Raw genomic sequence first — 113,052 nt, forward strand, 5'->3', positions numbered from 1 at the left:
CATGTGGAGGGCCACATGGCAAGTGCAGGCGCGGTCAGGCCCTGTGCCCTCACGATGCTGATCGCCGAGACGACTGATGTCATCAGCAGCGAGAGGATGAGTGACATGACGATCGTATTGTAACGTTTGGGGAGTTTGCTTTTGGGCATTTTGATCTCCGTAAGGTGCCGATCAGACAATTACGCAGTACCGATCGACGGGTTGCGCGTTGATTGACGTAAACGCTTACGGAGCTTCGATCTGAAGCAACGCTGCCTCTATGGCCGAAAATGTCTCTAGCCGTTCAAGTCCGCCCACCCCCTTCCGATCGCCTTTGCCAATTCCTCAATGCGAGGATGTATGCTTGTTGCTGGAATCTCAGCGATTCGGCTCCGGGACCTTCAGCCAATGACCAGATCAAGACGACGCCGCATCATCCGTACCCGCCGAACCCTGACCGGGCTCGCCCTCGTCGGCTCGATTTCGTTTCTGGCCGGCATGACCGATGCGACCGGTCTTCTGCTGACCGGCGATTTCGTCTCCTTCATGACGGGCAATACGACGCGGACCGCACTGGCCTTGAGCGAGGGCAATCTTCATCACGCGGCAGTCCTGATCTCTGCCATCATCGTCTTCGTGCTTGGCAATGCGGCAGGCATCGTCATCTCCCATGTCTCGCAACGCCGGATTTTCGTGGTGCTTGGCTGCGTCGCCCTGGTTCTGGCGCTCGCCTCGGTGATGACAGTACAGAACATGCTGTTCGTGCGGTTCTACATGATCGTTTTTTCCATGGGCATGGTGAACGCCGCCGTCGAGCACATCGAAGGCCTGCCGATCGGCCTGACCTATGTGACCGGCGCTCTGTCGCGCTTCGGCCGCGGCATCGGCCGCTGGATCATCGGCGATCGTCGTGTCGAATGGACGATCCAGATCGTGCCCTGGGGCGGCATGATGCTCGGCGCGATCGTCGGCGCCGTCCTGACGCGACTGACCGGAGCGCATGCGCTGTGGCTGGTCTCCCTCTTCGCCATGATGCTTTCACTGGTCGCAATGCTCATCCCGCGGCCGCTTCAGCGGCGCTTCAATCAGAAGATCGCGCCGAGCGGATCGGCCATCACGCACGCGAAATAAAACCGTCGCATTCCTGTTACCGTCGAATCGGATAGGAAGGACCGCCGCTAATCCTCAAAGGAGTGGGTCTTGTTCCTGATTTCGAAGCTTGTCTGGATTTTCGCTCAGCCGCTGTCGCTGGCATTCTTCCTCATCTTGCTTGCCCTGATTGCCGGCCTCCTGCGCTGGCGTACCCTAAGTATTCTCGGCGCAGCTGGTTCGGCCCTTATCCTTTTCGTGACGCTTTACACCACCGCCGGAAACCTCCTGATGCAGGGCCTCGAGGAGCGATTCGCAAAACCCGCTGCCGATCCTGATAGCCTGCAATGCATGATCGTGCTCGGCGGCGGCTTCGAAAACGAGGTGAACACGGCGCGCCATGGCATAGAATTCAATGACGGAGCCGACCGCTTCGTCGAAGCCTTGCGGCTCGCGCAGAAATTTCCGCAGTCACGTATCCTGGTATCGGGCGGCGACGGCTCCCTCTCAGGTATCTATGAAGGCGATGCGGCCGCCTCCGAGCGTTTCTTTCCGCTCTTCGGCGTTGGCAGGGATCGCCTGATCGAAGAGAGGCAATCGCGAACGACCTTCGAAAACGCCGTCAATACCAAGAAATTCCTGGCAAGCCAGGGCCTTTCCAATTGCCTGCTGATCACCTCGGGTTTTCACATGCCGCGATCCGTCGGCATCTTCCGCAAGCTCGGCATCGATATCGTGCCTTGGCCGACCGATTATCGCACCGACGGCCAGGTGAGGCTTGGGTTTGATTTCACCCAGCCGAGCCTCAATGCGCAGAACATGGCGACGGCGATCCGCGAATGGTATGGCCTGGTCGGATATTACCTCGCCGGCCGCACGTCGGAGCTTTATCCAAGCTGAGGTCTACTTCTTCGAGATGGTGACGAATTTCGTGCCGCGGACGCGTGCCGTCACGGTGCAGGGATCACCTTCGGTGCGGTCGCAGAAGCGCGGATGCATCTTCATCGCCAGCACCATGTTGCCGAAGCGCTGGACGAAATCGTAGCCATAGATCTGTGCCGTTGCGATCATGAAATAACCGCCTTCGGCAACCTGCAGGTAGAAATTATAGGTACAGCCGTCGTCATTGCATTGCGGCCCCTTCTGCCCGTCGCAGGTCAACTGGCCCTCGTTGACCACCGCATCGATCAGGCCGTCATTGTTGATGTCCTGCCGGATGATGAAGCCGTCGGCAAACTCGGCCGTCTTGCACTGCTGCTGGAAATGTTTCTTCTCGTAGATCTCAGGGTCGGATATCAGCGATTGCTGACTGAGGGCGACGGCCGGCATGGCAAGTAGCAGGACGATATTCAGAACGGCGAGCACCAGCGTTTTCACGGCTTTCCTCTTTGGATAAAGGCTCCCAATGCATGTCGCCCAAAACTGTGCAGCGGTTTTGGGACAACGACATGCTTTGGGACGACGACATGCATTAAATCAAAGACATCAGCTTTATGGCCGCGCCGCCTTGCGCCGCCCTTGCCGCCGTGATTGATTCCCGAGAACAGGATGATTTTAGGCCTAGTTGGCCTAAAATCTGAATCCTGTTCTCAATTCAAGAGTGAGAGCATGATGTCGTCCGAAAACCGCTCACACTTTTCGGCATCATGCTTTGAACTTCAGCCGGTCCCGGGGCTCGCATGTCTCTGCTCGTCTATCTCGATTATGCCGGCATTGCGCTGTTTGCCGCGACAGGCGCGCTCGCCGCCTCGCGCAAGCAACTGGATCTGATCGGTTTTTTGTTTTTCGCCATGGTGACGGGAACGGGCGGCGGTACCGTGCGCGATATCGTGCTCGGCCGCGTGCCGGTCTTCTGGGTGCTGAACCCCGCCTATATCCTCGTCTGCTGTATCATGGGGATCATCGTTTTCTTCACCGCCCACCTGCTGGAATCGCGCTATCGCCTGCTGATCTGGCTCGATGCGATCGGCCTGGCCGCCTATTGCGTGCTCGGCGCTGCCAAGGGCCTCGCCGCCACCGGTTCGCCCACAATCGCGATCGTCACCGGCACGCTGACGGCGACCTTCGGCGGCATACTGCGCGATCTGATGGCAAACGAGCCTTCGGTGCTGTTGAGGCCGGAAATCTACGTCACCGCAGCCCTTATCGGCGCCAGCGTGTTCACGCTCGCCAATGGGCTCGGAATGCAGCTCTACCTGGCATCTGCCTGCGGCGTTGTGGCCGCCTTTGCCGTGCGCGGTGGAGCCCTGTGGTTCGGCTGGACCTTCCCGACCTACAAGCATCAGCCTGGCCGGCACCCCGACGATGTCATGTGAAGCGGTATCGTCAGCCCTGCTTTGCCCGCAGGCGGATCACCACGTCGACATGGGCGATCTCCATGCCCTCAGGCGGTTCCGGCAGATTGGCGATCGTCAGGTTGCTGACGGGAATGTCGAGAACCTCGTTCTCGCCTTCGACGAAGAAATGGTGATGGTCGGAAACATTGGTATCGAAATAGGTCTTGGCGCTCTCGACGGCGAGAACGCGGATGAGACCGGCTTCCGTGAACTGGTGCAGCGTGTTGTAGACCGTTGCCAAGGACACCGGCACGCCGGCGGCAACCGCCTCTTCATGCAGTTCCTCGACGGTCAAATGCCGGTCGCCCTTGGCAAACAGGAGGTCGCCGAGGGCGACGCGCTGGCGGGTGGGGCGCAGGCCCGCACCGCGCAGCCTTACCTCTATTGCGATCGGGAGTGCACCCGTCATCAAAACCAACTCCGGTTATTCTGGCATAAAGCAATCATGTTTCTTTAAGCGGTATAACTTTTGCATCGGAGCCTTTCAATAGTTCAATGACGACGGGAGCCTGATAAACGCGGCAAAAACGGGCTTTTGACGCAAATAGGTCTGGTCCCAGCCCTAGCCTTCCTGTATGCGACCACCAAATAATGGTGCAAGCCTGGTCCGGGGCGATGAATGAAGCTGCCTTGCTTGTGCTTCATTTTCTGAAGAACCTGGACTACACGTTCACATCCATCGGCTTGACGCGGGGGGAAAAAGAAACTTTATGACGACCAGACAGTCCAGCTTCTCGTATGAAGAACTCATCGCTTGCGCGCACGGCGAGCTGTTCGGCCCCGGCAATGCGCAGCTGCCCCTGCCGCCCATGCTGATGGTTCACCGCATAACGGAGATTTCCGAAACGGGCGGCACCTTCGATAAGGGCTACCTCCGGGCGGAATACGACGTTCGCCCCGACGACTGGTATTTTCCCTGCCACTTCGAAGGCAATCCGATCATGCCGGGCTGCCTCGGTCTCGACGGCATGTGGCAGCTGACAGGTTTCTATCTGGGTTGGCTCGGCGAGCAAGGCCGCGGCATGGCGCTTTCAACAGGCGAAGTGAAATTCAAGGGCATGGTCCGGCCGCAGACGAAGCTGATCGAATATGGCATCGACTTCAAGCGTGTCATGCGCGGCCGTCTGGTCCTCGGCACGGCCGACGGCTGGCTAAAGGCGGACGGCGAGACCATATACCAGGCGGCCGACCTTCGCGTCGGTCTATCGAAAGACAAGACGGCCTGAAACCGCATTTCGAGCGGCTGACGAAAACAACAAAGGTTTGATCAGATGAGACGGGTAGTTGTCACGGGTCTGGGTGTCGTGTCCTCGATCGGAAACGACGCGGCCGAAGTCACCGAATCCTTGCGGCAGGCAAAGTCGGGTATCTCCTTTTCGAGCGATTTCGCCGAACACGGGTTCAAGTGCCAGGTCTGGGGCAGTCCGAAGCTCGGTTCGGCGGAACTTGCCGAACTGGTCGACCGCCGCGCCATGCGTTTCCTGTCGCAGGGCGGCGCCTGGAACCATGTGGCCATGAAACAGGCACTTGCCGATTCCGGCCTGGAAGAGAAAGACTACGCTCAGAACGAGCGTACCGGCATCATCATGGGCTCCGGCGGTCCGTCCACCCGCACCCTGATCGAAGCTGCCGAGATCACCGTGAAGAACAACAGCCCGAAGCGCATCGGCCCCTTCGCCGTGCCGAAGGCGATGTCCTCTACCGCATCGGCCACGCTCGCCACCTGGTTCAAGATCCACGGCGTCAATTATTCGATCTCGTCGGCCTGCTCGACCTCGGCGCATTGCATCGGCAACGCCGCCGAGATGATCCAGTGGGGCAAGCAGGACGTGATGTTCGCCGGCGGCCACGAGGATCTCGACTGGACGATGTCCAACCTCTTCGACGCCATGGGCGCCATGTCCTCCAAATATAACGACACGCCGGACAGCGCCTCGCGCGCCTATGACGTCAACCGCGACGGTTTCGTCATCGCCGGCGGCGCCGGCGTGCTGGTGCTCGAGGAACTGGAGCGCGCCAAGGCCCGCGGTGCCAAGATCTATGCCGAGATCGTCGGCTACGGCGCAACCTCGGACGGCTACGACATGGTCGCTCCGTCGGGCGAAGGCGCTATCCGCTGCATGCGCCAGGCGCTCGCCACCGTCAAAGGCGATGTCGATTATGTCAACACCCACGGCACATCGACGCCGGTCGGCGACAGCAAGGAAATCGGTGCGATCCGTGAGGTATTCGGCTCGAAGATCCCGCATATCCAGTCGACTAAGTCGCTGACCGGCCATTCGCTTGGCGCTGCCGGCGTGCAGGAATCGATCTATTCCCTGCTGATGATGCAGCAAGGCTTCATCGGCGAAAGCGCCCATATCACCGAGCTCGATCCCGAATTCGAAGGTGTCCCGATTGTGCGCAAGCGCATCGACGACGCGAAGATCGACATTGCCCTCTCCAATTCCTTTGGCTTCGGCGGAACCAACGCCACGCTGGTCTTCCAGCGCTATAACGGATAATAATATGACGGGAATCATGCAGGGTAAGCGCGGGCTCGTCATGGGCGTCGCCAACAACCACTCGATCGCCTGGGGGATTTCAAAAGCTCTCGCCGCACAGGGTGCGGAACTCGCCTTCACCTATCAGGGCGATGCGCTCGGCAAGCGCGTCAGGCCGCTTGCTGCCGAGGTCGGCTCGGATTTCGTCCTGCCCTGCGACGTCGAGGACGTCGCCTCGGTCGATGCCGTGGTCGACGCGATAAGCGAGCGCTGGGGCAAGCTCGATTTCATCGTTCATGCCATCGGCTTTTCCGACAAGAACGAGCTGAAGGGTCTCTACGCCGATACGACGCGTGAGAATTTCAGCCGGACCATGGTCATTTCCTGTTTCTCCTTCACCGAGATCGCCAAGCGCTGCGCTCCGTTGATGGAAGATGGTGGTTCGATGCTGACGCTGACCTACAATGGCTCGACGCGCGTCATCCCGAACTACAACGTCATGGGGGTTGCCAAGGCAGCGCTCGAGGCTTCGGTGCGCTATCTCGCCGCCGACTACGGCCCGCGCGGCATCCGCGTCAATGCCATTTCCGCCGGCCCGATCCGCACGCTTGCCGGCGCCGGCATCTCCGATGCACGCGCGATCCTCTCCTGGAACCAGCGCAATGCGCCGCTGCGCAAGGCCGTCACCATCGATCAGGTCGGCAGCTCGGCTCTCTACCTGCTCTCCGACCTTTCCTCCGGCGTCACCGGCGAAATCCACTTCGTCGACGCCGGCTTCAACGTCACCTCGATGCCGACACTGGAAACGCTGCGCAGGGCGGAAATCGAGTAAACGCTATTCGATTGAAACTCAAAGGCCGTGCGCAGATGATGCGCACGGCCTTTTTGTTGTTCGATGATAGGATCGGCGTCGAAGCCGCGTAAGCCTATTTCTTCGCCCAGAGAACCTTGAAGCGTGCGTTACGGCAGGTTTCGCCGCTTTCCCTGAAATTCGCCGCCAGAACCGGCTCGTAGGGCAGGCCGCGATTGGCGACGAGCATCAGGCGGCCGCCGCCGCGAAGGGCGGATGCGGCGGTCTTGATCATCGCCTGGCCGAGCGCCGGCTCGGCTGCGTGGCCCTCATGGAAGGGCGGGTTCATGATGACGAGGTCGTATTTGTCCTTGACCGGCTCGCCCGCCAGATCGTGCCAGAAGAAGCGTGCAGGCGCGTTCGGGCAGTTCTTGGCCAGATTACCCTTGGCAGCCTCCAGAGCCGCGTGATCGGCCTCGTAGAGGTCGAGACGGGTCAGTCCACGCGACTTCTGCGCCATCTCGACGGAAAGATAGCCCCAGCCGGCGCCGAAATCCGCCACGTCGCCGGTGAAATCCTCAGGCAGGCGCGAGGCGAGCAGCTCCGATCCGGCATCGATGCGGTCATGCGAGAACATGCCGGCGGTTGCATTGAAGCGGCCGTCGACGCGTACCGGCGCCTTTGCCAGCTTGGAGATGATCTCGTCGGCATCCGCCGGCCGGCCGAACCAGAAGGCAACGCCGTGATATTTCGGCATATGGTCGACTGCGAGATTGAAACCTTCCATCCGCTTGCGCAACGGCTGGATGCCGTCTTCCTTGGCGCCGGCAACGACGATCAGGCCGCCGAGCCGCGTGCGGGCGATAGCGGCGGCGAGATTGGCCTCGTTCTCGCCCTTGTGCTTGGTGCAGAGCACGAGAGCCGCATCGTAGTCCTCGCCGTCGATCTCCGGCTTCGCTTCGATCCGCTGCGCCAGCAGCTGCCGGTAGAGCGGCCGGAAGCCCTGGACGGCGCTGAGCGAGGCGGCAAAGCCTTCCGGCAGCGCAAAGCCTGCCTCGGCGCCGAGGAAGAGCACGCGCTCGCCTTCGCCGGGCGCCGCGACTGTGCCGCTGGCAAAGGGATGGAACAGGGTCTTCAGCGTCTCGCTGCTCATGGTCTCGTCTCGTCTTAAAGCATGTCGCGCAAAAGTGTTCAGCGGTTTTGCGAGCACGACATGCGCAAAACCAAAGGCTTGAAGTGCGGCTAGAGCGCCACGCGTCTTTTCAGACGCGCTAAGGACGCTCTATCACTTTGAATCTGCGATCTGAAAGATCGCGCCGCGCTTTAGGATACAAAAAGGGCGCGGAAGCATTCCCGCGCCCGGTCTTGAATCTGGAAGGCGGCTTATTCGGCCGCTTCTTCCTTCTTCTTCTCGTTCGCAATTTCCTGGCCGGTGGCCTGGTCGACGACCTTCATCGACAGGCGAACCTTGCCGCGTTCGTCGAAGCCGAGCAGCTTGACCCAGACCTTGTCGCCTTCCTTGACGACGTCCTGGGTCTTGGCAACACGCTCGGAAGCGAGCTGCGAGATGTGGACAAGACCGTCGCGGGCGCCGAAGAAGTTGACGAAGGCGCCGAAGTCGGCGGTCTTGACGACCGTGCCTTCGTAGATCTGGCCGATCTCAGGTTCGGCGACGATCGAGTGGATCCACTTGCGGGCCGCTTCGATCTCTTTGCCGGAGGACGAGGCGATCTTGACGGTGCCGTCGTCTTCGATGTTGATCTTCGCGCCGGTCTTTTCGACGATTTCGCGAATGACCTTGCCGCCGGAGCCGATGACTTCACGGATCTTGTCGACCGGGATGTTCATGACTTCGATGCGCGGAGCGAATTCGCCGAGCTGGCCGCGGCTTTCGGTGATGGCCTTGGACATTTCACCGAGGATGTGGACGCGACCGCCCTGGGCCTGGCCAAGGGCGACCTTCATGATCTCTTCGGTGATACCGGTGATCTTGATGTCCATCTGCAGCGAGGTGATGCCGTCGGCGGTACCGGCGACCTTGAAGTCCATGTCGCCGAGGTGGTCTTCGTCACCGAGAATGTCGGAAAGGACAGCGAAGCGATCGCCTTCCAGGATCAGACCCATGGCGATACCGGCAACCGGCTTTGCCAGCGGAACGCCGGCGTCCATCAGAGCGAGTGAGGTACCGCAGACGGTCGCCATCGAGGACGAGCCATTCGACTCGGTGATCTCGGAGACGACGCGCAGCGTGTAGGGGAACTGCTCAACGGTCGGCAGCATCGGACGGATCGCGCGCCATGCGAGCTTGCCGTGGCCGATTTCGCGGCGACCCGGGGAGCCCATGCGGCCGGTTTCACCAACCGAGTAGGGAGGGAAGTTGTAATGGAGCAGGAAGCGCTCCTTGTACATGCCCGTCAGGCTGTCGACATACTGCTCGTCTTCGCCGGTGCCGAGGGTCGCAACGACGATCGCCTGGGTTTCGCCGCGGGTAAACAGCGCCGAACCGTGGGTGCGCGGCAGAAGACCGACTTCCGAAACGATCGGACGGACCGTTTCGAGGTTGCGGCCGTCGATACGGCTCTTGGTGTCGAGGATGTTCCAGCGGACGATCTTCGCCTGCAGATGCTTGAAGATCGCGCCGACTTCTTCGGCCGTGTACCGGGCTTCGCCTTCCTCGGGGAGGAAGTGTGCCTTCACCTTCGCCTTGACGGCGTCGACGGCGGCGTAGCGGTCGGCCTTCTGGGTGATCTTGTAGGCTTCGCGAAGTTCACCTTCGGCAAGGCCGAGCATCTCGGTTTCGAGAGCGGAGTAGTCTGCCGGCTGGAAGTCGCGCGGCTCCTTGGCGGCCACTTCGGCGAGCTTGATGATCGCGTCGAGAACCGGCTGGAAGCCCCTGTGGCCGAACATGACGGCGCCGAGCATGACGTCTTCGTTGAGTTCCTTGGCTTCGGATTCCACCATCAGCACGGCGTCGTAGGTGCCGGCGACGACGAGGTCGAGGCTCGATTCGTCCATCTCGTCGAGATGCGGGTTAAGAACATATTCGCCGTTGATGTAACCGACGCGCGCACCGCCGACCGGGCCCATGAAGGGAACGCCGGAGAGCGTCAGCGCAGCCGAGGTCGCGACCATCGACAAGATGTCCGGGTCGTTTTCGAGGTCATGCTGGATAACGGTAACGACGACCTGCGTGTCGTTCTTGTAGCCTTCCGGGAAGAGCGGGCGGATCGGGCGGTCGATCAGGCGGGAAACCAGGGTTTCCTTTTCGCTCGGACGGCCTTCGCGCTTGAAATAGCCGCCGGGAATCTTGCCGGCCGCATAGGTCTTTTCCTGGTAGTTGACGGTGAGCGGAAAGAAGTCCTGGCCGGCCTTCGGCGCCTTGGCCGAGACGACGGTGGCGAGGACGACGGTTTCGCCGTAGGTGGCGAGAACCGCGCCGTCGGCCTGACGGGCGATCTTGCCGGTTTCGAGCTTCAGCGGGCGGCCGGCCCACTCGATTTCGACTGTGTGTGTATCAAACATGTCTTGTCCTTCAATGCGGGAGCACGCGCCATCGCCGATATCAAGGCGCAGCGCACAGTCGACCGCAATCAATGTGACGTATCACGGGCAAGACAACGGGAGGCTTTTCATCCTCGGTTTCCTCAGGCATTCCTGAGAAACCGGGCCAAAGCTCGTTGACAAGCCTTGGCCGAAAGCATCCGGCAATCCTGCCCCATGACAGGTCAACGGTTGGTTTGGCAGATCCGGCCCATCCGGGTCTGCCGGTCTTTCCACCGCTTAGAAGATAGGGCGCGGCTGGAACATTTCATCGGGAACGTCGTCCCGAAACACATCCGGCGGGCGCTTGGAAAGCGCCCGCCGGACAATCTTAGCGGCGGATACCCAGGCTGGTGATCAGCTTGGAATAGCGGCCTTCATCCTTCTTCTTGAGATAATCAAGAAGCGAGCGGCGGCTCGAAACCATCGTCAGCAGGCCACGGCGGGAATGGTTATCCTTCTTGTGGTCCTTGAAGTGTTCGGTCAGGTTGTTGATGCGTTCGGTCAGGATCGCGACCTGGACTTCCGGAGAACCGGTATCGCCTTCAACGGTCGCATATTCCTTGATCAGCGCAGACTTGCGCTCAGCAGTGATCGACATCGGGTGATCCTTTCTAAGAGGAGGAGATAAAGTCGCCAAAAGCCGGGATGTCGTCCAGCTTTGGCCGTGAATGCGAGCAGGCAAACCTGACGCTGGCGCTGCCTATAAACCAAATAAGCCGCGATGGAAAGAGGGGAGCTCCTGCAGCGGTTTTCAGCGGCCCGCCATGGCGTCCCGGATCATCGCATCGTAACCCATGGGATCCTGCAGCATGGCGAAATGGCTGGCGTCTTTCAGGATCACCAGCTTGGCGCCCGGAATGACTTTCGCCATCATCTCCGTATGGTCGAGCTTTACGGCCTCATCATGGTCGCCGATGGCAAGCGTGACCGGCACCGAGATCTTTCCAAGATCCGCTGCCGTCCAGGCCGGCTGCGTCGCCCACATCTCGGAGATCTGGGTGACGAAGGCGTCGTATTCGTTCGGCGTCGGCGACAGCTTCCTGTAATATTCGCCAGCGATGTTGATGTAGTCGTTGAAGGTCTTGTTGTTCAAGACGTCAGCCTTGACGCCGTCGGTCGTGACGTTGGCCGCCTGGGCAATGACGCGCGTCAGCTTCTCCGGATGTTTCATCGCCATGTCGATGCCGATGATGCCGCCGTCCGACCATCCCACAAGCGTCACCTTGTCGATCTTCAGATAATCGAGAAGCGCGACGTAGTCAGACGTCATCAGGTCGTAACCGAAGGGCTGCTGGCTGCGCGTCGAGCGCCCATGTCCGCGGCTGTCGGCAACGATGACCCGATGATCCCTCGCAAAATCGGCGACCTGGTGACCCCAGACGTCGGCATTTCCAAGGCCGCCATGGATGAAGAGAATCGGCTCGCCTTCGCCATATTCGGCGTAATACATTTTAATGTCGTTCACATCGGCCATGCCGCTCGTCTTTGCCACCGGCATCGAAGGAAAGGCCGGAAGCTCGGCCCAGCGCTCGGCGGATTGAGCGCCGGCGGCGGCAAGCAACATCGAAAAGAACGTCAGGATTGCGATAACATTTCCGCGCATAGTCTTCCCCCTGTCGGGCCGCCATGGCCCGACAGGGAAAATATCTCATTGCTGGCGGCTGGCAATCTCTGTCGTTGTCACAAACCCAAACAGGTTCAGGCGAAAACCCGCTTTGGGCGAAACTCGCCCTGGCCGATCTCGCCGATCGCGATCAGCCTGCCGCGGGCCGTCGCATAGGCTTCGCTTTCGGCAATCGGCGCATCGCGGCCACGCACCAGGATCGGGTTGCCCATCTTCAGCCGGTGCGCCTGGTCGTCGTTGATGACGAGATGGGGCAGGGACGATAGCGCCTCGCAGGTGTCGATCAGCAGCGCGTCGAGGGCCGCCAGCCGCTCGTCCATGTCCTCGATCGCCTCCAGTGCCAGGAGATCTGCGAGCGGCACCATGGCCTCTTCCGCGAAGGGCGCGACGAAGGTGCGCCGCAGCCCGGACACGTGGCCGTAGCAGCCGAGCTCGCGGCCGAAATCGCGCGCCAGCGCCCTGACATAGGTGCCCTTGCCGCATTCCACTTCGAAATGCGCGGTATTGGCGTCCGGGCAGCCAATCAAGGTCAGCCGGAAGATATCGACCTCACGCGAGGGGATTTCGACGGTCTCGCCTTCGCGCGCCAGATCATAGGCACGTTCGCCCGCTATCTTGATCGCGGAAAACTGCGGCGGCACCTGGCTGATGGTGCCGATATATCCAGGCAGGATATCGCGGATCTGCTGTTCGCTCGGGCGCTTGTCCGAGCTCTCAGTCACTTCGCCCTCGAGATCGTCGGTCGCCCGCTGCTCGCCCCAGCTCACCGTGAACTCATAGATCTTGCGGCCGTCCATCACGTAGGGAACGGTCTTCGTCGCGTCGCCGAGCGCGATCGGCAGCATGCCGGAGGCGAGCGGATCGAGCGTGCCGGCATGACCGACCTTCTCAGCCTTATAGAGCCACTTGATCTTGGAAACGGCTTCCGTCGAGCCGAAATCCACCGGCTTGTCGAGGATCAGCCAGCCGGAAATCGGCCGGCCCTTGGGTTTGCGTGGTTTGGACATGCGTCTCTTCTGTTTATTGTTCGTCATTGTCGCCGTCGAGGTCGCGGCTCACCTCGGGCGAACGCAGCAGCTCGTCGATCTTCTTGTAGTTGTCGAAGCTCGTATCGTCGCGGAAGCGCACCTCCGGCATGTATTTCATCTGCCGAAGCTGCTGCCCGAGCCGGCCGCGGATAAACCTTGCATTGCGGTTCAATGCTTCGATGACGATGCTGTGATCTGAAACGCCGAGCGGCGTCACATAGGCGGTGGCGATCTTGAGGTCCGGCGACATGCGCACTTCCGAGATCGAGATCACGGTCGCCTCGATGACGTCGTCGCGCACCTCGCCGCGCTGCAGCACCTGGGTGATAGCGGCGCGAACCTGTTCGCCAACGCGCAGCATGCGCTGCGAAGGCGCGGAAGAAGTTGCTCTGGTCATTGTTATCTCTATTTGCCGATGCGGCTGGGAATCGAACCCGTCAAAGAAGAGCGTCCATGACTCTTTTGGTCGAAAAGGTCAAGTCGCCAGATGCTCGAACGCCATCCGCCGGCTGGCGGATGGCGTTCGAAAAAGTTCAGGCGCAGCAGTTTAGAGCGTGCGCGTGATATGCTCGACGCGGAAGCACTCGATGACGTCGCCGGCGCGCATGTCTTCGTAGTTTTCGAAGGCCATGCCGCATTCCTGACCCATCGGCACTTCGGACACTTCGTCCTTGAAGCGCTTGAGGGTCTTGAGCTTGCCTTCGTGAACGACAACGTCGTTGCGGATGAGGCGGACGCCTGCACCACGTTCGACCTTGCCTTCGACGACACGGCAGCCTGCGACCTTGCCGACCTTGGTGATGTTGAACACCTCGAGGATCTCGGCGTTGCCGATGAAGGTTTCGCGCCGTTCCGGAGACAAGAGACCCGACATCGCTGCTTTCACGTCATCCACGAGGTCGTAGATGATGTTGTAGTAGCGGATTTCGATGCCTTCGCGCTCGGCGAACTGGCGTGCCTGCGTATTCGCACGAACGTTGAAGCCGATGATGGCCGCGTTCGAGGCTTCGGCGAGCGAGATATCCGACTCGGTGATGCCGCGGCACCCCGAATGGACGATGCGGGCGCGGACTTCGTCGGTGCCGAGCTTCTCCAGGGCGCCGGCAATCGCTTCGATCGAGCCCTGCACGTCACCCTTGATGACCAGCGGGAACTCCTTGATGCCGACGCTCTGGCGCTGCATCATCATCTGTTCCAGCGAACCGCGCTGTCCCGACTGGCGGGCAGCCGCCTTGTCGCGGGCCAGACGCTGACGATATTCCGAGATTTCGCGGGCACGGCTTTCGCTTTCGACGACGGCGAACTTGTCGCCGGCCTGCGGCGTGCCGGACAGACCGAGAACCTCGACCGGTGTTGCCGGACCAGCTTCCTTCACATGGTCGCCCTTGTCGGTAACGAGAGCGCGCACGCGGCCCCAGACGTCGCCGGCGACGATGATCTGGCCCGGACGCAGTGTGCCCTTCTGGACGAGCACGGTCGCGACCGAACCACGGCCACGATCGAGCTGGGCTTCGATGACAGTGCCTTCCGCGGTCCGGTTCGCATTGGCCTTGAGATCGAGAATTTCCGCCTGCAGCAGGATCGCCTCGAGCAGCTTGTCGAGGTTCTTGCCGGTCTTGGCCGAAACCTCGACGTCAAGCACTTCGCCGCCCATGGATTCCACGAAGACTTCGTGCTGCAGCAACTGGTTGCGGACCTTCTGCGGATCGGCCTCGTGCTTGTCGACCTTGTTGATCGCCACGATGATCGGAACACCGGCCGCCTTGGCGTGGTTGATCGATTCGATCGTCTGCGGCATCACGCTGTCGTCGGCTGCGACGACCAGGATCGCGATGTCGGTCGCCTGCGCACCGCGGGCACGCATTGCCGTGAAGGCGGCGTGGCCGGGCGTATCGATGAAGGTGATCTTCTGGCCGTTCTGCTCCACCTGGTAGGCACCGATATGCTGGGTGATGCCGCCGGCTTCGCCGGAGACCACGTTGGCATGGCGGATGGCGTCGAGCAGCGAGGTCTTGCCGTGGTCGACATGGCCCATGATGGTGACGACGGGCGGGCGCGAAACCAGTTCGCCATCGTCGTCTGACACGTTGAAGATGCCGAGTTCGACGTCGGATTCCGACACGCGCCTGACCGTATGGCCGAATTCGCCGGCGATGAGTTCGGCAAGGTCGGCGTCGATGACGTCGCCCGGCTTCATCATTTGGCCTTCCTTCATCAGGTACTTGATGACGTCGACGGCGCGTTCGGACATGCGCTGCGACAGTTCCTGAATGGTGATGGTCTCGGGCAGAACCACTTCGCGGGAGATCTTCTCGCGGGTTTCCTGCATCTGACCGCGGCGGAACTTCTCCTGCCGGCGACGCATCGCCGAGAGCGAACGACCGCGGGCATTGTCCTCGCCGTCGACGTTGGCGGTGGTGATCGTCAACTTGCCGCGACGGCGCTCTTCATCCGTCTTCGGACGAGTCGTGACCGGCTTTGCCGGTTCCGGGCGCACGACGCGGCCACGGACCGGGCCGCTGCGCGCTGCGCCACGATCGTCTTCTTCCTTTTCGTCGCGACGGCCGCGAACGGCGCCGGGGACGGCAGCGCCCGGTGCCGGACGGGCAACAGGTGCTCCAGCCGCATCGGGCCGGCGTGCGGCCGGTGCCGACGATGCGGGCTGCTGCGGCCGTGGCGCGTCGGAGCGTGCTTCGGCCGGAGCCGGTTCTGCGGCTGCCGGTTCGGCAACAGTGGGTGCTTCAGCCTGCCGGATAGCCTCTTCAGCAGCCCGGCGGGCAGCTTCCTCCGCTTCGGCTGCCTTGCGGACAACCTCTTCGGCGGCACGGCGCTTTTCTTCCTCGGCGCGGCGGATCGCATCCTGGGCGTCACGCGCCTGGGAGTCGGCAAGCGCGCGGCGGCGGGCGTCCATCTCTTCCGGCGACAGATGGTTCAGCACCACCGGGCGCGGACGATCGTTCTGGCGCGGCGGCTGCGGACGCTGGTTCGTCTGGTTGTTGTTGCCCTGCTGAACCCGCGGAGCCGGCTGCTGCGGACGTGCCTGCACGGGTGCGGGCGCCGGTTCGGCTGCGCGGACGGGGGCCGCCGGAGCGACGGGTGTGATCGGCTTTTCATCTTCCGGGCGCATCGGGCGCCGCTTACGGGTCTCGACGACGACCGCCTTGGTGCGGCCTCGACCCATATCCTGGCGAACGGTACCCTGGCTCATCCCCGATGGTTTCAGGGTGAGTGTCTTTTTGCCCGCTACGCTGATTGTCTTGTCGTCGTTACTATCGGTCATTCGTTCCCGTTCCTTCGGACAGGGAGCGATGACTAGATCAGACCCTGTCGTTCAATACTGTCGATCAATGAGAATGGGACCGGCCGATGCCGGTGACCGTCTCATTGTTTTTGCCGGCCAGCGCCGCCCGCTGCCCGGGACTGACCGCCATTACGGTACTGTTCGAGCATCTTTGCGCGCTTCACTACACCTTCACCCGCCTGCCCTGCAAGCACTGCGGCATGGATAAAAGCATTCTGGCCCATCAGGCCTTCCATTTCGCTCTCCGAGAAGAGACGGAAGGAAGGTATCTCCTCCTCGGTCTCCATTCCGAGGTGCCAGGCCTTGCGGGCCTGGTCGATTTTCCGGACGCCGTCGTCCGCTGCACCAGTCGCGTGGAACACCGCAAGCGCTGCTCCGCTTCTGACCGCGGCATCCACTTTCGAGGACCCGCTGACGAACTGGCCGGCTTTCCGCGCCATGTTCATCATCTGCATCAATTGCGCCGCCAGCAGCCGGTCGACATTCGCGCCGAGATCGTCCGCCGCCTTTACATCCGTCTTCAGCGCGCGGGCAAAGAGCTTCTTTGCCACCGCCCTGTCGACCAGCGACCGGTCGATCTTCACCCAGCATCCGCGTCCCGGAAGCTCGCGCTTCAGATCGGCGACAACTGTTCCATCGGGAGCGGCGACGAAGCGGATCAGCTCTTCCGGCGATCCGCTTTCGCGCGTCACGATGCACATGCGTCCGTTCACGTCATAACCTGCAAGATCGTCGTCCCCGAGAGGAGCGTCCGGTTCATGCGCGGTCATCATGCTTCTTGTTCGGCTTCGGTGACCTCTTCTTCGGTCCCCTTCGCCAGGTCCTCTTGCGTGATCCAGCCAGCCGAAAGGCGGGCCTGGACGATCATCTGTTCTGCTTCGACGCGCGAGACGTCGAACTTCGAGAACAGCCCTTCGAACTTCTTCGTTTCACCGTTCTTGCGTTCCGACCAGCCGACGAGATCGTCGGCAGCGCAGCCGGCAAAGTCTTCGATCGTCTTGATGCCATCTTCGCCGAGCGCCACCATCATCTGGGCGGTCATGCCGTTAATTTCACGCAGTTCGTCCTGGACACCGAGCGCCTTGCGCTTCTCGTCCATCTCGGCTTCGAGACGCTCGAGGAATTCGCGGGCACGCTGCTGGATTTCCTGCGCCGTCTCCTCGTCGAAACCGTCGATCGAAGAGATTTCATCGAGATCGACATAAGCCAGCTCTTCAACCGCGGCAAAACCTTCCGAAGCCAAAACCTGGCCGACCATCTCGTCGACATCGAGCGAATCCATGAACAGGTTGGTGCGCTCGTTGAATTCCTTCTGGCGGCGCTCCGATTCCTCGGCCTCCGTCATGATGTCGATATCCCAGCCGGTCAGCTGCGAGGCGAGGCGGACGTTCTGGCCGCGGCGGCCGATCGCAAGCGACAGCTGCTCGTCGGGAACGACGACTTCGATACGCTCGGCATCCTCGTCGAGAACGACCTTGGCGACTTCGGCCGGCTGGAGCGCGTTGACGACGAAGGTCGCCGGGTCCTGGCTCCACGGGATGATGTCGATCTTCTCGCCCTGGAGCTCGCCGACCACGGCCTGGACGCGCGAGCCGCGCATCCCGACGCAGGCTCCGACCGGATCGATCGAGCTGTCGTTCGAGATCACCGCGATCTTGGCGCGCGAACCCGGATCACGGGCGACCGACTTCACCTGGATGATGCCGTCGTAAATCTCCGGCACTTCCATGGTGAAGAGTTTCACCATGAACTGCGGATGCGTGCGCGACAGGAAGATCTGCGGGCCGCGCTGCTCGCGACGGACGTCATAGACGTATGCACGGACGCGATCGCCATAGCGGACGTTTTCGCGCGGGATCATTTCGTCGCGGCGGATGATGCCTTCGCCACGGCCGAGATCGACGATGACGTTGCCGTATTCGACGCGCTTGACGGTACCGTTGACGATTTCGCCGACGCGATCCTTGAATTCGTCGAACTGGCGGTCACGCTCGGCTTCGCGGACCTTCTGGACGATCACCTGCTTGGCCGACTGTGCGGCGATGCGGCCGAAATCCATCGGCGGCAGCGGGTCGGCGATGAAATCGCCGAGTGCGGCGTCCGGGTTGCGGTCGCGGGCCAGCTCCAGCGGGATCTGCGTCGAATAATCCTCGGCCTTGTCGACGACTTCGAGCAGGCGCTGCAGGCGGATTTCGCCGGTCTTCGGGTTGATGTCGGCCCGGATGTTCGACTCGGTGCCGTAACGGGAGCGTGCCGCCTTCTGGATGGCATCGGCCATTGCGGCCAGCACGATCTCGCGGTCGATGACTTTTTCGCGCGCCACTGCATCTGCGATCTGCAGAAGTTCGAGCCGGTTCGCACTGACTGCCATTGTCTTGTTTCTCCGTCTTTACTCCAGGGTTCCCGTCCCTGGAGCGGTCTGTTGATCGGTTATTCTTCGTCCGCTTCGTTCTGGTTGGCGGCCTGGGCTTTCGCCAGCTTGTCGGCCCGCAACGCATCGCGGATCAGGTCGTCGGTCAGAATGAGCTTCGCATCGCTAAGCGCCGTGAAGGGAATGGTGACCTTCTGCTCTTCCCCATAGGCAACCTGGTCACGCTCGAGCGTGAAACCATCTGCGCCTGCTTCGACGATCTTGCCGCGGAAGCGCTTGCGATTGTCGATCAAGATCGACGTCTCGCATTTCACAAGGTGGCCCTGCCAGCGGACGAAATCGGATTTCCGCACCATCGGACGGTCGATGCCGGGCGAAGACACCTCCAGATGATACTCTTTATCGATCGGATCTTCCACATCGAGGACGGGAGAAATCGCCATCGAGACTTCTTCGCAATCCTGAACCGACATCGTGCCGTCGTTGCGTTCGGCCATAACCTGCATCGTCGCGCCGTTCTGGTTCAGCATCCGGACGCGGATAAGCCTAAAGCCAATGCCGACGAGAACGGGTTCGATGATATCGGCAAGACGCTGGTCGAGCCCGGTTTCAGTAATCAGCCGCGGCTCAAGTTCGTTGTCTGCGTTTGTCATGTCCGACAAGCGGTGCGCTCCTCGCAATTTCATGCTGTTTAAGCGATCGCGGTAATAAAAAAGAGCGGGTCCTTGCGGCCCACTCTTCATCAAGCGATCAAGAATTTGAGAGGCATATAGTCGGGTTTTTCCGAAATTGCAAGGTCTGCGACAGATTCGGCCGATTCGCTCCGGTGACGTGATCAGGCCTATGGCCAGCGCCGGTCTTGCGCATATATTGCCGTTGGCGCGCAATAACAAAAGCGGAGAAATCGTGGCCTACACTTCGTCGACATTGGCGCCTTTGCGGCACGATACCTACCGCACCATCTGGTTCGCGAGCCTTTCTTCGAATTTCGGCGGCCTGATCCAGGCGGTGGGCGCCGCCTGGATGATGACGACGATCACCGCGTCGGAGGACATGGTTGCGCTGGTACAGACCTCGACGGCGCTGCCGATCATGTTGTTTTCGCTGATATCGGGTGCGCTGGCCGACAATTATGACCGCCGCCGGGTCATGCTGACGGCGCAGTGCATGATGCTCACCGTCTCGGCGCTGCTGACGGCCTCGGCCCTGCTCGGCTGGATCACGCCCTGGCTGCTGCTCTTCTTCACCTTCCTGATCGGCTGCGGCACCGCGCTCAACAATCCCTCCTGGCAGGCCTCGGTCGGCGACATGGTGCCGCGTGCCGACCTGCCGGGTGCGGTCACGTTGAACAGCATGGGTTTCAACATCACCCGCAGCGTCGGCCCGGCAATCGGCGGCGTCATCGTCGCCGCTGCCGGCGCGGCCGCGGCTTTCGCGGTTAACACGCTGAGTTACCTCGCCTTGATCTATGCCCTGTTGCGCTGGCGGCCAGCCGCGCCCGTCTCGACCCTGCCGCGGGAGGCGCTCGGCAGCGCCATCTTCGCCGGCCTGCGTTACGTCTCGATGTCGCCCAATCTCGAAAAGGTCCTCGTCAGAGGGCTGCTCTTCGGCATCGGCGCCAGCTCGATCCTGGCGCTGCTGCCGGTCGTCGCCCTCGATCTCGTTGCCGGCGGGCCGCTGACCTATGGTTTCATGCTCGGCGCCTTCGGTATCGGCGCAATCGGCGGTGCCGTGCTGAATGCCAGGCTTCGCCAAGTGCTTTCCAGCGAGATGATCGTCCGCCTGTCCTTTGCCGGCTTCGCATTGAGCGCAGTCATCGCAGCCGTGAGCCCAAGTGCCGTCCTGACCTCCGCCGGGCTGCTCGTTTCCGGCGCCTGCTGGGTCTCTGCACTTTCGCTGTTCAATACCATCGTCCAGCTTTCGACGCCGCGCTGGGTGGTCGGCCGGGCGCTGTCGCTCTACCAGACCGTCACCTTCGGCGGCATCGCCGGCGGCAGCTGGCTGTGGGGCGTTGCTGCGGATCGCTACGGCGTCGCCGATGCGCTGCTGATGTCATCCGTCGTCATGCTGCTCGGCATCGCCATCGGCCTGCGCTTTTCCATGCCGGCCTTCGCCTCGCTCAACCTCGACCCGCTGAACCGCTTCACCGAACCGGCCCTCAGTCTCGACATCACGCCGCGCAGCGGCCCGATCGTCATCCAGGTCGATTACGAGATCGGAGATGACGACCTGGCCGAGTTCATGGAATTGATGGGCGAACGCCGCCGTATCCGCATCCGCGACGGCGCTCGCAACTGGGCGCTGATGCGTGATCTCGAAAATCCCAGCCTTTGGACGGAAACCTACCACACGCCGACCTGGGTCGAATACATAAGACACAACCAGCGGCGCACGCAGGCCGATGCCGAAAACACCGACAGGCTTCGTGCGCTTCACCGCGGCGAAGGTCCGCTGCATGTCCACCGCATGATCGAACGCCAGGCCATTCCGCCGGGCGACGACGTCTTCCACAAGGCGCCGATCGATCTGCATCATTGAGACCAGCTATGCAGAGATCAAGCATGTGTAGATTCAGGCTCGCCCGCCAATCCGATCTTGCCGCCATCGTCCGGCTTCTGGCCGATGACGATCTCGGCGGCAGCAGGGAGATCGTTTCGGATACTGTCGACGCGCGTTATCTCTCGGCCTTTGCCGCGATCGAGGCTGATGCCAATCAGCTTCTGGCCGTCGCAACCGACGCGGCCGATCGGGTCGTCGGCTGTTTGCAGCTGAGCTTTGTTCCCGGCCTTTCGAGGACGGGCATGTGGCGCGGCCAGATCGAAAGCGTGCGTGTCGCAAGCGATCTTCGCGGCTCTGGCCTCGGCGCGCAATTCATCGAATGGGCGATCGCCCAATGCGCCGAGCGCGGCTGCGGCCTCGTGCAGCTGACATCGGACAAGACGCGAGGGGATGCGATCCGCTTTTACGAGAGGCTCGGTTTCGTCGCCAGCCATGAAGGCTTGAAACGCACTCTGTGAAGCTGGTTACTTCAGCTTGCCCTTCATCGCAGCCTCGGGAAAACATGTCGGTTTCATGCCGTTCTTTGCCTGCCACTGGCCGATCGAGCGCCGCGTCTTGTAGCCCGGCAGACCGTCGGAGCCGCCGACATCATAGCCCTGCCGTTCCAGCGCCTTCTGCATGGCGGCGACGTCCGAGCGCAGCATCTTGCCGACATCGCCCCATCTGCCCTGGAAGGCGCCGCCATTATAGGCGATCCGGTCGGCGAGATTGCCGATATAGAGCGCGTAGAGATCGGAATTATTGTATTCCTTGATGATGTAGAAATTCGGCGTGACGATGAATTCCGGCCCGTCGCGGCCGGCGGGCACCAGCATCATGCCCTCAGCCTTCATCTCGCCTGAGGGAAAGCCTTTGCCGGAGCTGCGGTCGATGCCGAGCGAGGCCCAGTGCGACAGCGGCTTTGCCAGATCGGGTCCCTCCTGCGCGCAGGAAACCGCCTCCGGTATCGACACCTCGAAGCCCCAGTCGCGGTCGCGCTGCCAGCCTTTCTTGACCAGAAAATTGGCGATCGAGGCGAGCGTATCGGGCACCGACGTCCAGATATTGCGGTGGCCGTCGCCGTCGAAATCGACGGCATATTTCAGATAACTCGTCGGCATGAACTGCGGTTGGCCGAGCGCGCCGGCCCATGACCCCTTGAAATCGGCAGGTGTGACGTCGCCGACGTCGAGAATATGGAGTGCGGCCACCAGCTCGGTGCGGAACATCTCCTTGCGCGTCGACATGAAGGCCTTGGTCGCCAGCACCTCGATCGCCGAATTCGGGATCTTCGCCGCACCGAAGCCGGTCTCCCGGCCCCAGATGGCCAGCACGATCGAGCCCGGCACGCCATAGGTCTTCTCGATCCGTTTCAGCGTCGAGCCGTATTGGGCGGCAAAGCCGCGCCCGGTTGCGGCAAGTCGCTTCAGATGGTCCTCGTTGAAATAGGGAGCGGGCGAGGAAAATTCGGCCTGCGTCTGCTTCTGCTCCTTTGGCGGCGGGAAACCCGGCGGAGCGAGATCGGGCAGGTTCCAGTTCAGCGTGATGCCGGAGAAAGCGGCTTGAAAGACCTTCTCCGAAATGCCGTTCGCCTTCGCCTCCGGCCAGAGGTCGCTCTGCACCCATTTCTCGAACTGCGCCTCGACATCGGTTTTGGAGGCGGCGAGGGCGGGCAGAGGCATCAGAGCGGTTACGAGTATAAAGATAGACGAGATGACCTGCCGCGGCCCACCCCCCTCTGCCCTGCCGGGCATCTCCCCCACAGGGGGGGAGATCGGAAACAGGCGATGCTTTGCCCTTAGCAACCGTCGCACGTACTGAAGCGTCGAAACGCGAGGAACGGATGAGCGTGCCTCTGGCCGATCTCCCCCCTTGTGGGGGAGATGCCCGGCAGGGCAGAGGGGGGTGTGATGCAACATATGCAAGCCTCCCTATATCACCGTCCGCGCCCGAAGTGCCGCTGCGAGCGTGCCCTCGTCGAGATAGTCGAGCTCGCCGCCGACCGGTACGCCATGCGCCAGCCGGGTGATCTTCACGTCCAGCCCCTGCAGCTGGTCGGTGATGTAATGCGCGGTCGTCTGTCCCTCGACGGTGGCATTGACCGCGATAATCAGTTCCCGGATGCCGCCTTCGCCGATCCGGTCGACCAGTCCGCGAATATTGAGATCGTCGGGCCCGATGCCGTCGAGCGGCGATAGCGTGCCGCCGAGCACATGATAGGCGGCGTTCATCGCGCCTGCCCGCTCCAGCGCCCAGAGGTCCGATACGTCCTCGACGACGATGATGATGGATTGATCACGCTGCGTGTCGGTGCAGACGGTGCAGGGATCGACGGTATCGACATTGCCGCAGCGCGAGCAGATCTTCACCTTGTCATAGGCCTCGCCCATCGCATTCGACAGCGGGCCGAGCAGCTGATCCTTCTTCTTGATCAGATGCAGTGCCGCCCGGCGCGCCGAGCGCGGCCCGAGGCCCGGCACCTTCGCCAGAAGCTGGATGAGTTTTTCGATTTCGGGTCCGGTGACTCGTTTTGCCATGCGCCGTTCTTAACTGATATGGAACGAAAACGGAATCGCGGAAGGATCGCCCATCCGATGAAAATCCTGGCCTTGTGCACTGGCAATTGTGCACCGGCAATCCGGAAAGACTGCCGGGCAAGAGCGACAACACCGGCATCTTCAAACACGCCGTCAACGGCGCGGTCATGATCGACGCCGAAGGTCTGGTCGGCGATGCGATCTGCAACCGCAAACACCATGGCGGCGTCGACCAGGCTGTTTATGTCGAGGGATCGCTGACACTCGACTGGTGGAGCAGCGAGCTGGGTCAACCTTACGAGGCCGGTACTTTCGGCGAGAACATGGTGATATCGGATCTCGACAATCGCGACGTCGCTGTCGGTGACCGCTTCGTCGCCGGCGACCTCATCCTCGAAGTCACGTCATGCCGCATTCCCCGCGCCACCTTCGCAGCCCGGATGGCCGATCCGAAATTCGTCAAACGCTATACTGCCGCCGCTCGTCCCGGCATCTACTGCCGCGTCATCCGGGACGGCGTGGTCGAGCCCGGAATGCCGATGGAATACACGTCTTTTTCGGGAGACAGGATTACGATGCCGGAGCTAATGGAGACCTTCGGCCGAAGGCTTCAGGGGGCAGATCGGGCGCGATATCTCGCGGCCCCAATTCACTACAAGCTTAGGGCCATGCTGGAATCCCAAGCCGACGAAGCGCACTAGATCAGACTTTACACCTTGATATGTTGGCCGCCTCAGAATGGCAGCTTGAAGCCCGGTGGGATCGGCAGGCCTGCGGTCAGGGCCTTGGTCTTTTCGGCGGCCAGCGCCTCGGCTTTGTCCTTGGCGTCCTTGTGGGCGGCGACGATCAGGTCCTCGAGGATCTCGACATCGTCTTCCTTGAACAGCGACGGGTCGATCTTCAGGCTCTTCAGTTCGCCCTTGCCAGTGATGACGACGGCGACGAGGCCGCCGCCCGCCTTGCCTTCGGCCGTGAGCTCGGCGATCTCCGCCTGCATCTGCTCCATCTTGGCCTGCATTTCCTTGACTTTGCCCATCATGCCCATGATGTCGCGCATCGTCTCGCTCCTTGTTGAAACTTAGAATTCTATGTCGTCGCCCGGCAGGATGTCGCCTTCCTCGGATTCGGCGGCAGCCGGCGGCGTCGCCTCGCCTTCCTCTTCCGGTTCGGGCGCCCGCACACGTACGTCGATGATTTTTGCGCCGGGAAAATGTGCCAGGATTGCCGCCACGTCAGGGTCCTGGCGGGCATCGATCACATTCTGTTCCCGGGTCCTGGCCTCCGCTTCCACAAGCGTCGGCTGGCCCTCGTCGCGGCTGAGACTGACGATCCAGTGGATGCCGGTCCATTCCTTCAATTTGACGGCAAGCTCGTTGAGCAGCGTCGTCGGTGCGCCCTCGCTCAGGCTGACGTCGAGCCGGCCGGGCTCGATCCGCACAGGGCGCACGAAGGTCCGCACCATCGCCTTCAGCTTCGGATCGCGCTTCTCGGTGGCGAGATCGACGATATCGCTGACCGAATTGACCCGGACGAGCGGCTTCGGTGTTTCCGCCGGTTTCGGCTCAATCCGGCCGACAGGCATCGTCTCGGGCTGGCTGCTCGGCACGGCGCGCAGCATGGCCACCGGCGCCGAAGACGGCGGCTGGCTCGGTGCGGTTTCGGCTGCGCGCGCCGTGACACTGTTCTGATAGGAAACCCGTGTCCCGTTGCCGCCACCATTGCCGGACGGCGGAGCCGCGGGCCGCGGGCCGGCATTGTCGCCGGAAAATTCGGCAAGCCGGCGCGCCGCATCCTCGGGCGCGGGCAGATGCGCAGCATGCGCAAGCCGGATCAGCACCATTTCGGCCGCCCCTGCCGTTCGCGACGAGCCTTCCGTTTCCGGAATGCCCTTAAGCAGCATCTGCCAGATGCGCGACAGCGTCGTCACCGCAACGCCCTTGGCAAATTCCGCCGCCTTGGTGCGCTCGACCTCGCTCAGCGAAGGATCGTTTGCCGCATCCGGCACATATTTCAGCCGCGTCACCAGATGGGTGAAATCGGCAAGATCGGTCAGCACCACCACCGGATTGGCGCCGGCTTCGTACTGGTTCTGGAACTCGCCGAGGGCCGCGGCCACATCGCCCTTGACGATATGCTGGAAGAGATCGACGATCCGGGCGCGATCGGCAAGGCCGAGCATGCCGCGCACAGCTTCCGCCTGCACGACGCCTGCGCCATGGGCGATCGCCTGGTCGAGCAGCGACAGGCCGTCGCGCGCCGAGCCTTCGGCCGCACGCGCAATCATCGCCAGCGCGTCGGCTTCCGCCTCGATGCCTTCCTTGGCCGCGATCGTCGTGAACAGCCCGACAAGATCGGAGGCGCTGATGCGGCGCAGGTCGAAGCGCTGGCAGCGCGACAGCACGGTGATCGGCACCTTGCGGATCTCGGTGGTGGCGAAGATGAACTTCACATGCTCCGGCGGCTCTTCCAGCGTCTTCAACAGGCCGTTGAAGGCCTGCGTCGACAGCATGTGCACTTCGTCGATGATATAGACTTTGTAGCGCGCCGAAACCGGGCGGTAGCGCACCTGCTCGATGATCTCGCGGATATCGTCGATACCGGTATGGGAGGCGGCATCCATCTCGATCACGTCGACATGCCGGCCTTCCATGATTGCCTGGCAGTGCTCGCCGGGCGTGCGAAGGTCGATCGTCGGCTTGTCGATCTCCGACGTCTTGTAGTTCAGCGCCCGCGCCAGGATGCGCGCCGTCGTCGTCTTGCCGACGCCGCGCACGCCGGTCAGCATGTAGGCTTGCGCGATGCGGCCGGTCTCGAAGGCGTTGGTGAGGGTGCGGACCATCGGCTCCTGGCCGACCATCAAGTCCGTGAAATCCTTGGGGCGGTATTTGCGAGCCAGCACCCGGTATCCGGTGCCCGTCGAGGCGGCATCTTTTGATTGTCGCTCGGTGTCGCTCATCGCCCTGCTTGTCGCCCGGATCGTCGGGCACTTCGTGGAGAGAAGGTGGGAGGCTGGCACGATGACCCGTGCCGGGCTCGTTAGGGCTGCTTCCTTCCGGACCTGACCCGGTTGGCGAGTGGCTCGTCCACCACCAACCTCCCGGATGCACATATCGGCAATATCGTCATCAAAAGCAAGCCAACATGCAAAAAAACTGCTAGTCGTTGGAAAACATGAGGAGAATGCCCTTTGAAAGGTTTCGTGCTCGACCCCCGGCTGGAAAACGACAGCGTCAGCATCATGGTCACCGGTCTCTGCGATCTGAGATTGTCGAGGGATGCCCGCTGGCCGTGGCTCATACTCGTGCCGCGCCGGGCCGATATCACCGAAATCTTCGAGCTGACGCCGCTCGACCAGGTGCTGCTGGCCTTTGAGACGGAGCTGGTCGCCAAGGCGCTGAAGGAGATCACCGGCGCGACAAAAATCAATGTCGGGGCTCTTGGCAATATCGTCCGTCAGCTTCATGTTCATGTGATTGCCCGCTTCGAAGGCGATGCGAACTGGCCGGGTCCCATCTGGGGCTTCGGGCACGCGGAGCCCTACGAGGACGGAAAGAGCGACGAATTTACAGCGAAGCTGCGGGAAGCCCTTTCATCATGAGTCATTCGCTTTTCGATTCGGATGTGCCGCATCCGGAACCCAGCAATCTCACGGCCTTTGCCGCCAACGACCTCAATCGCGATTCCGAGCATCGCGACGAACAATCCGTCGAAAAGGCGCTGGCCAAGGAAGGTACCCATATCTTCGCCTTCGCCAGGGATAGGCTGGTGCTGAAGCATGACGCCCAGGTGCTCGATCCGCTCTTTGCCCGCTATGAACTGCAGGAATTGCAGCCGGACTGGGACGAAACCATACTTCTTGGCTACCGCAAGACCGGCGAGCCGCGCCTTGCCGTTCCCGTCGGCATCGACGCCGACGATCTCACCAGCCACTACAAGCCTGCAGACGGCCGCACGCTGTTTCGCGAAATGCTGATCGACGAGGTGTTGCTCGGCGAATTCGCCCAGGCCGCAAGCCTGATCCGCTGGAACGGCGATAACCGCTTCTGCGGCCGCTGCGGCTCGGCGATGGAGATCCACATCGGCGGCTACAAGCGCGTCTGCACCGCCTGCGAACACGTGATCTTCCCCCGCACCGACCCCGTCGTCATCATGCTGACGGTTGACGAGCAGCGCGACCTCTGCCTGCTCGGCCGCAGTCCGCATTTCGCGCCCGGCATGTATTCCTGTCTGGCCGGCTTCGTCGAGCCCGGCGAGACCATCGAGAACGCCGTGCGCCGCGAAACGCTGGAGGAATCGGGCATCCGCACCGGCCGCATCCGCTATCACGCCTCGCAGCCCTGGCCGATGCCGCATTCCTTGATGATCGGCTGTTACGCCGAGGCGAAATCGACCGAGATCAGCCGCGACGAGACGGAACTGGAGGATTGCCGCTGGTTCACCCGCCAGGAAACGATCGAGATGCTGGAACGCCCGAGCGCAACAGGCAAGGCCTCGCCGCCGAAAGGGGCGATCGCCCACCGCCTGATGCGCGACTGGGTGGAGTGGAAGCGGTAGCGTCATGCCGGTCGCCCGCTCCGAACGGCTGCTGACGCTGCTCCAGACGCTCCGGCGTTACCGGCGACCGGTGACTGGAACCGTGCTTGCCCAGGAGACCGGCGTCAGCCTGCGCACGCTCTATCGCGATATTGCCAGCCTGCAGGCCCAGGGCGCGATGATTGAAGGCGAAGCCGGCATCGGTTACGTGTTGAAGCCCGGCTTCATGCTGCCGCCGATGATGTTTTCCGAAGAAGAGCTCGAGGCATTGGTGCTCGGCTCGCGTTGGGTGGCCCGCGCCGCCGAGCCGCGCCTTGCCGGCGCCGGCGCCGACGCACTGGCCAAGATTGCCGCCGTGCTGCCGGCCGATATGCGCGAGATGATCGATTCGGCCGCGCTGTTCGTCGGTCCCAAACGCCGGGACGAGGACAAGGCTGATGTTTCGGCCATCCGCAAAGCGATCCGCCTGGAGCGTATCCTCGAGCTGCATTATGGTGACGAGCAGGGTCGGATCTCGCGCCGCCGCGTCTGGCCTTTCGCGCTCGGTTATTTCGAACATGTGCGGGTCGTCATGGCCTGGTGCGAACTGCGCCAGGATTTTCGCCATTTCCGTACCGACCGCATCATCGACATGGCGTTGCATGAGGGGCGTTATCCGCGCCGCCGCACGGTGCTCCTCAAGGAGTGGCGCGAGACGCAGGACGTGCCGATCGAGAGCTGAACACTGCTGCCATAAACTGTCAGCAGCAAGTGTTATTGTCAGTACCAATCCAACAGGAAAGGAGTACTGATCATGGTAACGCCTCCAGCCATTCATTTCGCGAACGACCGTTTTACGGGCGAGTCCTTTGCCGATGTCATTTCGGCCGAGACTTTTGCCGATGTCCGCCAGTCGGCACGCTCCGGCCTGCTGCTCCTGATCATGGGTGTTTTCCGCTTTCCCAGTGGAAACCGCACGAGCCTCGACCTTGAAGCAACCCCGGACTACCTGAAGCGCGATCTCGGCTTCATGGATGGACGCGACCCGCATTGCGAGGACCGTTTCCCGCTTTAGGCCGCCACTATCCTTATCAACATTCCGCCCGACGAGAACGGGGCGCTGCGATCGCTGCGCCCTTTGCACCCTGCTGCCATTAACTGTCAGCAGATGATTTCGTCCGGCCCCATTCTGCAACAACGGGAGAACCGAAATGACCAGCCCCAATCTCATCATTCTTTACGTCAAGGACCCGGGTGAAAGCGCCAGTTTCTACCGGAACCTGCTCAATCGCGAGCCGGCCGTGGAGGCGCCGAATTTCGTCGCTTTTCCGCTTGAAGGCGGCTTCACCCTCGGTCTCTGGCGGCGCAGCAAGGTCGAGCCGCAGCCCTCCGCCATCGGCAATCGCGGCGAAATGGCCTTCATGGTCGAAGGAGAAAATGCCGTCGCCAAACATTATGAAGACTGGCGCCAGCGTGGTCTGCCGATCGCCCAGGAACTGACCGACCTGGATTTTGGCCCGACCTTCGTCGTGCTCGACCCGGACGGGCATCGGCTGCGTGTCTGTGAGCCGGATAAATAATTCAGGCGGGGCTTGCCTTGGAGCATGATGCCGAAAAGTGTCAGCGGTTTTCGGACAACATCATGCTCTAACTATTTAATTTAGAACAGGATGACTTCGTCCTGTTCTAAAGCAGGCCTCGCATCGCATGTCCCTTGTAGACGCCGAGGATGCGGACTTTCTCGGAGAAGAACCGCAGTTCCTCCAACGCCCGGCGCACGTTCGGGTCGTTCGGATGGCCTTCGATATCGGCGTAAAACTGCGTCGCCACGAATTTTCCGCCGAGCTGGTAGCTCTCCAGCTTCGTCATGTTGATGTTGTTGGTGGCAAAACCGCCGAGCGCTTTGTAAAGAGCGGCCGGGATGTTACGGACGTTGAAGACGAAGGTGGTGACGAGCTTTTCTTCCGCCGAATTCCGTTGCGCCCATTCCTCGTCGCGGGACAGGACGACGAAACGGGTCACATTGTTTTCCGAATCCTCGACATTTTCGGCGATGATCTCGAGCCCGTAGAGATCGGCGGCAAGACGCGGCGCCAAGGCGGCCATCGAGCGGTCGCCGGTTTCCTTCACCAGCTTTGCTGCCCCTGCCGTATCGCCGGCGATCACCGGCTTCCAGCCATTGGCGCGAACGATCTTGCGGCATTGGCCGAGCGCGTGGATATGGCTGTGCACCGTACGGATCTCGTCCTTGGTGACACCGGGCAGCACCATCAGCTGGAAGCGGATCGGCATGAAATATTCGCCGATGATATGCAGCCGCGACTCCGGCAGCAGATGGTGGATATCGGCGACGCGCCCGGCAATCGTGTTCTCGATCGGGATCATCGCGATATCGGCGTCGCCGTTGTCGACCGCCGTGAACGCATCCTCGAAGGTCTGGCAGGGCAGCGGCTCCATGGTCGGAAACATGTCGCGGCTCGCCATGTCGGAATTGGCGCCGAATTCGCCCTGGAAGGCGATCCTGTTGGTCTTGATGTTCATGATGGTTCCGTCAGTTCGACTTTGCGGAGAGGATGCGCCGCGCTTTTTCGAGGTCGGCGGGAGTATCGACACCGAGCGGAACCGTGTCAACGATCTCGGCGTCGATGCGCATGCCGGCTTCCAGCGCCCGCAATTGCTCCAGCGATTCGCGCTTTTCGAGCGTCGAGGGGCCGAGCGAGACGAACCGTTCGAGCGCCGCCCGCCGATAGGCATAAAGGCCGATATGGTGGTAGAGCGGTCCCTTGCCGTAAGGGGCGGTTGCGCGCGTGAAGTAGAGCGCATGCAGTCGGGTGTCGGAAATCGGCGAACCGACGATCTTGACGATATGCGGCGCCGTCCTGTCCTCCTCATTGTCGATTTCGGTCGTCAGCGTCCCGATATCGACCGCCTCGTTCTCGAGAGGGCGCAACGCCGCGCGCACCGTTTCCGGATCGATCGTCGGCAGATCGCCCTGGACGTTGACGATGAACTTCGCCTTTCCGTCCGGATCGACTTTCGTCAGCGCCTCAAAGATCCGATCGGAACCCGATTGGTGATCCGTGCGGGTCATGACGACTTCGAAGCCGGCGGCGGCTACCGCATCGAATACTCGGGCGTCGTCGACGGCGACGACGACGCGGCCGATGGCTGCCTCCCTGGCGCGCAGCGCCACCTGGACGATCATCGGCAGGCCGCAAATATCGGCCAGTGGCTTGCCCGGAAGCCGTGTGGAGGCCATGCGCGCCGGGATCAATACGAGCACGCCGTCTAAATTTGAATCACTCATTGTTCGGGCCTTCTATTCCGGGCTGGAAAGTGTCAAAAAGTCTCACGCACAAGACCATTTAGACAGTTGCAACGAACAACCAAAAGACATAGGTTCCGCGCGATTTCAAGATGGTCCGGTTTATGGTCTGCCGGCTGCAAGGGGAGCATTGCAGATGAATTCATACGTCAATACGGCCGTGGGGGCGCTGCTCGGAACGATATTCGTTCTGATGTCTGTCTCCATCGCGTCCGAAGGGATCTTCCATTCCGAAGCACCGGAAAAGGAAGGTTTCGCGATCGTTGCCGAAGAGGCACCCGCCGCTGGTGGCGAGGCTGCGCCTGCCGTTGCCGTTCCGATCGCGCAATTGCTCGCTTCTGCAGATGCCAAGGCCGGTGAAACGATCTTCAAGAAGTGTCAGGCCTGTCATGACGGCACCAAAGGGGGACCGAACAAGGTCGGTCCCAACCTCTTTGGTGTCGTAGATCGCCCGATCGCCTCGCATGAAGGCTTCGCCTATTCCGCTGCCATGAAGGATTTCTCCAAGGGCAGCAGCGAGAAGTGGACTTTCGAAAATCTAAACAAGTTCCTGACAGCACCGAAGAAGGACGTTCCCGGTACCGCAATGGGCTTCGCCGGACTGCCGAAAGATCAGGACCGCGCCAACGTCATCCTCTATCTCCACACGTTGGCCGATTCACCGGTGCCGCTGCCGGACCCAAAGACGGCGACGCAATAGGGCGGCAACATCATTCATGACAATCGAGCCCGGCCGCAAGCCGGGCTTTTTCTTGGTGCAAGGACCGGTTCAGGCACCGAGGAAATAGGCCCAGAGCGAGACCGTGATGGCGCCGAGCGCCGTCGTCACCGTGATCGTCGAGGCGGCGAGGCTGTGACCGACGCCGAAGCGATTGGCGATCAGCCAGGCATTGACGCCTGTCGGGACGGAGGAGGTCAGGACGATCGCTGCCCTCCATTCGGGGCTGAGACCGAGGAGGTGGCTCGCCGCCCAGACGCAGCCTGGCAGCAGCAGCAGCTTCAGGGTCGAGGTGACGCTGGCGATGCCGAGATTGCCGGAGACGCCGTATTTCTCCAGCGCCATGCCGAGCGATATCAGTGCCGCCGGACCGGCAATGCCGGCGATCTGCCCGACGACCGTTGCCACCGTCGTCGGCATGGTGAGGCCGGAAAGGTGCATGGCCATGCCGGCCGCAAGCCCGATCACCAGCGGGTTGCGCACGAGATTGACCGCGATCTGGCGAAGTACGAGTACCATGCTGCGATCGCTTTTGCCGGCGATCTTGCGCTCGGCATGCTCCATCAGGACCGTGCCGGCGACCATCATCACGGGCAGATGCACGGCAAGCAGGATCGACAGCGCCACCAGCCCTTCGTCGCCGACGGTCCGCTCGACGAGCGGCAGACCGATGAAGATATTGTTGGCGAAGGCCGAGGAAACGCCGGCCAGCACGCCGATTCGTTCGTCACGGCCGAAGAGGCGTGTGGCGGCGATATGGCCGGCCGTCCAGGTGATGGCAACGCCGGAAAAATAGACGATCCAGAGGCGAAAAGGCGAGGCGCCATGAAAATCCGCCTCGGCGATGGTGCGAAAGAGCAGAAGCGGCACGGCGATCTTGAAGACGAATTCGCTGAGCGCTTCGCCAACATTCGAGGCCATCAATCCGCTGCGGACGATCACCCAGCCGATGAGAATCAGGATGAAGATGGGAAGGACGTCGAGAATGATGGCTGACATACGGAGGCTGCTCTGCGCGGGGGAGTATTCGACGTCTACAGCGCCGCGTGTCTTTTGAGACGCACAAAGGACGCTGTAGCACTTTGAATTGCTGAATAATTTTATCCTTAAATCGATTCCGATTTAAGGAATTATGCAGTAGCAGCAAACCGCTTGGGTTGAAAAGGCAGTCGCCGTCCAATCAGGCGCATCTGCAAAACAAAAAAAGCGGGCACAGCCCGCTTTTCCGCTCCGGTCTTGCCGGAAACCCGGATCACGAAGCTGCCAGTTCATCCGTGGTCAGCATCGCGCCGGTAAGATCGAGGGGATCATCCCTCGTGCGCCCGGCTGCAACTGAAAGCTGCTCATGCCGGTCTTCTTGCGAGTATTTCTAGATTTGGAAAATGACAGGGACGTGACGAATAGGCGGCACTTTTGCGAAGAAATAGATGGGCCATCCACCATTTATTCTTCCAAACCGCGGAAATTTCGCTAAGACCAAACCCCGGCTATCACAAACTCCGGGACCCCCCATTTCATGACAAGATTCGATGTTCTGACAGTCGGCAACGCAATCGTGGACATCATTGCCCGTTGCGACGACCAGTTCCTCATTGACAACCAGATCACCAAGGCGGCGATGAACCTCATCGATGCCGAACGCGCCGAACTCTTGTATTCGCGCATGGGACCGGCGCTCGAAGCCTCCGGCGGCAGCGCCGGCAACACGGCGGCGGGCGTGGCTAACCTCGGCGGCAAGGCTGCCTATTTCGGCAATGTTGCTCAAGATCAGCTCGGTGACATCTTCGCGCACGACATCCGCGCCCAGGGCGTTCACTACCAGACCCGGCCGAAGGGCACCTTCCCGCCGACGGCACGTTCGATGATCTTCGTCACCGAGGATGGTGAGCGTTCGATGAACACCTATCTCGGCGCTTGCGTCGAACTCGGCCCGGAAGACGTCGAGGTCGACGTCGTGGCCGACGCCAAGGTCACTTATTTCGAAGGTTATCTCTGGGATCCGCCGCGCGCCAAGGAAGCCATCCTCGATTGTGCCCGCATCGCCCATGAAAACGGCCGCGAAGTGTCGATGACGCTGTCCGACAGCTTCTGCGTCGACCGCTATCGCGGCGAATTCCTCGATCTGATGCGCTCCGGCAAGGTCGATATCGTCTTCGCCAATCGCCAGGAAGCGCTGTCGCTCTACGAGACCGACGATTTCGAGGAGGCGCTGGACAGGATCGCCGCCGATTGCAAGATCGCTGCCGTGACGATGAGCGAGAATGGTGCCGTCATCCTGAAGGGCCGTGAGCGTTTTTACGTCGACGCGATCCGGATCAAGGAAGTTGTGGACACGACGGGTGCCGGCGATCTCTTCGCCTCCGGCTTCCTCTACGGCTACACGCAGGGACAGTCTCTCGAGGATTGCGGCAAGCTCGGTTGCCTGGCCGCCGGCATCGTCATCCAGCAGATCGGCCCACGCCCGATGACCTCGCTTTCCGAGGCTGCAAAACGGGCAGGGCTTATTTGAAGGCTTCGCCGGGATAGGCGCCCCAGATCTCCGACTGCGCCACCCAGCCCGAGGCGCCGTCGGTTTCGGCGCGGCACCAGTCGCCGTTGCATTCGCCGATCGTCACCATCACGCCGGGTTCCAGCTTGGCAACGATCGATGCAGAGGGGAGCGCCTCACGGCGCAGATTGACATAGACGCCTTTGCCCTTGGTCTTCATCCAGGGGGCGGCAATCGCCGCGCGCTGGCCTGATAGCAGCGACTGGTTGACCCAGCCTTCGGTGCCGTCGGCATCGCGGATGCGGCGCCAGTTGTCGTATTCCTGGATGATCTCCACCGGCAGGCCGGATTTCAAGTACATCCAAGAAACGGCGTAATCCGTTCCCGGACCGATGCGCAGGTTGACGCGCTTGGATTTCAGCGTGACGAAACGCGGCAATGGCAGTCCGCTTGGCCCCTTGGCCGCTTGCGCATGGGCGAATTCGTCGCTTCCTATGGATGCGGCCAGAGCGATGGCAAGGGCGAGGCAGGACTTCAGGACTTTGCTGCGCATGGAAGTTTCCGGTTGCTCGAATTCGCGGGCAGGGCAGGCCTGCTCGCGGTCCGGGCTTTGACATTCCCCGGCTGCACCGCGAGTTTTGTTTGTCTTCGCGTGCGGGTCTGGTAGAAAATGCCCGGAATGGGAAAATTATCACCCCTCTTGGTTAAAGACCTCTGAACAAGGCACCACAGGCAGCCATGACAGCGAAGAAAAAACCGAAGGTCTACATCACCCGCAAGCTGCCGGATGCCGTCGAAACCCGCATGCGCGAACTCTTCGACGCAGAGCTGAACATCGACGACGCGCCGCGTTCGGTTCCCGAGTTGATCGCCGCGGTCAAGACCGCCGACGTGCTGGTGCCGACCGTCACCGATCGTATCGACGCGGCGCTGATCGAACAGGCGGGACCGCAGATGAAGCTGATTGCGAGCTTCTCCAATGGCACCGACCACATCGACGTCGAGGCGGCGGCGCGCAAGGGCATCACCGTCACCAACACGCCGAACGTCCTGACCGAGGACACCGCCGATATGACCATGGCGCTGATTCTCGCGGTTCCGAGACGGCTCGGCGAAGGTGCGCGCGTGCTGACCGACAAGCCGGGCGAATGGGCAGGCTGGTCTCCCACCTGGATGCTCGGCCGGCGCATTCACGGCAAGCGCATCGGCATCGTCGGCATGGGCCGCATCGGCACGGCGGTGGCCCGCCGCGCCAAGGCCTTCGGCCTGTCGATCCACTATCACAACCGCAAGCGCGTCAATCCGGCCGTCGAGGACGAACTGGAGGCGACCTATTGGGAAAGCCTCGACCAGATGCTCGCCCGCGTCGATATCGTTTCGATCAATTGCCCGTCGACGCCGGCGACCTTCCACCTGGTCTCGGCCCGCCGTCTGGCGCTGCTGCAGCCGACAGCCTATCTCGTCAACACAGCGCGCGGCGACGTGGTCGACGAAGCGGCGCTGATCAAGTGCCTGAGGGAGGGCCGGATTGCCGGCGCCGGCCTCGACGTCTTCGAGAACGAGCCTGCCGTCAACCCGAGGCTCATCAAGCTCGCCAATGAGGGCAAGGTCGTGCTGCTGCCGCATATGAGTTCGGCGACGATCGAAGGCCGCATCGACATGGGCGACAAGGTCATCATCAACATCCGCACCTTCATCGACGGTCATAGGCCGCCGAATCGCGTGCTGCCGGGGCGTTGAAGAACGCTGTAAATCAGGCGACGCAGATCGGAGGCGCAAGGACCTTGCGCATCTCGACGAAAGTCGTCCTGGCAAAGCCGGGATGCGCCTTTTCGGCGGTTCTGGAAAATCCCCAGGCGGCAAAGACGGCGTGATTGTCGGTGAGTTCGATGCGCGTTTCCAGCCGCAAAGCAGGAAGACCGAGCGCTGCGGCCGTTTCCTCGGCAATCGCCAGCAGCCGCCTGCCGAGGCCCTTGCCCTGCGCCTCAGGCAGAACGGCGAGCTTGCCGACATAGAGGCAATCGGCCTCCGGCCGCAGGAACAGGCAGCCGGCCAGCTTTTCGCCGTCGATGGCGACATGGCCGATCTCGGCCCTGGACTTTTCGGCCAGCGACTCCGCCGTCAGCTTGAGCGCTGAAGATGGCGGATCGATCCTGCCGTTCATCGAGGCGAAGGAGGCGACGATGAGCGCCAGCAATTCATCCCAGCGCGTGAAAGTCTGATCAAGCGGAACAACCCTCATCCCGCCTGCCTCTGTGTGGTACGGCGTCGTTTGTAGCGGATGGTGTCGAAGCGGGCCGAGAGCGCGTCGTAAAGCAGCAACCGTCCGACCAGCGGTTCGCCGGTGCCGGTGACGAGCTTGATCGCCTCCATCGCCATCATTGTGCCGATGACGCCTGTGAGTGCACCGATGATGCCGGCTTCGGCGCAGGCGGGAATCAGCCCCGCCGGCGGCGGTTCCGGAAACAGGTCGCGATATCTGGGGTTGGCGGTTCCGTCCTCAGCTGTCTCATAGGGCTTGAGAACCGTCAGCGAACCATCGAAACGCCCGACGGCGCCGCTGACGAGCGGAATGCGCGCTTCATCAGCTGCATCGGCGGCGGCATAACGCGTGTCGAAATTGTCGGAGCCGTCGATCAGCAGATCGAAGCCGGAGAGCTGACGGCGGGCGGCCTCCGGCGAAAAGCGTTCCTCGAAGCGGATCAGTCGGACATGCGGATTGAGCCTGGCGATGGCGAAGGCGGCGCTCTCGGTCTTCAATTCGCCGATCGTGCCGGAATCATGGATCACCTGGCGCTGCAGGTTGGAGAGGGAAACCCGGTCGTCGTCAACGATACCGAGCGTGCCGACGCCGGCAGCGGCCAGATATTGCAGGACCGGTGCACCGAGGCCGCCGGCACCGATCACCAGCACACGGGCGGCTTTCAGTTTCTGCTGGCCGGCGCCGCCGATCTCGGGAAGCAGGATGTGGCGGTGATAGCGCGCGATTTCTTCCGGGCTGAGCGGTTCCATGGCGCCGATGTTATCATGACCCCCGACGCCGGGAAAAGCCGCCTCCGTCATTCGAACACCCTTCCGTCGGAAACCGTGAAAAACTGCGCCCTGTCGCCAAGTGCTGAAAACATCGCCCGATCCGTTCCGGTCATGAAGGCCTGGCCGCCGAGCCCGTCGATAAGGTCGAATAGCGCGGCGCGGCGGCCCTCGTCGAGATGCGCCGCGATCTCGTCGAGCAGCAGGATCGGCGCATGACCGGTGAGATTGCCGACGAGCCGCGCATGCGCAAGCACCAGGCCGACAAGCAGCGCTTTCTGCTCGCCGGTGGAGCAACGCTCCGCCTCCATCGCCTTCTCGCGGTGATGCACGATGAGATCGGCCCGGTGCGGCCCCTCGAGCGTGCGCCCGGCGCCGGCATCGCGGTAGCGGCTCTCTGCCAGCATCGCCGCGTAGTCGTCTTCGAGGTCGACAGAGGGGCGCGAGAACTGACCGTCCATGAAGCCCGAGAGCTGCAGCGATGCCGAAGGGAAGGGCGAGCTCTCCCGTGTTTCCTCGATCAGCCGGGTCAGCAGGCCGAGCATCTCCTGCCGGGCGAGCGCCATGGCGATGCCGAGGCTTGCCATCTGCTCCTCGATGCCGGCAAGCCAGGAGGGATCGAAGCGGCCTTCGTCCAGCAATTTGTTGCGGCTGCGCATGGCGCGCTCGAAATCGCTGGCGCGGCGGCCATGGGCGGGATCGAGCGACAGCACCAGCCGGTCGAGAAAGCGGCGCCGGTCGGAGGAGGCGCCGGTAAACAGGCCGTCCATCGCCGGCGTCAGCCAGAGAAGGCGCAGATGGTCGGTCAGTTCGTCGGCAGTCTTTGCCGTTGTGCCATTGATGCGCAGCCTGCGGGCGGTGGTCTCCTCGCCCGTTTCGATGCCGGTGCCGATCTCGACCTCGCCCTCCATGCCATCGAGCGCGGCGAAGATCGAAAAACCGCCGGCCGCGCCGACGCGGGTAATGTCGCCATAGGCCGCGCGACGCAAACCGCGGCCAGGCGAAAGCAGCGAGACGGCTTCCATGAGATTGGTCTTGCCGGCACCGTTGTCTCCCGTCAGCACGGCGTGCCGACCGTCAAGGGTAAGGGCCGCTGCCGCATAGTTGCGGAAGTCTGTTAGCTTCAGACGAGAAAGAGAAACCTTGTGCGGCATCGAATGTCCGGAATCGTGAAGCGTGACAGCTAAGCCTTAGCGGCGTTGATGGCAAGGCTGGCAGCGTCTTGGCCGCGGATCGCGAACCTCCGATGCCGCCGCAAATCAGGGACGCGGCAGTTGAGCGATAAGGGATAAGCGCGAAGCGCGGGACATATTTTCAAGACACCTGACCGCGGTGCTGGTGTCCGACATTCTGCCGATGTAGGGGGTAGGCATCGCGCGTTCTAAATTCTACAAAAAATACAACCGGCGGGGAGGCTCCGACATCGCCAGGCCGATACCGTCGACGGTCACCGTCAGTGCCTCGGAGATCCGGATATTCCGGCTTTGCCGCGATCCTTTGAGGCTACTGACGTAACGTGATGCCCAGAAAAAGTCGGTTGAATTTTGCAACTGCTGGGTTGAGTTATTCCGTGAAGGCGATATGGTAAACGAACCGTTTACGTATGAGAGAGTGATGAAGTGCCAGATCCGGTTGATATTATCGTCGGTCGCAACGTCAGACAGTTTCGCGCCCTTCGCCGTGTTTCACAACTCGAGCTTGGCGAAGCACTCGGACTGACTTTCCAGCAGATCCAGAAATACGAAAAGGGGACGAACCGCGTTTCCGCCAGCAAGTTGCATCAGATCGCGGTTTTTCTCAATGTCGATATCTCTGCCCTTTTCGAGGGAGCCGGCGTGTCTCCATTCGGCAGTCGTATCGAACTCAGCCCCGACGCCTATGCGCTTGCGTTGAGCTACGACAAGCTGAATTCACCGGCAGGCAAAGAAGCGGTCAAGACCATCCTCACCCTCATGACCCGCGAAGCGGCCGAAACCGCCGCCTGATTCCACTGAGCCATCAGGTTTACCACGAAAAAGCACGACCTGGTCCGGGTCGGGACGATGTCCAGATGCTTACAGCTGTGCAGCGTTTTGGGGGCGGCGTCCATCAACACAAGGACCGGGGCAGGTCACCTGAATGAGGTCCGCTGCCGCGCGCTTCAGTGAATCTCGCGTTCGTGCAGCGCCGTCAGCAGATCGTCCTGCGTCTGGTGCCCGGCATGATAAAGGTCGATCGCGATGCTGGCGATCGAAAGACCCTGCTGGCTGCGAAGCTTGATGTTGCGCTCGGCGCACCACGTGTAGATGGCGCCGGCGAGAACGTCGATGTCTTCGGACTGAGATGAAAAGGCTGGCGCCATGGCTGATACCCTTGGTTTGTTTGTTCCCGCTAGCGCTAAGGACGCTCTATCACTTTGATTTGGTGCATGCCCCGAAATTGATTCCAATTCTTGGGGTTATGCACTGAGCGCAGAGTCTGAATTCATTTGGAAAACTTGCAAGCGGCATCATCTGGCTGCGTTAACGCAAGTCGTCTTCCCGCCCGCCGCCGTTTCGAACCGGGACAGATTGGCCGGCGTGGACGGCGAATGTCGCAAATTGAGACATGTCGCGCAAAAGTCTGCAGCCGTTTTGTGATGACGACATCCATAAAAACAAAGACTTAAAGCGCAACGAGCGAATCTGAAAGATCGCGCCGTTCTTTAGGATTCTTGGGACAAAAAAACCGGAGACGTTTCCGTCCCCGGTTCTCGAAGTGGGCGCGTCGATTGCGGTTCAGCCTTCGAAGAATTCCTTCATCCGGGCAAAGAAGCCCGTCGATTCCGGATTGTTCTCCTTGGACGAAAGCTGCTCGAATTCCTGAAGCAGTTCGCGTTGGCGCTTGGTGAGCTTTTGCGGCGTCTCGATCTGGATCTGGATGTAGAGGTCGCCCGTCTGCACCGAACGCAGCACGGGCATGCCCTTGCCCTTGAGGCGGAACTGTTTGCCGACCTGCGTGCCCTCGGGCACGGTCACGCGCGACTTGGTGCCGTCGAGCGTTGCCACGTCGAAGGTTCCGCCGAGTGCGGCCGTCGTCATCGAGATCGGAACGGCGCAATAGAGATCGGCTCCGTCGCGCTGGTAGAATTCATGCGGTTTGACGGACAGGAAGATATAGAGGTCACCAGCCGGCCCGCCGCGGGCGCCGGCTTCGCCTTCGCCCTGCAGGCGGATGCGCGTGCCGTCCTCGATGCCGGCGGGAATATTGACCGAGAGCGAACGCTCTTCCGTCACCCGGCCCTGGCCGTGGCACTTCGGGCAGGGATCGGGAATGATCTGGCCGCGGCCGTGGCAGGTCGGGCAGGTCCGCTCGATCGAGAAGAAGCCCTGTGCCGCGCGCACGCGTCCCGTTCCCTGGCAAGTGCCGCAATTCTTCGGCTGCGTGCCGGGCTTGGCGCCTGAACCCGAACAGACGTCGCAGGTGATCGACGTTGGAACGCGGATCTGCGCCGTCTTGCCGGAGAAAGCTTCTTCCAGCGTTATTTCCATGTTGTAGCGAAGATCGGCGCCGCGTTCGCGGCCGCCCGACGAGCGCTGGCGCGCACGCCCACCAGCCATCATTTCGCCGAAGATATCCTCGAAGATGTCGGAGAAACCGCCGCCGGCAAATCCGCCGCCACCGCCGCCCATGCCGCCATGCTCGAAGGCCGCATGGCCATAACGATCATAGGCCGCCCGCTTCTGCGGGTCCTTGAGCATCTCGTAGGCTTCGTTGATTTCCTTGAACTTCCGTTCGGCGTCCTTGTCATCCGGGTTCTTGTCCGGATGGTACTTCATCGCCAGTTTGCGGAAGGCGCTTTTCAGCTCTTTCTCGTCCGCCGACTTGGCTACACCCAGAGTTTCGTAAAAGTCCGCTTTTGCCATTAAGGATTAAACCCCGGAAATGGATTTCCGGCTGCCATGGTGAGCAGCCGGATCAGGTGTTGAAGCATAACCACGCCGTCGCGGATTACGCGGACTTCTTGCGGTCGTCGTCCTTGATTTCCTCGTAGTCGGCATCGACGACATTGTCGCCGCCTTCCGCGGAGGCATCGCCCGCAGCGCCGCTTTCGGCCTGCTGTGCTTCATAGATCGCCTGGCCGAGCTTCATCGACACTTCCATCAGCGTCTGGGTCTTGGCCTTGATGTCGTCGGCATCGGGCTCGGATGCCTCCGACGCCGTCTTCAGTGCGGCGATCGCATCCGAGATCGCGGTGCGGTCGGCCTCGGAGACCTTGTCACCGTAATCCTTCAGCGACTTTTCCGAGGAATGGATCAGGCTTTCAGCCTGGTTGCGGGCTTCGACGGCCTCGCGGCGCTTCTTGTCTTCGCTGGCATGGGCTTCGGCATCCTTTACCATCTTCTCGATGTCGGCGTCGGAAAGACCGCCGGAAGCCTGGATGCGGATCTGCTGTTCCTTGCCGGTGCCCTTGTCCTTGGCCGAAACCTGGACGATGCCGTTGGCGTCGATGTCGAAGGTGACTTCGATCTGCGGCATGCCGCGCGGCGACGGCGGCAACCCGACGAGGTCGAACTGGCCGAGCAGCTTGTTGTCGGCAGCCATTTCACGCTCGCCCTGCGAAACGCGGATGGTCACGGCCTGCTGGTTGTCTTCGGCGGTCGAGAAGGTCTGGCTCTTCTTCGTCGGGATCGTCGTGTTGCGTTCGATCAGGCGGGTGAAGACACCACCCAGCGTCTCGATGCCGAGCGACAGCGGCGTTACGTCGAGGAGCAGGACGTCCTTGACGTCGCCCTGCAGAACGCCGGCCTGGATGGCGGCGCCAAGCGCCACCACTTCATCCGGGTTGACGCCCTTGTGCGGCTCCTTGCCGAACAGCTGCTTGACGACTTCCTGCACCTTCGGCATGCGGCTCATGCCGCCGACGAGAACCACTTCGTCGATTTCGGAAGCGGTAACACCGGCATCCTTGAGCGCTGCCTTGCACGGCGCGATCGTGCGCTGGACGAGATCGTCGACCAGGCTTTCGAGCTTGGCGCGGGTCAGCTTCAGCGTCAGATGTTTCGGGCCGGAGGCGTCGGCCGTGATGAACGGCAGGTTGATTTCAGTCTGCTGCGAAGACGAAAGCTCGATCTTTGCCTTTTCCGCAGCTTCCTTGAGGCGCTGCAGGGCAAGCTTGTCGTTCTTCAGGTCGATGCCGTTATCCCTCTTGAACTCGGTAACGAGATATTCGACGAGGCGCATGTCGAAGTCTTCACCGCCGAGGAAGGTATCGCCGTTGGTGGACTTCACTTCGAAGACGCCGTCGCCGATCTCGAGGATCGAAATATCGAAGGTACCGCCGCCAAGGTCGTAGACGGCAATTGTCTTGCCTTCTTTCTTGTCGAGACCATAGGCAAGCGCGGCCGCGGTCGGCTCGTTGATGATGCGCAGAACTTCAAGCCCGGCGATGCGGCCGGCATCCTTGGTTGCCTGGCGCTGCGCGTCGTTGAAATAGGCGGGAACGGTGATGACGGCCTTCTCGACCTTTTCGCCGAGATAGGATTCGGCGGTTTCCTTCATCTTCTGAAGGATCATCGCGGAAATCTGTGCGGGCGAGTAGCCCTTGCCATTGGCTTCGACCCAGGCGTCGCCATTGTCGCCCTTGACGATGGTGAAGGGAACGAGGTGCTTGTCCTTCTCGACGGTCGGATCTTCGTAGCGGCGGCCGATCAGGCGCTTGACGGCAAAGAGTGTGTTCGTCGGGTTGGTGACTGCCTGGCGCTTGGCCGGCTGGCCGACGAGGCGTTCGCCATCATCGGAAAATGCCACCATGGAAGGGGTCGTACGCGCACCTTCCGCATTCTCGATGACCTTCGCGTCCTTGCCGTCCATGACTGCGACGCAGGAATTCGTCGTTCCAAGGTCGATACCAATTACTTTTGCCATGTCATTCTCTCCTTGAAGCAAGCTGTCGGAACCCCGAGAAGGCATTTCCCTGACAGCCCCTTACGGGATGGGTCTACTTGAGATTACGCAATCGTGATTGCGGTGATGCGGCGTATATAAGGAGCGGTTTTCTGGACTGCAAGGCGAGAAATGCCCCGGAATCCAGCAAAACGAATGTGTTGCCTTCAATTTTTACAGTCGCCGGGACGGAGGTCACCCCTTGCCCGGAAAGCGGCCGATTTTTGCGGCATGTCGCGCAAAACTGCAGAGCGGTTTTGCGACAACCGCAGGCGTAAAACAAAGACCCGAAGCGCGTGGAGCGAATCTGAAAGATCGCGACGCGCTTAAGATCATCGGGCTTGTGCGGGGTATGCAGCAAAGATCTCACTGGCCCATGATCAGATCGAGCAGCGTCGTGCGCCGCGGCTGGACGGAAGAGGTGGTCTGCGCGCCCCCGACATCGCCGGGCGGCACTATGCCCTCATAGCCAGAACCGCCACCTTCGGCAATGTCTGCGGGCGGAACCGGGCCATTGCCGGAGGTCGCCGCCTGCTGCCGGGCAGGCGCTTGCGGATAGCGGTTTGCATTGTCGTTGCCGCCGAAGACGCCGGAAATGATACCGCCGATCGTCGATGGCGGCGCCTCCGCCGTCATCGGTTGCCCGCTGCCCAGCTGCCCGTTGCCCGTTGCCTCGGCCATCGGCTGACCGTTGTTCGGATCGGCGATCAACTGGCCGTTGCCGAAAAGCGGCGCCGGCGAAAGACCCTTGTGGGCTGCGATCATGAATTCCTTCCAGGCCTTGGCGGGCAAGCCGCCACCGGTCACCTTCTTCATCGGCTTGCCGTCGTCATTGCCGAACCAGACCCCGGTGGTGAGGTTGCTGGTGAAACCGACGAAGAGCGCGTCGCGCGAATTCTGGGTGGTGCCGGTCTTTCCCGCCGCCTGCCAGCCGGGGATCTTGGCGCTCTTGCCGGTGCCGCTCTCGATGACGCCCATCATCATCGTATCCATCTCGGCGGCGATCTGCTCGGACAGCACGCGCGGCGGGCTGTCATAGGTATTTTCGTAGAGAACCTTGCCCTCGGCAGTCGTCACCCGGCGGATGACGTGCGGCGTCGCCTTGTAGCCGCCATTCATGAAGGCGGCATAGGAGGCGGTGAGTTCCATCAGCGACACTTCCGAGGTGCCGAGCGCGATCGAGGCATTCGGCTGCAGCTCGCTTTCAATGCCGAGCCGGTGGGCAAGCTTGATCACCTGGTCCGGCCCGTCATACATCACCAGCTGCGCGGCCACCGTGTTCAGCGATTTGGCAAGCGCGGTCGCCAGCGTCACCTCGCCATTGTATTTCTTCTCGTAATTTTCGGGCGTCCAGTCGCCGATCCGGATCGGCGCGTCGTTGAACACCGAATAGGGCGTCAGCCCCTTTTCGAGTGCGGCAGCATAGACGAAGGGCTTGAACGACGAACCCGGCTGGCGTTTGGCCTTGACGGCGCGGTTGAACTGGCTTGTCGCATAGTCCCGGCCGCCGACCAGCGCCCGGATCGCGCCGGTGCCGTCGATTGAGACCAGGGCCGCCTGCGAGGCGTCGAGCTTGCCGCCCTCCTTGTCGAGCACGTCGACCAGCGATTGCTCGGCCTTCTTTTCCAGCGACTTGTCGATTGTCGTATCGACGATGACGTCTTCCTTGACGTCGCCGATCAGACCCGGCAGCTCGTCCATCACCATGTCGGCGACATAGTGCCCGGCACCGGACCAGTAGCTCTTGGCTGAGGCCGGGGTCTGCGACATCGCGGTCTTAACCTCGGAATCGGTGATGAAACCCTGTTCGCGCATTGCTGCGAGCACCAGTTGGGCGCGGGCATTCGCCGCATCGGCGTCGCGGGCCGGCGAAAGCCGCGACGGCGCTTTCAGCAGGCCGGCCAGCACCGCGGCCTCGCCGAGGTTCACGTCACGTGCCGATTTGTTGAAGTAGCGGCGTGAGGCCGCCTCGACGCCATAGGCGTTCGATCCGAAGAACACCCGATTGAGATACATCGCAAGGATCTGGTCCTTGGTGTATTTCTGCTCCAGCCAGAGCGAGAGCAGCACCTCCTGTACTTTGCGTTCAAGCGTTCTCTCAGGGGAGAGGAAGAGGTTCTTGGCAAGCTGCTGCGTCAGCGTCGAGCCGCCCTGCACCATGTGACCAGCCGTCAGATTGGTCACGACAGCCCGGCCGAGGCCGAGCGGATCGACGCCGAAATGCGAATAGAAACGCCGATCTTCGATGGCGATGACGGCTTCCGGAATATAGGGCGACATGTTTTCGAGCGACAGCGCCTCGCCGCCGGTGGCGCCGCGATTGGCGATGACGCTGCCGTCGACGGCGGTGATCTTCACGTTCGGCGGCCGCTCCGGGATCGCCCATGTGCTGGCGCTCGGCATGCGCGAGCCATAGTAGACCACAAGCCCGGCAACGCCGATGCCGGCCCAGATGAAAAGCACGACGCACCAGTAGGTCACGCGGCGCAGGAATCCGAAAAAGCCGCCGCCTTCGCGCTCCCGCGGCTCGCGCCGCCGCCGAGGGGCGGCACGTTGCGGCGGGGGTTTCGAGCCGCCGCGGCGCTGGGATCGGCCTCCGGCAATGCGATCGTCGGCATCAAGCGAGAACTCGTCATCGTCGCGTGCCGCTCGGCCGCTGAAGGACGGTTCTATTCTGTCGCCTGATCTGCCTCTGCCTGCCATCGCGGACCGGTCACACCCCATGTTCGATCGCGAAGCCAGCTTCGCATAACGGTGCTCTTCTCCAGCGCCGCGCGTCTTTTCAGACGCGCAAAGGACGCTGAAGCACTTTGAGTGCCGCCGTGATCATCCGACTGAACTGTAAATGCGGCGATTTAACGGGGTATTAATAATGGAAAGTAAGGCAGACCGCGCCGGGAGACAGCATCGCCCTTCAGTACTGTCGGGCCTCGTAATCGTCGAGCGTTTCCGGGTCCTGCTTATACTCCCACTCGCCCAGATGAAAGCGGCGCCAAATCTGGCCGGAAGGGTTGAGGTTCGCCCCATCGGTGAGGCGCACAGGCAGAAGTGGGTTATGTTTATGCCAAACGGTAACATCTATGGCGGCCGCCCGAGGGGCGAAAAGCCCGAAGAAAGCCAGGTAGTCTTGCGTCATCAGGGTCCAGCCTCGAACGGATTAAAATCAATCCGCAACTTCACAAAACTGCAATAAAGAATCCCGCAAAACAAGAGCCTCGCGATGGCTTCACATCAAATTGTCGGTGACCGCATTCGAGGATCGATGCTTCCCCCGCGGCGCTTGTCTTGCACTCGCCGGCGAAGTGGCGCGCGTCGTGAAAACAAAGGCCCGAAGTCTGTGGCGTGAGTTACGTTCGATACGACGTAGTTCACCGCGGCGCGCGTCTTTTCGAGAGGCGCAAGTGACGCTGTAAAGCTTTGAATTGCTGGATAATTTTGTCCTTAAACTCGTTTCCGATTTAAGGAATTATGCAGGAGGCGGAACCAATAGGCTTCACGTTTGTTTACTGAGAAGCGGGACAACCCCTCAAGTCCCGCGAATGATCGGCCGTCTCCCCTCAACACGTGCCGATCGACATCCGGCCCGGTGCACCCTCATGGGAGCGCCGGGCTTTTTTCTTGGGTGTTTTGCCCTTGGCTTGGCAAACCTCAAAGGAGGACGGCGCTGCCGTCCCCTCTCTGTTTCACTCGTCGCAGGAGGGATCGCCGGGGCGGCAATCAAAGTCCCTGCGGTCCGGCCTGCGGTCATCGCCTCTCCGGTCGTCCCTCTGCCGTTCATCTCTTTGCCGATGGTCCCCTTGCCGATCGCCCCTTTGATTGTCGTCGCGCCAGTCACGATCTCGGTCGCGCCCATATCGGTCGCCATCCCGCTCGCGCCAGTTCCGGTCGCGATCCCGGTTATCCCGATCGCGATCCCGATCCCGATTGTCGCGGTCGCGGTAGTAATAATCCGGGCCGCGGCTCCAGCGGTCACGGTCGCGATAGAAATCGCGGTTGCGGTAGTAACGGTCCCAATAATTGTCGACGCTGAAGCGAATCATCGGAATGCCGAGCGGACGGTAATACTGCGGGCCGACATAGACGCGGCGCTGCTGGTAGAGGGCTTGCACGTACTGGCCGGAAACCCAGCCGCGGCCGCCGTAGAACTCGACGTCGCACCAGTTGACGTCGGAAAGGCATCCGCGGATCTCGACGGAGGAACCGGCGGGTATGACGGCAACGGCAGGATAACGGGTGCTCGGACCGGCACGCATGTTGACGTTCGCCGTCGAGTAGCCCTCGGCAGCCTGCGCTATGGCAGGCGCCAGCATAAGCAGGCCGACCGCTGCAATTTTAACAAAGAGATTTTTCACGCTTCTCAGTCCTTGTTGGCACGTTTTTCAGGCAGCGCTTGGCCGCGTTTCCTTGGCATATGCCATTGAAAGAAAAGATAGAGCGATCGCCCCCGGGTGTTAGGGTGTTGCTATCGTATTATCTTTCAATGGCTTATATATTGCCGGCGATGAACGCAGCTTGAACGGCGAAATATCTGTCAGCGCCCTTGGAGCCGCAAGCGGTGCTTCCGGCAAGGTGGTGCTGTTAACGGTTGGTTAACCTTTCGGCGGCAGTCTCGTTGCAATACCCGCTTGCTCCTTGACCACGGATGAACTGGCACTGAGATGAGCGGATGACGAAAGGCCGGGTCGAACCGGCCTTTTTGTTATTTGCGATTCTGCTTGGCACGCCGTTCAGGCGGCGAGCGCCTGAAGAATCCGCACCCAGGAGCGGATACCCTTGTGGTAGGAGACGAGCTCGTATTTCTCGTTCGGCGAGTGGATGCGGTCATCGCTGAGGCCGAAGCCGACGAGCAGCGATTCCATGCCGAGCATCTTCTGGAAATCCCCGACGATCGGGATCGACCCGCCCATGCCGATGACGATGGCCGGTTTCGGCCACTCGTCGGAAAGCGCGTTCTTCGCCTTGGTGAGAACAGGCGAATCATAGGAGAGGTGGATCGCCGGCGAGCCGCCATGCGAATGGAATTCGACCGAGCAATCGGCGGGAATTTTCGAGCTGATATAGCTGCGGAAAGCCTCGCGGATGGCGGTCGGATCCTGCGTGCCGACAAGCCGGAAAGAGACCTTGGCCGAAGCCTTGGCGGCGATCACCGTCTTGAAGCCTTCGCCGGTATAGCCGCCCCAGATGCCGTTGATTTCGGCGGTCGGCCGCGCCCAGGTGAGTTCCAGCACCGAGCGGCCCTTTTCGCCGGATGGGATGGAAAGGCCGACTTCGCCGAGGAAGCTGTCCGCGGTCTTGCCGAGGGTCTCCCATGACGCCTTGATATTGTCGGGCGTTTCCTCGACGCCGTCATAAAAGCCGTCAAGCGTGATGCGGCCCGTCTCGTCACGCAGACCGGCAAGAGCCTCGACGAGAATATGGATCGGATTGGCGGCCGCGCCGCCGAAGAGACCGGAATGCAAGTCGCGGTCGGCGGCCGTCACGATCACTTCCTCGCCGACGAGGCCGCGTAGCGCTGCGGCGATTGCCGGCGTGTCGCGGTCCCACATGCCGGTATCGCAGACCAGCGCATAATCGGCCTTGAGCTCGGCAGCATTGGCTTCGAGGAAGGGCTTCAGGGATGGCGAGCCGGATTCCTCCTCGCCCTCGAAGAGAATGGTGACGCGGCAGGGAAGCGCGCCATTGATCTCCTTATAGGCGCGGCAGGCCTCGACGAAGGTCATCAGCTGGCCCTTGTCGTCGGAGGTGCCGCGGCCGGTCAGGATCTTGCGGCCCTCGCCGACATCCTTGATCGACGGCTCGAAGGGGTCGTTTTCCCAGAGCTCGATCGGATCGACCGGCTGAACGTCGTAATGGCCGTAGAAGAGAACATGCGGCGCATCGGCGGCGCCGCCGGCATGGTGGGCGACCACCATCGGATGGCCAGGCGTATCGCGCACGGAGGCCGTAAAGCCGAGCGTCCCGAGATAGGCGACGAGCCATTCGGCGGCCTTCCGGCATTGGGCTTTATAGGCGGGATCGGTGGAAATCGACTTGATGCGCAGAAGCTCGAACAGCGTGTCGAGGCTCGATGGAAGGTTCTGGTCCGCGCGCGCAAGCACCTGACGTACATCGGTCATTTTCGACTCCTTTTCGAGATTCGGCCGGACGATAGACCAAACCGGAAAGGCACGCGAGGCGGAAAAAACAAAAATCGGCGGGGAAGCAGCTCGCCCGGCACGGCGCAGATTAGCTGTTCGCGCGGTGGCTCTTTTCGGTCAGAGCGCCTTGGCGTTTTCCAGAAGCCGGCGGATATATTCGAGTGTCAGCTCGCGCTCGAAAACCCGGAAACCTTTAAACAGCGCCAGGTCGGCCTCACGCGCGGTCTCGATCGCCTCGGCCTCCATGGCGCGGGCGCGCGGCGTCAGGAAGAGCAGTTGCGCCCGCTTGTCGGATGGATGCGGCCGGCGTTCGATCAGCCCGTCGCGGACCATGCGCGAAAGGGTATTGGCCATGGTCGCCTGCTCGATATCGACCCGCTCGAGAAGCTGTTTCTGGGTCAGCCCGTCCTCAGCCCAGAGTTCCAGCAGAATGGGGAACTGCCCTGGAGAAAAACCGAGCCCGACCGCGCGCTGGTGCAGCGAGCGGGCAAAACCCTTCGCCAGCTGGCTGGCAAGGTAGGCTCCCGAATCCATGCGGTTAAATCCCATGGCTGCAAGTTAGGCTCAAAACCATGCCGGAGACAATGCAGCAAATCGCATACGATACTCCATAACATGCAAGCTGCGATCAGAATTTCGAGTATCTCGAAAAAACAAAAGTCGCCATGGCCTGGAGGTTGGCCATGGCGATTTTAAAGTGGGGACAAAGGCCCGGAGAGGGGGGATAAGGCCTTTGTCCAAGTCTGACGCGGCGGGGGACAAGCCGGTAATCAGACCCGCGGCGCAATCAAGCGCCGGTGACATGGATTTGTGCCTTAAAATGTGGTTTTTCAAGGGAGGGCCATCGTTACAAATCGGTAACAGTTTGGTGAGCCGGAATCTCTGCCGCACAATTCCTGAGATCGGAAACGATGGAAGGATAAAATTACGCAGCAACGCCAAGTGCTCAGCGTCCTTTGCGCGTCCGAAAACGAGCGCGGCGACATGGCCCTCCGAACGCCATAATCCTTTTCGCGCGCCGAACTTTATGCCGAACTCTATATGGACCTCGTCCGATGCCCGCGCTATCCATGCACGCATGAAAAAAGGCGATCACCTCTTCCTAGTCGATGGTTCCGGATTCATCTTCCGGGCGTTTCATGCACTGCCGCCGCTGACCCGCAAGACCGATGGCCTGCCGATCGGCGCCGTGTCCGGTTTCTGCAACATGCTGTGGAAGCTGCTGAAGGATGCACGCAATACCGATGTCGGCGTGACGCCGACCCATCTTGCCGTCATCTTCGATTATTCCGCCAAGACGTTTCGCAAGGATCTCTACAACGCCTACAAGGCGAACCGCTCCGCGCCGCCGGAAGAGCTCATCCCGCAATTCGGCCTTATAAGAGAGGCGACCCGCGCCTTCAATCTGCCCTGCATCGAGACCGAAGGCTTCGAGGCCGACGACATCATCGCCACCTATGCCCGCCAGGCCGAAGCGACCGGCGGCGATGTCACCATCGTCTCCTCCGACAAGGATCTGATGCAGCTCGTCAGCCCCAATGTCCACATGTATGACAGCATGAAGGACAAGCAGATCGGCATTCCCGATGTCATCGAGAAATGGGGCGTGCCGCCGGAAAAGATGATCGACCTGCAGGCGATGACCGGCGATTCGGTCGATAATGTTCCCGGCATTCCCGGCATCGGCCCGAAAACTGCCGCCCAGCTCCTCGAGGAATACGGCGATCTCGACACCCTGCTCGAACGCGCCACCGAGATCAAGCAGGTCAAGCGCCGTGAGACGATCCTCGCCAATCTCGACATGGCCAGGCTCTCGCGCGATCTCGTGCGGCTGCGCACCGATGTGCCGCTCGATCTCGACCTCGACGCGCTGGTGCTGGAACCGCAGAACGGCCCGAAGCTGATCGGCTTCCTGAAGACGATGGAATTCACAACGCTGACGCGCCGTGTCGCCGAAGCCTGCGATTGCGATGCGAGCGCCATCGAACCGGCGATCGTTCGCATCGAATGGGGTGAGACGGCCCGCGGCCCCGATCTCGATGCGGCAGAGCCCGAGCCCGTTGCTGGCGGCATCCCCGACGTCTCGGGCGAATCCGTGCCGGTGCCGCCGCGGGTGAAGGCGAAAGCCGCCGTCGAAGGCGCCTTTTCGCCCGCCGATCTTGCCAAGGCGCGGGCCGAGGCCTTCGCGACGCTGCCCTTCGATCATTCGGCCTATGTGACGATCCGCGACCTGGCGACGCTCGACCGCTGGATCGCCGATGCGCGCGCGACCGGCCTCGTTGCTTTCGATACCGAGACCACGTCGCTGGATGCGATGCAGGCCGAGCTTGTCGGCTTCTCGATGGCGATCGCCGACAACACGGCCGATCCCACCGGCACGAAGATCCGTGCCGCCTATGTGCCGCTCGTCCACAAGAACGGCGTCGGCGACCTGCTCGGCGGCGGCCTTGCCGAAAATCAGATCCCCATGCGCGATGGTTTGGCGCGGTTGAAGGCATTGCTGGAAGACGAATCGGTTCTCAAAGTCGCCCAGAACCTGAAATACGACTACTTGCTGATGAAGCGCTACGGCATCGAGATCAGGAGCTTCGACGATACGATGCTGATCTCCTATGTGCTCGACGCCGGCACCGGCGCGCACGGGATGGACCCGCTTTCGGAAAAATTTCTCGGCCATACGCCGATCTCCTATAAGGACGTGGCGGGCAGCGGCAGGGCGAATGTCACCTTCGATCTCGTCGACATCGACCGCGCCACCCACTATGCCGCCGAAGATGCCGACGTGACGCTGCGCCTCTGGCTGGTGCTGAAGCCGCGGCTGACGGCGGCGGGATTGACCAGCGTCTATGAACGGCTGGAGCGGCCGCTATTGCCGGTGCTGGCGCGCATGGAAGCGCGCGGCATCACCGTCGACCGACAGATCCTGTCGCGCCTCTCCGGCGAACTGGCTCAGGGTGCGGCGCGCCTGGAAGACGAGATCTACCAGTTGGCGGGCGAGCGGTTTAATATCGGCTCGCCGAAGCAGCTGGGCGATATCCTGTTCGGCAAGATGGGCCTTGCCGGCGGCAACAAGACGAAGACAGGCCAATGGTCCACCTCCGCCCAGGTGCTCGAGGATCTGGCCGCCGCCGGTTTCGAATTGCCACGCAAGATCGTCGACTGGCGCCAGGTCACCAAGCTGAAATCGACCTATACCGACGCGCTTCCGGGTTACGTTCACCCTGAGACAAAGCGGGTCCACACCTCTTACTCGCTGGCATCGACGACCACGGGGCGCCTGTCCTCGTCGGAGCCGAACCTGCAGAACATTCCGGTGCGCACCGCAGAAGGCCGCAAGATCCGCACCGCCTTCATCTCGACGCCTGGCCACAAGCTGATCTCTGCCGACTACAGCCAGATCGAACTGCGCGTGCTTGCCCATGTGGCCGAGATCCCGCAGCTCACCAAGGCCTTCGAAGATGGCGTCGACATCCACGCCATGACGGCCTCGGAAATGTTCGGCGTGCCGGTGGAAGGCATGCCGGGCGAGGTGCGCCGCCGCGCCAAGGCGATCAATTTCGGCATCATCTACGGCATCTCGGCCTTCGGGCTTGCCAATCAGCTTTCGATCGAGCGTTCGGAAGCCGGCGACTACATCAAGAAGTATTTCGAGCGTTTCCCCGGCATCCGCGACTATATGGAAAGCCGAAAGGCCATGGCGCGCGACAAGGGTTATGTCGAAACGATCTTCGGCCGCCGCATCAACTATCCCGAAATCCGCTCGTCCAATCCATCCGTGCGCGCCTTCAACGAACGTGCGGCGATCAATGCGCCGATCCAGGGTTCGGCTGCCGACGTCATCCGCCGGGCGATGATCAAGATAGAGCCGGCGCTTGTTGAAGTCGGCCTCGCCGATCGCGTCAGAATGCTGCTGCAGGTGCATGACGAACTCATCTTCGAGGTCGAGGACGGGGATGTCGAAAAGGCGATGCCGGTCATCGTCTCGGTCATGGAAAACGCCACCATGCCGGCGCTGGAAATGCGTGTGCCACTGAGGGTCGATGCACGCGCCGCCACCAATTGGGACGAGGCGCATTAAAAGCATGTCGCGCAAAACTGTGCGGCAGTTTTGCGACAACGACATGCGTGGAGCTAAAGCCTAGAGCCTTTCCTGGTCAGATTGCAGCATTCTGCCGGAGCAGGTTTTCGTCAGGGCAGAGGCGATTGGCGACGGGCATACCCCAAGGTACGTCCGAGCCGATCGCCTTTGATCCTGGCGGAAAGATGCCCGGCCCACCGGCCGCACCGCTTCGCCATGGCGAAGCGATAGGTGCGCCCGGCGATTCTGAGTCTTGCAGATTTGCCAGGCAAATCTGCGGGAAGGTTGGCTGAAACGGGCCGGCTGATCGACCGGCCGGCTTGGCCGTAGAGCTTGGCTACGACGCGCGCCGGCCGGTCGACCATCCGACTCCGTTTGAGCCAACAGAATACTGCAATCTAGCCCGGAAAGGCTCTAAAGCCCCAGCAGCGATCTGAAAGATTGCAACGCACTTCAGAGCGCCTCCCCAAAATTGGCAAAGATTTTTCTCACTGCCAGAACTCATTGAAAATGCAGCGATTTATCCGAAGGAGTCGTATCGGTACGATACGGCAGGAAGGAACTTATTAACCTTCCTTTTCTATCCCGGTAGGGTCGTAATTTGCAAAGCATGAGTGAGTAGCGGACGCATGCGTTTTCCCAGAACCAATTTGACGGATGCCGGAGATTTTTCCAGCGAGATTGAAACGGACCTTCCGGCGGAAAACCCAGGGGAGAAGCCGGCGGCACCCATCTGGCAGAGCAACTTTTCCCTCGCGCCGAATGTCCGTTTCACCCGCACGCCGGAAACGCTGATCAGCAGGCGGCGCGCCCCGAATGAGCCCGTTCGCGATGATTCGCAGATTCGACAGCAGGCGATACGGATAGAGCCGGTTGCCGTCGACGTGCCGTTCGATATCTATCTGCCAGAGCCGGACGACATTTCCGCAGCACCGCAGAGGGTCGAACTGCAACAGTCACCTTTGCCTGACGAGCCCGCCTTCCGCGCCAGCGCCGAGCTTTCCTCCATTTCCGATTTCGCCTTCTGGGAAGTCATGGCCTTCGAAGAAGCGCCAGTGCGCGCGCCTTCCTTGATCTCGTTCCCAAAGACCGAGACCTCGCCCGAGTCGATCACGTCGCTGTTCCGGATCATGGAATGGCGCCCCGGTACCGGCCGCCGCTGCTCCCCGTCCCCTCCCGCCCAGCCGTGCCGCCCGCCGCGGTCTCCGCAAAGACCGCCGTGCGCCTTCCAGCCGCCCCATCCTTGGAAAGGCCGAGGCGTATCGCTGTCGAGGCACCGGTCGTGCTGGCACCTCAGGCGGCGCCAACCCCTCGGGTCGCGCCAGCCCCTCAAATTGCGTCAGCACCTCAGGCCGCGCCGGCGCCGCAGCGCACGCCGCCCGTCGCCGCGGTTCTGCCGTCGCCGCGCCTGGGTGCGAGGCCCGAAAGGATCGACGCATCCGGCTATGAATTCCCGCCGCGCGCCCTTCTTCAGGAACCGCCGGAACGCCTCGGCGAGATCATGTCGCAGGAGACGCTGGAGCAGAATGCCGGGCTTCTGGAAAGCGTGCTGGAAGATTTCGGCATCAAGGGCGAGATCATCCATGTCCGTCCCGGTCCTGTCGTCACCCTCTATGAATTCGAGCCGGCGCCGGGCGTGAAATCCTCGCGCGTCATCGGTCTTGCCGACGATATCGCCCGCTCGATGTCGGCGCTCTCGGCCCGTGTCGCCGTCGTCCCCGGCCGTAACGTCATCGGCATCGAATTGCCGAATGTCACGCGTGAGACCGTCTATTTCCGCGAGATGATCGAAAGCCAGGATTTCGAGAAGAGCGGCTACAAGCTGGCGCTCGGCCTCGGCAAGACCATCGGCGGCGAGCCTGTCATCGCCGAGCTCGCGAAGATGCCACATCTGCTCGTCGCCGGCACCACCGGTTCCGGCAAGTCGGTCGCCATCAATACGATGATCCTGTCTCTGCTCTACCGCATGACGCCGGAACAGTGCCGCCTGATCATGGTCGACCCGAAGATGCTCGAACTCTCCGTCTATGACGGCATCCCGCATCTGCTGACGCCCGTCGTCACCGATCCGAAGAAGGCGGTCATGGCGCTGAAATGGGCCGTGCGCGAAATGGAAGAGCGCTATCGCAAGATGTCGCGCCTCGGTGTCCGCAACATCGACGGTTACAACGACCGCGTCGCCCAGGCCCGCGAAAAGGGCGAGACCATCCATGTCATGGTCCAGGTCGGCTTCGACAAGGGCACCGGCACTCCGATCGAGGAAAGCCAGGCGCTGGACCTGACGCCGATGCCCTATATCGTCGTCATCGTCGATGAGATGGCCGACTTGATGATGGTCGCCGGCAAGGACATCGAAGGCGCGATCCAACGCCTCGCCCAGATGGCGCGCGCTGCCGGCATCCATCTGATCATGGCGACACAGCGTCCGTCGGTCGACGTCATCACCGGCACGATCAAGGCGAACTTCCCGACCCGCATTTCCTTTCAGGTGACCTCGAAGATCGACAGCCGCACCATTCTCGGCGAACAGGGCGCCGAACAGCTGCTCGGTCAGGGAGACATGCTGCACATGCAGGGCGGCGGGCGGATTTCCCGCGTTCACGGCCCCTTCGTCTCGGATGTCGAAGTCGAAAAGGTCGTTGCTCATCTGAAAACCCAGGGTCGCCCCGAATATCTCGATACCGTCACCGCCGACGAGGAGGACGAGACGGAGGAGGAAGAAGCTGGCGCCGTCTTCGACAAGAGCGCCATGGCCTCGGAGGATGGCAACGAACTCTACGAGCAGGCGGTCAAGGTCGTCATGCGCGACAAGAAATGCTCGACCTCCTATATCCAGCGCCGCCTCGGCATCGGCTACAACCGCGCCGCCTCATTGGTGGAACGCATGGAAAAGGAAGGTCTGGTCGGCCCGGCCAATCACGTCGGCAAGCGCGAGATCGTATCGGGACGGGGCGACGGCGAGTAATCGCCGGCGGCCAGGGTGTCTGACGGATTCCTGTTTTACGTCTTCAAGGCAGCCAGCCGAACCGTCTCGCTGACAAACTCGGTCTTTCCGCCGGTGTAAAAATCCCAATCGCCGACTGCCTCCGCAGCCAGCCGGCGTTTCAGCTCGGCATAGGCCTTGGCTCTCTCGGGGTGATCCCGGAGATAATCGCGAAACAGAATGCGCTCCCGATGCGCGCGATTATCGGGTCCGCAAAGATAGAGCTTGAAGCCATAAGCTTGATGATCGCGGGTGAAGGCCCATCGTTGCTCTCCTGTATCGCCGTGGAAGACGAAATCGGCAGCGCGCACCACCTCGATCGCCGCCGGCAGGAACGCGTCGGATATCATCACCGCAGCAAGGTCGATCTTCGCCTTGGCCGCCAGGCCAGGCACCGATGTGCTGCCGATATGGTCGATGGAAAGCAGGCGGTCGCCGAGCAAGGCGGAGACCTCGGTGCTGATCTCGGCAAAGAGCCGCGGCCAGGAAGGACCGTAGTCGACCACCTTGATGGCACGCATGCCCTTCCTCTCGATCCGTTCAGTGCGTCTTGGTCAGCAACCCGTCGAGGATCTCGATTATCTTCTGCTCGGCCTCTTCGAGCGAGCCGCTATTGTCGAGCTCCGTCACGTCGTATTCGCCGCGCACCGTCAGCGGTCCGCGGGCAAGCCGAGCCATGATATCCTCATGCGTCTCGCGGCCGCGCGCCTCCAGCCGGCCAGCGAGCACTTCGGGGCGGGCGGTGACGTTGATGACTTTCAGACGCGGGAAGGCGGCCTGGAAGCGATGAAGCGCCGAGCGCGAGCCGTTGGCGACGACGACGTGGCCTTTCGACAGGGCTACCGAAACCTCGGCCGGAATGCCGTATTTCAGCCCGTGCGCTTCCCACCAGACGGCGAAGGAGCCTGACTGTTCCATGGCGGCAAACCCTTGGAGGGAGACGGAAAGATGATCTTCGCCGCCGGCGTCACGGTGACGGGTGATGACGCGGCGGACGAAATGCACATCGTCGCGGCCCTTGAAACGCCGGGCCGCGAGGTTCATCAGCGTGTCCTTGCCGGCACCGCTCGGGCCGACGACGACGACCATGATGCCGCGCTCGGCTCCGGCTCCTGCGTGGGGTTCGTGTGACATCATGCGACACGGCGTCCTTGGCGCCAGACCGAGCGTGTCACCGGCACACCATGCGAACGATGGACGCGGACAAGATCGGCGCGCAGCCCCGTCGCGATCCGTCCGCGATCATCGAGGCTGACGGTGCGGGCGGGCGTCGACGTCACCATGGCGATCGCCTTCGGCAGGCTGATGCTCTCCACCTCATCGGCGAGGATGAACGGTGCATGTAGCAGGCTGAGCGGCACGTAGTCGGAGGAAAGCACGTCGAGCACGCCCATCTCGGCAAGGTCGCGGGCGGCGATGTTGCCGGAATGAGATTTGCCGCGAACGATGTTCGGCGCTCCCATCAGCACGCTCATGCCATGTCTGTGCGACGCCCGGGCGGCATCGAAGCTGGTCGGGAATTCGGCCAGGCGCACGCCGTTGTCGATCGCCTCGTCGACATGCGAGAGCGTCGCATCGTCATGGCTTGCCACGGTAATGCCGCGCTCGGCGCAGACCTTGGCGATAGCGTTGCGGTGCGGCGTCGAATTGCGCGCCGATTCTGCCTGGCGCTTGGCGACGAAATGGGCGAAGGCCTCGTCGCTCAGGCCCCGCTTCTTTTGGTAGTAGAAAATATATTGATCCATCGTCTGAAACTGACGCTGGCCGGGCGCATGATCCATCAGCGAGACGAGCCGCACGTGGCGGTCGTTTTCGAAATCGGCGAAATGCTCGAGCACATTGTCGGCCGAGACCTCGCAGCGCAAATGGATGAGGTGCTCGGCGCGCAGCCTGCCTTCCGTCTCCGCCGACTGGATGGCATCGGCCATCTCGCGCATCTCGCCATGTTCGAAGCCGCCGTCCTCGTCCGCACCCATGCGCAGGCAGTCGAACACCGTGGTAATGCCTGAGGTGACGATCTGGGCGTCATGCGCCTGGATGGCGGCGGTCTTGTTCCAGCGAATACCGGGGCGCGGCTGATAATGGCCTTCGAGATGATCGGTGTGCAGCTCGACGAGGCCGGGAATGACGTAGTCGCCTTCGAAATCTTCGCCGGCTACCGAGTTACTCCCGGAGATGTCGGCGATCTTCCCGTCCCGGATGAGGATCGAGCCCGAGAGGATGTCGTCCTCGAGAACGATCCGGGCGTTGGAAAACACGGTCTCTTTGCTCATGGCGTCAGGTCTTTCAGCTTTTGGCGCCGGCAAGCGGCAGCCAGGAATGAATTTTGAACGGGGCACCGCGCGTCTCTTCGATGAAGACGGCAAGGCCGGAAATCGAAAGCGGCCGGCCGGTGAAACCGGCAAAACGCTCGGTCAGGATCGCTTTCATCACCTGAGCTCGTGTCTCGGGCACCTGGCCGCTCAGCGTCATGTGAAAGCCGAAATCCTCCATGACGTAAGGATAACCCCAGCGCTGCAGATGGGCACGCTGGCTGTCGCTGAGCTTCTCCGGGTTGCGCCGAGCCAAATCGGCCTCGGAAAGCGCTGCGCGGAACGGTTCGAACGACCTTACCACCTTCGCGGCGAAATCCTGAAGAGGTTGATGAACAGAACCGGGAACGAGAGCAAAAAAACGGCCGAGCTGGCCGAGCACGAGTTCAGGAATCTCGAAGGCTTGCGTGCGCTGGGCAAAATCCTCGGCAACAGTCATGAGATCCTTCTCGGTGACCGAGGAGGCGAGCGAAAACGGCGCCTTGATCGTGGCGTGAAAGCCGTAGCGCCGCGGGTCGGCGGTCAGCTCGAATTGCTCTGCCGCACCCAGTTGCTCATGTTCAGGTGCCGGATAGGTCTCGCCGGTGAAAGCATTGCGACCGAGCCAGAGCGAGGCCGCGCCGGTCAGGGGATCATCCTTCGGCGGCGAGAAATAGAGAGCGTAGCGCAAGGCTTTTATCCTGGGGGTCGTCCAAACGGGGAGGGCACTGTGCAGTGATTTGGCGGCGAACCGCAAGCAGGCTCCCGGCTAAAAGATTTCCGTGACAGAATGATGATGGCGTCACGCCGCCACCGCCTTTGATCAATGAATCAGTGGCTTTTCGTGCCCATCAGCCGGTGGCGCAACGCATTCGAGGCGGTGTCGAAAATGAAGACGACGATCAGGATCAGAATGACCATGTAGGCGACGTTTTCCCAATTGGCATTGGTGCGCATGGCCTCCCACAGCTTGAGGCCGATTCCGCCGGCGCCGACGGCGCCGATGATGGTCGCGCCGCGCACGTTCGATTCCCATTGGTAGAGCGTTTGGCTGACGAAGACGGGAACGATCTGCGGCATAATGCCGTAACGATGAACGAGCACGGTCTGCGCGCCTGTTGATTTGACGCCTTCCCGCGGCTTGTTGTCGATATTCTCGAGGCCTTCGGAATAGAGCTTGCCGAGCGTGCCGGTCTCGGTGAGGAAGATCGCGCCGCTGCCGGCAAGCGGGCCGGGCCCGAAGGCGCGTGTCAGGAACAGCGCCCAGATCAGCATGTCGACCGAGCGCAGGAAATCGAAGAAGCGCTTCAGGACCTGGTTCAGCAGGCGGTTCGGCGTAATGTTGCGGGCTGCCAGGAAGGCCAGCGGAAAGGCGGTAAGCGCGCCGAGCAGCGTGCCGAGGAAAGCCATGACGATCGTCTGGAAAAGCTTAGTCCAGACGTCACCGTGCTGCCATTCGCTGTTGTTCCAGATGTCGTCGAAGGCGAGCGACAGATTGGATTGGTCGGGCTTGATGCGGGGGCCGGAGACGATGAGGCTGACGACCTCGCCGACCGGCTTGTCGAAGAAGGATGATTGCGTGTCGAAGATGAAATTTGCCCAGCCGATGAAACGTTTGCGGATCTTCACCCGGTCGACGGAGATGCTGACATTGCCGGCAAAGCCGAGATCCGCCAGCACGTTGTCGTCGTAGACCGTTATCCAGCCGGGCACCGGCCCGATCACCTTCGGCGCACCGCTCGAAACGTCGACCGGGACGCTGACGCCATGCGCGGTGACGATCGTCTCGCTCTTCGAGACGGTGACGGTGCGGCTGGTGCCGCCGATCGAAACGGTGATGCTGCCGTCGGGGTTGTTGACCAGCCAGTCCGGATGCGGATTGTCGCCGAGCGGCGAGAAACGCGGATAACGGATGTCGATCGAGCCGTCGTCCCCAATGCGGAATTCCGGCTGAACGTCGTAGCTCACCCATTGGCTGAGATAGATGCCGACACGCTCCCAATGGGCCTCGGCGAAGAGCTTGGGCAGGTCGAAGAACCAGACGGCATAGAGGCTGTAGAGCAGCGTTGCGATGAGGATCATCAGCCCGCCGAAACGCTGGCGGAGCGATCGGTGGAAATATTCGGGGTAGCGGGTTTCTATCTCGTGCATGCGGTTTGCGTCGATCACCGTCATGGCGGCCTCAATGTTGCAGGAGGAAGGCGTGTTCACCGACAAGACGGCGGCGCAGCCATGCGGAGAACTGGTCGACGGCGACGATCGTCACGAACAGCAGAAGAACGAGCGCCATGGTCTTGGCGCCGAAACCGCGCGAGATCGAAAGCTTCAGCTCCTCGCCGATGCCACCGCCGCCGACGGCGCCGATGATGGTCGAAGCACGCACATTGACCTCGAGGCGCAGCAGCGCATAGGAGGTGAAATTCGGCAGCACTTGCGGCAGGGCGGCAAAGCGCACGCGTTCCCACCAGTTGGCGCCGACGGCCTTCATGCCCTCGTGAGGCTTCATGTCGATATTTTCGGCCACTTCGTAGAAGAGTTTGCCGAGCGCGCCGATCGTGTGCAGGGTGATGGCGATGATGGCGGCGACCGGCCCGATCGACAGGATCGCCGAAAACAGCCCGGCAATGACGATTTCAGGGAAGGCGCGCAGAAACTCCATCAGCCGCTTGGTGAAGATGCGCAACGGCCATGAATTCGTCAGGTTGCGCGCGGCAAAGAAGCTCAAGGGAACGGCAATGACGAAGGCGATGATCGTCGAGATCAGCGCCACGTTGATGGTGACGATCATCAGCTCGAAATATTCGGGAATGTAGAAGGCGCCCCAGACATAGACGCGTCCCTTGTCGAAATTGAATTCCTCGCCGCCCTTGTCGTTGACGCTCGCTATGTCGAACAGCGCGCGCCAGACGTCGTCCCAATCCTTGGGGATGAGCCAGCTCAGGAAGTCGAAGAGATGCGGCAGGCGGTCGAAGAAATGGCCGGCATTGCTCTCGTCGGCGAAGCGGACCGAACTGATGAAAGCCGCAATGAGGATAACCAGGCCGAGGATGGTGTAGAAGCGGCGCTTGGCGACCATCCGGCTCCAGGCGGTGCCGATCTCCTGCGTGCTCTGCATGTGCGGCTGTGTATCGGCAATAGTCATCAACGCCTCGCCTACTTCATAATTCTATCCTCAAATCGGAATCGACTTGAGGATAGAATTATGCAGCAATTCAAAGTGCTACAGCGTCCTTTGCGCGTCTAAGACGCGCGGCGCTGTAGTCAAAGATAAAGGGCGGCCGTTTCCGGCCGCCCCGCATTCAAGAGGCCGATCAGCCGCCGATGGCAGCTTTGCGGACTTCAACGACAGTGTTGTAGAAGTCGTGCTTGACGGGCGAGTAGCCCTTGTAATCGCCGCCTTCGATAGCCGCGAAGCACTTGTGATCCTTTTCCGGCAGAGCCGTGAAGAAGGCTGCAAGCTTCGTCTGCCATTCTTCGCCGAGAGCGTTGCGAACGACGAGCGGGCCGTTCGGAATCAGCGGCGAACGCCATACTTCGACCAGCTTGTTCGGATCGACGGCGCCCTTGTCGACTTCCTTGCGGAAGGTGCCGGAGGTGTAGCCGTCCTTGAAATCGCCGATGCCCGAGCTATCGTCGACGGCGACGTCGACCTTACCGTCATAGGCGGCGAGAAGGTTGTTCTCGTGGCCGCCGTTGAACTGGGTCGAAGCGAAGAACTTATCGTTCGGCATGCCCGTGTCCTTCGGGATCTGCGTCAGCGGAACGAGATAGCCGGAGGTGGAATCCGGGTCGGCGTAGCCGAGCTTCTTGCCCTTGGCGTCCTGGATGGTCTTGATGCCCGATGATTTCAGAGCGAGGCCGATCGAGTGGTAACCCGTCGAGCCGTCCTTCTGCTGCGTCGTCAGGATCGGCGTGACAGCCTTCGGATCCTTGATGTACACGGCGGCGTAGCCGGAGGCGCCGAGTTCGGCGAAGTCGAGCGTGCCGCCGAGCAGACCCTGGATCACGCCGTCATAGTCGGCGGCCGGGAAGAGCGAAACCTTCTCGAAGCCGAATTCCTGCTTCAGGTGGTCGGCAAGGCAGGCATAGTTGCGCAGGCGGTCGGTTTCGTTTTCGCCGCCGAGGATGCCGATGCGGAATTCCTTGAGGTCTGCAGCATGGGCAGCGCCGGCGAGCGCGAAGAGCGCCGTTGCCGCAAAGAGTGCTTTCTTCAACATGTTCTCTCCTATTGACCGGTGTCCCCGGTCTTCCCGTTACGAAGAAGTGTGCCCTTGACGCGGGCGCTCGATCGCGGCTGCCTCTCAGAGGCCGGCCAGCGCCAGCGGTTGGGTGCCGGCGGATTGATTGTCTGCCCGCTCGGGGGCTGTATTGATCGATGTCGAGGTCACCGTTTCGTCGATGCCGGCGCCGTCCTTGTCCGTCCCGTAGATTTCCTTCACCGCTGCGGCGGTCAGCTCCGAGGGCTTGCCCTCGAAGACGACGCGGCCGCCGGCCATGCCGACGATGCGCTCACAATAGTTGCGGGCGGTGTCGAGCGTATGAAGGTTGGTGATGACGGTGATGCCCTCGCGCTCGTTGATATCGCGCAGCGCATCCATGACGATCTTGGCGTTCAGCGGATCGAGCGAGGCGATCGGTTCGTCGGCAAGAACCATTTTCGGGTTCTGCATCAGCGCGCGGGCGATCGCCACGCGCTGCTGCTGGCCGCCGGAAAGCGTGCCGGCTGCCTGCAGCGCCGTCTGCTCGATGCCGAGGCGCTCGAGTGCTGCGATGGCATGCACGCGTTCCTCGCGGGTGAAGATGTTGAGCAGGCTCATAAGCGTCGAGCGGTGATTGAGGCGGCCGAGCATGACATTGGTGAGAACGTCGAGGCGTGGCACCAGGTTGAACTGCTGGAAGATCATCGCGCAGTCGCGCTGCCAGTTGCGCAGCGCCTGTCCGCGAAGCCCGGAGACCTCGACGCCGGCGAAATGAACGGAGCCGGAGCTCGGCTCCTGCAGGCGGTTGATCATGCGCAGCAGCGTCGACTTGCCGGCGCCGGAGCGGCCGATGATGCCGACCATCTGGCCTTGGGGAATGGCGAGCGTGACGGAATCGACAGCGAGCTTTTTTCCGAAACGACGTGTGACATTCTTCAGCTCGAACATCATGCTCTTCCCTTGCGATCCAGGCCTTGATCAGCATCGCATTAGTCCCGCTTGATGAACCTCACATGTCATATTTGTGTAAGTCCTGTCACAATTCTTCGCCCCTATATCGGGGGTTTTAACCGCCGTAGCGGCACAGGAAATCTTCCGCGTCTAGGTTGCGGAAATCTTGGAGCGCCTGGCGCAGCCGGTCATGCTCCCAGTCCCACCAGGAAAGCCTGTCCATCCGTTCGCCGACCTCTCTTGGAAAGCGCTCGCGGATGAGCTTGGCCGGCACGCCGCCGACGATCGTATAGGGCGCGACGTCCTTCGACACGACGGCGCCGGCTCCGATCACCGCGCCGTTGCCGACGTTGACGCCGGGCAGAATGGTCGCGCCGTGGCCGATCCAGACATCGTTGCCGATGGTCACCCGGTTTGCGCGACGCCAGGCGAAGAAGTCCGTCTCCATGTCGCCGTCCGGCCAGTAGTCGGCGGCGCGATAGGTGAAATGATGCAGTGTCGCGCGCCAGGTCGGATGGTTGGTGGCATTGATGCGCACGGCGGCGGCGATATTGACGAACTTGCCGATCGTCGCACACCAGACGGAGCCATCCTGCATGATGTAGGAATAGTCGCCGAACGTGGCCTCGCTGATGCGGCAGCGTTCCGAGACCTCGGTATAGCGCCCGAAGGTGGAATCGCTGACGGATGCCGTCTCATGAAAATAGGGCTCGATATCAAGCTTGCGGCTCATGCACCGATCTTTCCGGGTGAGAACTGCTGGACGTCGAGAATGCGGTCGGCCACGGCTTCGCGCACTTCCTCGTCGTGGAAGATGCCGAGAAGGGCCACACCCGCCGTTTTCTTTTCCGCGATCATGCCGACGACGACGGCACGGTTCCTGGCATCGAGCGAGGCTGTGGGTTCGTCGAGAAGCAGGATCGTATGCTCGGTGATGAAGCCGCGCGCGATGTTGACGCGTTGCTGCTCGCCGCCGGAGAAGGTGGCGGGCGGAAGCTGCCAGAGCGTTTCCGGCAGATTGAGCCTGGCCAGCAGGGCGCCCGCCTTTTCCCGCGCCGTGGCGGCGTCCTCGCCGCGTGCCACCAGCGGTTCGGCAACCACGTCGATCGCCGCGACGCGCGGCACGGTGCGCAGGAACTGGCTGACATAGCCGAGCGTATTGCGGCGGACGTTGAGCACGGTGCGCGGATCGGTGGAGGCGAGATCGACGATGCGTCCGTCGTGGCGGATGAGGATCTGGCCGGTGTCGACGGCATAATTGCCGTAGATCATCTTGAGCAGCGAGCTCTTTCCGATGCCCGATGGGCCGCCGAGCACGACGCATTCGCCTGATGCGACCGAGAAGGCGACATCAGAGACGACGGGCAGCTTGATGCCGTCGCGCAGATGCATGGTGAAGCTCTTCGAGACTTCGGAAACGACGAGGGGCGTTGCCATATTCTTCTTCCTTGGTTTCGGGCCTCAGACCTGCAGGATCGAGGAGACGAGCAGCTGCGTGTAGGGTTCGCGCGGGTCGTCGAGCACGCGGTCGGTCAGCCCGTGTTCGATGACGTAGCCGTCCTTCATCACCATCATCCGGTGCGAGAGCAGGCGTGCGACGGCGAGATCGTGGGTGACGATGATGGCCGAGAGGCCGAGGTCGTTGACGAGGCCGCGCACGAGATCGAGCAGCCGCGCCTGCACCGAGACGTCGAGGCCGCCTGTGGGTTCATCCATGAAGACGAGGCGCGGGCCGGTGACGAGGTTGCGGGCGATCTGCAATCGCTGGCGCATGCCGCCGGAAAAGGCACGCGGCTGGTCGTCGATGCGGTCGGCGTCGATCTCGACGCGTTCGAGCCAGTCGATCGCCGAAGCGCGGATCCTGCCGTAGTGCCGGTCGCCGATCGCCATCAGCCGTTCGCCGACATTGGCGCCGGCAGAAACGGTCATGCGCAGGCCATCGGCCGGGTTCTGGTGCACGAAGCCCCAGTCGGTGCGCATCAGGAAGCGCCGCTCGGCCTCGTTCATGCGATAGAGATCGCGGTAGCTGCCATCGCGCATGTGATATTCGACGCTGCCGGTGCTCGGCAGCAGCCGGGTGGAGAGGCAGTTGAGCAGCGTCGTCTTGCCGGAGCCGGATTCACCGACGACGGCGAGCACTTCGCCGGGCCAGAGGTCGAACGAGACGTCGCGGCAGCCGATGCGGTTGCCGTAGAATTTCGAAACGTCATGGACTTTGAGAAGCGGAGTATCGCTCATTCTGCAGCCTCCCGCGCCAGCATCTCGCCGGCATGTCCGTGCGCGCGGCGGTCTTCGCAATGATCGGTGTCGGAGCAGACGAACATCCGCCCGCCCTTGTCGTCGAGAACCACCTCGTCGAGATAGACATCTTCCGCACCGCAAAGGGCGCAGGGCCTGTCGAAGCGCTGGATATCGAAGGGGTAATCCTCGAAATCCAGGCTGACGACGTCGGTATAAGGCGGAACCGCATAGATGCGTTTCTCGCGTCCGGCGCCGAAGAGCTGCAGCGCGTCCGACATATGCATCTTCGGATTGTCGAATTTCGGCGTCGGCGACGGGTCCATGACATAGCGGCCGTGGACCTTCACCGGATAGGCGTAAGTCCGCGAGATGCGGCCGTTATGAGCGATGTCCTCGTAGAGCTTCACATGCATGAGGCCGTATTCTTCCAGCGCATGCATCTTGCGCGTTTCGGTCTCGCGCGGCTCGAGGAAGCGCAGCGGCTCGGGGATCGGCACCTGGTAGACGAGCACCTGTCCGGCCCCGAGCTTTTCCTCGGGAATGCGGTGGCGCGTCTGGATGATCGTCGCATCCTTGGTATGCGTCGTCACCGCGACATTGGCGACCTTCTGGAAGAAGGCGCGGATGGAAACGGCGTTGGTCGTGTCGTCGGCGCCCTGGTCGATGACCTTCAGCACGTCATCAGGTCCGATAATCGAGGCCGTCACCTGCACGCCGCCGGTGCCCCAGCCATAGGGCATCGGCATTTCGCGCGAGGCGAAGGGCACCTGGTAACCCGGAATGGCGATTGCCTTCAGGATGGCGCGGCGGATCATGCGCTTGGTCTGTTCGTCGAGATAGGCGAAGTTGTAGCTGGCCAGATCGGTCATTCGGCGGCTTCCTTCATGGCTTCGCCACCGTTGCGGGCGGCTTCGAATTCGCGGCGCATGCGGCGGACGAGATCGAGTTCGGCCTGGAAGTCCACATAATGCGGAAGCTTCAGATGCTCGACGAAGCCCGTCGCCTGGACGTTGTCGGAGTGCGAGATGACGAATTCCTCGTCCTGGGCCGGTGCGGTGATATCCTCGCCGAGTTCTTCGGCGCGAAGCGCACGGTCGACCAGCGACATCGCCATCGCCTTGCGCTCGCTCTGGCCGAAGACCAGGCCGTAGCCGCGGGTAAATTGCGGCGGCGCCTTGGCCGACCCCTTGAACTGGTTGACCATCTGGCATTCGGTGATCTGGATCGTGCCGAGCGAGACGGCGAAACCAAGTTCCGGCACGTCGAATTCCACCTCGACGTCGCCGATGCGGATTTCACCGGTGAAGGGGTGATTGCGGCCATAGCCGCGCTGGGTCGAATAACCGAGCGCCAGCAGGAAGCCCTCGTCGCCGCGGGCAAGCGCCTGCAGGCGGAGATCCCGGGTCATCGGGAATTCCATCGGTTCGCGGGTCAGGTCGCCGATCTCGTGATCTTCCGGCATGTCGCCGTCGGCCTCGATCAGGCCTTCCTCGCCGAGGATCTCGGAGACGCGTATGATGCGGCCGGCCTCGGCGACGCGCTGAGCGGGCGTCTCCACCGCCTCGTCCGAAAGCAGCGAGGGATCGAGCAGCCGGTGGGTATAGTCGAAGGTGGGCCCAAGAAGCTGGCCGCCCGGCAGATCCTTGTAGGTCGCCGAGATGCGGCGTTCGATCGTCATATCAGCCGTGTCGAGCGGCCTGGAATAGCCGAAACGTGGCAGCGTCGTGCGATAAGCGCGCAGCAGGAAGATCGCCTCGATCATGTCACCGCGCGATTGGCGGATGGCGAGTGCAGCGAGTGTGCGGTCGAAAAGCGAAGCTTCGGCCATGACGCGGTCGACGGCGAGCGCCAGCTGCGCCACGATCTGTTCGATGCCGATCGCCGGCAGCGAACGGTCGCCGCGGCGGCGGTCGGCGAGCAGGCGGTGGGCATTGGCGATGGCGGTCTCGCCACCCTTGACGGCAACATACATGAGCTCAGATCTCCGTTGCTGTGATCTTGGTGGTGCGCGGCAGGCAGAGGAAACGCTTGCTCGCCGTCAGCACGATGTCGACGCCGCGCGGAAAGAGCGCGCGGTTCTCGGTCCAGAGCCGCAGGAAGGTCTCCGGCAGGCCGATCGGCGCAATCTCCGTCATGCTCTGGATGCCGGGACCCATGAGCGCCAGCCTGCGGCCACCCTCGAGATTGGCGAGTTCGATGATGAGGGTCGTCGAGCGGTCGGGATATTCCTGCGTGCCTGATGCAAAGAGGCCGAAGGAGGAAAGTGCGGTGCCGGCCTCGGTGAAGGCAAAGCGCGCCTCGGCTTTTTCGGTGATCAACGGTGCGCCGGTATGGAAGCCGAGCCACTCCGGCACGGCGGATCTCGCCAGTCCCAGTGAAAGCCAGACTGACGTGTCGTGGTCGCAAAGCGTCAGCGCGATCGTGCCGGCGGCGATGCCGAGCGGTGCCGGCGGAGCGACATCGGGCTGAACGGTCTGGATCGTGCCGGGGCGGGCCATGCCGTCCATCAGCATCTTGAAGACGCTTTGGGCATGGAAGACCGGCTCGGCAAAGCCGCCGGTCAAAGCTTCTGTCTTCAGGCCCATCAGTTGTCTCCCCGCACCATGGTGAAGAAATCGACGCGGGTTGCCGCTGTCTCGTCCGCCTTGCGGCGTTCGGCATCGGCGATCCGCTCAGTGATCGGTAAAAGCAAGGCCTGTTCGACGAAGTCCTTCGTCGCCTCCTCCTGCCAGAGCGCGTCGAAGATCGCCGCAAGCCTGGCCTTCTCGCGGTCGGTGCCGAGCGCCTGCGCATGGCCGACCGAACCGGTGTCGAGCCGGACCGTGGCGCGTGTCACGGTCACCTCGCCCAGATTGAAAGGAGCGCCGCCGCCGCCGATGCGTCCGCGCACCATCACCAGCCCGGTCTCCGGTCCGCGCACCGGATGGGCCACAGGCTTTTCCGGCAGCGCATCGAAGACCGCCTGGAGTTCGCTGCGCTCCGCACGCGCCAGCAGATCGGCGGCGCGTTTGCGCCCGGATGCCGTCTGTGACGCAGCGTCTGTCCTGTCCGCTGATATCATTGCCGCTTCCCTCTAAATGTCTATTGATATAGACAACCATACAAGCTATACTTAGCTCTAAATCGATGTCGTGACAAGCGTGTGACATCGAGAGTTAAATGGACGAGCAGGGGCGGAATGGCGGGATTGAAGCAGGTGCAAAGGCAAACCGGCGTGGCGCTCTGGCGCCAGATCGCCGATCGGATTCGTGAGGCGATCAGCACGGGAGCCTATGACGAAACGGGAATGGTGCCGCCGGAAACAATGCTGGCGCTGCAATTCGGCGTCAACCGGCATACGGTGCGTAGCGCGCTGGCGGCATTGGCGCAGGAGGGTATCGTCCGTGCGGTACAGGGTCGCGGCACGCTGATCGAGCGTAAGGAGCGACTGAACTTCCCGATCACCCGGCGCACCCGTTTTACCGCCGGCATCGGCGATCAAGCCCGAGAGATGCGCGGCCTTCTGCTCGATGAGGCAAAGGAAGAAGCGAGTGCCGAGATTGCCCGCTGGCTGGGCCTGAAGCCGGGAGAAGAGGTGATCCGCCTGGAAACATTGCGTCAGGCGGACAAGCGGCCGGTTTCAAGGGCGACGAGCTGGTTTCCCGCCAAGCGCTTTGCCGGTATCGGTGAGGCCTACCGGACGGGAGAATCGATTACCAAGGCTTTCGCTGAACTCGGCCTGCCGGATTATGTCCGGGCGACGACCGAAGTGACGGCCGCCCATGCGAGTGCGGCCGACATGGCCGACCTCGAACTCACCCCCGGCGCGATCCTGCTGATCGCCAAGGCGATGAATACCGATCTTGAGGGTGTGCCGGTGCAATATTCGATCAGCCGCTTCGCGGCCGACCGGGTACAGTTCACCATCGAGAATTGAGCGCCTTTCCCCGCCTAGAGCAATTCCAGCAAAAGTGCGTAGCGGTTTTGCGTCCGGAATTGCGTGAAAACAAAGAGATAGAGCATTTCCGTGATTCGTAGAAAAACGGAAATGCTCTAAGGGGGAAAGATCAGCCAAGATTAATGCGCGCCCGACATGTCGCCGAGCACTTCCTTGGAAGCGACGGTGGAATCCGCCTTCAGCTTGTAGACCATCGGCACGCCGGTCGCGAGGTTGAGGGCGAGCACGCCTTCGCGGGTGAGCTTGTCGAGCACCATCACCAGCGAGCGCAGCGAATTGCCGTGCGCGGCAACCAGCACCTTCTCGCCTCTGAGCACGCGCGGCAGAATTTCGGTGAGGTAGTAGGGCCAGACGCGGGCGCCGGTGTCGCGCAGGCTTTCACCGCCGGGCGGCGGCACGTCATAGGAGCGGCGCCAGATATGCACCTGTTCCTCGCCCCATTTGGCGCGCGCATCATCCTTGTTGAGGCCGGAGAGATCGCCGTAATCGCGCTCGTTCAGCGCCTGGTCGCGGATCGTCAGCAGATCGGGCTGGCCGACCTTGTCGAGGATGAGCTTCAGCGTGTGCTGCGCGCGCACCAGCACGGAGGTGTAGGCGACGTCGAATTTGATGCCGTATTCGGCGAGCGCCGCCCCGCCGGCATTGGCTTCCTGGATGCCGAGCTCGGTCAGATCGGGATCCTTCCAGCCGGTGAAGAGATTCTTCAGGTTCCAGTCACTCTGGCCGTGGCGAACGAGGACGAGGGTACCGCTCATGAATATGCCTCCGTAGTATCGTTATGAGGAAGAAAGCCCGAGCACGTCGAGCATGGAATAGAGACCCGGCTTCTTGTCGCGCGCCCAAAGGGCCGCCTTGATGGCGCCGCGGGCAAAGATCGAGCGGTCGGCCGCACTGTGCGACAGGGTGACGATTTCCCCTTCGCCGGCAAAAAGCACGGAATGCTCGCCGATGACGGAGCCGCCGCGCAGCGTCGCAAAGCCGATCGTGCCCGCTTCGCGGGCGCCGGTATGGCCGTCGCGCACCCGGACCGACTTTGAGGCAAGATCGATGCCGCGCCCCTTTGCCGCGGCCTCGCCGAAAAGAAGGGCGGTGCCGGACGGCGCATCTACCTTGTGCTTGTGGTGCATTTCCAGGATCTCGATATCCCAATCGTCAGGATCGAGCGCTCGCGCTGCCTGCTCGGCGAGCACGCCGAGCAGATTGACCCCAAGGCTCATATTGCCCGACTTGACGATGCGGGCATGGCGGGCCGCCGCGGCGATCCTGGCATTGTCGTCGCCCGAACAGCCGGTCGTGCCGATGACATGGACGATGCGGGCCTGCGCGGCGAGGCCTGAGAATTCCACTGTTGCAGCAGGCGAGGTAAAGTCGAGCACGCCTTCGGCGTCGAGAAAAGCGTTGAGCGGATCGTCGCCGATGATGACCCCTGTCGGGCCGAGACCGGCGATCTCGCCGGCATCCTTGCCGACGAAGCGCGAGCCGGCGCGCTCGACCGCGGCATGCAGCGTGACACCTTCGATGGAATGGATGAGCCGGATCAGCGTCTGCCCCATGCGTCCGGCTGCGCCAACCACCACCAGTTTCATCGCAGCATCGCTCATGTCAGTCTCACCAGGTCAGTTTGAATCGGAGGCCGAAGGCCTCTGCAGGTTGTTGAGGCGAGCGTAAAGACCGTCGCTGACCTTCGCAAGCGTCTCGTGATTGCCTTCCTCGACGACACGGCCCTGCTGCATGACGACGATCTTGTCGGCGCGCACCACGGTCGACAGCCGGTGGGCGATGACGACGACGGTGCGTCCGCTCATCGCTTCGTCGAGCGCCTTCTGCACGGCTGCCTCGGATTCGGTGTCGAGGGCCGAGGTCGCCTCGTCGAGAAGCAGGATCGGAGCATTGCGCACCAGGGCGCGCGCGATCGATAGCCGCTGGCGCTGGCCGCCCGAAAGCGTCACGCCGTTTTCGCCGACCGGCGTCTCGTAGCCTTGCGGCTGTGCTGAGATGAAATCATGCGCATAGGCAAGCCGCGCCGCCTCCTCCACCTCGGCATCGGTCGCTTCCGGCCGGCCATAGCGGATATTGTCGCGGATCGTGCCCTCGAACAGATAGGGCTGCTGCGAGACATAGGCGAGCTGCTGGCGCAGCGACTTCTTGGTGATGTGGGCGATGTCCTGCCCGTCGATCAGGATTTCGCCCTCGCGCGGATCGTAAAAGCGCGGAATGAGGCTGATGACGGTGGATTTACCGGCGCCTGAAGGGCCGACAAGTGCTGTGGTCGCGCCGCCCTCGGCGATGAAACTCACGCCGCTGAGCACGCTCTCATTGCCGTAGGCAAAGGAAACATTGCGGAATTCGATCCTTGCCTGCGTCACCGTCAGCGGCCGGGCATCCGGCAGGTCGCGCTGGCGCGGTTCCATGTCGAGCAATTCATAGATCATCCGCGCATTGACGACGGCGCGCTCCATCTGCACCTGCAGGCGGGCAAGCCGGCGGGCCGGGTCATAGGCAAGCAGCAGCGCCGTGACGAAGGAGAAAAAGGCGCCGGGTGGCACATTGAAGTAGATCGAGCGGTAGGCGGCATAGGCAAGCACGCTGGCGACGGCAAAACCCGCGAAACTTTCCGTCAGAGGAGAGGTGCGCTCGGAAAGCCGGGCAATCCGGTTCGCCCGGCTTTCGGCGCCTTTGATGAGCTTGTTGACCTTGCGCTCCAGCTCTTCTTCCATCGTGAAGGCTTTCACAATGGCGATGCCCTGGATCGTCTCCTGCATGGCGCCGAGAACGTGGCTGTTCAGATGCACGGCCTCGCGGGTCGCCGAGCGCAGCCGCTTGGAAACATAACGCAGTGCATAAAGCAGCGGCGGCGCCATGATGAACACCGCAAGGCTGAGCAGCGGATCCTGGAGGATCATCACGGCGAGCAGCGAGATGAAGGTCAGCAGGTCGCGCACTGTCGAGGTGATCGTCAGGTTGAGCACGTCGCGAATGCCGCTGACGTTTTGGCTCACCTGCGCAGCGATATGGGCAGAGCGCGCCTCGCTGAAGAAGCCGACCGAAAGCGTCATCAGATGCGCATAGAGCCGGCGCTGGTAGCGGGCGACGATATCGTTGCCGACCTTTGAAAGCGCCACCGCCTGACCGTAGCTGGCAAAACCGCGCAGCACGAAGGCGATGAAGATCGAAAGACAGATGATCCAGACGACGTCGGCGCGGCGATTGGCGAAGGCCTCGTCGATGATCGCCCGCATAATCCAGGCGGTGAACGCCGTCGAAAGCGCCACCACGACGAGGCAGGCGATCGCAAAGACATAGCCCCACAGATGATCGCGGCCGTTTTCAGCGATGATGCGCTTCAGGATGCCGGTTACGGTATCGCTGCTGACGCCCTGTGTTCTGCTCTCCGCCGCTTCCAAATAGGATTTCCTGTCTCGGACCAAGCCCGCCGCAAAGGCGACGCGCACTTTTGCCGGCGTCTATAAAGAGTTGGGACTGGTTTGGCTAGAGCGCCGCGCGTCCGCCAGGACGCGCCAAAGACGCTCTATTTGCTTTGCGTCGGGGCTTAACGCCGCCAGCGGCGGCCTTCCGTCGAGACGCCGAAATTCGCCGGCATGCGAGCATAGGAGGAAAGCCCGGCAAGCGCTGCCAGCGGATGTGTCACTACATAGGTCGGGATGGTGCGAAGCAGCGCCGTATGCGGCGCCTTGTCCTCGAAGGCCATCCGGAATTCCGGCTTCTTCAGCGCCGGGATGATCTTCTGCGAGATGCCGCCGGAGAGATAGACGCCGCCGCGCGCCATGAACACCATCGCCATGTCGCCCGCCACGCGGCCGAGATAGGTGGCAAACAGCGAGACGGTCTCTATGGCTGCCTTGTCGCTGCCGGCAAGCGCGTGCGAAGTGATGTCGGCGGGATCCTTCATCGTCGGCTGGATGCCGTCGACAATGCAGATGGCATGGTAGAGATTGACGAGGCCCCGCCCGCAGAGGATCTGCTCGGCCGAAACGCGGCCTTCGATCGTCTCGATATGCGGGAAGATTTCATAGTCGCGCTTGCTGCGCGGCCCGAGATCGACATGGCCGCCTTCGCCGGGAACCGGGATCCAGCTGTGCTGGGCATGCACGAGCCCGCCGACGCCGAGGCCGGTGCCTGGTCCGAGCACGACGCGGGAGGCGATCATGTCGCCGGTGGCGTCGCCGATGCGTTCGCGGTTTTCATCCGAAAGCGCGGCGATTGCCAGCGCCTGCGCCTCGAAATCGTTGACGACGAGCACATCCTCCATGCCGAGGCCCTCGATCATCGTCTTTGGCCGCACCACCCAGTCGCAATTGGTCAGCGGGATCTCGTCGTCGTTGATCGGGCCGGCGACGGCGAGGATCGCCGAGCGCGGCCGCACGGCGGTCTTGTCGAGAACGCCGTGCTGAATCGCTTCGTCGATCGTGGCAAAATCCGCCGTGCGCACGTTCGGAAACTGCTTCGGCTCGGCATAGGCATCGGTCAGGATGGAGAAGCGGGCATTGGTGCCGCCGATATCGCCGATCAGGATCGGGAAAGGCAGCGGAGCGGTGCTGTTGTTCGGTTTTGGCATGGCCGGTTCCGTGCTGATCAGGCTTTAAGTGTCGGAAGAAGTTTTATAGCGGTCGCGTGGTTGAGCGCCATCGGAATATCATAGACGATCGCCAGCCGCATCAGCGCCTTCACGTCGACATCGTGCGGCATCGGCGTCAAAGGGTCGACGAAGAAGATCAGGGCATCGACCTCGCCGGTCGAAATCAGCGCGCCGATTTGCTGGTCGCCGCCGAGCGGCCCGCTCTTCAACCTGGTGACGTGGAGATCGGGGGCGGCGTCGAGCACGCGCCCGCCAGTGGTGCCGGTGGCGACGATGTTCCAACGGGAGAGAATGTCCCTGTTGGCGCGGGCGAAATCCGCCATGTCGTCTTTCTTCTGGTCATGCGCAATCAATGCAAGGCATTTGCCGCCGGCCATCAACCCCTCCGCCCGAACAATTCAATCGATTTGACCGCTTTATACCAAGAGGTTGCGATTTGAAAGACAGCGCATCCCGGGTCTCCGTCCGCGGGCTTGGTCTTAGGGCGCGGTCCCAGAACCTCGATCATTGTATCGCCGGCTTGTCGTTCGGAACCGGGCCGACATCGGGTAAAGCGCCATCGGCGTCGGCGGCGGGTACTGCGGCCGGAGCGGCGGCCAGCACGCTTGCGGCGGAAGGTCCGCCATAGGTGGCGGCCTGCATAGAGGCCACGGAAGCAGCATCGAGCACGGCGGCGCAAGCTTTCGGCAGGTCGGAAACCATCATCTCGCGCGGCGGCTTCGGCGGCTTGGCGCCGGGCTTCGGCGGTTTCGGCGGTGCCCAGGGCGCCGGCGTGAACCACCAGGCGAGCGACTTGTCGCAGCCGTCGCCGGCAGCGACGGGGGCCTGCGGTGTGCATCCCGCAGCACCGGGCGGACACTTGATGCGGATGTGGAAATGCGAGTCGTGGCCGTATTCCGGCCGGAGCTTGCCGAGATTGGTGCGGTCGCCCGTCCAGGTGTCGCACATCTTCTTTTTGATCGCCGGATTGACGAAGATGCGCTCCACTTGGGGATAGCTCGCGGCCAGCATCAACAGCCGCGCGTGCGATTCCGTCCAGACCTTGGGATCGATCGTCAGAAATTTGTTCTTCTGCAGCATCGAGGTGAAGGGAAGATCCTCGCGCTCCTCGGCCGTCATCCGCCGCGCGGGCATCGGCGTGAACCAGATGTCGGCGTCGAGGCCGATCTGGTGGGAGGCATGACCGCTGGGCATCGGTCCGCCGCGCGGCTGGGCGATGTCGCCGACGAGAATGCCCGGCCAGCCTGCATATTTGGCGGCGTCCTGTGAAAATCGTTCCAATAGCGCGATCGTGGCCGGATTGCCCCAGCGGCGATTGCGCGAAAGCCGCATCGCCTCCCAGGTCGGCCCGTCGGTCGGCAGCGCCACCGCACCCGTCATGCAGCCCTTCGCGTAGAAGCCGATCGGTTGCGCCGGTCCCTGCGTCGGCAGACTGACGGCGCCGAACTGCCCCTTGGCACTGCCCGGGCTCGGCGTCTTCTGCTCCGCGCCGACGTCACCGGCGGCAAGGCTTGCGCCGACTGCGCCGGCAAGCGTCAGTTTGCCGAATGTCCTGAAAGCCTGAGCGAAGCCGAAAGCCATACTGTTCCCTTGAACTGCTGCCGAAGTGATTTGCGATCGAACCTATCGTGAAAAGCGATTTTGGTGAATCGATGTTTTGGCTGGCGGTGGGAGAAGAAGGCGGTGACGGATCGCCGCAGCGGCTCAGCTATTGGTGACGACCTCCGCGGTTTTCCGGATGCGCGCCAGCCGCGGCAGAATGTACCGGCAGGAAAAATCATGCATCTCAGTCGAAAAACTGGTCATCGCATCCTCGGCGGCGATGACGGCATAGTTATGCGCGAAGGCATCGCGTATGGTCGATTCGACGCCGAAATTGGTGGCGACGCCGGCAAGGATCACCGTCCTGATACCGCGGCGGCGTAGCTGCAGATCCATCTCGGTGCCGTAAAAGGCGCTCCAGTGATGCTTGACGATATGGACATCGGCGGTAAGGGCCGCAATCTCCGGCGGCACGGCAAGAGCTGCGGCCGGCAGGCCGCCTTCCGGAAAGTGCAGCGCCTCATCGGCCGGTTGGTTGACAGCATCGGCATAGTCCGGGGAGAATCCGACGGTGACGAGGATGATCGTTCCGCCGGCCGCCTTCAGGCTGGTGGCGATGGCGGCGGTGTTTTCGACCACCTGCTGGCCGGAATGGGGCGCCAGCGCCCGGCCAAGGACGAGGCCTTGCAGATCGATGGAAATGAGCGCGGTGGTTTTGGGATCGTAAAGCGGCATGAAAGAGCTCCATTAAATATGAGGATATCCTCACAATGAGTAATATGAGGGATACCTCACAAAAATCAAGCCCCGAGCTGCAGACCCGTGTCCCGAAGCGCCAGCGCGGCCATGAGCGCGTTGCCGTCCTGCTCGAAGCCGCGGCAAAGGTCTTCCTCGAAAAGGGCTACGATGCCGCGACGATGACCGAGATCGCCGCCGCCGCCAACTCTTCGATCGGCTCGCTCTATCAATTCTTTCCGACGAAGCTCCTTCTTGCCGAGGCGCTGCATATCGACCGGCTGCAGCATTTCAACGCGGCACTGGCCGCGCTCGAGGACGAATCCGCGGGAAGGACTGCCGCCGAGATCGGCGATGCGGTCTTCACGAGGCTCGGACGCTTCATCGAGGAGTTCCCGGAGTTTCCTGTTCTGGCGGCCAGACGCGACATTCCCAAGGAACGCAAGGCACGCTCGCGCGCCGAAATGCGGGCAAGCATCGTCGCCTTGCTGAGGAAGGCCAACCCTTCGGTGGAGCCCGATGTCGATCTGCTTGCGGCCCTCATATTGGAGCTTCTGCGCATCGTCGTTGCCGCCGCCTATGATCCCGACAGCGCCGGCGACCCGCGCCTTGTAACAGAGTTGCGCCGCATGTTGCGAAGGCGGCTCGAAGAGGCGACGCCTTGACACGGACCCGATGGGTCAAAATTTGGCGCGCCCGGCAAAAACCAAACTCTCTCCTGTTTTTCGCCCGTATTTTTCGTATTGTCGAACCCACCAATAATCAGGGGAAAGCGTGAATGGCGGCTCTGTGGTCGAGGATCGGTTTGTTTCTATCGCTTGCGGGCGCTCTGGCGCCAATGCCGGCAACGGGTCAGGACCAGCCCTTTCAGATCGGAAGCTCGGTCATCAGCGAGATGAAATACAAGCCGGGCTTTGCGCATTTCGACTACGTCAATCCCGATGCACCGAAAGGCGGAGACCTGCGCCTCTCCGCAAGCGGCGCCTTCGACACCTTCAACCCGCTGCTTGCCAAAGGTCAGACCGCCGTGGGCTTGACGCTCGTTTACGACACGCTGATGAAGCCCGCCGACGACGAGCTCCTCGTCTCCTATGGTCTGCTTGCCGAAGGACTGTCTTTTCCCGCCGACGTATCGAGCGCGACCTTCCGCCTGCGCAAGGAAGCGAAATGGGCGGATGGTCAGCCGGTAACGCCCGAGGACGTCATCTTCAGTCTCGATAAGACGAAGGAATTAAACCCCCTCACGGGTAACTATTACCGCCACGTGGTCAAAGCCGAAAAGACCGGCGATCGCGACGTCACCTTCACCTTCGATGAGAAGAACAACCGGGAGCTCCCGAATATTCTTGGCCAGTTGGTGGTCGTGCCGAAACATTGGTGGGAGGGGCAGGGACCGGACGGCAAGCCGCGCGATATCTCAAAGACGACCCTCGAGCCCGTGATGGGTTCGGGACCTTACAAGATTGCTTCCTTCTCGCCCGGCGCGACAATCCGATATGAATTACGTGACGACTACTGGGGCAAGGACCTCAATGTGAATATCGGCCAGAACAATTTCCGCAACGTCCACTACACCTATTTCGGTGATCGGGATGTCGAGTTCGAGGCCTTTCGCGCCGGCAACAGCGACTACTGGCAGGAAACCACGGCTGCCCGCTGGGCGACGGGATATGATTTTCCCGCAGTGAAGGAAGGACGTGTCAAGAAAGAGGAGGTTGCAAACCCGCTGCGCGCCACCGGCATCATGCAGGCTCTCGTGCCCAACATGCGACGTGACCTCTTCAAGGACACCAGGGTCCGCGAGGCGCTGAACTATGGTCTGGATTTTGAGGAGCTGAACCGCACTGTGGCCTTTAATAGTTACAAGCGCATCGACAGCTATTTCTGGAACACCGAACTCGCCTCCTCCGGCCTTCCGCAGGGCAGAGAGCTGGAAATTCTGCAGGGCATGAAGGATAAGGTTCCGCCCGAAGTCTTCACGACGCCCTACAGCAATCCTGTCGGCGGCGATCCGCAGAAGAGCCGCGACAATCTCCGCAAGGCGATTGCGCTTTTCAAAGAAGCCGGCTGGGAGCTCAAGGGCAATCGCATGGTCAATACCAAGACCGGCCAGCCGATGAGTTTCGAGATCCTGTTGTCGAGCCCCATGCTGGAGCGCTGGGCGGTGCCTTATGCCAACAATCTCAGGAAAATCGGCATCGATGCGCGGGTCCGGACAGTCGATGCCTCGCAGTCTGTCAATCGCGAGCGCAGCTTTGACTTCGATATGATCTGGAATGTCTGGGCGGAGACCATGAATCCGGGCAACGAACAAGCCGACTATTGGGGATCCGGTTCGGTCAACCAACAGGGTTCCCGCAATTATGCCGGCATTGCCAACCAAGCCGTTGATGAGCTCATTCGCATGATTATCTTCGCGCCGAACCGCGACGAGCAGATCGCAGCAATCAAGGCCATGGATCGGGTCCTGCTTGCAAATCACTACGTCATCCCGCTGTTCTACCGCGATACTTATAACATCGCCTATTGGAACACGATCACGCATCCGGCCGAGTTTCCGGCCTACAGCCTTGGCTTCCCCGATGCCTGGTGGTCGACCTCGGCAAAATGAGCGGGCTTGCAATGCAGGGGCCCTCGGCTCCAAATGGCACGAGCGAATCACGACAAGCCGGCAGGGCCGGCAAGGGAAGGCTGGCGGATTGAGCGGCATGAGACTGGACGGCAGGCAGACAGGAAAAACATTCCCGGAGGCTGAAGGCTGATGGGCGCCTATGTCATTCGCCGACTGCTTCTAATGATTCCGACCATCGTCGGCATCATGGCGATTTCCTTCATCGTCATCCAGTTCGCGCCCGGCGGTCCCGTCGAGCAGGTGATCGCCCAATTGACCGGCCAGGCCGACAGCGCCGACCAGCGCCTGTCCGGCGGCGGCGATCTTCTCGGCGGCACCGGCAGCGATGAAGGCTCGAAATATCGCGGTGCCCAGGGGCTCGACCCGGAACTGATCGCCAAGCTCGAAAAGCAGTTCGGCTTCGACAAGCCGCCGCTGACGCGTTTTGGCGAGATGATGTGGAATTACAGCCGCTTCGATTTCGGCGAGAGCTTCTTCCGCAACACCTCCGTGCTCGAACTCATCAAGGAGAAGCTGCCGGTGTCGATCTCGCTCGGCATCTGGATCCTGATCTTCTCCTATGCCATCTCCATCCCGCTCGGCATCCGCAAGGCAATTAAGGATGGATCGACCTTCGACGTCTGGACCTCGGGCGTCATCGTCGTCGGCTATGCCGTACCGAGCTTCCTGTTCGGCATTCTCCTGATCGTGCTTTTCGCCGGCGGCTCGTTCTACGACTGGTTTCCGTTGCGCGGCCTGGTCTCCGACAATTTCGATCAACTGGCCTGGTGGCAGAAGCCGCTCGACTATTTCTGGCACCTGACCTTGCCGCTGATCTCGCTTTCCCTGTCCGCCTTCGCGACGACGACGCTTTTGACCAAGAATTCCTTCATCGAGGAAATCAAGAAGCAATATGTCGTCACCGCCCGCGCCAAAGGCCTGAACCAGCGGCAGGTGCTCTATGGCCATGTCTTCCGCAACGCCATGCTGATCATCATCGCCGGTTTTCCCGGCGCCTTCATTTCCGCCTTCTTCACCGGATCGCTGCTGATCGAAAATATCTTCTCGCTCGATGGCCTCGGCCGTCTCGGCTATCTCTCTGTGGTCAACCGGGACTATCCGATCGTCTTCGCCACACTTTACATCTTCTCGCTGCTCGGTCTGTTCGTCAGCTTGATTTCCGACCTGATCTACACCTGGATCGATCCGCGCATCGATTTCGAGCGGAGGGATGTCTGATGGACGCCGCCGCAAATCCTGCTGTCACGACGCCCGTCAAGCCGCCGCGCAAGGGCCTGCTCTCACCGACCAACATTCGCCGCTGGCAGAATTTCCGGGCGAACGGCCGCGGTTACTGGTCGCTGTGGCTGTTCCTGGTGTTGTTCGTGCTCAGCCTGTTCGCCGAGTTCCTCGCCAACGACCGGCCGATCATCGCCTCCTACAAGGGCGAGATCCTGTTTCCTGTTCTCATCGACTATCCCGAGGAAAAGTTCGGTGGCTTTCTCGCCGAAACCGACTACCGTTCCTCGGTGATAACAGACGAGATCAACGCCAACGGCTGGATGATCTGGCCGCCGATCCGCTATTCCTATCGCTCTGTCAATTCCAACATTCCGCATTCGGCGCCGACCGCCCCCTTCTGGCTGATGACGAAGGAGGAGCGCTGCGCAGGCTACCCGCAGGGGGTGAACGATCCGGATTGCACCCCCGGCAATCTCAACTGGCTCGGCACCGACGACCAGGCGCGAGACGTGTTGGCGCGCGTCATCTACGGTTTCCGCATATCGGTGCTCTTCGGCCTGGTGCTGACCATCTGCTCGGCTGTTATCGGCGTGACGGCGGGTGCGGTGCAGGGTTATTTCGGCGGCTGGACCGATCTGCTGCTGCAGCGCTTCATCGAGATCTGGTCGTCGATGCCGGTACTCTACATTCTGCTGATCATCGCCGCACTGCTGCCGCCCGGCTTCTTCGTGTTGCTCGGCATCATGCTGCTCTTCTCCTGGGTCGGCTTCGTCGGCATCGTGCGGGCCGAATTCCTGCGCGCCCGCAATTTCGAATATGTCCGCGCCGCCCGTGCGCTCGGCGTCAACAATCGCACCATCATGTGGCGCCACCTGCTGCCGAACGCGATGGTCGCGACGCTGACCTTCCTGCCTTTCATCCTCTCCGGTTCGATCACTACGCTGACCTCGCTCGATTTCCTCGGCTTCGGCATGCCGCCGGGCTCCCCCTCGCTCGGCGAGATGATCGCCCAGGGCAAGACCAATCTGCAGGCGCCATGGCTCGGCCTGACGGCCTTCTTCGCCATGTCGATCATGCTTTCCCTGCTGATTTTCATCGGCGAAGCCGTGCGCGATGCCTTCGATCCGAGGAAGACGTTTCAATGAGTGACATGACAGAACCGCTGCTTTCCGTTCGCGATCTCTCGGTTGCCTTTCATCAGGGCGGCGAAACCTCGCTCGCCGTCGATCATATCTCCTTCGATATCGCCAAAGGCGAGGTCGTGGCGCTCGTCGGCGAATCCGGCTCCGGCAAGTCGGTCTCGGCCAACTCGATCCTTCGGCTTTTGCCCTATCCGTCGGCAAGCCATCCCTCCGGCGAAATCCTGTTCAAGGGTAAGGACCTCCTGAAGGCGTCGGAGCGGGAACTGCGCGACGTGCGCGGCAACGACATCACCATGATCTTCCAGGAGCCGATGACCTCGCTCAATCCGCTTCATACGATCGAGAAGCAGATCGCCGAGATCCTCGCCCTGCACCAGGGCATGACCGGCCAGTCGGCGCGCCAGCGCGTACTGGAATTGCTGAACCAGGTCGGCATCCGTGAGCCGGAGAAGCGGTTGAAGGCCTATCCGCACGAACTCTCCGGTGGCCAGCGCCAGCGCGTCATGATTGCCATGGCGCTCGCCAACCGGCCGGAATTGCTGATCGCCGACGAGCCGACCACCGCTCTCGACGTCACGGTGCAGGCGCAGATCCTCGAACTGCTCCGGCAGTTGAAGGCCGTCCACGGCATGTCGCTGCTGTTCATCACCCATGATCTCGGCATCGTCCGCAAATTCGCCGATCGCGTCTGCGTCATGACCAAGGGCAGGATTGTCGAAACCGGAGCCGTCGAGGACGTCTTTTCCAATCCGAAGCACGATTATACCCGGCACCTTCTGGCCTCCGAGCCGCGTGGCGAGCCGCCATTGGCCGATCCGTCGAAACCCATGGTGATGGAAGGTTCGGATATCCGTGTCTGGTTCCCGATCAAATCAGGGCTGATGCGCCGTGTCGTCGATCACGTGAAGGCGGTCGACGGCATCGATCTTTCGCTACGCGCCGGCCAGACGCTCGGCGTCGTCGGCGAGTCCGGCTCCGGCAAGACCACGCTCGGCCTGGCGCTCACCCGGCTGATTTCCTCAGAAGGGCGGATCGCCTTTGTCGGCACGGATATAGCCGGCTATTCGTTCAGCGAAATGCGGCCGCTGCGCAATCAGCTTCAGGTCGTCTTCCAGGATCCCTATGGATCGCTCAGCCCCCGCATGTCGGTCGGCGATATCGTCGCCGAGGGGCTGAAGGTGCATGAGCGCTCCCTGACTGCTGAAGAACGCGACCAGCGCGTCTGCTGGGCGCTGGAGGAGGTGGGTCTCGATCCGCTGACCCGCTGGCGTTATCCGCACGAATTCTCCGGCGGCCAGCGCCAGCGCATTGCCATTGCCCGCGCCATGGTGCTGAAGCCGCGCTTCGTCATGCTCGACGAGCCGACCTCCGCCCTTGATATGAGCGTCCAGGCCCAGGTGGTCGATCTGCTGCGCGATCTGCAAAAGAAACATGACCTTGCCTATCTCTTCATCAGCCACGACCTGAAAGTGGTGAAGGCGCTCGCCAACGACGTCATCGTCATGCGTTTCGGCAAGGTGGTGGAACAGGGTCCGTCAGCCGACATCTTCCGCGCGCCGAAGGACGATTACACCAAGGCGCTGATGGCCGCCGCTTTCAACATCGAGGCGGTGCCGACGCCCGCCGTGCAGCAATAAAGAAGCTCATGCCCGCCCGTCCTCCCGTTCTCGTCGATATCAAGTTCAATGCCGAAGGCGTCGCGCGCGTGCTGAAGACGGCCTTTGCCGACCGCGGCAGCATCAATCTCGCCGATCCGGCCAATCAGGCGCGCGATCTCCGCGCGGTCGAATACGCGCTTCTGTGGAAGCCGGATGCCGACCTTTTCGCGCGGGCGCCGAACCTGAAAGTGATCTTTTCGGGCGGCGCTGGCGTTGACCATATCATCGGCATGGCCGGCCTGCCGGAGATCCCGATCGTTCGCTTCGTCGACCGCAGCTTGACGACACGCATGAGCGAATGGGTGGTCATGCAATGCCTGATGCATCTGCGCGGGCAATACGCCCATGATAGCCACCAGCGCCAGCGCCAATGGGCAAAATTGATCGCGCCGGAGGCGGCGGAAGTGACGATCGGTGTCATGGGTCTCGGCGTTCTCGGGCAGGACGCGGTCGCCAAGCTGAGGGTGATGGGTTTCAATATCATCGGCTGGTCGCGCACCCGCAAGCAGATCGACGGTATCGAAACCTTCGACGCCAGCGCATTGGACAGCTTTCTCGCAAGGACCGACATCCTCGTCGGCCTGCTGCCGCTGACGCCTGAAACATCGGGATTCTATAACGCCGGTCTGTTTGCGAAGCTGCGTCGTAACGGCGCGCTCGGGCAGCCGGTTTTCATCAATGCCGGCCGCGGCAAGAGCCAGGTCGAGGCCGATATCGCCTCCGCCATCCGTGACGGTACCCTCGGCGGCGCTTCCCTCGATGTCTTCGAGGCGGAACCGCTTGCATCAGACAGCCCATTGTGGGACTTGCAGAACGTCTTCCTTACGCCGCACGACGCGGCCGTCTCCGAAGAAAACGCGCTGTTCCGGCATGTCGAGACGCAGATCGCCCGTTTTGAGCGCGGCGAGCCGCTGCAATTCGTAGTCGACCGCGTCGCCGGCTATTGAGCTTTCGGAACCTTCCAGACAGCCGCCCGTTTCCTTTGCGGAAATTCTTCGCAGCCGGATCGGCCGGTCAAGACAGCGGAAGGAGATGATGATGGCGCATCAGAGGGAAACACGCTGGGAAAAATCCGATCGCAAGCTTCACAAGGAACAGCTGATCCCGCCGGTGAAGGCAAGGCAGGGACGCACCGGTTATCGCATTCTGACAGTGCTGATCGTTGCGCTGGTGCTTGCCTTCGTGGTCTGGATACCGGTCGAGATTTGGGGCAGGCGCGAGGCGAAAGAGGTGGCACCGCAGCAGCCAGGCCAGCAGCTTCAGTCGCAGCAGCCTGCTCCGGCCCCCGCGCCGGCACTGCAGAACGGTACTGCCGTTCCAACCGAAACGCCGAACAACACGCCGGCCGCTCCGAATGTGGCGCCCGCAACTCCGGCCCAATAATCGTCAGCAAAACCACCTTCACGCCCCGCCGCCACACTGCGGCGGGGCGTTTATTGTTTTGTCTGGACTTTAGCCGCCGATTTTTCGATAAGAAGGCACACGAGCCGGTTTCGTGCGCCGGCTGGGAACTTGGCAGTACCCGGGAATTTGGCAGCACCTGACCGGAGTGGACAGGGCGGGAGTTTCATGGCCAGGACCGATATCGCAAGACGCGTCTATAATCACGCCTGGAAACTCGATCCGATCATCCGCAGCCTGATCGATACCGATTTCTACAAGCTTTTGATGCTGCAGATGATCTGGAAGCTCTATCCGGACGTGAACGCTTCCTTCACCCTGATTAACCGCACCAAGCGGGTGCGTCTGGCCGAAGAACTCGATGAAGGCGAATTGCGCGAGCAGCTCGATCATGCCCGCACGCTGAGGCTCTCCAAGAAGGAGATGATCTGGCTTGCGGGTAACAGCTTCTATGGTCGCGCGCAGATCTTCGAACCGGAATTCCTCGCTTGGCTTTCCAATTTCCAGCTGCCCGAATACGAGCTGTCGAAGAAGGACGGGCAATATGTGCTGGATTTCCACGGATCGTGGAAGGAAACCACCATGTGGGAAATCCCGGCGCTCGCCATCGTCAACGAGCTTAGGTCGCGCTCGGCGATGAAGGCGCTCGGTCCCTTCACCCTCGATGTGCTCTATGCCCGCGCCAAGGCGAAGATGTGGTCGAAGGTCGAACGGCTGAAGGAACTGCCGGGCCTGCGCATCTCCGATTTCGGCACCCGCCGCCGTCACAGTTTCCTCTGGCAGCGCTGGTGCGTCGAGGCGCTGAAGGAAGGCATCGGCCCGGCCTTTGCCGGTACCAGCAACGTATTGCTGGCGATGGATTCCGATCTCGAGGCCGTCGGCACCAATGCCCACGAGCTACCGATGGTGGCCGCCGCCCTGGCCGAAACCGACGAGCAGTTGCGCAACGCGCCCTACAAGATCCTGCGCGACTGGAACAAGCTCTATGGCGGCAACCTTCTGATCGTCCTGCCGGATGCCTTCGGCACCGCCGCCTTCCTGCGCGACGCGCCGGAATGGGTCGCCGACTGGACCGGTTTCCGCCCGGACAGTGCCCCGCCGATCGAAGGCGGCGAGAAGATTATCGACTGGTGGAAAAAGATGGGCCGCGATCCGCGCCAGAAGCTGCTGATCTTCTCCGACGGTCTCGACGTCGACGCTATCATCGATACCTACCGGCATTTCGAAGGCCGCGTGCGCATGAGCTTCGGCTGGGGCACGAACCTGACGAACGATTTTTCCGGCTGCGCGCCGATCGAGATCTCCGGCCTCAACCCGATCTCCATCGTCTGCAAGGTCAGCGACGCCAACGGCCGTCCGGCGGTGAAACTCTCCGACAACCCGCAGAAGGCGACCGGCGAACCGGCCGAGGTCGAACGCTACCTGAAATTCTTCGGCGCCGAGGACAGGGTCGATCAGACCGTTCTGGTATAGGTCTGGGCCAATGTGCCGCCATCCCGGGGCATATTGATGTGCCCCGCCATCGCATCCTCGATCGACCAACCGAAGCGCCAGGCGTCGAACATCGAGTACCATTCCTGGAAGTCGGTGATCGGCAGGATATCCGGCTTCGACATCGGATTGTCGGCCAGGCTGCGGCCACGGGCACGGTCCCGTGCGCCACGCTCCTGCATCTCAAGCAGCTTCTCGAACATCATCACTCTCCGGTCTTTACCCGATAGCTTCATGCAATCATGCTAATAAAGCATTGTCGAGTCCGGACGCGATATCTCGAGTTTTTCACAGGATTAGCTCCAATTCGCTAGTTCGGTGGGATGATGGGGTCCCAAACTGGCGCGGGATCATACGATCTCAAGCAAACAAGCGGGGCATGTGGCGTTCGAAAACGATACGCATTTCGGCATGGCGCTCCACGAGCGTCACGTGACGGGGAGGCTCGGCTTCCTGGCTGGGGTTCGCCGCCGAGCCTCCCGGCTGGCCGACCTTTAAGCCGGCAGCGCCGACACGTTGCCGCTGTTCGGCAGGGGCGATCCAACCCAGATGATATCGAAGGCTAACAGCCGGTTAATATCCACCGGCCGCGTCCCGATTCCACACAACCCCGCAATGCGTGCCGTCGCTATCCGCGCGGGTTTTCAGGCTGCCAATCTGCGAAACCGGGTTCTGATCCGGTCGAGATAATAATGGCCGGGAGACGGCGCCACCGTCATCGCGTGGGCTTCCGAGGAGGGAACGCCTTCGAACAGACGTTCCTCGCCATTCTTGAAACAAATCCTGAGCCGTCCGTCTTCCTGGCTGAAATAGACGGATTTGATGATCTTCGACTTTACCGAAAGTTCTTCCACCTGTTTAATCTCCGTATTTTGGTTTGGCAGAAAGATAAACCCAAACGTGCAAAGACGCGGTGAAGCGGCATGGTAAAAATTCAGGAATCTTTGGACGTTTTAAACCTCGTAGCGTCATCGGAGCGACGGGTTCGAGAGCCTCGAACGTACGCTTGCGAGCGGGGCATTTCGTTGCTCCGCCTCGCACGCATCCGCCGCAGCAAAAGCCTGTTTCCGCAATTTGGTCGGGAGCTCGAAATCAGATCAAGCCCGATCAGATTTCGCCAATCCGGCAGAGAAGGCCGTCAGCAACGCCTTTCCCTGGCCCCAGTCCTCAAGACCGCTTTGCCCGTTGATATGGCCGAAAGGACCGATCGCGACAAGGCCGCTGCCCCACAGATCCGCGCGCGCATGGGCATGATCGAGCGTGCCGAAGGGATCATCGGCGCTTGCGATAATCAGAGTGGGGAAGCGCATCTTTTGCGACGGCGGATCGGCGAATCCGGCCGCCTCCTCAGGGAATAACGCGGACTGCGGATCCGGGACTGCCACAAGAAACGCTCCGGCAACGGCAAGCGAAGAAACCTGCTGCCAATGAGCAACCAGCAGACAGGCAAGGCTATGGGCGACCAGCAGGGGAGGGGTCGCCGATGCGCCGACGGCGCGCTCCAGAGCTGAAATCCAGTCCGCCAAGTCGGGCTTTTCCCAATTAGCCGGTTGGAAACGCCGCATGTCCGGGTTCGACCTTTCCCAGCGTGTTTGCCAATGAGTCTCACCCGAACCGCCAATTCCCGGCAATATGATGATGTCCTTCATGTCTTTTCCTTTGATCATCCGCGCAGGTGAAAATGATGCATTTTCATTTGCTTCGGAATGAATGATCATCGGAAAACCACGCCGCTCTCCGATGATTTTAAGGTGATCCCATGGCTTTTCAGGAAAACAATCGGGTATTGCTCGATCCGACCGATATCGCCATCATCGAAGCGATGCAGGAAAATGGACGCATTGCGATCTCCGAACTCGGTCGGCGGGTCGGGCTCTCTCAGCCGGCAGCATCGGAACGCGTCAAGCGGCTGGAAGATCGCGGCATCATTGTCGGTTACACCGCCCGGATAGACCCGACCGCTTTGGGAATTGGAATGACGGCTGTGCTTCGCCTGCGCACGACGCATGAGCATATCAAGGCCTGTCTGAAACAGTTCGCGGAAATGCCGCAAGTCATGGAAGTACTGCGTCTCACCGGAGAGGACTGTTTTCTCTTGAAGGTGCTTGTCCCGTCGCCCGGAGAACTGGAAACGATCGTTGACACGATTGCGCGATTTGGGGCCGTGACGACATCTCTGGTGTTGCGCAGCGAGAACCCGAAGCCGATCGGACGCGCCCTGATTCAGCGTCCTTGAGAATATGCGGACGACCAGCTTGTTTCAACAAAGCCTGCCGCCAAACGCTTTCGCGTCCCGCTCTCGATGCGGTCTGCAATCAATACTGAAAATGAGGGCATGGCGGACAGGGTGGGATTCGAACCCACGGTACGCTTTCACGTACACACGCGTTCCAGGCGTGCGCCTTAAACCACTCGGCCACCTGTCCATTGGGCGTTCGCGCCTAGGATAGGAGCAAATCGTCGGAACGGCGCGATATATACCGATGAATTTTTGTCGATCAACCGAAATCTAACAGTTTTTTGACTTCTTCAGATAAAACTCGCCTCGGCCCCTCCATTGTGCTTCACCTCGTCGATGACTATGTAATTCTCAAGGTGGAGAATGGCGCGGCCGGCCGGAATTGTCCGGCATATCGAGCGTCGGAGGAATTGATGCGTTTCCTGTTGCGTCTGGCGAGTCTTGTCGCGCTTGCGGCGGCCGTTATTGCCGGGACCATCGATTCGATCCAATCGGTTGCGGCCTCTTCCGTGGTGATGACGCCGATCTCCGATGCCTGGCAGGATGTGAGCCCGACAACCCTGACGTCGCTGCAATCCTCCCTTTCCTATTATATCCACCCGCGTTTCTACACCTTCATCTTCCAGTGGCTGATGCTCCAGCCGGCCTTTGCCGTTTTCCTGGTGATCGCGCTGCTTCTGTGGATGATCGGCTACAAGAAGCCGCCGGTGGCCGGTCGCTTCACCGCATAGCAAGGTTGTTTTGCGGCACGATCCGGCGAGAAATCCGGGTGGGCATCGACCGCCCTTCTACCTCGGTATTTGCCTCCGGATTGGCTAGAAAATCCGCATTTTGATGCAAGGAATGTCCAAAAATCAGCCCCGAAGAGCTGATTTTCGGCAATCGCTGCAAATCTTTACCAGCTGAAAAATTTCTGGTGAATTTTTCCGCGAGCCATGCAAGGATGCGCGCAGCCAGGCCTCCGGGGGGAGGTCGGTGGTTCCGCAGACATGCCCGAAAAGGGCTTGCGGGAGGACCCCTAACGAATAGCAACAACAGGGCTGCACAATGAAAAAATCCCTTCTCACTCTCTTTGCCGTGGCTGCCATGTCGACGACGGCGCTTGCCGCCGATGTCAAGCCGGCGCTGGTCTACGGCACCGGCGGGAAGTTTGATAAATCCTTCAACGAGGCGGCCTATAACGGTGCCGAGAAGTTCAAGGCCGAGACCGGCATTGCCTATCGCGACTTCGAGCCGACGGGCGACACCCAGGGCGAACAGGCCATCCGCAACTTCGCAAGCCGCGGTTTCAATCCGGTGGTTGCAGTTTCCTTCGCCTGGACCTCGGCCATCGAGAAGGTTGCAGCCGAATTCCCGGATACCAAGTTCATCATCGTTGACTCCGTCGTCGACAAGCCGAACGTCCGCTCGGTTGTCTACAAGGAAGAAGAAGGCTCCTACCTCGTCGGCGTTCTCGCCGGCATGGCGTCGAAGTCAGGCAAGGTCGGCTTCGTCGGCGGCATGGACATTCCGCTGATCCGCAAGTTCGAATGCGGCTACGAGCAGGGCGCACGCTCCGTCAAGGCCGATATCGAAGTCTTCCAGAACATGACCGGCACGACGGGTGCGGCCTGGAACGACCCGGTCCGCGGCGGCGAGCTCACCAAGAACCAGATCGACCAGGGCGCTGACGTCGTCTATGCGGCAGCCGGTGCCACCGGTCTCGGCGTTCTCCAGACGGCCGCCGACAACAAGAAGCTGTCGATCGGCGTCGACTCCAACCAGAATTATCTGCATCCGGGCTCGGTCCTGACCTCGATGGTCAAGCGCGTCGATCTCGCCGTCTACAACGCCTACAACGACACCAAGAACGACAAGTTCACCGGCGGCGTCCAGGCGCTCGGCGTCAAGGAAGACGGTGTTGGCGCCGCGATCGATGAGCACAACAAGTCGCTGATCACGCCGGAAATGCAGGCTGCCGTCGACAAGGCCAGGGCCGACATCATCGCGGGGACCATCAAGGTTCACGATTACACCTCGGACAACGCTTGCCCGAAGTGATCCGCGCCCGAATGTGATCGACGATTGAGATCGGGCGTATGGCGGAGGGGATTTTCGCCATACGCCCTTTTCTTATTTGGAGCCTGCAGTGACAGATAAGCCCGCTATCGAGCTTGTCGGCATCGACAAGAAGTTCGGTGCCGTCCACGCCAACAAGGACATCAACCTTACCGTTGCCAGGGGGACGATCCACGGCATCATCGGCGAAAACGGCGCCGGCAAATCGACCCTGATGTCGATCATCTACGGTTTCTATCATGCCGACAGCGGCGAGATCCGCGTCAACGGCAGCCCCGTCACCATCCGCGACAGCCAGGCGGCGATCGCCACCGGCATCGGCATGGTGCACCAGCATTTCATGCTGGTCGATAATTTTACGGTGCTCGAGAACATCATGCTTGGCGCCGAAGCCGGCATGCTGTTGGCGAGGGGCGTCGCCTCGGCGCGCGCCGAGCTCAAGCGGCTGGAAACGGAATATGGTCTTGAGGTCGATCCCGACGCGCTGATCGAGGAGCTGCCGGTCGGCCTGCAGCAGCGTGTCGAGATCCTGAAAGCCATGTATCGCGGCGCCGAGATCCTGATCCTCGACGAGCCCACAGGCGTGCTGACGCCGGCGGAGGCTGATCACCTCTTCCGCATTCTCAAGGTGTTGCGCGACCAGGGCAAGACGATCATCCTCATCACCCACAAGCTGCGCGAGATCATGGCGATCACCGATACAGTCTCGGTCATGCGCCGCGGCGAAATGGTCGCGACCCGCAAGACGTCGGAGACGACGGTGGAGGAACTCGCCGAACTGATGGTCGGCCGCCGCGTGCTGCTGCGTGTGCAGAAGGGGGAGGCGAACCCGCAAGCCGCCGTGCTGTCTGTCCGCAACCTCACGGTCAAGGACAATCGCGGCGTCACCATGGTCGACAACGTCTCCTTCGACGTGCGCGCCGGTGAGATCGTCGGCATCGCTGGTGTCGCCGGCAACGGCCAGTCGGAATTGCTGGAGGCGATTGCCGGCATCCGCAAGCCGACCTCCGGTGAAATCCTGCTTGACGGCCAGACGATCGACAAGGCCGATCCCGCCCGCCTGCGTGATCTCGGCCTCGCTCATATTCCCGAGGACCGCCACCATATGGGCCTGGTGTTGAAATTCGAGGAATATGAAAATTCCGTGCTCGGTTACCACCGCCGCCCGGCCTACAGCAAAGGCCCGCTGCTCGATCTCGAAGCGATCCGCAAGGATGCGATGGAGAAGATCGAGAAATACGACATTCGCCCGCCGAACCCGCGGCTGAAGACGGCGAATTTCTCCGGCGGCAACCAGCAGAAGATCGTCGTCGCCCGTGAGATCGAACGCGATCCGAAGATGCTGATCATCGGCCAGCCGACACGCGGCGTCGATATCGGCGCCATCGAATTCATCCACCGCCGGATCATCGAGATGCGCGACGCGGGCAAGGCGATCCTGCTCGTCTCCGTCGAACTCGATGAAATCCGCTCCCTTTCAGACCGTATCCTTGTCATGTTTGCCGGCCATGTCGTCGGCGAGAAGACGCCCGATGCCGGTGAACAGACCCTCGGCCTGATGATGGCCGGCATTGCCGCGTGAGGCCTTTATGAGCACTGCTTCCGTTCCGCTACCAAACTGGATCAATTACGGCCTCATCCCGATTTTGAACCTCATCGTCGCCTTCCTGATCTCCGGCTTCGTCGTCTGGTTGATCGGCGAGAGCCCGCTCGATGCGCTGTCGCTGCTGATCCAGGGCGCGCTCGGTAATGGCGAAGGCATCGGCTTCACGCTGTATTACGCGACGAGCTTCATCTTCACCGGCCTCTCCGTCGCGGTGGCGATCCATGCCGGCCTTTTCAACATCGGCTCGGAAGGCCAGGCCTATGTCGGCGGCCTCGGCTGCGCGCTGGTGGCACTGTCGCTCGATCGCTACGTGCCGTGGTATGTAACGATGCCGATCGCCGTCGTCGGCGCCGGCCTGTTCGGCGCAGCCTGGGCCTTCATCCCGGCCTTCCTGCAGGCAAAACGCGGCAGCCACATCGTCATCACGACGATCATGTTCAATTACATCGGCGCAGCGCTCATGGTGTATCTCCTGGTGCATGTGCTGATCGTGCCCGGCAAAATGGCGCCGGAAACCCGCACCTTCCTCGAAGGCGGCCAATTGCCGAAGCTCGGCTGGGTTATGCAACTGTTCGGCGCCAAGCTGGGGGCTGCCCCGTTCAACGTCTCCTTCATCATTGCGCTCGTCGTCAGCTACCTCGTCTGGTTGCTTGTCTGGCGCACCAAGCTCGGTTTCGAGATGCGCACGCTGGGCGTCAGCCCGACGGCGGCGGCCTATGCCGGCATCCCCTATGCCCGCACGGTGATCATCGCCATGCTGCTCTCCGGCGCGCTCGCCGGCATGATGGCGCTGAACCCTGTCATGGGCTCGTCGGCCCGTCTGCAGGTGGAATTCGTCGGTGGTGCCGGCTTCGTCGGCATCGCCGTCTCGCTGATGGGCCGCAATCATCCGCTCGGCATCATCGTGGCGGCGATCCTCTTCGGCATCCTCTACCAGGGCGGCGACTGGATCTCCTTCGAAATGCCGAACATCACCCGCGAGATGATCCTCGTCATCCAGGGTCTGGTGATCCTCTTTGCCGGCGCGCTGGAATATATGTTCCGGCCGGCGATGGTGCGCCTCTACCAACAATTCAAGCGCGGTTAAGGAGCGAGTGATGGATTATTATGACATCTTCATCAGCGTTCTGAGCTCGACCATCCGCCTGTCGATCCCGCTGATCTTCACCGCCCTTGCCGGTCTGTTTTCGGAACGTGCCGGCATCTTCGATATCGGTCTCGAGGGCAAGATGCTGGGATCGGCCTTTGCCGCCGCCTGCGTTGCCTATCTTACCGATTCTGCCTGGCTCGGCCTCGGTGCCGGCATCCTCTGCTCGGTGGCGCTGAGCCTGGTGCACGGTTTCGCCTCGATCACCAATCGCGGCAACCAGATTGTGTCAGGCGTCGCCATCAACTTCTTCATCGCCGGCATCACCATCGTGCTCGGCCAGGCCTGGTTCGGCCAGGGCGGACGCACGCCGCAGCTGTCGCCGGAATCGCGCTTCGCGCCGATCATCCTGCCGGGCGCCGATGCCGCCCACGACATACCGATCATCGGCCCGATCTATGCCAATGTCATATCGGGCAACAATGTCCTCACCTATCTCGCCTTTCTCGCCGTGCCGTTTTCCTGGTGGGTGCTTTACCGCACACGCTTTGGCCTCAGGCTGCGCGCCGTCGGCGAAAACCCTGGCGCGGTCGATACTGCCGGCATCTCGGTTGCCTGGCTGCGTTACCGCGCCGTCATGTGCGCCGGCATTCTCTGCGGCTTTGCCGGCACCTATCTGGCGATCGCCCAGTCCGCCGCCTTCATCAAGGACATGTCGGCCGGCAAGGGTTACATCGCGCTTGCCGCTCTGGTCTTTGCCAAGTGGAAACCGGTGCCCGTCATGTTTGCCTGCCTGCTCTTCGGCTTCCTCGATGCGCTGGCAAATTTCATGCAGGGGAAGCAAGTACCGCTGATCGGCGAAGTGCCGGTTCAGGTCTTCCAGGCGCTGCCCTATGTTCTAACCTGCGTCCTGCTTGCCGGCTTCATCGGCGTCGCGACCCCGCCGAAAGCCGGCGGCGTGCCTTATACGAAGGAGCGTTGATATGTCTCACGACCTGTTCGAAGCCGCCCGCGGCGCCATGGCTTTTGCGCATGCGCCCTATTCGAAATTCCCGGTCGGCGCGGCGATCCGCGCCGAGGACGGTAAGGTCTATACCGGCGCCAACATCGAAAACCTTTCCTTTCCGCAAGGATGGTGCGCCGAGCCGACGGCGATCGGCGCCATGATCATGGGCGGCGCGAAGACGATCGTCGAAATGGCCGTCATTGCCGAAAAACTGCCGCTCTGCCCGCCCTGCGGCGGCTGTCGCCAGAAGATCTCCGAATTCGCCTCCAAGGAGACGAAGATTTACCTTTGCGATGAGTCGGGCGTGAAGAAGACCATGACGATGGAAGAGCTTCTTCCCTTCAGCTTCGAAACGGAACTCGGATGAAGGCGACGGTCAGCCTGCTCGCCGCATTGCTCGGGGGCATCAAGCCGCGCCACGGCATCGTGCTCGGCTCCGGTCTCGGCTCCCTCGTCGGTGAGCTCGATGGCGCCGTGCGTGTTCCCTATCGCGACCTGCCGGGCTTTCCCGTCAGCGCCGTCTCCGGCCATGCGGGCGAAGTCGTCGCCGGCCGCCTCGGCGGCGTGCCCGTTATCATGCTCTCCGGCCGCGTGCATTATTACGAGAAGGGCGACGCCAACGCCATGCGCCTGCCGATCGAGGTGCTGAAGGCGCTCGGCGTCGAAGCCCTGATCCTGACCAATTCGGCCGGATCGCTGCGCGGCGACTTGCCGCCCGGTTCGGTAATGCAGATCACCGATCACATCAACTATTCCGGCATGAACCCGCTGATCGGAGAGGAAAGCGATCACCGTTTCGTCGGCATGACCAATGCCTATGATGCGGGGCTTGCCGCGGCGATGCAGAGGGCAGCAGCAAAGCTTGAAATCGAGCTGGCAAAGGGCGTCTATATGTGGTTCTCCGGTCCAAGCTTCGAAACGCCGGCCGAAATCCGCATGGCGCGCATCCTCGGCGCCGATGCCGTCGGCATGTCGACAGTGCCCGAGGTGATCATCGCAAGAATGCTGGGCCTGAGGGTTGCAGCCGCCTCCGTTATCACCAACTATGGCGCAGGCATGACCGGCAATGAGCTCAGCCATGAAGAAACCAAGGACATGGCGCCCATCGGCGGCGCCCGTCTCGCCGCCATCTTGAAAGACATGATTGCGGCTGGAACAGGATGATTTTGGGCCGGGTCGGCCTAAAATCTGAATCCTGTTCTAAGTTAAATAGTTAAAGCATGATGTCGTCTGAAAACCGCCCACACTTTTCGACATCATGCTCGAGAGGAAGCGAAGATGAATAGCCATTCCAACCGGGAGACGGCGGCTGTCGCCCTTTCCCTTCTCGATCTCACCAATTTGAAGGACGATTGCACCGAGGCGCAGATCGATGCGCTGTGCGCCCGCGCCCAGACGCCCTACGGCAACAGCGCTGCGATCTGCATCTGGCCGCGGTTCGTCGCCCAGGCGCGCAACATCCTCGGCACCGGCCATGCCGTGCGCATCGCAACCGTCGTCAACTTCCCCTCGGGCGATATGGAAGTGGCCGATGTCGCCGCCGAAGCGCGTGAGGCGATTGCCGATGGCGCCGATGAGATCGATCTGGTCATCCCCTACCGCAAGCTGCTCGCCGGCAATGAGAAGGCGGTGACCGACATGGTCAAGGCCGTGCGCGCCGAATGCACCGGCCCCGTCGTCCTGAAGGTCATCATAGAGGCCGGCGAGTTGAAGGATGCGGCATTGATCCGCCGTGCCTCTGAACTCGCCATCGAGGCCGGTGCAGATTTCATCAAGACCTCCACCGGCAAGGTCGCCGTCAACGCGACGCTCGAAGCCGCCGACATCATGATCCGGACTATTCGTGAAAGTGGGCGCAAGGTCGGCTTCAAGCCGGCTGGCGGCATCGGCTCGGTGGCGGATGCGGCGCTCTACCTCAGCCTTGCCGAAACCATCATGACGCCGGACTGGGCGATGCCGTCAACGTTCCGCTTCGGCGCTTCCGGCCTGCTCGACGATATCCTGGCGGTTCTGAGCGGAACACAGTCGGCACCGGCTGCGGCGTCGAGCTATTGAAATGATCCCGCAGGAGATCATCCGACGCAAGCGCGATGGCGAAGAACTCGATGCCGCCGATATCAGCTCCTTCATCGCTGCGTTGGCTGCCGGCCAATTGTCGGAAGGCCAGATCGGCGCCTTCGCCATGGCCGTCTGGTTCAAGGGCATGTCGCGGGCCGAAATCGTGGCCTTGACGCTGGCGATGGCCGATTCCGGCGACAGGCTGCAATGGGCCGATATCGACCGCCCGATCGCCGACAAACATTCGACCGGCGGCGTCGGCGACAATGTTTCGCTGATGCTGGCGCCGATCGCCGCTGCCTGCGGCCTTGCCGTTCCGATGATCTCCGGGCGCGGCCTCGGCCACACCGGCGGCACGCTGGATAAGCTCGAATCCATTCCCGGCTATATGATCACCCCGGATGCTGACTTGTTCCACAAAGTCGTGAAGGAGGTGGGATGCGCCATCATCGGTCAGACCGGGACCTTGGCGCCCGCCGATGGCAGGCTCTATGCCGTGCGCGACGTGACCGCCACGGTCGATTCCATCCCCCTCATCACCGCCTCTATCCTCTCGAAGAAACTTGCGGCCGGGCTCGAGACGCTGGTGCTCGACGTCAAGGTCGGCAACGGCGCTTTCATGGCTGACCGCGGCCAGGCGGAGATCCTCGCGCAGTCGCTGGTCGAGGTGGCCAATGGCGCAGGCGTGAAGACCTCGGCCCTGATCACCGACATGAACCAGCCGCTTGCCGATAGTGCCGGCAATGCCGTCGAGATGCGCAACTGCCTGGATTTCCTGGCGGGCAGAAAAAAGGACACGCGGCTTGAGACCGTCGTTCTCGCTTTCGCCGCCGAAATGCTGGTGAAATCCGGCATTGCCGCTTCGTCTGATGAAGCCGAGGGAGTGGCGCGTCAGGCCCTGTCATCGGGAAAGGCGGCCGAGGTCTTCGCGCGCATGGTGTCGATGCTCGGCGGTCCGGCCGATCTCATTGAAAACCCCGACCGATATCTGGCAAGGGCACCTGTCGAAAAACCTGTCCCGGCCGTCCGGTCCGGCTGGCTTGCCGCCTGCAATGCGCGCGGTATCGGCGTCAGTGTGATCGATCTCGGCGGCGGAAGACGCCATCCGGCGGATCGGATCGATCATCGCGTCGGCTTTTCCGAACTCCTGCCGCTCGGCACCCGCGTAAAGGCGGGCGAACCGATCGCTCTCGTTCACGCCGCTGACGAGACCGCGGCGGAGAGGGCGGCGACATCACTTGCCACGCACTACCGCATCACCGACGACAAGCCGGAACTGACACCGGTGATTGCGGGGCTGGTCTGATGCGGTTTACTGCTTGAGGCTGAGCGAACCGTCGGCGACGGAATAGGAGGCGAGCTTCTGCAGGAAGCTCATGCCGACCAGCGTCGTCGTCAGCGCATCGTCCCTCAGGACGAAGGCTTCGACATCGCGCACGCGAATACCGCCGATTTCGACCCGGTCGAGTGTCACATGCGCGGCCCTCGTCTGGCCGTTCGCGGTGTTCACGCCATAACGGAAATCGAGCTGGTTGGCCGTGAAGCCAAGTCGGCGGGCGAGCGTCTCGTTGAGCGCCACATAAGTGGCGCCGGTATCGATCAGGCCCTGCACCGGCTTGCCGTTGATCTTGAAGCTGCCGGTATAATGGCCCTGCGCATCGGCCTGCAGGCGGATCGCATTGCTGCCGGATACGGGCGCGGGGACTGCGGGTTCATTGCTTTCGGTCGATACGTAATTGGCGGAGCGAGCGTCAGCAGGTTGCTGGCTGGCGCTTCCGAAGAAGGAAGGCACCTGTGTGGCGAGCACCGCGGCGATGCTGGCGAATAGGACGGTGCGCACGAGCATGAAACAGAAATCCTTCCTGTATAAACCCGGCTTCATGCCGTGCCTCATGCTTCAAGCTTGCTAAACCTCAAGTGCTGATAAGTTGCTAATATCGACGACAAAAGGCCCGGAACGAACCTCCGGGCCTCAAGGTCTTTCGATTTGGTAAAGGAAGGCTGAAATTATTTGGTGCCGTACATGCGGTCGCCGGCATCGCCGAGGCCGGGCATGATGTAGCCTTTCTCGTTGAGATGACTGTCGATCGATGCGGTGAAAACCGGAACATCGGGATGCGCGGCGCGGAAGTTGCGGATGCCTTCCGGGGCGGCAAGCAGGCAGAGGAAACGGATATTGTGGGCGCCGCGTTCCTTGAGTTTGTCGATCGCCGCGATCGAGGAATTGCCGGTCGCAAGCATCGGATCGACGACGATGATCAGCCGCTCGGCCACGTCCTCCGGCGCCTTGAAATAATATTCGACCGGCTGCAGCGTCTCGTGATCGCGGTAGACGCCGATATGCGAGACGCGGGCGGAAGGCACGAGATCGAGCATGCCTTCGAGCAGCCCGTTGCCGGCACGCAGGATCGAGGCGAAGACCAGCTTCTTGCCCTCGAGGATCGGCGATTCCATCGTCTGCAACGGCGTCTCGATCGTTTCCATCGTCAGTTCGAGATCGCGGGTCACCTCGTAGCAGAGCAGGGTCGAGATTTCGCGCAGCAAGCGCCGGAAACTTCCCGTCGATGTCTCCTTGCGCCGCATGATGGTGAGCTTGTGCTGCACAAGCGGATGATCGATGACCGTGACGCCGTCCATGGGGAAGCCTTTCATTCTTTCTATCGGATGTTTCTTTCACGGAAATCGTCCCGACCGCAAGAGTGGCGGTCGATTTGCGTCGATCTTCCCCAGTCCCTCGAGTCTTTTAAAGCCGGGCGAGCAAGGTCTTTCGTGTCTCATCGTCGACGAAGGCCGCCTCGATCGCAGTGCGCGTTATGGCGTCGATCTCGGCGTCGCCGAAGCCGAAAGCCCCGGCGGCAAGCTCGTATTCTCGCTTGAGCGAGGTACGGAAGAAAGGCGGATCGTCAGAACTGATCGTCACCCTGACACCGGCTTCCTTCAGCCGGCGCAGCGGATGAGAAGCGAAATCGGGAAAAACCCCGAGCGCGATGTTGGAGCCCGGGCAGATCTCGAGCACGGTGCCGAGATCGGCAAGCCGCTTCACCAGATCGAGATCCTCGATGGCGCGCACCCCATGGCCGATGCGCGAGGGGCGCACCGCGTCGAGCGCGTCGGCGACGCTGAAGGCGCCACAGACCTCGCCGGCATGGATAGTGAGCCCGAGGCCGGCATCGCGGGCGATATCGAAGGCTCTGAGATAATCGGCGACGCGCCCCATGCGTTCCTCGCCGGCAAGGTTGAAGCCGGTAATCAAGGGATTGCCGGCCTTTGCCGCATATTCGGCAGCACCGATCACACTCTCCGGACCGAAATGCCGCTCGCCGGTAACGATCAGCCGAGCCTCGATGCCGCTCTTTTCCTTGGCCCGCCGGATGCCTTCGCAGATACCTGATATATAAGCATCGGCGCCCAGCCCGATGCGCTTGCCGTGATCGGGCGAAACGATGAGCTCGCTGTAGATCGTATTGATGCCGGCCAGTTCGTCGAGATAGGTTTCGGTCAGAAGCGCGTAGTCCTCTTCGGTCCTGTAGACCTCGGAAACCTTGTCGTAACATTCGAGGAAGCTTGCGAAATCATGCCAGACATAGGCTCCGTCGCGAAGCTCGGCGCTGATGTCGACGCCGTATTTCCGCGCCTGCGCTGCGGTCAGAACTGGAGAGGCCGCACCCTCCAGATGACAGTGCAACTCGACCTTCTTCAGATGCGATGTCACAGAAAACTCCTTCCGTGCGGTCCGGCCGCGATGCCGAGATGCCGGGCGATGCTCTCGCCGATATCGGCATAGCTGCGGCGCACGCCGATCGAACGCGACCGGATGCCGGGGCCATAGGCGATAACAGGCACGCGCTCGCGCGTATGATCCGTGCCGCGCCAGGTCGGATCGCAGCCATGATCGGCGGTGAGCACGACGAGATCGCCGGGGTTCAGTTTCTTGTGGACTTCGGGCAAGCGCGCATCGAAGGCTTCGAGTGCCGCGGCATAACCCGGCACATCGCGGCGATGGCCGTAGATCATGTCGAAATCGACGAAATTGGTGAAGACGAGATCGCCATCCTCAGCCTCGTCGATCGCCGAGAGCGACGCATCCATCAGCGCCTCATTGCCGTTCGCCTTGATGACCCTGGAAACGCCCTGATGCGCGAAGATGTCGCCGATCTTTCCGACAGCATGCACGTGCCGTCCGTGCTCGATAAGACGGTCGAGCAGCGTCGGTTCCGGCGGCAGCACGGAAAAGTCGCGCCGGTTTCCGGTGCGCTGGAAGGAAGAGGTAGACTGGCCGATAAAGGGCCGGGCGATGACGCGGCCGATATTGTAGGGATCGAGCAGTCCCCGGGCCAAATGGCAGAAGGCGAGCAGACGATCGAGGCCGAAATGCACCTCATGCGCCGCGACCTGGAAGACCGAATCCGAGGAGGTGTAGCAGATCGGCTTGCCGGTGCGGATATGCTCCTCGCCGAGCCGGGCAATGATCTCCGTTCCCGAGGCATGGCAATTGCCGAGGATGCCGGGCACGTCAGCCTCCCTGCACAATGTCTCGATGAATTCTGGAGGAAAGGCGTCGCCCTCCCTCGGGAAATAACCCCAATCGAAACTGACAGGTGTTCCCGCGATCTCCCAATGACCTGATGGCGTATCCTTGCCACGGGAGATTTCGGTGGCGGCGCCATAAATACCGTAGACCTTTTCCGGGACGGGCATGCCGGCCGGAAACCGGCCGGAAGCGGACCGGGCGATATGCATCAGCCCGAGTTCCGACATGTTGGGCAGGGAAAGCGGCCCTTCGCGCAATCCGGTGCGGTCCCCGGCTCCGGCTGCGCAGAACTCGGCGATATGGCCGAGCGTATCGGCGCCTTCGTCGCCATAGGCCGCCGCATCCGGCGCTCCGCCAATGCCGAAGGAATCCAGAACGAAAAGAAAGGCACGCGCCATTTTACACCCGAGAAAGCCGATCGCCGGCCTCTGAAATGTCGGAGGCGGCTGAGCTCCAGCCATATAATGCCGCGGCCGGCTTGGCAAATTACAGCGCGCGCGTCTTTTTCAAAGGACGCTGTAACACTTTGAATTGCTGCATAACTCCTAAATCGATTTCGATCTAGGAGTTATGCAGCAGAGAAGAATGGGGAGCGCCGTCAGCAGTCGCCGCAAGGAATCGAGTCGCCTTGCCGCTGGCGGTAGAAATAACTGCGGCTGATGGTAATCGTGCGCATGCCGTCCGGCATGAAATTCGGGGCGAACAGGAACATCGTATAGGGGATGCTGAGCTCGGTGCGGACCAGGAAGCTGTTCGCCGTCTTCATGTCCGATGGCACGTTGCTCACTGTGGCGTTCTTGGCATAGGGCACCGTCCCGTCCTTTGCCCAGGACCAGAGCACCTTCGCATTGGCGCTGGCATCGATGGTAATCCCCGTGATCTTCAGCGTCAGCGCCGTCGAATTGTAGGGCACGAAGATCGCCGTTGCGACCGACGGCATCTGCGCGAGCGCGCTCTTCGTGACGGATTGCTGCTGGGTGATGAGGTCGGCCACCGTTCCTGCGGCGCGTGTCACGCGCTTGCTGACGCTGAGGCCGATGGTGATCTCGAAAGCGCCGATATAAAGCATGATGAGCACGGGAAAGAGGATCGCGAATTCGATCGCTCCGGCGCCCTTGCGGTCTCGGATGAGCCGCCGCGCCATCAGGACCAGTCTGGTGAACGGGTTGCGCAACGCCATTATGGATACTGCTCGTTCTGGAAGGCCGCGGTCGCGACGATCAGATATTGGCTCGGCATCGAACCGTCGGAGGGACGTATCGTGCTGATATAGGGCCTGACCAGATCCGTGATGATTTCCCAGCGGTAATAGGCACGGACCATGTTGATCGTGCCGGCGCCGCCCGGCGCATATTTGAAGGCCGCAGTATTGATGTCGGCATATCTGTCTGTGGAAAGCTTGGGGATCGTCGTCGGAATGGCCGAAAACGCGCTGAACGTCTGCACATCCAGGTAGAGCTTGCTTGGCGTGGCGACTTCGCTTGCCGAGCAACGGATCAGGATCGAGATCTCATCGCAGAAAGCCTGGCGGAATTGCGCCTGGTTCATATCGGTCGTGCGGCCGAGATTATAGGTGATCTGCCCGGTTCGCATTCGTCGGCTCATCGTATCAACGCCGTTGGAAACGAGTTCCTCGGCGGCGAAGGCGACGAAAGTTTCGAGGATTGCGAAAATCACCAGGAAATAGGGAATGGCAAGCAGGGCGAATTCGATCGCCGCAGCACCCTCGCGTGAGCCGGCGAGAGCGCGAAACCGTAAGAAACGGGATGGCGTAAAGGCGCGCCCCTCATCCGTCTTCTGATCAATTACCGTCATTGCCTGGACCCTAAGCGACATTCTTCGTCCGCCACACTAGGATCCGTTCGTTGATTTTCCGTTTCAGCCTGACACGACGATTTTAACGAATGGTCGAGAAAGCTCCGAGATATGCTCAGGGTGAGGCGGTCGCGGTGGCTGCTTGCTGCGCATGCTGCTCGCAATTCGGCGTGCAGGACAGTACGGAGCGCTCGGTCTGCCGGTAGACACGCACCGTATTGCCTTCGTCGATCGACACCAGGATGCGTTCGTCGAGGATCGCATTGCCGTCGGCATCGAGAAGCACCAGATTGGTGGTGCCGAAGCTGCGGCCTGTCAGCACGATGGTCTTGGCGTCGGCAACCGTCGCATCGGCGACCTTGGCATTGCCGACGATCACCTTGCTGACGGGGCGATCGAGCTTCAGCACGCGCGCGTGATCCATGTAGACGCGCAGCATGTCATCGTCTGCGGCCGCGGAAACTCCCGAAACACCGAAAGCGGCGATCATGCCGGCAAAGAAAATGGTTTTGCCGCTTGATGACATTTGGTCCTCTTTCACGATCACAGCGCAATATGCACATAGAATGGAAAAAAATGGTGAACGAAGCCTTAAGCCCGCCGGTCTGTTCCGGGATGAAGCGTAATGCTCCGATCTGGCACGGTTTCGGGACGGTGCACGCCTCGGTTGGAGACGGAATTTGTGCTATTTCCGGATGAATTCAGCAGTTATTCCAAGAATATTGTTAAATATTGAGGTAAGTGCGTAAGAAAATACTGACTCTACAAAGGCCTGTTGTCTCGTTCACGTCTAGTTAACTCTTTTCCTTAAGCCGATGGAAACGGCCATTCGCTAGGTTGCAGTCATCCGATCAACGGCAAACAGTTGGCGGACGTGCTGAACATCAACTGGAGTTAGGAGTTACCATGACCAAGCTTTTTAGCCGTTTTCTGAAGGACGAATCCGGCGCGACCGCAATCGAATACGGCCTGATCGCCGCTCTCATTTCCGTGGCGCTCATCACCGGCGCAACGAGCCTCGGCACCAAGATCGGCAACACGTTCGAAGGTTTGAGCACCAAGATGGATAGCGCCACTACGGCGGCCAACTAAGCGAGGTGCCGCGAGGCGGCACCTTCCTCATTCTGGCCGGTCTGACCTGGCTGGTCGATCGAGCGGGCTCACGCGCTGGAATGGCCGTGAGCCTTTTCGCATCCTATTAAGATCGGGTATACGCATGATCGCAGCTGCAGTCTTTGTAATACTGCCACTCTGCCTCGCCATCGCGGCCTTTTCGGATCTCTTCACCATGACGATCCCGAACCGCATTTCCCTGATCCTTGTTTTCTCTTTCCTCGCACTGGCGCCGTTCTCGGGCCTCGGCCTGCAGGCAATCGGTATGCATCTTGCCGCCGGCGCGATCGTCTTTGCCGCATGCTTTGCCCTTTTTGCCTTCAATGTGATGGGCGGCGGCGACGCCAAGCTGCTGAGCGCCACAGCGCTCTGGTTCGGTCTGAATCAATCCCTTGCATTCCTGATGACCGACGTCGCAGCGGTCGGCGGCCTCGTCACCTTGTTGATCCTGCTGGTGAGAACGCAAACGAACACGATCCTCGCCATCGGGCTGCCGGTGCCGAACTCTTTGCTGCTCGCCAAGAAGATCCCCTATGGCATCGCGATCGCGATCGGCGGTTTCATGGCCTTCCCTTCCTCGCCGCTTTTTCTCGCCGCACTGGAAAGCCTGAAATAACGGCATTTTAAATGCCCGTTAACTTAAAATGTAAGCGTTCTATTAACCATAATTACACCAATTGCTGAGCATTCTACAGGGCGAACATATCGTGCCCTGAGGAATGATCGATGAAACCGGCCCGCCTTATAATCCTAGCTGTCGCCGTGGTGGCAGCCGGCCTCGCCGGCCTCCTGGCAATGCGCATGGCGGGCAGCGGCGGTGTCGTCACCCAGGTCCGCTCGGTCGTCGAGAAGGAACCGACCGTCAACGTCCTCGTTTCGAGCGCCAATCTGCCGGTCGGCGCAAGGCTGGACGACAAATTGGTGCACTGGATGGCCTGGCCGCAGGGCGGCGTCGTCCAGGGCCTCATCACCGAAGCCGACAAGCCGGATGCGATCAAGGATCTGCAGGGCGCCGTCGTGCGTCTGCCGATCTTCGAGGGCGAACCGATCCGGCCGGAAAAGCTCGCCGATTCCAGCAGCCGCATCCTCTCCTCGCTGTTGCCGGCCGGCAAGCGTGCCGTCGCGACCGAGATATCGGTGGCAACAGGTGCCGGCGGTTTCATCCTGCCGAATGACCGCGTCGATGTCATCATGGTCCGCAAGGGCACCGAAGCCGCCAAGCTCATTACCGAAACCGTACTGAGCAATGTTCGCGTTCTCGCCATCGACCAACAGATACAGGAAAAGGACGACGGCTCGAAATCGGTGGTCGGCACGACCGCGACGCTCGAGCTCACCCCTGATCAAACGAAGGTTCTCGCTGTCGCCCAGCAGATGGCGGACCGGCTGTCGCTCGCGCTGCGCTCGGTCGCCGATGCGCAGGAGCAGGATACAAGTGCCGCCGACTATCTGCTGAGCGGTGACAACGGCAGTGCGATCATCCAAGTCATCAAATCGGGCGCCATCGTCACGGATGCCAGCGCAGCACCGAAGGCGGAGTAAGAGAACGTGCACATGGGCAATTCAACGCGGCGCGCCGGACCTCTCCTGACAGGCTGCCTTTGGCTGGCAATCGGCGTCGCCGGTATCGTTCCGACCTCTTTCTCCCCGCTTCTCGGCGCAGGCGAGGCGCACGCCGATTCCGATAGCCTGGTCCGGATCTCTCAGACTGGCCCCAATGCCCATCGCCGGTTGAAGCTCGGGCTCAACAAGGCCGTCGTCGTCGATCTGCCGGACGACGCGCACGATATCCTCGTCTCCGATCCGACCATGGCCGATGCCGTGACCCGTACCTCGCGGCGCATCTACCTGTTCGGCAAGAAGGTCGGCCAGACCAATATCTTCGTGTTCGGTGCCGGTGGACAGGAGATCGTCAATCTCGACATCGAGATCGAACGCGACGTCTCCGGCCTCGAAGTCAATCTCCGCCGCTTCATTCCGGACTCCAACATCAACGTCGAAATCGTCTCCGACAACATCGTGCTGACCGGCACCGTGCGCACGCCGCAGGACGCCACGCAGGCGGCCGATCTGGCGCAGGTCTTCCTGAAGGGCGGCGAGGCGACGACCAGAACCGAGACCGCATCCGGCACCGGCGGCGATAGCTCGGTGGCGCTCTTTGCCGAAAACCGTCAGGCCTCGCAGGTCGTCAATCTTCTGCAGATCGAGGGCGAGGACCAGGTCACTCTCAAGGTGACGATCGCCGAGGTCCGGCGCGAAGTGCTGAAGCAGCTTGGCTTCGACAACCTCGTTTCCAATTCCTCCGGCATAACGGTCGCCCAGCTCGGCAGTCCCAGTGCCGACAGTGCCACATCGACGGTTGGCGGCGGTCTGGCGGCGCTCTTCAAGAGCTCGATCGGCAAATACGACATTTCGACGTATCTCAACGCGCTGGAGCAGGCCAAGGTCGTCAAGACGCTCGCCGAGCCGACGCTGACGGCGATATCGGGTCAGGCCGCGACCTTCAATTCCGGCGGCCAGCAGCTCTATTCGACGACCGACAGCAACGGCAACGTCACTGTCGTGCCGTTTAACTATGGTATCAACCTCGCCTTCAAGCCGGTCGTGCTGTCATCGGGACGCATCAGCCTGCAGATCAAGACCAATGTCTCCGAACCGGTGGCCGGCAGCGGCAACGCCACCTATCAGCGCCGTTCGGCGGAGACCTCGGTGGAGCTGCCCTCGGGCGGTTCGATCGCGCTCGCCGGCCTTATCCGCGACAACGTTTCCCAGACGATGGGCGGCACGCCCGGCGTCTCGAAGATCCCGCTGCTCGGCACGCTCTTCCGCCAGAAGGGTTTCGAGCGCCAGGAAACCGAACTCGTCATCATCGCAACGCCCTATCTGGTGCGTCCGGTGGCGCGCAATCAGCTCAACCGCCCGGACGATAATTTCAGCCCCGAAAACGATGGCGCAACCTTCTTCCTCAACCGTGTCAACAAGGTCTATGGCCGCCGCGAGGCGCCCGTCGCCGACGCGCAGTTCCACGGCTCGATCGGGTTCATCTACAAATGAGCGGGGCACGATCGGCAGCAATGGCAGGAAACAGAGATCAGGCGATGGCCCATATGATTGCTACAACTCCCCGCTTCGGAATCTCGAAGGCGCTTTTTGCGATGGCCGCCATGTCGATGACCGTCCTTTCCGGATGCGCCGGCCCGCATGACCAGCTGACGACCGGCGGTATTCCGGACGATTACCGCGCCCGTCATCCGATCATCGTGACGGAGGCGGAGCAGACGGTTGACATACCCGTCGCCTCCACCGACCGCCGCCTGACCATCGCCCAGCGAGACCTCATCCGCGGTTTTGCCACAAACTACATCTCGCGCGCCTCAGGCCCTGTTTACGTGCTGTCGCCGCAAGGGTCGCCCAATTCGGCAGCAGCCTATCAACTGCGCAATCAGGTCCGTGCCGAGCTGGTGTCGCGGGGGATCGCAAGCTCGAAAATCGTCAATACATCCTATGCCGCCGCCGGGCCCCGCGATGCGGCGCCGATCCGGCTGAGCTTTACCGGCACCACCGCGATCACCACGCAATGCGGCCAGTGGCCGAAGGACATCTCGAACGATTTGACCAACCAGAATTACTATAATTTCGGCTGCGCCTCGCAAAACAACCTTGCCGCCCAGATCGCCAATCCTGAGGATCTGGTGGCGCCCCGTGGCATGACCCCGATCGACGCGCAGCGGCGCAACAACGCCATCCAGGAATACCGCACGACGACATCGACGATCGAAGATGTCGCCGGCAGCGACAGTAGCTTCTAAGGCGGAACGGCACGATGAGCGCGATCGAATACGAAATCAGGAATCCCAGCGAGCTTCGCAACGCCGACGAGGCGGTGCGCATGGCGGATCTGGAAAACATGCGGCCGCTGCCGCGCATCTCCGTCCATGCCTTCTGCGAGAGCGAAGCCCTGCAGCATGTCATGGAACGCTGCGCCAATGATCGGCGCGTGGCGAAGGTCAGCATGCGCATCACCAGCGGCGGCACCGCCGCTGCCGCCAATATGTTTTCCGGCGCCCCGACACCGAACCTCATCATCCTCGAGACCAAGGCGAATGCCGCAAACCTGCTCGCCGAACTTGCGCCGCTCGCCGCGGTCTGCGATCCGACGACCAAAGTCGTCATTATCGGATATTACAACGATATCGGGCTTTATCGCGAGCTCATCCGCAACGGCATTTCCGAATATATGGTTCAGCCCGTCGCCATGCCCGATATCCTTGCGGCGATGGCTTCGATCTTCGTCGATCCGGACGCGGAGCCGCTCGGTCGCAGCATCGCCTTCATCGGCTCGAAGGGCGGCACCGGCGCCTCGACCATCGCGCATAATTGCGCTTTCGGCATTTCCAATCTCTTCTCCACCGAGACGATCCTCGCCGATCTCGACCTGCCCTATGGTACGGCGAACATCGATTTCGACCAGGATCCGGCCCAGGGCATCGCCGAAGCGGTCTTCGCCCCCGATCGTCTCGACGAGGTCTTCCTCGACCGCCTGCTGACGAAATGTTCCGAGCATCTGTCTTTGCTTGCGGCACCCTCGCTGCTCGACCGTGCCTATGATTTCGATGGCCAGGCTTTCCAGCCGGTGCTCGATGTTCTGCAGCGCAGCGCGCCCGTCACTGTGCTCGATGTTCCGCATGTATGGTCGGAATGGACGCGCTCGGTGCTGTCGAGCGTCGACGAGGTGGTCATCGCAGCAGTTCCCGATCTCGCCAATCTGCGCAACGCCAAGAACATGCTGGACGCGCTGCGCAAGATGCGGCCGAACGACCGGCCGCCGCATCTCATCCTCAATCAGGTCGGCATGCCGAAACGGCCGGAAATTTCGCCGTCGGATTTCTGCGAGCCGCTCGAGATTGAGCCGATCGCGATCATTCCCTTCGACATCAATCTTTTCGGCAACGCCGCCAATAGCGGCCGGATGATTTCTGAAGTCGACCCGAAGTCGCCGACGGCGGAAACCTTTTCGCAGATATCGCACATCGTCACCGGCCGTGTCGCGATCAGGAAGGCGAAGAAGGGCGGTCTGCTGGGCCTCCTGAAGCGCAAGTAGACGATGAGCAATTCCAGCAAAACTGTGCAGCGGTTTGCGTTCGCAATTGCGTGAAAACAATGAGATAGCGCATTTCCGTGACTCGGAGAGATCGGGAAATGCTCTAGAACGAGCAGATTGGATCGAGTGGCATGTTTGGAAAACGCGGAAACGAAGGTTCCGGAAAGGTCGGAGGAGCGATTGCTCCACCGCCGCCGGCTCTGGCCGCCGCCCCTGCGGCCTCTTCCCCCTCCATTCTGGTCGAACCCTCGCGTGAGCCCGCACGCCAGCAGGTGACGCCGCAGCGCAAGCGCCCGGCCCGCACGGATGAATATTACGACACCAAGGCGCAGGTCTTTTCCGCGCTGATCGACACGATCGATCTCTCGCAGCTTTCGAAGCTCGACGGCGAAAGCGCCCGCGAGGAAATCCGCGACATCGTCAACGACATCATCACCATCAAGAACTTTGCGATGTCGATCTCCGAGCAGGAAGAGCTGCTCGAGGATATCTGCAACGACGTCCTCGGTTACGGCCCGCTGGAGCCGCTGCTGGCGCGCGACGATATTGCCGACATCATGGTCAACGGCGCCGGCCAGACCTTCATCGAAGTCGGCGGCAAGACGATCGAATCGGAGATCCGCTTCCGCGACAATGCGCAGCTTCTCTCGATCTGCCAGCGCATCGTCAGCCAGGTCGGCCGCCGTGTCGACGAATCGAGCCCGATCTGCGATGCCCGCTTGCCCGATGGCTCGCGCGTCAACGTGATCGCGCCGCCGCTGTCGATCGACGGGCCGGCGCTCACCATCCGCAAGTTCAAGAAGGACAAGCTGACTCTCGATCAGCTCGTCCGATTCGGCGCGATCACGCCGGAAGGCGCAACCGTGCTGCAGATCATCGGGCGTGTGCGCTGCAACGTCGTCATTTCAGGCGGCACCGGCTCGGGCAAGACGACGCTTCTGAACTGCCTCACCAATTATATCGACAGGGACGAGCGCGTCATCACCTGCGAGGATACGGCCGAACTGCAGCTGCAGCAGCCGCACGTCGTGCGTCTCGAAACGCGCCCGCCGAATATCGAAGGCGAGGGCGAGATCACCATGCGCGATCTCGTCAAGAACTGCCTGCGTATGCGTCCCGAGCGCATCATCGTCGGCGAAGTGCGCGGACCGGAGGTCTTCGACCTGCTGCAGGCGATGAATACCGGTCACGACGGCTCGATGGGCACGATCCACGCCAATACGCCGCGCGAATGCCTGAGCCGTATCGAATCGATGATCGCCATGGGCGGCTTCACTCTACCGGCAAAGACGGTGCGTGAGATCATTTCCAGCTCGGTCGACGTCGTCATTCAGGCGGCGCGCCTTCGCGACGGTTCGCGCCGCATTACCCAGATCACCGAGGTGATCGGCATGGAAGGCGACGTCATCATCACCCAGGACCTGATGCGCTACGAGATCGAAGGCGAGGATGCGAACGGCCGCCTGGTCGGCCGGCACATGTCGACCGGCGTCGGAAAGCCGCATTTCTGGGATCGCGCCCGCTACTTCAACGAGGAAAAGCGTCTTGCCGCCGCCCTCGACGCGATGGAAGCGAAAACGAAGGAATAGGCGAGATGTTCGGATTCGATCCCATAGTGCTGGCAATCGTCGCCCTCGCCGCCGTCTCCGCGGCGGCGGTTGCCTATGCCCTGTTGTTTTCGAAGATCGAAGCCGACAAGAAATCGGCAAGCCGCATCAATCGCGTCAAATCGGCCGAAAGCGACCGGGTCAATGTCAAGGCTGCCCGTGACCGGGTGCAGGAGTTGTCGAAGCGCCGCAAATCGGTGCAGGACAACTTGAAGGATCTGGAAAAGCGCCAGCACGAAAAGACCAAAAAGACCCTGTCGATGAAATCCCGGCTGGTGCAGGCCGGCCTGACGATCACACCGGCGAAATTCTATCTCTTCAGCGCCATCTTCGCCTTGGTGCTGCTGCTCGTGGCCTTCGTCGTCGGTGCGTCGTTGATGGTCATGGTCGGTATCGCCGTCGTCGCCGGTCTCGGCTTGCCGCGCTGGGTCCTCGGCTTTCTGATCAAGCGCCGCCAGACCAAGTTTTTGAACGAACTCCCCAATGCGCTTGACGTCATCACCCGCTCGATCAAATCGGGCCTGCCGCTCAACGATGCCATCCGTCTTATCGCCACCGAAGGCACCGAGCCGGTCAAGAGCGAGTTCCTGCGGGTGATCGAGGCGCAGCAGGTGGGCCTCAGCATTCCCGACGCCTGCGCCCGCATGACGATCCACATGCCGCTCCAGGAAGTCAATTTCTTCGCCATCGTCATCGCCATCCAGTCGCAGGCCGGCGGCAATCTGTCGGAAGCGATCGGCAATCTATCCAAGGTGCTGCGCGAACGCAGGAAGATGAAGGCCAAGGTCCAGGCGCTCTCGATGGAAGCCAAGGCGTCGGCCGTCATCATCGGGGCTCTGCCCTTCATCGTTGCGACCCTCGTCTACATGACGTCGCCGAACTACATGATGATCCTTTTCACCGATCCGCGCGGCCATCTCATCATGGGTGCCTCGGCGATCTGGATGTCGATCGGCATCTTCGTCATGCGCAACATGGTCAATTTTGACATCTAGCCGGAAGGAAGCATCATGTCGCAGGACTTTGCCGCAACGCTGACCAATCCGAGCATGCTGATCGCGCTCTTCGTCGCGATCGCCGTCTTCGCCACCTTTTATACGATCGCCATCCCCTTCTTCGAACGCGGCGATCTGAACAAGCGCATGAAGGCGGTTTCGACCGAACGCGAGCAGATCCGTGCCCGCGAACGCGCCCGCATGAACACCGAAACCGGCGCTGGCAAGGCCTCGCTCAGGAACCAGAACAACCGCTCGGTCCGTCAGATCGTCGAGCGCTTCAATCTGCGCAAGGCGCTGGTCGACGAAAACACGGTCAACAAGCTGCGTGCCGCCGGTTTCCGCTCGGAGAATGCGCTGAATACCTTTCTCGTGGCGCGTTTCCTGTTGCCCTTCCTTTTTCTGACGCTTGCCGCCGTTTGGGTCTTCGGCCTCGGCAATCTCGCCGAAAGGGGCATGCCGATCCGCCTCTTCGCCATCATCGGCGTCGGTTATCTCGGCTTCTACGCCCCGAACATCTATATCTCGAACCGCATGGGCAAGCGCCAGCACTCGATCAAGCGCGCCTGGCCGGATGCGCTGGACCTGATGCTGATCTGCGTCGAATCCGGCATCTCGATCGAGGCTGCGATGCGTCGCGTGTCGGAAGAGCTCGGCGAGCAGTCGCCGGCGCTCGCCGAGGAGATGGTGCTGACCACGGCCGAGCTCTCCTTCCTGCCGGATCGCCGCGTGGCGCTCGACAATCTTGCGACGCGCACCCAGATCGAGCTGGTGCGTTCGGTGACACAGGCGCTGATCCAGGCCGATCGCTACGGCACGCCGGTCGCGCAGGCACTGCGCGTTCTCGCCCAGGAAGGACGCGACGAACGGATGAACGAGGCGGAAAAGAAGGCGGCCGCCCTGCCGCCGAAACTGACGGTGCCGATGATCCTGTTCTTTCTGCCGGTGCTGATCGCCGTCATTCTCGGTCCGGCTGGCATCCAGGTGTCCGACAAGTTCTGACG

The 113,052-nt window shown here is 61.6% G+C and carries 110 protein-coding genes, 1 tRNA gene, 1 other RNA gene and 2 pseudogenes (1 of these 114 cut by a window edge); 48 read left to right on the forward strand and 66 right to left on the reverse strand.

The window, feature by feature from the left end; translation table 11 throughout:
- Positions 1-149, reverse strand: a pseudogene (locus N1937_RS22545) (DUF2798 domain-containing protein) (its annotated part extends 55 nt beyond the left edge of the window); the annotation flags it as partial.
- Positions 150-387: 238 nt separating this feature from the next.
- Between N1937_RS22545 and N1937_RS22550 the strand changes: the two are divergent.
- Both N1937_RS22550 and N1937_RS22555 read left to right on the forward strand, forming a co-directional pair.
- Positions 388-1,110: a YoaK family protein gene (locus tag N1937_RS22550; RefSeq protein WP_017966445.1), complete on the forward strand. Its 723-nt coding sequence runs from the start codon at positions 388-390 to the stop codon at positions 1,108-1,110.
- Positions 1,111-1,179: 69 nt separating this feature from the next.
- On the forward strand, positions 1,180-1,968 hold the full coding sequence (locus N1937_RS22555; protein WP_170282450.1) for a YdcF family protein: 789 nt from the start codon (positions 1,180-1,182) through the stop codon (positions 1,966-1,968).
- A 3-nt stretch (positions 1,969-1,971) separates the two neighbouring features.
- Here the strand turns inward: N1937_RS22555 and N1937_RS22560 are convergent, their stop codons facing one another.
- On the reverse strand, positions 1,972-2,445 hold the full coding sequence (locus N1937_RS22560) for a hypothetical protein (RefSeq protein WP_017966447.1): 474 nt from the start codon (positions 2,443-2,445) through the stop codon (positions 1,972-1,974).
- A 302-nt stretch (positions 2,446-2,747) separates the two neighbouring features.
- On the opposite strand from N1937_RS22560, the gene N1937_RS22565 reads away from it, so the two are divergent.
- The gene (locus tag N1937_RS22565; protein WP_260057022.1) at positions 2,748-3,383 is read left to right on the forward strand and encodes a trimeric intracellular cation channel family protein; all 636 of its coding nucleotides are present in this window, start codon (positions 2,748-2,750) and stop codon (positions 3,381-3,383) included.
- Between the two features lie 10 nt (positions 3,384-3,393).
- Here N1937_RS22565 and irrA read toward each other — a convergent pair whose 3' ends face one another.
- On the reverse strand, positions 3,394-3,813 hold the full coding sequence (gene irrA / locus N1937_RS22570) for an iron response transcriptional regulator IrrA (protein WP_003555773.1): 420 nt from the start codon (positions 3,811-3,813) through the stop codon (positions 3,394-3,396).
- A gap of 301 nt (positions 3,814-4,114) precedes the next feature.
- Between irrA and fabA the strand changes: the two genes are divergently transcribed.
- The 3 genes from fabA to fabI are packed head-to-tail and all read left to right on the forward strand — an operon-like array spanning position 4,115 to position 6,719.
- Positions 4,115-4,630, forward strand: a complete 516-nt coding sequence (gene fabA, locus N1937_RS22575) for a 3-hydroxyacyl-[acyl-carrier-protein] dehydratase FabA (protein WP_017966450.1) — start codon at positions 4,115-4,117, stop codon at positions 4,628-4,630.
- Between the two features lie 45 nt (positions 4,631-4,675).
- The gene (gene fabB / locus N1937_RS22580) at positions 4,676-5,908 is read left to right on the forward strand and encodes a beta-ketoacyl-ACP synthase I (protein WP_017962727.1); all 1,233 of its coding nucleotides are present in this window, start codon (positions 4,676-4,678) and stop codon (positions 5,906-5,908) included.
- A gap of 4 nt (positions 5,909-5,912) precedes the next feature.
- Complete coding sequence (gene fabI, locus N1937_RS22585) at positions 5,913-6,719, forward strand: enoyl-ACP reductase FabI (RefSeq protein ID WP_260057023.1); 807 nt, start codon at positions 5,913-5,915, stop codon at positions 6,717-6,719.
- 94 nt (positions 6,720-6,813) lie between these two features.
- Here the strand turns inward: fabI and N1937_RS22590 are convergent, their stop codons facing one another.
- The 10 genes from N1937_RS22590 to rimP form a co-directional block, all read right to left on the reverse strand.
- Positions 6,814-7,830 carry a class I SAM-dependent methyltransferase gene (locus N1937_RS22590; protein ID WP_017966453.1) on the reverse strand — a complete coding sequence of 339 codons (1,017 nt, stop codon included), beginning with the start codon at positions 7,828-7,830 and terminating at the stop codon, positions 6,814-6,816.
- 230 nt (positions 7,831-8,060) lie between these two features.
- Positions 8,061-10,199: a polyribonucleotide nucleotidyltransferase gene (gene pnp / locus N1937_RS22595; RefSeq protein WP_026154380.1), complete on the reverse strand. Its 2,139-nt coding sequence runs from the start codon at positions 10,197-10,199 to the stop codon at positions 8,061-8,063.
- Between the two features lie 349 nt (positions 10,200-10,548).
- Positions 10,549-10,818 carry a 30S ribosomal protein S15 gene (gene rpsO, locus N1937_RS22600; protein WP_003544317.1) on the reverse strand — a complete coding sequence of 90 codons (270 nt, stop codon included), beginning with the start codon at positions 10,816-10,818 and terminating at the stop codon, positions 10,549-10,551.
- A 153-nt stretch (positions 10,819-10,971) separates the two neighbouring features.
- Complete coding sequence (locus tag N1937_RS22605) at positions 10,972-11,823, reverse strand: alpha/beta fold hydrolase (protein WP_260057024.1); 852 nt, start codon at positions 11,821-11,823, stop codon at positions 10,972-10,974.
- 95 nt (positions 11,824-11,918) lie between these two features.
- A complete protein-coding gene (gene truB / locus N1937_RS22610; RefSeq protein WP_260057025.1) occupies positions 11,919-12,851 on the reverse strand; it encodes a tRNA pseudouridine(55) synthase TruB in 933 nt (310 codons plus the stop codon).
- Positions 12,852-12,864: 13 nt separating this feature from the next.
- Positions 12,865-13,269 carry a 30S ribosome-binding factor RbfA gene (gene rbfA, locus N1937_RS22615; protein ID WP_017966457.1) on the reverse strand — a complete coding sequence of 135 codons (405 nt, stop codon included), beginning with the start codon at positions 13,267-13,269 and terminating at the stop codon, positions 12,865-12,867.
- A 150-nt stretch (positions 13,270-13,419) separates the two neighbouring features.
- On the reverse strand, positions 13,420-16,152 hold the full coding sequence (gene infB, locus N1937_RS22620) for a translation initiation factor IF-2 (protein WP_260057026.1): 2,733 nt from the start codon (positions 16,150-16,152) through the stop codon (positions 13,420-13,422).
- Between the two features lie 101 nt (positions 16,153-16,253).
- On the reverse strand, positions 16,254-16,946 hold the full coding sequence (locus N1937_RS22625; RefSeq protein ID WP_170262727.1) for an RNA-binding protein: 693 nt from the start codon (positions 16,944-16,946) through the stop codon (positions 16,254-16,256).
- Positions 16,943-18,544: a transcription termination factor NusA gene (gene nusA, locus N1937_RS22630; protein WP_170262728.1), complete on the reverse strand. Its 1,602-nt coding sequence runs from the start codon at positions 18,542-18,544 to the stop codon at positions 16,943-16,945. The genes N1937_RS22625 and nusA overlap by 4 nt, the downstream gene beginning before the upstream one ends.
- 59 nt (positions 18,545-18,603) lie before the next feature.
- Entirely contained in the window at positions 18,604-19,206 is a 603-nt protein-coding gene (rimP, locus tag N1937_RS22635; RefSeq protein ID WP_170277193.1) for a ribosome maturation factor RimP, read from the reverse strand.
- 244 nt (positions 19,207-19,450) lie between these two features.
- Here rimP and N1937_RS22640 point away from each other — a divergent pair, with 244 nt between their 5' ends.
- Positions 19,451-21,082, forward strand: coding sequence for an MFS transporter (locus tag N1937_RS22640; protein WP_260057027.1), 1,632 nt, complete (start codon positions 19,451-19,453; stop codon positions 21,080-21,082).
- A 23-nt stretch (positions 21,083-21,105) separates the two neighbouring features.
- On the forward strand, positions 21,106-21,561 hold the full coding sequence (locus N1937_RS22645; protein WP_260057028.1) for a GNAT family N-acetyltransferase: 456 nt from the start codon (positions 21,106-21,108) through the stop codon (positions 21,559-21,561).
- A 6-nt stretch (positions 21,562-21,567) separates the two neighbouring features.
- Here N1937_RS22645 and N1937_RS22650 read toward each other — a convergent pair whose 3' ends face one another.
- Together N1937_RS22650 and recR are read right to left on the reverse strand one after the other, a co-directional pair.
- On the reverse strand, positions 21,568-22,836 hold the full coding sequence (locus tag N1937_RS22650; RefSeq protein ID WP_260057029.1) for a lytic murein transglycosylase: 1,269 nt from the start codon (positions 22,834-22,836) through the stop codon (positions 21,568-21,570).
- 177 nt (positions 22,837-23,013) lie between these two features.
- Positions 23,014-23,619 (reverse strand): recombination mediator RecR, encoded by a 606-nt coding sequence (recR, locus tag N1937_RS22655; protein ID WP_260057030.1) that lies wholly within the window; start codon positions 23,617-23,619, stop codon positions 23,014-23,016.
- Positions 23,620-23,693: 74 nt separating this feature from the next.
- On the opposite strand from recR, the gene N1937_RS22660 reads away from it, so the two are divergent.
- Positions 23,694-24,320: an MOSC domain-containing protein gene (locus N1937_RS22660; RefSeq protein WP_260057031.1), complete on the forward strand. Its 627-nt coding sequence runs from the start codon at positions 23,694-23,696 to the stop codon at positions 24,318-24,320.
- A 32-nt stretch (positions 24,321-24,352) separates the two neighbouring features.
- Here the strand turns inward: N1937_RS22660 and N1937_RS22665 are convergent, their stop codons facing one another.
- From N1937_RS22665 to ffs, 3 genes are all read right to left on the reverse strand, one after another.
- Positions 24,353-24,676, reverse strand: a complete 324-nt coding sequence (locus N1937_RS22665) for a YbaB/EbfC family nucleoid-associated protein (protein WP_003544342.1) — start codon at positions 24,674-24,676, stop codon at positions 24,353-24,355.
- Between the two features lie 21 nt (positions 24,677-24,697).
- A complete protein-coding gene (locus N1937_RS22670; RefSeq protein ID WP_260057032.1) occupies positions 24,698-26,575 on the reverse strand; it encodes a DNA polymerase III subunit gamma/tau in 1,878 nt (625 codons plus the stop codon).
- Between the two features lie 45 nt (positions 26,576-26,620).
- An RNA gene (gene ffs / locus N1937_RS22675) (signal recognition particle sRNA small type) lies at positions 26,621-26,717 on the reverse strand.
- A gap of 89 nt (positions 26,718-26,806) precedes the next feature.
- On the opposite strand from ffs, the gene N1937_RS22680 reads away from it, so the two are divergent.
- The 5 genes from N1937_RS22680 (at position 26,807) to N1937_RS22700 (ending at position 29,711) form a co-directional block, all read left to right on the forward strand.
- On the forward strand, positions 26,807-27,217 hold the full coding sequence (locus N1937_RS22680) for an HIT domain-containing protein (RefSeq protein ID WP_260057033.1): 411 nt from the start codon (positions 26,807-26,809) through the stop codon (positions 27,215-27,217).
- Positions 27,214-28,173 (forward strand): NAD(+) diphosphatase, encoded by a 960-nt coding sequence (gene nudC / locus N1937_RS22685; protein WP_260057034.1) that lies wholly within the window; start codon positions 27,214-27,216, stop codon positions 28,171-28,173. Before N1937_RS22680 ends, nudC begins: the two co-directional genes overlap by 4 nt.
- A gap of 4 nt (positions 28,174-28,177) precedes the next feature.
- Entirely contained in the window at positions 28,178-28,873 is a 696-nt protein-coding gene (locus tag N1937_RS22690; RefSeq protein WP_260057035.1) for a helix-turn-helix transcriptional regulator, read from the forward strand.
- Between the two features lie 72 nt (positions 28,874-28,945).
- Entirely contained in the window at positions 28,946-29,206 is a 261-nt protein-coding gene (locus tag N1937_RS22695) for a hypothetical protein (protein ID WP_260057036.1), read from the forward strand.
- Between the two features lie 136 nt (positions 29,207-29,342).
- A complete protein-coding gene (locus tag N1937_RS22700; protein WP_017966469.1) occupies positions 29,343-29,711 on the forward strand; it encodes a VOC family protein in 369 nt (122 codons plus the stop codon).
- A 106-nt stretch (positions 29,712-29,817) separates the two neighbouring features.
- Here N1937_RS22700 and N1937_RS22705 read toward each other — a convergent pair whose 3' ends face one another.
- Together N1937_RS22705 and N1937_RS22710 are read right to left on the reverse strand one after the other, a co-directional pair.
- Entirely contained in the window at positions 29,818-30,672 is an 855-nt protein-coding gene (locus tag N1937_RS22705; RefSeq protein ID WP_170262735.1) for a prephenate dehydratase, read from the reverse strand.
- Positions 30,673-30,682: 10 nt separating this feature from the next.
- The gene (locus N1937_RS22710) at positions 30,683-31,438 is read right to left on the reverse strand and encodes a 3-deoxy-manno-octulosonate cytidylyltransferase (protein ID WP_222280127.1); all 756 of its coding nucleotides are present in this window, start codon (positions 31,436-31,438) and stop codon (positions 30,683-30,685) included.
- A gap of 154 nt (positions 31,439-31,592) precedes the next feature.
- Between N1937_RS22710 and N1937_RS22715 the strand changes: the two genes are divergently transcribed.
- Positions 31,593-32,156, forward strand: a complete 564-nt coding sequence (locus N1937_RS22715; protein WP_162115620.1) for a c-type cytochrome — start codon at positions 31,593-31,595, stop codon at positions 32,154-32,156.
- A 69-nt stretch (positions 32,157-32,225) separates the two neighbouring features.
- Here N1937_RS22715 and N1937_RS22720 read toward each other — a convergent pair whose 3' ends face one another.
- On the reverse strand, positions 32,226-33,173 hold the full coding sequence (locus N1937_RS22720) for an AEC family transporter (RefSeq protein ID WP_017966473.1): 948 nt from the start codon (positions 33,171-33,173) through the stop codon (positions 32,226-32,228).
- Between the two features lie 517 nt (positions 33,174-33,690).
- On the opposite strand from N1937_RS22720, the gene N1937_RS22725 reads away from it, so the two are divergent.
- Positions 33,691-34,683 (forward strand): adenosine kinase, encoded by a 993-nt coding sequence (locus N1937_RS22725; protein ID WP_260057037.1) that lies wholly within the window; start codon positions 33,691-33,693, stop codon positions 34,681-34,683.
- Here the strand turns inward: N1937_RS22725 and N1937_RS22730 are convergent.
- Positions 34,676-35,215, reverse strand: a complete 540-nt coding sequence (locus tag N1937_RS22730) for an SH3 domain-containing protein (protein WP_260057038.1) — start codon at positions 35,213-35,215, stop codon at positions 34,676-34,678. The two genes, N1937_RS22725 and N1937_RS22730, sit on opposite strands and share 8 nt — an antisense overlap.
- A 185-nt stretch (positions 35,216-35,400) precedes the next feature.
- Between N1937_RS22730 and N1937_RS22735 the strand changes: the two genes are divergently transcribed.
- Complete coding sequence (locus N1937_RS22735; RefSeq protein WP_017966476.1) at positions 35,401-36,402, forward strand: 2-hydroxyacid dehydrogenase; 1,002 nt, start codon at positions 35,401-35,403, stop codon at positions 36,400-36,402.
- Between the two features lie 13 nt (positions 36,403-36,415).
- On the opposite strand, the gene N1937_RS22740 is transcribed toward N1937_RS22735, so the two are convergent.
- Genes N1937_RS22740 through recF form a run of 3 tightly spaced genes read right to left on the reverse strand, consistent with a single transcriptional unit; the run spans position 36,416 to position 38,846 of the window.
- A complete protein-coding gene (locus N1937_RS22740; protein WP_017966477.1) occupies positions 36,416-36,904 on the reverse strand; it encodes a GNAT family N-acetyltransferase in 489 nt (162 codons plus the stop codon).
- Entirely contained in the window at positions 36,901-37,725 is an 825-nt protein-coding gene (locus tag N1937_RS22745; protein ID WP_170262738.1) for a molybdopterin-synthase adenylyltransferase MoeB, read from the reverse strand. The genes N1937_RS22740 and N1937_RS22745 overlap by 4 nt, the downstream gene beginning before the upstream one ends.
- Positions 37,722-38,846, reverse strand: a complete 1,125-nt coding sequence (gene recF, locus N1937_RS22750; protein WP_162115575.1) for a DNA replication/repair protein RecF — start codon at positions 38,844-38,846, stop codon at positions 37,722-37,724. Before recF ends, N1937_RS22745 begins: the two co-directional genes overlap by 4 nt.
- 465 nt (positions 38,847-39,311) lie before the next feature.
- Here recF and N1937_RS22755 point away from each other — a divergent pair, with 465 nt between their 5' ends.
- A complete protein-coding gene (locus N1937_RS22755) occupies positions 39,312-39,677 on the forward strand; it encodes a helix-turn-helix domain-containing protein (RefSeq protein WP_162115574.1) in 366 nt (121 codons plus the stop codon).
- A gap of 155 nt (positions 39,678-39,832) precedes the next feature.
- On the opposite strand, the gene N1937_RS22760 is transcribed toward N1937_RS22755, so the two are convergent.
- The 8 genes from N1937_RS22760 to N1937_RS22795 form a co-directional block, all read right to left on the reverse strand.
- Positions 39,833-40,033, reverse strand: a complete 201-nt coding sequence (locus N1937_RS22760; RefSeq protein ID WP_260057039.1) for a hypothetical protein — start codon at positions 40,031-40,033, stop codon at positions 39,833-39,835.
- Between the two features lie 415 nt (positions 40,034-40,448).
- Positions 40,449-41,576 (reverse strand): molecular chaperone DnaJ, encoded by a 1,128-nt coding sequence (gene dnaJ / locus N1937_RS22765; RefSeq protein WP_260057040.1) that lies wholly within the window; start codon positions 41,574-41,576, stop codon positions 40,449-40,451.
- A gap of 85 nt (positions 41,577-41,661) precedes the next feature.
- Positions 41,662-43,578: a molecular chaperone DnaK gene (dnaK, locus tag N1937_RS22770; protein ID WP_017966482.1), complete on the reverse strand. Its 1,917-nt coding sequence runs from the start codon at positions 43,576-43,578 to the stop codon at positions 41,662-41,664.
- A gap of 384 nt (positions 43,579-43,962) precedes the next feature.
- On the reverse strand, positions 43,963-46,299 hold the full coding sequence (locus N1937_RS22775; RefSeq protein WP_260057041.1) for a transglycosylase domain-containing protein: 2,337 nt from the start codon (positions 46,297-46,299) through the stop codon (positions 43,963-43,965).
- A gap of 211 nt (positions 46,300-46,510) precedes the next feature.
- Complete coding sequence (locus N1937_RS22780; RefSeq protein ID WP_222292031.1) at positions 46,511-46,732, reverse strand: hypothetical protein; 222 nt, start codon at positions 46,730-46,732, stop codon at positions 46,511-46,513.
- A gap of 547 nt (positions 46,733-47,279) precedes the next feature.
- Positions 47,280-47,948 (reverse strand): SH3 domain-containing protein, encoded by a 669-nt coding sequence (locus N1937_RS22785; protein WP_260057042.1) that lies wholly within the window; start codon positions 47,946-47,948, stop codon positions 47,280-47,282.
- 375 nt (positions 47,949-48,323) lie between these two features.
- Positions 48,324-49,712 carry a M20/M25/M40 family metallo-hydrolase gene (locus N1937_RS22790; protein WP_260057043.1) on the reverse strand — a complete coding sequence of 463 codons (1,389 nt, stop codon included), beginning with the start codon at positions 49,710-49,712 and terminating at the stop codon, positions 48,324-48,326.
- A gap of 138 nt (positions 49,713-49,850) precedes the next feature.
- Positions 49,851-50,267, reverse strand: coding sequence for a MarR family winged helix-turn-helix transcriptional regulator (locus tag N1937_RS22795; protein WP_003544385.1), 417 nt, complete (start codon positions 50,265-50,267; stop codon positions 49,851-49,853).
- A gap of 544 nt (positions 50,268-50,811) precedes the next feature.
- Between N1937_RS22795 and polA the strand changes: the two genes are divergently transcribed.
- Together polA and N1937_RS22805 are read left to right on the forward strand one after the other, a co-directional pair.
- A complete protein-coding gene (gene polA, locus N1937_RS22800) occupies positions 50,812-53,811 on the forward strand; it encodes a DNA polymerase I (RefSeq protein WP_162115569.1) in 3,000 nt (999 codons plus the stop codon).
- A gap of 629 nt (positions 53,812-54,440) precedes the next feature.
- A pseudogene (locus N1937_RS22805) lies at positions 54,441-56,776 on the forward strand (DNA translocase FtsK).
- Positions 56,777-56,811: 35 nt separating this feature from the next.
- On the opposite strand, the gene N1937_RS22810 reads toward N1937_RS22805, so the two are convergent.
- From N1937_RS22810 to phnG, 15 genes are all read right to left on the reverse strand, one after another.
- Complete coding sequence (locus N1937_RS22810; RefSeq protein ID WP_260057045.1) at positions 56,812-57,315, reverse strand: GrpB family protein; 504 nt, start codon at positions 57,313-57,315, stop codon at positions 56,812-56,814.
- A gap of 19 nt (positions 57,316-57,334) precedes the next feature.
- Positions 57,335-57,931 carry a phosphonate metabolism protein/1,5-bisphosphokinase (PRPP-forming) PhnN gene (phnN, locus tag N1937_RS22815; RefSeq protein WP_260057046.1) on the reverse strand — a complete coding sequence of 199 codons (597 nt, stop codon included), beginning with the start codon at positions 57,929-57,931 and terminating at the stop codon, positions 57,335-57,337.
- Positions 57,928-59,067: an alpha-D-ribose 1-methylphosphonate 5-triphosphate diphosphatase gene (locus N1937_RS22820; protein ID WP_260057047.1), complete on the reverse strand. Its 1,140-nt coding sequence runs from the start codon at positions 59,065-59,067 to the stop codon at positions 57,928-57,930. The genes phnN and N1937_RS22820 overlap by 4 nt, the downstream gene beginning before the upstream one ends.
- A gap of 13 nt (positions 59,068-59,080) precedes the next feature.
- Positions 59,081-59,776 carry a DUF1045 domain-containing protein gene (locus N1937_RS22825; RefSeq protein WP_170262459.1) on the reverse strand — a complete coding sequence of 232 codons (696 nt, stop codon included), beginning with the start codon at positions 59,774-59,776 and terminating at the stop codon, positions 59,081-59,083.
- Positions 59,777-59,916: 140 nt separating this feature from the next.
- Positions 59,917-61,260 (reverse strand): phosphonate ABC transporter, permease protein PhnE, encoded by a 1,344-nt coding sequence (phnE, locus tag N1937_RS22830; protein ID WP_170262460.1) that lies wholly within the window; start codon positions 61,258-61,260, stop codon positions 59,917-59,919.
- A 7-nt stretch (positions 61,261-61,267) separates the two neighbouring features.
- Complete coding sequence (phnE, locus tag N1937_RS22835; protein ID WP_017966496.1) at positions 61,268-62,227, reverse strand: phosphonate ABC transporter, permease protein PhnE; 960 nt, start codon at positions 62,225-62,227, stop codon at positions 61,268-61,270.
- 169 nt (positions 62,228-62,396) lie between these two features.
- Positions 62,397-63,302 (reverse strand): phosphonate ABC transporter substrate-binding protein, encoded by a 906-nt coding sequence (gene phnD / locus N1937_RS22840; RefSeq protein ID WP_017966497.1) that lies wholly within the window; start codon positions 63,300-63,302, stop codon positions 62,397-62,399.
- A gap of 84 nt (positions 63,303-63,386) precedes the next feature.
- Entirely contained in the window at positions 63,387-64,232 is an 846-nt protein-coding gene (phnC, locus tag N1937_RS22845; RefSeq protein ID WP_032985221.1) for a phosphonate ABC transporter ATP-binding protein, read from the reverse strand.
- Positions 64,233-64,350: 118 nt separating this feature from the next.
- Positions 64,351-64,968 (reverse strand): DapH/DapD/GlmU-related protein, encoded by a 618-nt coding sequence (locus N1937_RS22850; RefSeq protein ID WP_162115562.1) that lies wholly within the window; start codon positions 64,966-64,968, stop codon positions 64,351-64,353.
- Positions 64,965-65,672, reverse strand: a complete 708-nt coding sequence (phnL, locus tag N1937_RS22855; protein ID WP_260057048.1) for a phosphonate C-P lyase system protein PhnL — start codon at positions 65,670-65,672, stop codon at positions 64,965-64,967. The genes N1937_RS22850 and phnL overlap by 4 nt, the downstream gene beginning before the upstream one ends.
- 24 nt (positions 65,673-65,696) lie before the next feature.
- Entirely contained in the window at positions 65,697-66,473 is a 777-nt protein-coding gene (gene phnK, locus N1937_RS22860; protein ID WP_170262463.1) for a phosphonate C-P lyase system protein PhnK, read from the reverse strand.
- Positions 66,470-67,345, reverse strand: coding sequence for an alpha-D-ribose 1-methylphosphonate 5-phosphate C-P-lyase PhnJ (locus tag N1937_RS22865; RefSeq protein ID WP_170262464.1), 876 nt, complete (start codon positions 67,343-67,345; stop codon positions 66,470-66,472). Before N1937_RS22865 ends, phnK begins: the two co-directional genes overlap by 4 nt.
- The gene (locus N1937_RS22870) at positions 67,342-68,448 is read right to left on the reverse strand and encodes a carbon-phosphorus lyase complex subunit PhnI (RefSeq protein ID WP_170262465.1); all 1,107 of its coding nucleotides are present in this window, start codon (positions 68,446-68,448) and stop codon (positions 67,342-67,344) included. Before N1937_RS22870 ends, N1937_RS22865 begins: the two co-directional genes overlap by 4 nt.
- Before the next feature lie 4 nt (positions 68,449-68,452).
- Entirely contained in the window at positions 68,453-69,061 is a 609-nt protein-coding gene (gene phnH, locus N1937_RS22875; protein ID WP_260057049.1) for a phosphonate C-P lyase system protein PhnH, read from the reverse strand.
- Positions 69,061-69,537 (reverse strand): phosphonate C-P lyase system protein PhnG, encoded by a 477-nt coding sequence (gene phnG / locus N1937_RS22880; RefSeq protein ID WP_170262467.1) that lies wholly within the window; start codon positions 69,535-69,537, stop codon positions 69,061-69,063. The genes phnH and phnG overlap by 1 nt, the downstream gene beginning before the upstream one ends.
- Before the next feature lie 117 nt (positions 69,538-69,654).
- On the opposite strand from phnG, the gene phnF reads away from it, so the two are divergent.
- Positions 69,655-70,392, forward strand: coding sequence for a phosphonate metabolism transcriptional regulator PhnF (gene phnF / locus N1937_RS22885; protein ID WP_017966506.1), 738 nt, complete (start codon positions 69,655-69,657; stop codon positions 70,390-70,392).
- A 140-nt stretch (positions 70,393-70,532) separates the two neighbouring features.
- Here phnF and N1937_RS22890 read toward each other — a convergent pair whose 3' ends face one another.
- The 7 genes from N1937_RS22890 to N1937_RS22920 all read right to left on the reverse strand — a co-directional run bounded on the left by N1937_RS22890 (position 70,533) and on the right by N1937_RS22920 (position 77,287).
- Positions 70,533-71,168 (reverse strand): 2,3-bisphosphoglycerate-dependent phosphoglycerate mutase, encoded by a 636-nt coding sequence (locus N1937_RS22890; protein ID WP_017966507.1) that lies wholly within the window; start codon positions 71,166-71,168, stop codon positions 70,533-70,535.
- A gap of 21 nt (positions 71,169-71,189) precedes the next feature.
- A complete protein-coding gene (gene dapB, locus N1937_RS22895) occupies positions 71,190-72,014 on the reverse strand; it encodes a 4-hydroxy-tetrahydrodipicolinate reductase (protein WP_017966508.1) in 825 nt (274 codons plus the stop codon).
- A gap of 15 nt (positions 72,015-72,029) precedes the next feature.
- On the reverse strand, positions 72,030-73,817 hold the full coding sequence (locus N1937_RS22900; RefSeq protein WP_017966509.1) for an ABC transporter ATP-binding protein: 1,788 nt from the start codon (positions 73,815-73,817) through the stop codon (positions 72,030-72,032).
- Between the two features lie 146 nt (positions 73,818-73,963).
- Complete coding sequence (locus tag N1937_RS22905; RefSeq protein ID WP_017966510.1) at positions 73,964-74,989, reverse strand: glucokinase; 1,026 nt, start codon at positions 74,987-74,989, stop codon at positions 73,964-73,966.
- 17 nt (positions 74,990-75,006) lie between these two features.
- The gene (locus tag N1937_RS22910; protein WP_017966511.1) at positions 75,007-75,387 is read right to left on the reverse strand and encodes a methylglyoxal synthase; all 381 of its coding nucleotides are present in this window, start codon (positions 75,385-75,387) and stop codon (positions 75,007-75,009) included.
- A gap of 127 nt (positions 75,388-75,514) precedes the next feature.
- On the reverse strand, positions 75,515-76,591 hold the full coding sequence (gene mepA / locus N1937_RS22915) for a penicillin-insensitive murein endopeptidase (RefSeq protein ID WP_017966512.1): 1,077 nt from the start codon (positions 76,589-76,591) through the stop codon (positions 75,515-75,517).
- 123 nt (positions 76,592-76,714) lie between these two features.
- Positions 76,715-77,287, reverse strand: coding sequence for a hydrolase (locus tag N1937_RS22920; protein WP_017966513.1), 573 nt, complete (start codon positions 77,285-77,287; stop codon positions 76,715-76,717).
- Between the two features lie 35 nt (positions 77,288-77,322).
- Between N1937_RS22920 and N1937_RS22925 the strand changes: the two genes are divergently transcribed.
- The 8 genes from N1937_RS22925 to pncB all read left to right on the forward strand — a co-directional run bounded on the left by N1937_RS22925 (position 77,323) and on the right by pncB (position 86,814).
- Positions 77,323-77,952, forward strand: a complete 630-nt coding sequence (locus N1937_RS22925; protein WP_026154384.1) for a TetR/AcrR family transcriptional regulator — start codon at positions 77,323-77,325, stop codon at positions 77,950-77,952.
- 113 nt (positions 77,953-78,065) lie between these two features.
- The gene (locus N1937_RS22930; RefSeq protein WP_017966515.1) at positions 78,066-79,898 is read left to right on the forward strand and encodes an extracellular solute-binding protein; all 1,833 of its coding nucleotides are present in this window, start codon (positions 78,066-78,068) and stop codon (positions 79,896-79,898) included.
- A 150-nt stretch (positions 79,899-80,048) separates the two neighbouring features.
- Entirely contained in the window at positions 80,049-81,137 is a 1,089-nt protein-coding gene (locus N1937_RS22935) for a microcin C ABC transporter permease YejB (protein ID WP_017966516.1), read from the forward strand.
- Positions 81,137-82,285 carry an ABC transporter permease gene (locus tag N1937_RS22940; protein ID WP_017966517.1) on the forward strand — a complete coding sequence of 383 codons (1,149 nt, stop codon included), beginning with the start codon at positions 81,137-81,139 and terminating at the stop codon, positions 82,283-82,285. Before N1937_RS22935 ends, N1937_RS22940 begins: the two co-directional genes overlap by 1 nt.
- Positions 82,282-83,919, forward strand: coding sequence for an ABC transporter ATP-binding protein (locus N1937_RS22945; RefSeq protein ID WP_260057050.1), 1,638 nt, complete (start codon positions 82,282-82,284; stop codon positions 83,917-83,919). The genes N1937_RS22940 and N1937_RS22945 overlap by 4 nt, the downstream gene beginning before the upstream one ends.
- Before the next feature lie 8 nt (positions 83,920-83,927).
- Complete coding sequence (locus N1937_RS22950) at positions 83,928-84,887, forward strand: 2-hydroxyacid dehydrogenase (RefSeq protein ID WP_260057051.1); 960 nt, start codon at positions 83,928-83,930, stop codon at positions 84,885-84,887.
- 88 nt (positions 84,888-84,975) lie between these two features.
- Positions 84,976-85,323, forward strand: a complete 348-nt coding sequence (locus tag N1937_RS22955) for a hypothetical protein (RefSeq protein ID WP_026154385.1) — start codon at positions 84,976-84,978, stop codon at positions 85,321-85,323.
- A gap of 186 nt (positions 85,324-85,509) precedes the next feature.
- On the forward strand, positions 85,510-86,814 hold the full coding sequence (gene pncB, locus N1937_RS22960) for a nicotinate phosphoribosyltransferase (RefSeq protein ID WP_017966521.1): 1,305 nt from the start codon (positions 85,510-85,512) through the stop codon (positions 86,812-86,814).
- Here the strand turns inward: pncB and N1937_RS22965 are convergent.
- The 3 genes from N1937_RS22965 to N1937_RS22975 form a co-directional block, all read right to left on the reverse strand.
- Entirely contained in the window at positions 86,796-87,035 is a 240-nt protein-coding gene (locus tag N1937_RS22965; RefSeq protein WP_017966522.1) for a CrpP-related protein, read from the reverse strand. The genes pncB and N1937_RS22965 overlap by 19 nt on opposite strands.
- Before the next feature lie 441 nt (positions 87,036-87,476).
- Positions 87,477-87,686: a KTSC domain-containing protein gene (locus N1937_RS22970; protein ID WP_003555857.1), complete on the reverse strand. Its 210-nt coding sequence runs from the start codon at positions 87,684-87,686 to the stop codon at positions 87,477-87,479.
- Between the two features lie 243 nt (positions 87,687-87,929).
- Positions 87,930-88,550: an RBBP9/YdeN family alpha/beta hydrolase gene (locus N1937_RS22975; RefSeq protein WP_260057052.1), complete on the reverse strand. Its 621-nt coding sequence runs from the start codon at positions 88,548-88,550 to the stop codon at positions 87,930-87,932.
- A 41-nt stretch (positions 88,551-88,591) separates the two neighbouring features.
- On the opposite strand from N1937_RS22975, the gene N1937_RS22980 reads away from it, so the two are divergent.
- Positions 88,592-89,068, forward strand: a complete 477-nt coding sequence (locus N1937_RS22980) for an Lrp/AsnC family transcriptional regulator (RefSeq protein WP_222248589.1) — start codon at positions 88,592-88,594, stop codon at positions 89,066-89,068.
- A gap of 100 nt (positions 89,069-89,168) precedes the next feature.
- Here the strand turns inward: N1937_RS22980 and N1937_RS22985 are convergent.
- Positions 89,169-89,258, reverse strand: a tRNA-Ser gene (locus tag N1937_RS22985).
- A gap of 226 nt (positions 89,259-89,484) precedes the next feature.
- Between N1937_RS22985 and N1937_RS22990 the strand changes: the two genes are divergently transcribed.
- The 9 genes from N1937_RS22990 to deoA all read left to right on the forward strand — a co-directional run bounded on the left by N1937_RS22990 (position 89,485) and on the right by deoA (position 98,192).
- Positions 89,485-89,802 (forward strand): hypothetical protein, encoded by a 318-nt coding sequence (locus N1937_RS22990; RefSeq protein WP_018070333.1) that lies wholly within the window; start codon positions 89,485-89,487, stop codon positions 89,800-89,802.
- 316 nt (positions 89,803-90,118) lie between these two features.
- The gene (locus N1937_RS22995) at positions 90,119-91,111 is read left to right on the forward strand and encodes a BMP family lipoprotein (RefSeq protein ID WP_017966526.1); all 993 of its coding nucleotides are present in this window, start codon (positions 90,119-90,121) and stop codon (positions 91,109-91,111) included.
- Between the two features lie 88 nt (positions 91,112-91,199).
- Complete coding sequence (locus tag N1937_RS23000; protein WP_162115543.1) at positions 91,200-92,711, forward strand: ABC transporter ATP-binding protein; 1,512 nt, start codon at positions 91,200-91,202, stop codon at positions 92,709-92,711.
- Positions 92,712-92,718: 7 nt separating this feature from the next.
- On the forward strand, positions 92,719-93,822 hold the full coding sequence (locus tag N1937_RS23005) for an ABC transporter permease (RefSeq protein ID WP_162115542.1): 1,104 nt from the start codon (positions 92,719-92,721) through the stop codon (positions 93,820-93,822).
- Between the two features lie 10 nt (positions 93,823-93,832).
- The gene (locus tag N1937_RS23010; protein ID WP_170277222.1) at positions 93,833-94,804 is read left to right on the forward strand and encodes an ABC transporter permease; all 972 of its coding nucleotides are present in this window, start codon (positions 93,833-93,835) and stop codon (positions 94,802-94,804) included.
- A gap of 1 nt (position 94,805) precedes the next feature.
- A complete protein-coding gene (locus N1937_RS23015) occupies positions 94,806-95,195 on the forward strand; it encodes a cytidine deaminase (RefSeq protein ID WP_017966530.1) in 390 nt (129 codons plus the stop codon).
- A complete protein-coding gene (locus tag N1937_RS23020) occupies positions 95,192-95,992 on the forward strand; it encodes a purine-nucleoside phosphorylase (RefSeq protein ID WP_170277224.1) in 801 nt (266 codons plus the stop codon). Before N1937_RS23015 ends, N1937_RS23020 begins: the two co-directional genes overlap by 4 nt.
- Before the next feature lie 114 nt (positions 95,993-96,106).
- The gene (deoC, locus tag N1937_RS23025) at positions 96,107-96,883 is read left to right on the forward strand and encodes a deoxyribose-phosphate aldolase (RefSeq protein ID WP_162115538.1); all 777 of its coding nucleotides are present in this window, start codon (positions 96,107-96,109) and stop codon (positions 96,881-96,883) included.
- 1 nt (position 96,884) lies between these two features.
- Complete coding sequence (deoA, locus tag N1937_RS23030; protein ID WP_260057053.1) at positions 96,885-98,192, forward strand: thymidine phosphorylase; 1,308 nt, start codon at positions 96,885-96,887, stop codon at positions 98,190-98,192.
- A gap of 6 nt (positions 98,193-98,198) precedes the next feature.
- Here deoA and N1937_RS23035 read toward each other — a convergent pair whose 3' ends face one another.
- The 7 genes from N1937_RS23035 to N1937_RS23065 form a co-directional block, all read right to left on the reverse strand.
- Entirely contained in the window at positions 98,199-98,768 is a 570-nt protein-coding gene (locus tag N1937_RS23035) for a TIGR02281 family clan AA aspartic protease (RefSeq protein ID WP_260057054.1), read from the reverse strand.
- 125 nt (positions 98,769-98,893) lie between these two features.
- Complete coding sequence (gene upp / locus N1937_RS23040; protein ID WP_003544477.1) at positions 98,894-99,523, reverse strand: uracil phosphoribosyltransferase; 630 nt, start codon at positions 99,521-99,523, stop codon at positions 98,894-98,896.
- 106 nt (positions 99,524-99,629) lie between these two features.
- A complete protein-coding gene (locus tag N1937_RS23045; protein WP_017966535.1) occupies positions 99,630-100,598 on the reverse strand; it encodes an adenosine deaminase in 969 nt (322 codons plus the stop codon).
- Positions 100,595-101,815 (reverse strand): phosphopentomutase, encoded by a 1,221-nt coding sequence (locus N1937_RS23050; protein WP_260057055.1) that lies wholly within the window; start codon positions 101,813-101,815, stop codon positions 100,595-100,597. Before N1937_RS23050 ends, N1937_RS23045 begins: the two co-directional genes overlap by 4 nt.
- 200 nt (positions 101,816-102,015) lie before the next feature.
- Positions 102,016-102,597, reverse strand: a complete 582-nt coding sequence (locus tag N1937_RS23055) for a TadE/TadG family type IV pilus assembly protein (protein WP_260057056.1) — start codon at positions 102,595-102,597, stop codon at positions 102,016-102,018.
- Positions 102,597-103,232, reverse strand: a complete 636-nt coding sequence (locus N1937_RS23060; RefSeq protein ID WP_260057057.1) for a TadE/TadG family type IV pilus assembly protein — start codon at positions 103,230-103,232, stop codon at positions 102,597-102,599. Before N1937_RS23060 ends, N1937_RS23055 begins: the two co-directional genes overlap by 1 nt.
- Positions 103,233-103,347: 115 nt before the next feature.
- Positions 103,348-103,758 carry a pilus assembly protein N-terminal domain-containing protein gene (locus tag N1937_RS23065; protein ID WP_017966539.1) on the reverse strand — a complete coding sequence of 137 codons (411 nt, stop codon included), beginning with the start codon at positions 103,756-103,758 and terminating at the stop codon, positions 103,348-103,350.
- A gap of 380 nt (positions 103,759-104,138) precedes the next feature.
- On the opposite strand from N1937_RS23065, the gene N1937_RS23070 reads away from it, so the two are divergent.
- From N1937_RS23070 to N1937_RS23110, 9 genes are all read left to right on the forward strand, one after another.
- A complete protein-coding gene (locus N1937_RS23070) occupies positions 104,139-104,324 on the forward strand; it encodes a Flp family type IVb pilin (RefSeq protein ID WP_017966540.1) in 186 nt (61 codons plus the stop codon).
- Positions 104,325-104,448: 124 nt separating this feature from the next.
- A complete protein-coding gene (locus tag N1937_RS23075) occupies positions 104,449-104,961 on the forward strand; it encodes an A24 family peptidase (protein WP_017966541.1) in 513 nt (170 codons plus the stop codon).
- A 110-nt stretch (positions 104,962-105,071) separates the two neighbouring features.
- Entirely contained in the window at positions 105,072-105,887 is an 816-nt protein-coding gene (cpaB, locus tag N1937_RS23080) for a Flp pilus assembly protein CpaB (RefSeq protein WP_162115531.1), read from the forward strand.
- 12 nt (positions 105,888-105,899) lie between these two features.
- Entirely contained in the window at positions 105,900-107,399 is a 1,500-nt protein-coding gene (locus tag N1937_RS23085; protein WP_260057058.1) for a type II and III secretion system protein family protein, read from the forward strand.
- A complete protein-coding gene (locus N1937_RS23090; RefSeq protein ID WP_260057059.1) occupies positions 107,396-108,154 on the forward strand; it encodes a CpaD family pilus assembly protein in 759 nt (252 codons plus the stop codon). The genes N1937_RS23085 and N1937_RS23090 overlap by 4 nt, the downstream gene beginning before the upstream one ends.
- 14 nt (positions 108,155-108,168) lie before the next feature.
- Positions 108,169-109,446 (forward strand): AAA family ATPase, encoded by a 1,278-nt coding sequence (locus N1937_RS23095; protein ID WP_162115528.1) that lies wholly within the window; start codon positions 108,169-108,171, stop codon positions 109,444-109,446.
- Between the two features lie 131 nt (positions 109,447-109,577).
- Positions 109,578-111,035 carry a CpaF family protein gene (locus N1937_RS23100; protein WP_260057060.1) on the forward strand — a complete coding sequence of 486 codons (1,458 nt, stop codon included), beginning with the start codon at positions 109,578-109,580 and terminating at the stop codon, positions 111,033-111,035.
- Positions 111,036-111,040: 5 nt separating this feature from the next.
- Complete coding sequence (locus N1937_RS23105; RefSeq protein ID WP_017966547.1) at positions 111,041-112,048, forward strand: type II secretion system F family protein; 1,008 nt, start codon at positions 111,041-111,043, stop codon at positions 112,046-112,048.
- Between the two features lie 15 nt (positions 112,049-112,063).
- On the forward strand, positions 112,064-113,050 hold the full coding sequence (locus N1937_RS23110) for a type II secretion system F family protein (RefSeq protein WP_260057061.1): 987 nt from the start codon (positions 112,064-112,066) through the stop codon (positions 113,048-113,050).
- The last annotated feature ends 2 nt before the right edge of the window (positions 113,051-113,052 follow it).

It is taken from the genome of Rhizobium sp. WSM4643 (assembly GCF_025152745.1).
Taxonomy (GTDB): domain Bacteria; phylum Pseudomonadota; class Alphaproteobacteria; order Rhizobiales; family Rhizobiaceae; genus Rhizobium; species Rhizobium leguminosarum_I.

Excerpts from the sequence above, each read along its gene's own strand:
- N1937_RS22550 (WP_017966445.1), top strand. The coding sequence starts at position 388 with ATGACCAGATCAAGACGACGCCGCATCATCCGTACCCGCCGAACCCTG.
- N1937_RS22565 (WP_260057022.1), top strand. The coding sequence starts at position 2,748 with ATGTCTCTGCTCGTCTATCTCGATTATGCCGGCATTGCGCTGTTTGCC.
- irrA (WP_003555773.1), bottom strand. The coding sequence starts at position 3,813 with ATGACGGGTGCACTCCCGATCGCAATAGAGGTAAGGCTGCGCGGTGCG.
- fabA (WP_017966450.1), top strand. The coding sequence starts at position 4,115 with ATGACGACCAGACAGTCCAGCTTCTCGTATGAAGAACTCATCGCTTGC.
- fabB (WP_017962727.1), top strand. The coding sequence starts at position 4,676 with ATGAGACGGGTAGTTGTCACGGGTCTGGGTGTCGTGTCCTCGATCGGA.
- fabI (WP_260057023.1), top strand. The coding sequence starts at position 5,913 with ATGACGGGAATCATGCAGGGTAAGCGCGGGCTCGTCATGGGCGTCGCC.
- N1937_RS22590 (WP_017966453.1), bottom strand. The coding sequence starts at position 7,830 with ATGAGCAGCGAGACGCTGAAGACCCTGTTCCATCCCTTTGCCAGCGGC.
- pnp (WP_026154380.1), bottom strand. The coding sequence starts at position 10,199 with ATGTTTGATACACACACAGTCGAAATCGAGTGGGCCGGCCGCCCGCTG.
- rpsO (WP_003544317.1), bottom strand. The coding sequence starts at position 10,818 with ATGTCGATCACTGCTGAGCGCAAGTCTGCGCTGATCAAGGAATATGCG.
- N1937_RS22605 (WP_260057024.1), bottom strand. The coding sequence starts at position 11,823 with ATGCGCGGAAATGTTATCGCAATCCTGACGTTCTTTTCGATGTTGCTT.
- truB (WP_260057025.1), bottom strand. The coding sequence starts at position 12,851 with ATGTCCAAACCACGCAAACCCAAGGGCCGGCCGATTTCCGGCTGGCTG.
- rbfA (WP_017966457.1), bottom strand. The coding sequence starts at position 13,269 with ATGACCAGAGCAACTTCTTCCGCGCCTTCGCAGCGCATGCTGCGCGTT.
- infB (WP_260057026.1), bottom strand. The coding sequence starts at position 16,152 with ATGACCGATAGTAACGACGACAAGACAATCAGCGTAGCGGGCAAAAAG.
- N1937_RS22625 (WP_170262727.1), bottom strand. The coding sequence starts at position 16,946 with ATGATGACCGCGCATGAACCGGACGCTCCTCTCGGGGACGACGATCTT.
- nusA (WP_170262728.1), bottom strand. The coding sequence starts at position 18,544 with ATGGCAGTCAGTGCGAACCGGCTCGAACTTCTGCAGATCGCAGATGCA.
- N1937_RS22645 (WP_260057028.1), top strand. The coding sequence starts at position 21,106 with ATGTGTAGATTCAGGCTCGCCCGCCAATCCGATCTTGCCGCCATCGTC.
- N1937_RS22650 (WP_260057029.1), bottom strand. The coding sequence starts at position 22,836 with ATGCCCGGCAGGGCAGAGGGGGGTGGGCCGCGGCAGGTCATCTCGTCT.
- recR (WP_260057030.1), bottom strand. The coding sequence starts at position 23,619 with ATGGCAAAACGAGTCACCGGACCCGAAATCGAAAAACTCATCCAGCTT.
- N1937_RS22665 (WP_003544342.1), bottom strand. The coding sequence starts at position 24,676 with ATGCGCGACATCATGGGCATGATGGGCAAAGTCAAGGAAATGCAGGCC.
- N1937_RS22670 (WP_260057032.1), bottom strand. The coding sequence starts at position 26,575 with ATGAGCGACACCGAGCGACAATCAAAAGATGCCGCCTCGACGGGCACC.
- nudC (WP_260057034.1), top strand. The coding sequence starts at position 27,214 with ATGAGTCATTCGCTTTTCGATTCGGATGTGCCGCATCCGGAACCCAGC.
- N1937_RS22690 (WP_260057035.1), top strand. The coding sequence starts at position 28,178 with ATGCCGGTCGCCCGCTCCGAACGGCTGCTGACGCTGCTCCAGACGCTC.
- N1937_RS22695 (WP_260057036.1), top strand. The coding sequence starts at position 28,946 with ATGGTAACGCCTCCAGCCATTCATTTCGCGAACGACCGTTTTACGGGC.
- N1937_RS22700 (WP_017966469.1), top strand. The coding sequence starts at position 29,343 with ATGACCAGCCCCAATCTCATCATTCTTTACGTCAAGGACCCGGGTGAA.
- N1937_RS22705 (WP_170262735.1), bottom strand. The coding sequence starts at position 30,672 with ATGAACATCAAGACCAACAGGATCGCCTTCCAGGGCGAATTCGGCGCC.
- N1937_RS22710 (WP_222280127.1), bottom strand. The coding sequence starts at position 31,438 with ATGAGTGATTCAAATTTAGACGGCGTGCTCGTATTGATCCCGGCGCGC.
- N1937_RS22715 (WP_162115620.1), top strand. The coding sequence starts at position 31,593 with ATGAATTCATACGTCAATACGGCCGTGGGGGCGCTGCTCGGAACGATA.
- N1937_RS22720 (WP_017966473.1), bottom strand. The coding sequence starts at position 33,173 with ATGTCAGCCATCATTCTCGACGTCCTTCCCATCTTCATCCTGATTCTC.
- N1937_RS22725 (WP_260057037.1), top strand. The coding sequence starts at position 33,691 with ATGACAAGATTCGATGTTCTGACAGTCGGCAACGCAATCGTGGACATC.
- N1937_RS22730 (WP_260057038.1), bottom strand. The coding sequence starts at position 35,215 with ATGCGCAGCAAAGTCCTGAAGTCCTGCCTCGCCCTTGCCATCGCTCTG.
- N1937_RS22735 (WP_017966476.1), top strand. The coding sequence starts at position 35,401 with ATGACAGCGAAGAAAAAACCGAAGGTCTACATCACCCGCAAGCTGCCG.
- N1937_RS22740 (WP_017966477.1), bottom strand. The coding sequence starts at position 36,904 with ATGAGGGTTGTTCCGCTTGATCAGACTTTCACGCGCTGGGATGAATTG.
- N1937_RS22745 (WP_170262738.1), bottom strand. The coding sequence starts at position 37,725 with ATGACGGAGGCGGCTTTTCCCGGCGTCGGGGGTCATGATAACATCGGC.
- recF (WP_162115575.1), bottom strand. The coding sequence starts at position 38,846 with ATGCCGCACAAGGTTTCTCTTTCTCGTCTGAAGCTAACAGACTTCCGC.
- N1937_RS22760 (WP_260057039.1), bottom strand. The coding sequence starts at position 40,033 with ATGGCGCCAGCCTTTTCATCTCAGTCCGAAGACATCGACGTTCTCGCC.
- dnaJ (WP_260057040.1), bottom strand. The coding sequence starts at position 41,576 with ATGGCAAAAGCGGACTTTTACGAAACTCTGGGTGTAGCCAAGTCGGCG.
- dnaK (WP_017966482.1), bottom strand. The coding sequence starts at position 43,578 with ATGGCAAAAGTAATTGGTATCGACCTTGGAACGACGAATTCCTGCGTC.
- N1937_RS22775 (WP_260057041.1), bottom strand. The coding sequence starts at position 46,299 with ATGGCAGGCAGAGGCAGATCAGGCGACAGAATAGAACCGTCCTTCAGC.
- N1937_RS22780 (WP_222292031.1), bottom strand. The coding sequence starts at position 46,732 with ATGACGCAAGACTACCTGGCTTTCTTCGGGCTTTTCGCCCCTCGGGCG.
- N1937_RS22790 (WP_260057043.1), bottom strand. The coding sequence starts at position 49,712 with ATGACCGATGTACGTCAGGTGCTTGCGCGCGCGGACCAGAACCTTCCA.
- N1937_RS22795 (WP_003544385.1), bottom strand. The coding sequence starts at position 50,267 with ATGGATTCGGGAGCCTACCTTGCCAGCCAGCTGGCGAAGGGTTTTGCC.
- polA (WP_162115569.1), top strand. The coding sequence starts at position 50,812 with ATGAAAAAAGGCGATCACCTCTTCCTAGTCGATGGTTCCGGATTCATC.
- N1937_RS22810 (WP_260057045.1), bottom strand. The coding sequence starts at position 57,315 with ATGCGTGCCATCAAGGTGGTCGACTACGGTCCTTCCTGGCCGCGGCTC.
- phnN (WP_260057046.1), bottom strand. The coding sequence starts at position 57,931 with ATGATGTCACACGAACCCCACGCAGGAGCCGGAGCCGAGCGCGGCATC.
- N1937_RS22820 (WP_260057047.1), bottom strand. The coding sequence starts at position 59,067 with ATGAGCAAAGAGACCGTGTTTTCCAACGCCCGGATCGTTCTCGAGGAC.
- phnE (WP_170262460.1), bottom strand. The coding sequence starts at position 61,260 with ATGACGGTGATCGACGCAAACCGCATGCACGAGATAGAAACCCGCTAC.
- phnE (WP_017966496.1), bottom strand. The coding sequence starts at position 62,227 with ATGACTATTGCCGATACACAGCCGCACATGCAGAGCACGCAGGAGATC.
- phnD (WP_017966497.1), bottom strand. The coding sequence starts at position 63,302 with ATGTTGAAGAAAGCACTCTTTGCGGCAACGGCGCTCTTCGCGCTCGCC.
- phnC (WP_032985221.1), bottom strand. The coding sequence starts at position 64,232 with ATGTTCGAGCTGAAGAATGTCACACGTCGTTTCGGAAAAAAGCTCGCT.
- N1937_RS22850 (WP_162115562.1), bottom strand. The coding sequence starts at position 64,968 with ATGAGCCGCAAGCTTGATATCGAGCCCTATTTTCATGAGACGGCATCC.
- phnL (WP_260057048.1), bottom strand. The coding sequence starts at position 65,672 with ATGGCAACGCCCCTCGTCGTTTCCGAAGTCTCGAAGAGCTTCACCATG.
- phnK (WP_170262463.1), bottom strand. The coding sequence starts at position 66,473 with ATGAGCGATACTCCGCTTCTCAAAGTCCATGACGTTTCGAAATTCTAC.
- N1937_RS22865 (WP_170262464.1), bottom strand. The coding sequence starts at position 67,345 with ATGACCGATCTGGCCAGCTACAACTTCGCCTATCTCGACGAACAGACC.
- N1937_RS22870 (WP_170262465.1), bottom strand. The coding sequence starts at position 68,448 with ATGTATGTTGCCGTCAAGGGTGGCGAGACCGCCATCGCCAATGCCCAC.
- phnH (WP_260057049.1), bottom strand. The coding sequence starts at position 69,061 with ATGGGCCTGAAGACAGAAGCTTTGACCGGCGGCTTTGCCGAGCCGGTC.
- phnG (WP_170262467.1), bottom strand. The coding sequence starts at position 69,537 with ATGATATCAGCGGACAGGACAGACGCTGCGTCACAGACGGCATCCGGG.
- phnF (WP_017966506.1), top strand. The coding sequence starts at position 69,655 with ATGGCGGGATTGAAGCAGGTGCAAAGGCAAACCGGCGTGGCGCTCTGG.
- N1937_RS22890 (WP_017966507.1), bottom strand. The coding sequence starts at position 71,168 with ATGAGCGGTACCCTCGTCCTCGTTCGCCACGGCCAGAGTGACTGGAAC.
- dapB (WP_017966508.1), bottom strand. The coding sequence starts at position 72,014 with ATGAGCGATGCTGCGATGAAACTGGTGGTGGTTGGCGCAGCCGGACGC.
- N1937_RS22905 (WP_017966510.1), bottom strand. The coding sequence starts at position 74,989 with ATGCCAAAACCGAACAACAGCACCGCTCCGCTGCCTTTCCCGATCCTG.
- N1937_RS22910 (WP_017966511.1), bottom strand. The coding sequence starts at position 75,387 with ATGGCCGGCGGCAAATGCCTTGCATTGATTGCGCATGACCAGAAGAAA.
- mepA (WP_017966512.1), bottom strand. The coding sequence starts at position 76,591 with ATGGCTTTCGGCTTCGCTCAGGCTTTCAGGACATTCGGCAAACTGACG.
- N1937_RS22920 (WP_017966513.1), bottom strand. The coding sequence starts at position 77,287 with ATGCCGCTTTACGATCCCAAAACCACCGCGCTCATTTCCATCGATCTG.
- N1937_RS22925 (WP_026154384.1), top strand. The coding sequence starts at position 77,323 with ATGAGTAATATGAGGGATACCTCACAAAAATCAAGCCCCGAGCTGCAG.
- N1937_RS22930 (WP_017966515.1), top strand. The coding sequence starts at position 78,066 with ATGGCGGCTCTGTGGTCGAGGATCGGTTTGTTTCTATCGCTTGCGGGC.
- N1937_RS22935 (WP_017966516.1), top strand. The coding sequence starts at position 80,049 with ATGGGCGCCTATGTCATTCGCCGACTGCTTCTAATGATTCCGACCATC.
- N1937_RS22940 (WP_017966517.1), top strand. The coding sequence starts at position 81,137 with ATGGACGCCGCCGCAAATCCTGCTGTCACGACGCCCGTCAAGCCGCCG.
- N1937_RS22945 (WP_260057050.1), top strand. The coding sequence starts at position 82,282 with ATGAGTGACATGACAGAACCGCTGCTTTCCGTTCGCGATCTCTCGGTT.
- N1937_RS22950 (WP_260057051.1), top strand. The coding sequence starts at position 83,928 with ATGCCCGCCCGTCCTCCCGTTCTCGTCGATATCAAGTTCAATGCCGAA.
- N1937_RS22955 (WP_026154385.1), top strand. The coding sequence starts at position 84,976 with ATGATGGCGCATCAGAGGGAAACACGCTGGGAAAAATCCGATCGCAAG.
- pncB (WP_017966521.1), top strand. The coding sequence starts at position 85,510 with ATGGCCAGGACCGATATCGCAAGACGCGTCTATAATCACGCCTGGAAA.
- N1937_RS22965 (WP_017966522.1), bottom strand. The coding sequence starts at position 87,035 with ATGTTCGAGAAGCTGCTTGAGATGCAGGAGCGTGGCGCACGGGACCGT.
- N1937_RS22975 (WP_260057052.1), bottom strand. The coding sequence starts at position 88,550 with ATGATCATTCATTCCGAAGCAAATGAAAATGCATCATTTTCACCTGCG.
- N1937_RS22980 (WP_222248589.1), top strand. The coding sequence starts at position 88,592 with ATGGCTTTTCAGGAAAACAATCGGGTATTGCTCGATCCGACCGATATC.
- N1937_RS22990 (WP_018070333.1), top strand. The coding sequence starts at position 89,485 with ATGCGTTTCCTGTTGCGTCTGGCGAGTCTTGTCGCGCTTGCGGCGGCC.
- N1937_RS22995 (WP_017966526.1), top strand. The coding sequence starts at position 90,119 with ATGAAAAAATCCCTTCTCACTCTCTTTGCCGTGGCTGCCATGTCGACG.
- N1937_RS23005 (WP_162115542.1), top strand. The coding sequence starts at position 92,719 with ATGAGCACTGCTTCCGTTCCGCTACCAAACTGGATCAATTACGGCCTC.
- N1937_RS23010 (WP_170277222.1), top strand. The coding sequence starts at position 93,833 with ATGGATTATTATGACATCTTCATCAGCGTTCTGAGCTCGACCATCCGC.
- N1937_RS23015 (WP_017966530.1), top strand. The coding sequence starts at position 94,806 with ATGTCTCACGACCTGTTCGAAGCCGCCCGCGGCGCCATGGCTTTTGCG.
- N1937_RS23020 (WP_170277224.1), top strand. The coding sequence starts at position 95,192 with ATGAAGGCGACGGTCAGCCTGCTCGCCGCATTGCTCGGGGGCATCAAG.
- deoC (WP_162115538.1), top strand. The coding sequence starts at position 96,107 with ATGAATAGCCATTCCAACCGGGAGACGGCGGCTGTCGCCCTTTCCCTT.
- deoA (WP_260057053.1), top strand. The coding sequence starts at position 96,885 with ATGATCCCGCAGGAGATCATCCGACGCAAGCGCGATGGCGAAGAACTC.
- N1937_RS23035 (WP_260057054.1), bottom strand. The coding sequence starts at position 98,768 with ATGAAGCCGGGTTTATACAGGAAGGATTTCTGTTTCATGCTCGTGCGC.
- upp (WP_003544477.1), bottom strand. The coding sequence starts at position 99,523 with ATGGACGGCGTCACGGTCATCGATCATCCGCTTGTGCAGCACAAGCTC.
- N1937_RS23050 (WP_260057055.1), bottom strand. The coding sequence starts at position 101,815 with ATGGCGCGTGCCTTTCTTTTCGTTCTGGATTCCTTCGGCATTGGCGGA.
- N1937_RS23055 (WP_260057056.1), bottom strand. The coding sequence starts at position 102,597 with ATGGCGTTGCGCAACCCGTTCACCAGACTGGTCCTGATGGCGCGGCGG.
- N1937_RS23060 (WP_260057057.1), bottom strand. The coding sequence starts at position 103,232 with ATGACGGTAATTGATCAGAAGACGGATGAGGGGCGCGCCTTTACGCCA.
- N1937_RS23065 (WP_017966539.1), bottom strand. The coding sequence starts at position 103,758 with ATGTCATCAAGCGGCAAAACCATTTTCTTTGCCGGCATGATCGCCGCT.
- N1937_RS23070 (WP_017966540.1), top strand. The coding sequence starts at position 104,139 with ATGACCAAGCTTTTTAGCCGTTTTCTGAAGGACGAATCCGGCGCGACC.
- N1937_RS23075 (WP_017966541.1), top strand. The coding sequence starts at position 104,449 with ATGATCGCAGCTGCAGTCTTTGTAATACTGCCACTCTGCCTCGCCATC.
- cpaB (WP_162115531.1), top strand. The coding sequence starts at position 105,072 with ATGAAACCGGCCCGCCTTATAATCCTAGCTGTCGCCGTGGTGGCAGCC.
- N1937_RS23085 (WP_260057058.1), top strand. The coding sequence starts at position 105,900 with ATGGGCAATTCAACGCGGCGCGCCGGACCTCTCCTGACAGGCTGCCTT.
- N1937_RS23090 (WP_260057059.1), top strand. The coding sequence starts at position 107,396 with ATGAGCGGGGCACGATCGGCAGCAATGGCAGGAAACAGAGATCAGGCG.
- N1937_RS23095 (WP_162115528.1), top strand. The coding sequence starts at position 108,169 with ATGAGCGCGATCGAATACGAAATCAGGAATCCCAGCGAGCTTCGCAAC.
- N1937_RS23100 (WP_260057060.1), top strand. The coding sequence starts at position 109,578 with ATGTTTGGAAAACGCGGAAACGAAGGTTCCGGAAAGGTCGGAGGAGCG.
- N1937_RS23105 (WP_017966547.1), top strand. The coding sequence starts at position 111,041 with ATGTTCGGATTCGATCCCATAGTGCTGGCAATCGTCGCCCTCGCCGCC.
- N1937_RS23110 (WP_260057061.1), top strand. The coding sequence starts at position 112,064 with ATGTCGCAGGACTTTGCCGCAACGCTGACCAATCCGAGCATGCTGATC.